This window comes from Solwaraspora sp. WMMA2101, assembly GCF_049179175.1.
GTDB lineage: Bacteria > Actinomycetota > Actinomycetes > Mycobacteriales > Micromonosporaceae > Micromonospora_E.
The window spans coordinates 3,094,066-3,207,855 of the sequence record NZ_JBMHMA010000006.1; the positions used below are offsets into that span (position 1 = coordinate 3,094,066).

Consider the following 113,790-nt stretch of genomic DNA (forward strand, 5'->3'; position numbering starts at 1 on the left):
TCCGGGTCAACTCCGCCTCGCTCGGCAACGGCACCGTCGTGAAGTAATGCGTCACCGACTCCGCCGTCGCCCGATCGGTCCTGTGGAACGTGTGACGCTCCTGATTCGCGTACAGGACCGACACGGCCAAGTCCGTCCCGTACCCCCACAGGTTCTCCCGGTAGTCCCAGACCACCGCCTGAGGCGGACCCGGACGATCGGCGAGGGCTATCACGTTCACCGGGATGTCCGTCGGATTGATCGGCCGATACAACAGGTAGTACTGGAAATTCATGACGTCCATCAGGCACCGCCGTTGGATCGAGAACGAAGCCAGGCAGATCTGCCTGGTCAAGGCCACGAGCAGCAAGGATATCCTCAAGAGTTGCCCCCTTGCCCACCAGCCAGTTGGCGTACTCCTGACGAACCACACTGTTCGGCGGCAAGTCGGAATCCAGCGATGAAAGCCAGGCTGAGATCCCGTTGAATCTTGCTTCACCAAACCGCTCGGTCAGTCGACGCGACTGGTCCGGCAAATTCTCAGACAAGCCACTATCTTTGTTCACCGCCAGGATATCAAGAAAGGCGTTAACCCTATCCGCACCGGGGGCAGATACATCTCGCACTAGCTCATATGCGGCGTGAGTTCGTTTTCCGACATCCCAACTCACACCTGTCGGAAATTGCAGCTCATACTTCCGCCCAACCGAAGAGATGAGAGTGACATTCAAGCCGTAGAAGCGATTTCCCGATCGCCAGAACGACTTTCCGGAAACGACGCGATGACCAAGCCTCTCCAAGCCCAGCAAAACACCCTCTACCGCGCCTGCATACAAATCACCTTCAGGACTACGCACCGAGAATCGAACTACATCGCTCATCTCAACGAGAGCTGTCGGTAAATCGATTCCAGCAGCTTTCTCGAAATCAACGAGGAATTTGCGCGCCAAGGAGCTCGGCGCTTTGACCCTATGTTCTACACCCAAGAGTGCCAGCGAGGAGATCCCCTCGAGGCCGGACCTGTCGTTGATCTCGGTGATCAGCACCTCGATGTCGTCAGAAATAGCCGCAGCATCTGCGTGCGCCACTCGTACAGCGTCTAGGATGAGTTCCTTCTCGTCGGGCGAAAGCCGGCCCCAGAAGGCCGCATCACGGTCCAGCGATGCAGGCCGTTCCGCGCTTAGGTCTCGCCCGTCTCCCGGCAGATCCGGGTCAACTCCGCCTCGCTCGGCAACGGGACCGCCGTGAAGTGGCGCGTCACCGACTCCGCCGTCACCCGATCGGTCCGGTGGAACGTGTGACGCTCCTGATTCGCGTACAGGATCGCCACTGCGACGTCCGGGCGGGAGCTCCATCGGTCTGCCCGACGGTCCCAGATCACCGCCTGAGTCGGACCGGGGCAGTTCGCCAGTGCTATGACGTTCACCGGGATGTCCGTCGGATCGATCTGCCGGGACAGCACGTAGTAGTGAAACTCCATCAGTGGCAGCCTCCCCGCCGTCGTCCCGACCCGAGGTCAGGTCCGGCTGGCCTCCTCGCAGATCCGGGTCAACTCCGGCTCGCTCGGCAACGGGACCGTCGTGAAGTGCTGCGTCGCCGACTCCGCCGTCGACCGGTCCACTGCCCGTACGCTGTGGCGCTCCGGGTCGGCGTACAGGATCGACGCCGCCACGTCCGGTCGGAAGCCCCACCTCGACGTCGGACGGTCCCAGATCACCGCCTGGGTCGGCCCGGTGCCGGCCGCCACCGCTATCACGTTGACCGGCGGCTGGGTCTGGTCGTCCGTCCGATACAGCAGGTGGTAGCGGAAGGTCAGGGTCGGCATCGGTGCTTCCTATCGCGTCAGGATCGAAACCGGGCAGGTCGGACGGGTCCAATCCTCGCGCAGCCAACTCCTGCCGGAAGCTGCGACTCGGGTCGGCGGCCAGCCAGTCGGCGTAGTCCTGCCGCAGGCCGGCCTGGTCCTGTTTGCCGATCCACTTGGCGAAGCTGGTGTCCTTCGGTGGGCCGTACCGCTCGGCCAGCACCGGCATGCCACCGGGCATCCGGTCGGCGATGTCGTGCGCCTTGTTGACCGCGAGGATGTCGAGGAGAGCGTGCATCCGGTCGGCCGGGGTCGCCGCCGGGTCGCGCATCACCTCGTACGGGGCGTGCGTCTGTTTGCCGATCGCCCAGCTCGTGGCGGTCGGGAACTGCACCTCGTACGTGCGGCCGGTCGGCGAGACGAGGGTGCAGTTCAGCCCGAAGAACCGGTTCCCGGGGTGCCAGAAGCTCTTGACGTCGGTCACCTGGTGGCCGCTCGCGGTCAGCGCGTCGAGCACTCCCGCGACCGCCGGCCCGTACGCGTCGGTCTCCGGTGCCCGTACGGAGAACCGCACCACGTCGTTGACCTCGGCCAGCGCCTCCGGGAGGGTGTAGCCCTTCGGCTCGAAGTCGGTGCTGAACTTGCGGGCCAGCGACTCGGCGCCCTTCACCCGGTACTCGCTGCCCAGCGGGGTGAGCGCGTCGGTGCCGGCCAGGCCGAGGTCGGCGTTGAGCCGGTCGCCGATGGTCTGCAGCTCGGCCAGGATCGCGTCGGCGTCGACCTGGGCGGCGGCCAGTTCACCACGCAGGGTGTCCCGGTCAGGCTCGGTCAACGCATCCAGGTACGCAGAGTCGCTGACCGTCCCGGTCGTCGACGCGTTCGTTGACGCGTTCGTGCTGGTCTGCGGGCCGTCGGCGGGCACCGGGTTGCCGTCGGCGTCGAGGGTGATCGACCAGACCCCGTCGACCTCGCTGCCGTAGATCGGTGCGGTGTCGGAGACGGTCCGGCTCTGGGCGTCGATCCAGATGATCTGCCCGTCGTGGTTGACGGCGTTCCAGGTGTGCGCGCCGCCGCCGGCCGCCGCGGTCCAGCTGGTGATGATCAGGGCGGCGGAGCCGGGGCCGGCGCGGCGCAGCTGGTCGGCGACCGCTTCCAACCCGGCCGGCCCGCGCCCGGCCGGTGCGAAGGGCGCACCCAGCCACTGTTCCTGCCGCCGGGTGCTGTCCGGCTCGGCGGTCACCGACGCGCCGGTGGCGGCCGCGACCTGCGGGTCGCCGAACCAGGTGGCGAGGACGGATAGTCCGACGTCGGCGCAGTTCGTGCTGCGGCCGGGGTTGGCCGGGCCGCCGTCGTTGACCAGCTCCGGCCAGCGGCCGTCGCGCGGGTCGGGGTGCCGGGCCGGTCGGCCGTCCGACCCGACCGGTACGGAGTCGGCCAACGCCTGCTGGTCGGCGGGGTCCGGCGGCACCAGCGGAAGCCCGTCGCCGGTCGGTCTGGTCTGCGGCAGCGTCCGCCCGTCACCCAACGCGCCGGAGTCGGGCGGTACGGCCGGGCCGGGCAGCCGTTCGGTGTCGACCACCGGGGTGATCCCGAGGTCGTCGAGGAGCGGCCCGCACGACCGGCACGGTGGTCGGTAGTCGCCGCGTTCGTACACCACGTCGATGTCCTGGGCGCGGCGGAACTGGTGGGTGACGATCCGCGCCCCGGCGAGCTCCGATCGGGCGTACGTGTCGAAGTCGCCGGGTCGGCCGGCGTCGTTCCACTGCTGTTCCAGCTGGTACACCACGTCGGAGACCAGGGCTACCTCGGCGCATTTGCCGTGCCCGCTGCCGGGCCGGCCGACCTGCCGGGCGGCCTGGTCGAGCGCGGTCTGGACCAGTCGGTGCGGGGTCGGTTCGGTGGCCGGGTCGGTGCTCTGGTCGGCGGTCATGCTGGTGTGGGTGGTGAGCTGCCCGTTGCGGGTCATCAGTGCCCCGACCACGCCCGGCCGTTTGGCCATCGAGATCTGCTCGCCGGGGGTGACCTGCTGCTGCCGTCGGGTCACCGCGTCCTGGAGGGCGTCGACCAGCGCCCGGGATGCCTCGATGAGTGCCTGGTCGGCGTCCGCGCTGGTCGGGTCGCCGTCGAACTGGACCGGCGCCAGCTGCCAACTGTGCGTACCGCTGCCGGTGGGGCCGGTCGACCGTTGCAGCGTCTGCGGGTCGACTGCCGGTCCGGGGGTGGGCCCGCCGGGCGTCGGCTGCGTCGTCCGGTCCGGGCCGCTGGCGGTTGCGGCCGGCGGCGGTACGGGTGCCGGCGGGCCGATCGGCGGCAGTACGGGCGGCGTCTGGCTGACCGGGGTGGCCCCGGTCGGCGCAGTGCTCACGGCCGGTGCCGGTGCGGTGGCCGGCGCGGCGACCGGCGGGCTGAAGGTGACCGAGCCGGCGGTGGGCCCGGTAGCCGGCACCGGTGGCCGGGCCGGTGTCGACGCGTTCGCACCGGTCGACGCGTTCGCACCGGCAGACGTCGTTGGACTGGTCGACGTGGACTGGCCGGCGGACGTGGCAGGGCCGGCAGACGCGGTCGGGTTCGCCGACGTGGTCGGGCTGGTCGTCGAGGTACCCGGGGTGGTGGCGGCGGTCGGTGCGGCGGTGGACGATGCTGGGGTGGCGGCCGCTGGGGTGGCGGCGGCTGGGGTCGACGCCGCCGGGGTGGCGCTGGTGGACGGCGTACCCGCTGCAGGCGTACCACCGCTCGATGCCGCCACCCCTGGCGCGGACGCCGGGGACGCCCCTGGCGCGGACGCCGCCCCCGGGGTGACCAGGGCAGCCGCAGACCCGGACACCCCTGCCCCGACCTCGGCCGGCTGCGCTGGTCCGGCGGTGACCGTCGGGGCTTGGGTGTCGGGCCGACCGGGCTGCTCGACCTCGGTGGCGGCCAGGTTCGAGGCAACGACGTCCGGGGTGGTCACGTCCACGGTCATGGGTGCCAACGAGATGGAGCCGGCACCGGTCTCCGGCGCAGTCGCCGGTGGCACGATGTCCGATGGATCGGCACTCGGGGGCGCGGCACTCGTTGACGCGGGCGGGCCGGCACCATCGGTGGCACCGACACCCGCCGTGCTGCCGGTTCCACCACCCGTGCTGCCCGCGCTGCCGGCGCCACCCGCGCCACCGGTGCCAGCACTGCCGTCCACTGTGCTGCTGCTGCCGAGCGTACCCAGGTCGATCCCGCCGGCGCCGACGGTCGTCAGCGGCATCCCGGTGGCCAGGTCGATGGCGCCGGTGGGTGGCGCGACACCACCCAACCGGTTGGCGAAACCGGCGGCGGCGGCACCGGCCGACGACGCCGCCATGGTGGCACCGCCCCGGCCGGCACCGCTGGTGAAGCCGCCGAGCACGCCCTGCCAGCCAGGGCTGGTCCACTGCTGGTTGACGGCCAGGTTCGCGGCGACGCTGGCCGCCGGTGAGACGACCGCGTTCTGCAGGCCGGCGGCGACCGAACGGCCACCCCAGCGGAGGGTGCCGGCGCTCCACCGGGCGGCCCGGGAGGTGCCGAAGTCCAGCGCCGGTGGCCGGAACGACACCGGTACGCGCGGGGCGATGGTGTTGCGCAGCAGCCGGTTGCCGCCGAAGCCGAGCGCCCCGCCGAAGGCTCCGCCGACGGCGGCGGTCAGCGTCCGGTTGCCTTCCCACTCGCGGCGGTTGCCCCGGGCCATCTGGTACGCCTGGGCACCGACGTCGATGATCAGTTCCTCGCCGATCTCCTCGGCGAGTTCGATGCCCAGTTGGGTGCCGAGCCGGCGGGCGCCGATCCGGCTCACCCCGGTGGCAGCCAGCCGTGCCGAACCCTGCAACGCGGCCCGCATCCCCGCCTGGGTCAGCATCTGCCGGCCCAGCTGGGCGAGCAGCCGCCGGAAGGCGACGGTGACGGCCTGCCGGCCGGCGGCGAGGATGCCGGGGATGGCACCGGCGGAGACCCCACCGAGCCAGGCCATCAGCAGCGCCACGAAGACCGCGATCACCGTGATGGCGACGGCGATCAGGATGGTCAGCTTGGCGTACTCGATCTCGTTGGCGGCGTTGTCGCAGCCGCTGGAGAAGGCGGCGGCAGCCTTCTGCAGCACCGGCAGCCCGGTGTTGGGTCCGACGCCGACCTGCTGCCAGAAGGTGGCGAACTCGGCGCCGGCGTCGCCGCCCCAGCCTTCGATGACCCGCAGCGCCGCCGGGTCGGCCTCGGCGAGGGCCTCGCCGATGGCCTCGGCGAGCTGCCGCCAGGCGTCGGCGAGCTCGCGCATCTCGACCTCGTCGCCGGTGGGCCAGGCCTCACCGGCGCTAACCCAGCAGATCGCGTCCCAGACCCAGGCGTACTCGCCGAGCCCCTCCCTCGGGTTCATGATCGACACGACGTGGGCCTTCCGACAGCTGCCGGGTCACTTGCCGCCGAAGCTGGTGGACACCGCGTCGTCGTCGTCGACGGTGCCGTCGACGGAGGAGACGATCCGCACGCCGACGTCGTCGATCGCGGCGATCAGCTCGTCGCCGGCGTCGAGGGTGACCGCGGCCGGGGCCTCGTCGCCGCCGTCCAGGTAGTGCTCGTTGAAGGCCCGGCCGGCTTCGTCGTCACCCCAGGGCCGGGCGGCGTTTAGGCCACGGATGGTGGTGGTCAGCCGGGTCCACTCCCCGGAGAGCCGCTCGACGGCACCGCCGAGCACGGCCCCGGCCGGTCGCACCAGGTCCGGGTCGACGAAGGTCTGCTGTGGTTCGGTCACCTGCGGTCACCTCCGGGCAGGTCGGCGTCGAGCTGGCGGAAGATGCCGTCCAGGTCGGCGTCCATGTGCGCCTGGAACTGCGCGTCCGGCACGAGCGGCCGGCAGATTCGCTCCACCTCGGCCATCGCCTGGTCGGCGGCGGTCCGGATGGTGTCGGTGATGGTGGCGGCGAGCTGTGACGCGTTCGGCTGCCGGTAGATGCGCGGATCCAGCTCCACCTTGGTCACCTGGCCGCGCGGCCCGACGGTCACCGTGACGAGGCCGTCGTCAGAGGTCACCGTCGCCGACACGGCGCGCAACTGCTGCTGTACGTCGCCGACACCCGCGCGCATTCGGTCGAACTGCGCCATGAGCTCGTCCGCGCGGGCCCGCAGCCCCTGCAGGTCCATGGTGTCCTCCCCGTCGCCGCGTCACCGGGGCACGACCGTACCGGCCGGGCACGGCTTCGTCCTGACGATACTGAATGTGTGCCAGTCGCACGAGCCCGCTCGGCCCGGCCGGCTCGGTACGATGCCCGCACCCCACCGGCTCGTCAGGAGGTCGACGGATGCGCTCACCGGCGTCGCCCCGGGCCCGGTTGCGGACCACGTCCTGGGCCGGGCTGTTGGCTGCGGCCGTCACCGTGCTCGTCACGGCGGCCGCACCGGGGGCACCGGCCGCCGCCGCGCCCGGCAGCTGCCGTAACCCGGCGCAGCCCGGTCCGGTGATCCCGCAGCTGTCGTGGCATCAGCGGTGGCTGGCGCCGCAGCGGATCTGGCCGGTCACCGACGGGTCCGGCGTCCGGGTGGCGGTGATCGACTCCGGGGTGGACGACGACCATCCGCAGCTGGCCGGCCGGGTGGCCGACGGCACCGACCTGCTCGACGTCGAGGACAGCGGCACCGTCGACTGTGCCTCGCACGGCACCGCCGTGGCCAGCCTGATCGCGGCCACCCGCCGCGACGGGGTCGGCTTCCACGGGCTGGCACCCGGGGTGACGATCGTGCCGGTGCGGGTCACCGAGCGGGTACAGGCCGCCGAGGAGGGCCCTGGTTCGCCCGGTGCCCGGCTCGCCGAGGCGATCGACGTCGCGGTGGCGGCCGGCGCCGACGTGATCAACATGTCGTTGACGATGTACCGGGCCGACGAGGCGGTACGTGCGGCGGTGGAGCGGGCCCGCCGGGCCGACGTCGTCCTGGTCGCCGCCGCCGGCAACAACCATCAGCGCGGCGAGGTGCCCGATCCGACGCCGTACCCGGCGGGCTTCGACGGGGTGATCGGCGTCGGGGCGATCGACGAAACCGGCGTACGGCTGGCGGACTCGCAGGTCGGCGGGTACGTCGACCTGGTCGCACCGGGTGGGGCGGTCGTCGCGGCGAGCCGGGTCTCCGGGCACGAGGTGCTCAGCGGCACCAGCTACGCCACCCCGATGGTCAGCGCGGCGGCGGCGCTGCTGCGCGCCGCCGAGCCGCAGTTGTCGGCGGCGGAGGTGACCCGCCGGTTGCTCGCCACCGCCGACCCGGCGGCCGGCAGCCACGCCGACGGCTACGGCCACGGGGTGGTCAACCCGTACCGGGCGATCACCGAGCAGCTCAGCGCGGCCGAGCCGGTGGCCGTGCCGGCGTTGCCGGCGGTCACCGAGGATCCGGCGGCAGTGGCCCGCGCGCAGCGGTGGCGGTCACTGGGGCTGGTCGCGGTGACGGTGGCAGCCGCTGTGGCGATGATCGCGGCGGGGATCGTCGTGGCGGTCACCGCGCTGCCGTACGGGCGGCGTCGACGCTGGCGGCCGACCCGGTGGGCCGACGCACCGCCGGGCGGGGCACCCGCCACCAGCGGTGCCGGTGGCGCCGCCCGCGCAGGCGGGGATCCGGGCGCGGACCCGCAGGAGACGTTCTTCGTGGTGCCGGGCACCCGAATCCGGTGACCGGGGCCGGGCGCGCAAGGGGTCCGGCCCGGTCACCGTACGGGTCACTCGAACTTGGCGCGGTTGGCCGCCTCGCGGGCCTGCATCCGGACAGCCGCCTCACGCAACGCCTTCTCGATCCGGGTGAGCAGGTCGTTGAGGTCGGTCGCCGCCGACTCCCACTCGGTCTGCCGGGCCAGGTACGCGGTCTGCGCGGAGCCTTCCCAGGTGGCCACCAGCGGCTGAATGCCGGTCTTGAGCCCGTCGAGCTCGGCCATCATGTTCTTGGCCGCCGCGCCGCAGTTGTCGGCGGCACCGTTCAACGCGGCGAAGTCGTAGCGAATATCCATCTCGGTCCCCCCGGTCAGAGCTTCAGCGCGGCGGTGATCTGACCGGCGGAGGCGCCGGCCGAATCCATCTCGGACTTGATCTCTTCGTCGCTGACTTCGTAGTCCTTACCGGCCGAGCCGACGGCTTCTGCGATCGACCGCAACGCGACGTTCAGCCGCGCCATGTCCTGGTCGAACGACTCGCGCACCTGCTGGAACGAGCCGGCACCGATGCCCTTCCACTGGTCGTAGAGAGGCATGAGCTGATCCATCAGCCGATTCAGGTTCGAGGTCAGCCGGTCCGCGACGCCGTCGACGTCCTTCTCGGTCTGGACCATCAGACCGGTATTGGTGTTCATCCCGCCGCTCATGGTGGAGTTTCACCCCGTCCTCTGGTGCGATGCCCCGAATTCGAAGGGGCGGTGCCGCATGGTGCGCCGACGCACCATCTGTCAACGGAAACGGTAGTTGCTGATGTCCAGTGGCGCCAGACCGTTGCCGCCCGTCCGACACTCACCGTACCGGAATTGAAGATCCACTGTAGTGGCTCAGGCCGGCTGCTTCGCCGCGACCGGATCCAGGGTCGGCCCGGCCGGCAGCCGCACCACCAGGCTGGTCGGCAACCGCACCGGCGCCGCCTGCGGATAGCCGAGCATCGCGGCCACCGCCCGGTCCGCCAGCGGATACCGGATGCCGAGGTCGGTGACCAGGGTCAGCGTCCCGGCGGGGGCGTCCGGGCTGGGCAGCGCCTCCACCAGCGCACCGTGCCCCGGCGCGATCACCACCAGGTCGGCCAGCGGCACCCCGTCGGCGGTCCGCGACGGCGTGACCAGTGACTGCTCCACCGATTCGACCTGCGCGTCGAGCAGCACCTGCGGCTCGTGGCGGTCCGGGGCGTACCCGGCGCAGACACTCTGCTGGCCGTCGGTGAGCCGGACGATCTCCGGCCGACGTTCCGGCGCGGCGGCGGCGGTCTGCGCCGCACGCTCGGCCCGGGGCGCGGCGACCACGGCCGCCGCAGCGGCGGTACGCACCACCGGCTGCTCCCCGTCGTACGCCTCCCGGGTCGCGGGATCGGCCAGCAGCACCTCCGCCTGCAGTTCGGTCAACGGCAGCAGCCGCGCCCGTTCCGCCAGGTAGTACTGCCGGTCGCCGGCCTGGTTCTGCACCGCGTAGATCTCGCCGGTGACCGCGTCCGGCAGCGCCGTCGACGACTCCCCCCGGCCGGCCACCGCCCGGCTGCCGATCGGCTCCCCGGCCGGCAACGCGTTCAGCCACGCACCACCGACCAGCACGATCGGCTCGGACCGCAGGGTCAGCCCCTCCAGGACGATGTCCGGGTCGGCCAGCTCGTGCCGCTGGTCGCGCCAGATCAGGTGCAACCGGCCGCTGTCGGCGTCACGGACCAGCAGCGCCCCGGCACCGGCGGACCGGCCGCCGACCGGGGGCCGGCCGACCGTCAACACCGTCCGGGTCGTCGCCTCGCCGGCCTGGTCCCGCACCACCTGGGAACACAGCGTCCAGCCGCCGGTCAGCAGCCGGTCCGCCGCAGGCAGGGCGTCCGGGGCGTCCGGGATGCCGATCCGCGCCCCGCGCGGCGCCACGTCCAGCGAGTTGCGGGAGACCCGGGTCAGCGGCGCGAAGCGTTCCAACGCCAGCAGCGCCGACGTGTAGTTCACCACCGGGTGCAGGTGGCCGTCGCGGTAGAGGTACCGGGTGCCGGTCTCCTTCTCCTGGATCACCGCGTCGCCGTCCTGCCAGCCGGTCGCTCCACCGGGGACGACGAAGCCGAAGATGCCGACCGCGCCGAGGCAGAGCACGGCGACCATGATCCCACCCAGACCCGCCGCGCCGAGCCGGCCGAACGGTGCCGCGACCGGATCCGGATCCCGGGCGACCAGCGCGGACGTCATCCGCTGGACGAAGAACTGGTACGACTGGACCTGGTCGCGCCGCGACGGCATCCCTGGCCACCTCCCGACCGCCGGTGCCGCGTATCCCCACCACGCAGCGTGCTGCCTACCATAGGCTCCGGCTACCACGACGTACCCCGGGGTCCGACCCCCGGCGGCGAAGGGGCATCGATGATCGGACGCGACGAGGCGCTCGCGCTGGCCCGCGACTGGGCGACGACGCACGGCGCGGACCCGGCGGCCGAGATCGGCCTGTACGAGTTCGACCAGGGGTACGTGGCCTGGCTGGTCCCGACCGGGGACACCGGCAGCCACGACCGCGCCGAACCGGCGGGGCCACCCGCGCCGCCGGCGACCAGCGGGTCGGCGCGCATCGTCGTCGACCGGCAGTCCGGCGTGGTCAGCCAGTGGCCGCCGCTTCCGGTGGCGACCGTCGCCGCCCGGTACGCCGCCGAACGCTCCGCCGACCACCGGTTCCCGCCGGACGTGCACCACGTGCTGACCGCCGCCGGCTGGTTCGCCGGCCGTGACGTCACCGCGATGGTCGACCAGTGGGCGACCCGGTGGGCCGGTGAACTCGACGGCCTGGTGATGAGCCCGGCCGCGCGGGCCGCCCTGGTCGAGTTCGGCGGCCTGACGGTGCCGCAGTTCGGCAGCGACGGTACGGCCGACGCCGGCTTCCCGACGTTCCTGCACCCGGTGCGCAGCGGACTGGTCACCGAGGAGGCCCGGGTCTTCGTCGACGAGTACGACCACCCGGTGTTCCCGCTCGGCGGCAACTCCGACGGGCCGTCGGAGCTGGTCGTCGACGCCGCCGGCCGGGTGTTCCTGCTGCACTGGGCCGGCTACCAGTTCGTCGCCGGCAGCGTCGACACGGCGTTGACCCGGCTGATCCGGGGCGGGCCGTTTCCGCCGCTGCGGCCCGACCAGCTGTCGCCGCAGGACTGACGGTCAGCCGTCGGCCAGGGACGGCAGTGGCCGGTCAGCCGTCGGCCAGGGGACGGCGGTGGCCGGTCAGCCGTTGATCGCCCGCATGAAGCCGTAGAGGCCGAGCACGGCGCAGGCCACCGGCACCACCGCCAGCTGCAGCACCACGTCGAGCCCGTCACCGAGGCGGGCCAACCGGGGTGCCGGCGGCCGCCGGCTGTAGACCATCCCGGCCGCCACCACCAGGGCCACCACCAGCAGCACCGCCGGCAGCAGCGCGACCCGTACCCCGGTCGGCACGTCGGCCGCGCCGACCAGCACCAGCAGGGCGACGCCGGCCAGCCCGCCGACCAGCAGCGGCACCCGGTGCCGGACGGTCGGCACCAGCCGGGCCCGCAGCAGGAAACCCGCGGCCACCACCGCGACCAGCAGCAACGCGCCGACCGACGCCGCGTCGGTGAGCACCGCCAGGGCGGCGGTGGCGGTCGCCGCCGCACCGAACATCAACCCGGTCAGCACCTCGTCGGCGCGCGCCGTCGCCTGGTAGATCTGCGCCCGGTCCGGCTGCGGATCGTCGCGGACCAGGTCCTCCGGGGTACGCGGCAACGACGGCATCGGCAGCTTGCCGGCCCGTACCGAGATCAGCGGCATCGCCGGCAGCAGCAACGTGACCAGGCTGACCACGACGGCCGCGGCCTTCGGCGCGTCCAGCGGGCCGACCGCCAGGGCCGCGCCGAGCACCCCGCCGACGCCGGTGAACATGGCCGCGACGAACACCCGGCCGGCGTCGCCGACGGCGAGCATGCCGAGCAGGCCGGTCAACGCCAGCGCCGCCGCACCGGCCAGCACGTGCGGCGCCCCCAGCGCGGTGATCCGGGCACCGTCGGCCAACGCCACCGCGCCACCGAGGAACGCGTACGGCAGGGCCACCGCCGTCAGCACCGCGCCGGCCAGTGAATCGGCCATCGCCCGGGACAGCACCGTGCCGACGGCGACCAGGACGGCGGCCGTACCGAGCAGGGCCAGCCCGACGAGCAGCCCGACCTCGCCGGCGGTCACCACCGCGACCAGGGCCAGCAGCAGCAGTACGGCGGTGACCAGCAGCCCGGTCGCCCGGGTCGCGCCCGGGGTCCACGGCCGGCCCCGGCGGCGGGCACCGGCCGCGACCGCCTCCATCAGGTCGTCGTAGGCCAGCTCCGGCCAGTCGGTCCGGCGGGGCAGCAGGTGCAGGGTCTCGCCGTCGCGGACCTGCTGGGCGGCGAGGGTACGGGTCAGGTCGAGAGTGGAGCCGTCGGTACGGCGCAGCGCCCAGCCGCCGTCGGCCGTACCGTCGGAAGGGTCCTCTTCGGCGTGGCGCAGCACCGCCGGCAGCAGACCGACCAGCGGAAGGTGCTCGGGCAGGGCCAGATCGATCCGTCGGGTCGGTGCCACGACGGCGATCCGGGCGAGTCCGGTTCCGGCCTGGGTGACCACTGCTGACTCCTCGTCGATGCCGCGGGCTGTCCTGACTCGAGAAGGCTACCTACCATGTGCCGGTGCCATCGGTGCCGGTAGTGCGACGGCAGCCGGGTGTGACGACGACGGGGAGGGTCGATCCGTGGGTACGGTCGTGATTCGGCGTCCGACGCGCCAGCCGGAGCCGGAGTACCCGTCCGGGGAGGTGCTGCTCGACGCGCCACCGGAGCTGCCGGCCCCGACCGGCCGGTCCTGGGGGCAGCTGATGATGCTGCTGCCGATGCTGGCCGGCTCGGTGGCGATGGCCCTGATGTACGCCGGCCGGGGCGGTTCGACGCTGAGCTACGTCGCCGGTGGCCTGTTCGGACTCTCCGCGCTCGGCATGCTCGCCTCCCAACTGACCGGCCAGGCCGGCGGGCCGAGCAAACAGGAGATGGCGCAGCGCCGCCGCGAGTACATGGCGCACCTGTCGCGGCAACGCCGCCGGGTGCTGCGGACCGTCCGCCAGCAGCGGGAGGCCGCGTTCTACCGGCACCCCGACCCGCAGGCGCTGTGGTCGGTGCCGGTCGGCCCCCGGCTGTGGGAGCGCCGTCGTGGTGACGCCGACTTCGCCACCGTACGGGTGGGTCTGGGGCCGCAGGAGCTGGCGACGCCGCTGGTCCCGCCGCCGCCGACGGCGCTGGAGAAGCTGGAGCCGATGTGCGCGCTGGCGCTGCGCCGCTTCCTCACCACCTACGCCTCGGTGCCGGACCTGCCGGTCGACATGGCGTTGCGCGGCTTCGCCCGGGTGCACCTGCGCGGCGACGCCGACGCCGCCCGCAGCCTGGTACGGGCGGTGATCTGCCAGGCCGCCGCGTTCCACGCCCCGGACGACGTGCTGGTGGCGGTCTGCGCGGCACCGGCCCGGCGGGACCAGTGGGAGTGGACCAAGTGGCTGCCGCACGCGCTGCACCCGACCCGTACCGACGCGATGGGGGCGTTGCGGCTGGTGTCACCGACGGTGACCGGGCTGGAGGCGATGCTCGACGACGTGCTGGCCAACCGGCCCCGGTTCAACGTCTCCGGTGGCGGTACGGCCGCACCCGGCCCGCACCTGCTGGTCGTCATCGACGGCGGCGACCCGGCCGGGTCCGACCACCTGATGACCGAGGGCGGGGTCGAAGGGGTGACGATCCTCGACCTGTCCGAGCCGCCGCCGCGCGTACTGGACCGGGCGCGGCTGCTGCTGGAGCTGGCCGCCGACGGGGCGATGACCAGCGTGACCCTGGACGGGCGGGTCGCGATCGGCACCGCCGACAGCTGCGCCGTCGCCGAGGCCGAGGCGTTGGCGATGCAACTGGCGCCGCTGCGGCTGTCCGCCGCGTCCCGGGGCGAACAGCCGCTGCACCAGGAGCAGGACCTGGCCGACCTGCTCGACCTGGGAGACCCGTACGAGTTCGACGTGGACCGGGCCTGGACGCCCCGGCCCAACCGGGACCGGCTGCGGGTGCCGCTCGGGCTGACCCCCGACGGTACGCCGGTCGAGCTGGACCTGAAGGAGTCCGCGCAGGACGGGATGGGCCCGCACGGCCTGCTGATCGGCGCGACCGGTTCCGGCAAGTCGGAGCTGCTGCGGACGCTGGTGCTGGCCCTGGCCGCCACGCACTCGTCGGAGACGTTGAACTTCGTACTGATCGACTTCAAGGGTGGTGCGACGTTCACCCGGCTGGACAAACTGCCACACACCAGCGCGGTGATCACGAACCTCTCCGACGAGCTGCCGCTGGTCGACCGGATGACCGACGCCATCAACGGCGAACTGGTCCGCCGCCAGGAGCTGCTCCGCTCGGCCGGCAACTACGCCTCGCAGCGCGACTACGAGAAGGCGCGGGCGGCCGGCGCGCCACTGGACCCGATGCCGGCGCTGCTGATCATCTGTGACGAGTTCTCCGAGCTGCTGACCGCCAAACCCGACTTCATCGACATGTTCGTCCAGATCGGACGCGTCGGCCGGTCGTTGAGCGTGCACCTGCTGCTCGCCTCACAGCGGCTCGAGGAGGGCCGGCTACGCGGCCTGGACACCCACCTGTCGTACCGGATCGGCCTGCGGACCTTCTCCGCCATGGAGAGCCGGGTCGTCCTCGGCGCCACCGACGCCTACGAACTGCCCCGCTCCCCCGGCCACGGCTACCTGCGCTTCGGCACCGAACCGCTGGTCCGGTTCCGGGCCGCGTACGTCTCCGGCACGTACCGCAGCAAAACCGCCGAAGCGGTCGCCGCCGGCGACGGCGACGACCGCGTCCAGGAATACACCACCCAGTACGTCGCACCCCGGCTGCCCACCGCCGCCCGTACCCCCGAACCCGAACCGACCGACGCCACCGGCGAAAGCCTGCTCGACATCCTGGTCGGCCGGCTCGCCGGCCGGGGCAAACCGGCCCACCAGGTGTGGCTGCCGCCGCTCGGCGACCCGATGACCCTCGACCAGCTGCTCTCCCCGCTGGCCGCCGACCCGGAACGCGGCCTCACCGCCGCCAGCCCCGCCCTGCAGGGCGAACTACGGGCCGCCGTCGGCGTCATCGACAAACCGTTCGAACAGCGCCGCGACGTCCTCTGGCTGGAACTGGCCGGATCCGCCGGACACGCCGTCATCGTCGGCGGCCCACAGAGCGGCAAGAGCACCCTGCTGCGGACCGTCGTGTCCGCCCTCGCCCTCACCCACACCCCGCGCGAAGTGCAGATCTACTGCCTCGACCTGGGCAGCGGGGCACTCACCGCACTGCGCGACCTGCCGCACGTCGGCGGCGTCGCCACCCGGCTCGACGCCGGCCAGGTCCGCCGGACCATCGCCGAACTGCGGCTGCTGATGGCCCAGCGGGAACGCCGCTTCGCCGAACGCCGCATCGACTCGATGGCCACCTACCGGCGGGAACGCCGCCACGGCGGACACACCGACGACCCGTTCGGAGACGTGTTCCTGGTCATCGACGGGTGGGCCGCCGTACGGGGCGAGTTCGAGGACCTGGAACCGGCGATCACCGACATCGCCAACCGGGGACTGTCGTTCGGCGTACACCTGGTGATCACCGCGAGCCGGTGGATGGACCTGCGGCCCGCCGTACGGGACGTCTTCGGCACCCGGCTGGAGCTGCGCCTCGCCGACGCCAGCGACTCCCACCTGGACCGACGGGCCGCGATGAACGTGCCGGACAAGGCCCCCGGCCGGGGCATCACCCCCGACGGCATGCAGTTCCTCGCCGCGCTGCCCCGCGCCGACGGCGACGCCGACAGCGAGACCCTCACCGACGGCGCCCGCCGGTTCGTCACCGACATCGCCGCCGCCTGGCAGGGGCCGGGCGCGCCACCGGTACGGCTGCTGCCGGCCGAGGTGCCGTACGACAGCGTGCCCGACACCGGACGACCCGGGGTGCCGATCGCCATCGCCGAGGCCGACCTGCAGCCGGTGCACCTCGACCTCGGCACCGACCCGCACTTCATCGTCTTCGGCGACGGCGAGTCCGGCAAGAGCAGCTTCCTGCGGGCGTTCGCCCGGGGCGTCACCGACCGCAACGACCTGACCCAGGCCCGGCTCATCGTCGTCGACTACCGGCGCAGCCTGCTCGGCGACATCAGCAAGGAACACCAGATCGGGTACGGCACCTCGGCCCAGGTCACCGAGGGCATGATGACCGAAGTGGTCAACGTGATGCGCGACCGGCTACCCCCGGCGGACGTCACCCCCGAACAGCTAAGGGCCCGCAGCTGGTGGCGCGGCCCCGATCTGTACCTGCTGGTCGACGACTACGACCTGGTCGCCGGCGGCGGCGGCAACCCGCTGCTGCCGCTGCTGGAGTTCCTGCCCCAGGCCCGCGACATCGGGCTGCACCTGGTGATCGCCCGACGCAGCGGCGGCGCGAGCCGCGCCCTGTACGAGCCGATCCTGATGCGGCTGCGCGAACTCGGCAGCCCGGGGCTGGTCATGTCCGGCAACCGCGACGAAGGGGTGCTGCTCGGCAACGTCCGGCCGGGCCCGCTGCCCCCGGGCCGGGGCTGGCTGGTCACCAGACGGGAAGGCACTCGCCTCGTCCAGTTGCTACACCTACCGTCCACAACGTGACGGACGGTTCACACCCGTTGCGGTAACGCGATAGTTTTGTCGTTGCCGATGCGTGTACGGCACCCGGGGGAGGAGCACATGGCGGACGACAGTTGGTTGGTCAACGAAACGATCAACGTCGACATCGAGCAGCTCGACGACTTCGCCCAGTGCGTGATGGACGAGTTGCGGCTCAACTTCCAGCCGAGTCTGGAGGGCGGCATCAACCACATGCTCGCCATCCCGGTGCCGTTCGGCGGCTCCGGCCTGTCCGAGGGCCGGTTCTTCCAGGGCCGTCACGACGAGAACCGCAGGGCTGCCACGCTGCTGCTCGGCGAGGTGGCGAAAGGGCTCGCCTCGTTGGCCACCGCCGCAAAGTCGATCTCCGCCGAATACCTCGACGGCGACGCCCTCGCCGCAGCCGACCAGAAGACGATTTTCAACGCTTTCGTAGCGGTCGACGGACAGGACACTCTCAGCGGTCTCTGGCAGGAGCCGGGCAGCGGTATCGAGGACCCCAGCCTGGCGGTCGGCGAGCCGGAGCCGGAGTCCTCCGCATACGCCCCGCAGTCGGCTGAGCCGGGTCTTTCCCTGTACGAGGCGGAGACCGTCGGCGACGGCGACGGCGCGTACGACATCGCGGGCGACGACGAAGACATGCACCACGATGACCTCAAGAGTCCGCCGGCGGACCACTGATCGGCACGGATAGCGGCCTCAAGGAGCGAGGATGTCCGGGGACTACTTCGGTTGGCGGCCGGTGTCGGTGCCGTACCCGTACAGCGGGAACGACTACGTCACCTACGACGCGTCGGATCCGAACCAGCGCTACGAACCCACCGTCTGGGACAAGGAAACGACCACCATCGAGACGATGTGGGGTTGGATCCAGAACGAGAGCGACGAGCGGGTGGTCGCCGTCGCCGAAATGTGGCACCGGATCAGCGTGCTGCTCGAAAGCACCCGCAACAACCTGCAGCGGTACGCGACCGCGCTGGCCGACCGGTGGCAGTCCCCGGCCGGTGAGTACTTCATGCAACGGGTCGGTGCCACCCTCTACTCGCTCGACGAGTGGAAGGAGGCAGCCGACAGCAACCGTCGTGGGCTGGAGCAGTTGGCCACGAAGATCGAGTCCACCCAGCGGGAATTCCGCAGCCTCTGGGAGCAGTACACCGTGGAGGCGGCCGACCCGGACAAGGGTCTGCAGTGGTCCGACACCTACGACTGGATCCCCGGGACCACCGGTCGGACCCGCAAAGACGTGATGGACGACTACTACGAGCGCGCCCGGGACATCATCAAGCCGCTGGCCGACATGTACATCGACGTGTACCTGAGCCACATCACCCGGGGCACCGCTTTCAAGGGCCCGACCGACGCAGCAATTGTCGACCCAGCGTTCACTATGCCGCCCGGTGGTCCCGGGCTTCCGCCGGGTGTTCCGCCCGGTGGGGCACCGGGTGCGCCGCCGACGCGACCCGACGAACTGGCTCGCACAGGCGCACCACCCACCGCCCCGAACGCGCTTCCCGGCGCGCCGCCGCCGGTGGTGCCGGACGGGCTGAACCTGGCCAGCGGCACGGTCGCCCCACCGACCGCCCCGCCCCCGGTGCCCACCCCCGGACCGCCCGGTGCTGGTCCGGCCCCGAGCCCACCTCCTGCCGTGGTGCCGCCCGGCATGACGCCACCCGGCCCGCGCCCCGGCACACCGGGGGTCAACCGGCCGGCTCCGCCGCCCGCCGGTGCCAACCGTCCGAACACCGGTCGGCCACCCGGACCGCCACGGCCGACCCTGCCCGGAGCGGGTGGACCACCGCCGGGGAATCCGGCGTCGCGCGGGCCGGCTCCGAACCGCCCGACGCTGCCGGGCAGCACCGGCCCGGGCACCGGTGGACGGGCGGCTCCCCCGGCCAACCGGCCGACCGGTCGCGGCACCCCGCCGACCGCACCGCAACTGCCGGGCAGCACAGCCGGCCGACCGGCCAAGCCGACCGGCGCGGGTGCCGGCCGACCGGCCACTCCGCCACCCAGTCTCGGCGGGCAACGCCCGCGCCCAGCTGGCGGGTCGACGGCCGGCGCACCCCGGCTGCCCACGCCGCCCGCAACCGGAGCCGCCGGCAAGACGGCGCCGACCGCCCCGCGACTGTCCGGCCGCGCGGCACCGGCCAGCCGCACCGGTGGCACCAAGGCACCCGGTCCGGTGCTCGGCGGTCAGCGCGGTGCCGGCCCGGCGGCGGGCAGCGGTCGCGGCCGCACCGGTCGCACCTCGGAGGAGCCGCAGACCTGGGCCCACGGTGACGGCGACGACGAGCTGTGGGAGACCGAGCGGGCCGGTACCGGCACCATCGACGCCCCGACCGAGCGACCCCCGCAGGAGCAGGGCCGGACCCTGGGCCGGCAGTGACGACAACCGGCGGCCGGGCATCGTCGGGCAAAGGCCCTGGAGCGGTATTATCCGGTCACGGTGTCGGGTCGCTCCGCGACCGCTCGACGGAGAGGAGTGCACCGCCCATGGGTGCCGCCCGGCGTCTGACGGCCCTGGTGGCCGCCACGGTGGTCGGCGCGCTCGGCGCGACCGGGCTGCCCGTCGGCCCGGCCTGGGCCGACGATATCCGGGACCAGTCCTGGCACGTCGAGGCAATGCGACTCGCCGAGGTGCACCAGATCACCCAGGGCGACGGGGTCACCGTCGCCGTCGTCGACACCGGCGTCGACGCCAGTCACCCCGACATCAAGGACAACGTGCTGCCCGGCGCGGATCTGTACGACGGCGACGGCAAGGGCCACGTCGACCGGCGCAACCACGGCACCGGCATGGCCTCGCTGATCGCCGGTCACGGGCACGGGCCGGGTGGCCGCGACGGCGTGCTCGGGGTCGCCCCGAAGGCGAAGATCCTGCCGGTCGCGATCACCAGCCCAACCACCGACGTAATCCCGCCCCGCTCGATCGCACTCGGGATCAACTGGGCGGTCAACAGCGGCGCCGACATCATCAACGTGTCCCTCACCGGCTCCTCGGACCCGACGCTGGAGGAGGCTGTCAAGGACGCCTACCGGCACGGAGTCATCGTCGTCGCCGGTGTCGGGAACCGCCGCGACATCTTCATCGGCGAGCCGGCCCGCAGCGAGTGGACCATCGCGGTGACGAGTAGCGGGCGCGACCGAGGGCTGAGCCCGGAGTCGATCCGGGCAGAGGAAACCACCATCGCCGCGCCCGGAGAGGACATCGTCCGGGCTGAGGTTGGCGGAGGTTACTACACGCAGGACGGCGCCAGTGCTGCCACCGCGTTGGTGTCGGGGGCGTTCGCGCTGCTGAAGTCCAGGTTCCCGGACGAGGACCAGGGCCAGCTCTTCCAACGCCTGGTCGGCACCGCGTACGACGCCGGCCCGCCCGGCAAGGACCTCGACTTCGGCTGGGGCATCCTCGACATTTACGCCGCGCTCACCACCGAGCCGGACGACCGGGCCAGCCCGCAGCCGTCGCCGACCGCGTCACCGGACCCGATCGCGTACCTACCGCCCGAGCCGGGCTACTCGTTCGGCATGGACGAGGCGATCGGCATGCTGATCTTCTTCACCATCCTCGGCACGCTGGTCACCGGGGTCGTCCTCTTGATCCGTTGGCTGCGGCGACGGTCCCGGCGTACGGCGGCCCGGGACGGCCCGGCCGGCGTACCGGAACCGGCTGCGCCGGAGGCCGGCGTACCGCTGCCGCAGCCGGTGACCGCACCAGGGGCGGGACCGGCATCGCAGACACCGCCGACCGGCGAGGATGACGACACGGTCTGGCGACCACCGCCCCGCTGACCTGTTTACATCGCCGTCGACCGGCGATGGAGAGGACGTACCCCCGATGGTGCCCGACGTGTCCGAACCGGCTGCCGCCCCCGCTGCCGCCGCACCCCGGCGGCCGGCGGTCGTCGTCGCGGCGGTGCTGTTGGCGCTCCCGACCGCCGTCCTCTGGCTGGTCGCCGGGGTCGCGATCCTGCGGGTCGGGTTCGGTGCCGAGGGACTCGCGGCGTTCCTCATGTGGATCATCGCGGCGGGGATCTTCGGGATCTGCCTCCTGCTGGTCCTGATGACCCTGGGCGGGATGCGGGTCGTCTGGACCGGCGGCCCGAACATGCTGCAGCTGCCGGCCGGGGCCACGATCGGGCTGGTCCTGGTGATCCCGGGCGTGCTGCTGCTGCTCGGCCGGATCGACTACAACAGGACCATGGTGGCGCCGATGATCGTCGGTGGGTTGGCCGGGCTGGCCCTGATCCTGTTGGAGACCCCGCCGGCCCGCCGCTGGGTGGGGCACCGCCCGTAGCCGCGGCTGGGCCGTTGGCTAGTCCGCCGGCTGGTCCGTTGGCAGCCAGCGGCGCGCCGCCCGGTCGTAGCTGGCCAGGAGTTCGTCACCGCCGTCGTGGTGCAGCACCCGCAGCTGCGCCCCGTCCGGCACCACCAGCGACCGGTGTTGCGGTCCGCCGTCGAGCCAGCTCGGCGGCGTGTCCGGGCCGGGCGTCCAGCGCAGCACCGGCACCCATTCGTCGTCGACGGTGAACGGCGACTCCGGGCCGAGCAGGGCGAGGCGGGCGTACAGCCGTCGGGGGGTGTCCCGGCCGGGGCCGTGCCAGCGGTGCACGACGCCGGCCACCCGGTCGTAGTTGTCCGACACGTACGCCTGCAGGTAGCGGTGCGGGACGACCACCTGCATCCGTACCGGCAGGTCCGGATCCAGGTCCGGATCCTGGTCCGGCGGGTCGGACCCGGACTCGATGGGGCCGGCGGCCGCGCCGGTGACGGTACGGCGTACCTCGTCGAGCCAGCCGCTGACCTCCTGTACCGCCGTGCCCGGCAGGCTCACCGCGAACGGGGTGCCCGGGTCGACGGCGAGGTGCCAGCCCGGGTCTGGCCAGTGCGCGAAGAGTTGCACGCTGCTGGCGGCCACTGTCGCCGGCGGGTCGTCGAGGGCCTGTCGCAGCAGCGCCGGTGAGGTGAAGACCGGCACCGACGGGTTCCCGTCGGCGTCCGGCACGCACCACCAGGGGAAATCCGGGTCGGCCAGCCCTGGCACCACCCCGGTGGCCGGCGGGGCCAGCGGTACGGTGAACTCGGCCCGCAGCAGCGCGGCCATCAGGGCGTCCGGGTCCTCGGCGGCGACGGCGTCCCGCAGCGCCCGCGCCACGTCGCCGGCGGTGCCGCCGCCCACCGTCGACAGCTGGTCGCGCAGTTCGCTGGCGGGCAGCAGCACGGCGGTCGGTGACCCGGGGTCGACGGCCAGGCACCAGCCGTCGGGCAGGTTGGCGGCCACCTCGGCGAACTCCACTGTGACGTACTGGACGGACTGGCCCGGCAGGGCGTCGGCGATGGCCTGCGGCGAGGTGAAGGCGAGCACGTGCGGCGTACCGTCGTGGTCGACGGTGGGCCAGGCGAACGGTGCCCGTCCGGCGGCGGTGTCGTCGGAGACCGGCAGCAGCAGCGGCCCGGTCACCAGGTGCCGTCCTCGGCGACCCGCTGCGGTGCCAGCCCGAGGACGAGTGCGGTGATCGCCTGCGGCACGGACGCGCCCAGGTACCAGTCGCCGCCGTGGTCGAGCACGAACACCCGCTGCCGGGCGTCGACGACGAGGATGCCTCGGCCGTCGCCTTCCACCCCGAGCGGGCTGACCGGCACCCCGAGGGCGTCGCCGAAGGTGGCGAGGGTCGCCACGGTGTGCACCGCCCGCATCGGGTCCAGGTGCAGGGTGCTGGGGGCGACGGCCGTGCCGGGGCCGTCGGGCACCACGTGCAGACCGCCGAAGTCGGCGTACGCCTCGATCGCCGGACCGACGACGGCGTGTTGCCGGCCGTCGCGGCCGACGTGGCCGGCGACCCGCAGCGCCCAGTCCCGGCCGCGCCGGGCGTCCCGGTGGCCCGGCTGCCAGCCGGCCCGGGTCAGGACGGCGAGCACCTCCGGCGAAAACTCGGGCGGAGGCCCTGGCGGGACCTCGTCGGCGGCGGTCACCGCAGCACCTCCACGCCGGCCCAGTCGAGCAGATACTGGCAGGTACGGCAGGGGGCGACGGCGGTGCCGTGGGCCGGGTCGTCGGGCTCCCGGACCAGGGTGAGCCGCAGCCGTGCCCCCCACAGGGCCGCCCGGGCGGCGGCCGGGGACAGCTCGGCCTGGCCGGTGCGCTGCGCGACGGCGTAGAGCCGGTCGGAGAGCAGGACCGGTTCGGCGCACCAGCCGGCGAAGCGTTCCCGCTGGGCCACCGGCACCTCGTGCAGCAGCCGCCGGATCAGCGGGTGCAGCTGCGGGGCGACGTCGCCCCGGACCGACGTGTGGGTGTGGACCTGCCCGTCGACCAGCAGGGCGGCCGCAGCCAGCGGCAGCATCCGGACCTGCGCCACGGCTCTCCTTCCCCCGGTGGACCGGCGTCACGGTAGAGGGTAGACAACCGGTGCCGTGTGCACCGGACACCCGGGTTGGGACGGCTGAGATATCGTCGGGATCCCCTGTCCCGCCATGCATGAAGCCCGGAGCGATGACGCGCACCCTGACTGTCTGTCCGGACCGGCCCGGCGCATATCCGTCGATCGGCGACGCTCTCGCGGCGGCGACCGACGACACGGTGGTGTCGGTCGCCCCGGGCACCTACTACGAGGCGCTGTTCGTCAACGACCGCCGGATCACCGTGGTCGCCGCGCAGGGCCCCGGCACGGTCACGGTCGACGCGTCCAGCGGTACGTACCCGACGGTGTCCGCCAACGGCGGTGTGCTGGAGTTGCGGGACCTGGTGCTGCGGGCCGGTGACGCGCCTGCGGTGGCGGTGGACCGGGCCGAGTTGACGATGTCGGGGTGCCGGCTGCACGCCGGGTTCGGCGCGGGTGTGACGATCGGTGGCCGCTCCCGTTTCGCCCTCACCCGCTGCACGGTCGCCGGGGCCCGGCACGGCCTGGTCGTCGAGGACGCCGACGGCACCGTGGACGGTTGCGAGTTCACCGACCTCGCCGAGGACGGGGTGATCGTCCGCATCGGTGCGGCCCCGACAATCCGGGCGTCCACCATCAGTGGCTGCGGCAACCGTGGCGTGTACGTCTACCAGCACGGCCGGCCCACGTTGGAGACCTGCGAGATCTCCGGTACCGGCGGTGCCGGGGTGGCGGTCGCCCACCAGAGCGCGCCGACGATGCGCCGCTGCCGGATCCGCGACACCGGTGGTCCGGCGGTGTCGTTCGGGCGGGGCTGCGGCGGCAGCGTCGAGGAGTGCAGCACCGAGAACACCGCGACCCCGGCGTACGAGGTGGCCGACGGCGCGGATCCGACGATCGTCACCGGTACGGCGAGCCGCCGGGCCGTGTTCGGGGCGGCCGCCGCGCAGCACACCGGTGGGCAGGACACGGCCCGCGCCGACGAGTTGCTGGCCGAGTTGGACGCGATGGTCGGGCTGGAGTCGGTCAAGGACGAGGTCCGGTCCCTGATCGACGAGATCCAGGTCAACGAGTGGCGGCGCGGGGCCGGGTTGCCGGTCAGTGCGGTCAGCCACCATCTGATCTTCGCCGGTGCGCCGGGGACCGGTAAGACGACGGTCGCCCGGATCTACGGCGAGTTGCTGGCCGCGTTGGCGGTGCTGCCGGGCGGCCCGTTCAGGGAGGTGTCGCGGCGGGACCTGGTCGGGCAGTACCTCGGGCACACCGCCGAGAAGACCGCCGCCGTGTTCGAGCAGGCCCGGGGCGGGGTGCTGTTCATCGACGAGGCGTACACGCTGTCCCGGTCGTTCGGCAGCGGCGGCGACTTCGGCCAGGAGGCGATCGACACCTTGGTGAAGCTGATGGAGGACCATCGGGACGAGATCGCGGTGATCGCCGCCGGCTACACCGTCGAGATGGTCCAGTTCCTCGACGCCAACCCCGGTCTGGCGTCCCGGTTCGCCAAGACCATCGAGTTCGGCAACTATTCGCCGCAGCAGCTGGTGGTGATCGTCGAGCGGATGGCGGCCACCGACGAGTACCTGCTGGCCGACACGGTGCCGCAGGTGCTGCTTGCGCATTTCTCGGCGGTACGCCGGGACGAGAACTTCGGCAACGCCCGCGAGGCCCGCAAGCTTTTCGAGGGGGTACGCAAGGCGCAGGCGCAACGGTTGCGGCAGTCCGGTCAGCGGCCGAGCCTGGACGATCTGCGTACGGTGACCGAGGCCGACGTACGGGCGGCGACCGGCAGATGAGCGATGACCGCTGAGCCGCCGCCCGGACCGGACCCGTACCGGGGTGCCGTGTCCGGGCAGCCGTGGGTGCCGCAGCAGCGCCCGGCTGCCACGCACGCTGATCCGGAGTCGGCGGCGGCACCGACGTCGGCACCCCGGTCGGCACCGCCGCCCCGGCTCGGCGGGGCCGGCCAGCGCACCGCCGCCGCCGGTCACGTCGGCACCGCCGCTGGCCAGGTCGGCGCCGCCGGTCAGGTGGCCGGTTCCGGGCAGGGTGCGGCGGCCGGCGCCGCGCGGGCCGGTGTCGCTCCACCGGCACCGCAGGCGGCGGCCGTGGGTCGGACCCGGGCCGCCGGGGCTGCGCGGGTGCCGGTGTTCGGCGAGGCCGCAGCCGGGGCCTCGGCTGCCGCCGCGCCGGTCGGCCGCATCCGGCCACGTCGGATCCGGCCCGGTACGGGGCCGTTCGCGTTGGGGCAGCTCGTCTACTGGCAGTTGGCGCTGACCGCGCTGCTCGCCGCGTACCAGCGGGGGCCGATGACGGCGCTGCTGGCCGCGGCGGTCCTGGTGCCGCTGGTGGCACCGACGGTCGTGCGGGTGCGGGGCCGCTGGCTGTACCAGTGGCTGGCGGTGTGGCTGCGGTTCCGGTTGCGGTCCCGGCGGCTGCCCGCCGGGGGTGGCAACCGGGCGCTGGACCTGCTGCGCTTCGTGGCCGACCCGGCGACGGTCGGCGCGGTCGAGGTGGCCGGGCGGACGGCCGCGACGATCAGCCACAGTGGTGGGTTGTGCGGCGTACTCGAGCTGGACCCGGCCGACGGTTCGCTCTTCGTCGGGTCGGCGCTGAGCCTGCCGTCGCCGGCGACGCTGCTGCCGGCGGCCGATCCGGCGGCTCCGCCGGTGGCGGTGCAGCTGCTGGTCCAGGTGGCGGCCGCGCCGCGCGCCGGCCGGGGTCTGGTGGAGCGTTCGTACCGGGAGTTGACCGGCGGTGACGTGCCGGCGCACCGGCGGGCCTGGCTGGTGGTCCAGGTGATGCGGACCCCGGACAGTTACACCGACACGGTGCTGACGCCGGTGCTGGTGTCGGCCCTGCGGCGGGTGCAGCGCCAGCTGAAGCAGGAGCGGATGCCGGCCCGGCTGTTGGGGCGCGACGACCTACTGACCGCGATCGGCTACCTCGCCGCGCTGCCGGGTCGGTTGGACGCCGGCAACGTGTACGGCACCGCCAGTGACCGGGTGACCGCGCAGGAGACCTGGCACGCGTGGTGGAGTGGCCAGGTGCCGCAGGTCTGCCGCCGGCTGCTGCGCTGGCCGGAGCTGCCGTGGCAGCTCGACGACGTACTGCGGCAGTTGCCGATGGTCGACACGGTGGTGTCGGTGGCGGTGACCCGGGAGCCGCCGCATCCGACGCAGGTCGGCGACCAGGAGGTAATCGTGTCGGCGGCGGTCCGGCTGACGGCTACCGACCCCGCGACGCTGGCCGCCGGCGACCATGCGCTGACCGAGGCGGTACGCGAGCGCGGTGGCCTGACTGAACGGATCGACGGCGAGCACGCCCAGGGTCTGGCCGCCACGTTGCCACTCGGGGGTTTCCTGCCGTGACCGGTCCCTTGTCGATGGATCCACCGGCCGGGCTGCACACCGCCGGGCCGGAGGCGTTGGGTGACGTGCGGCTGCGGGCCGGCGGGGACGGCCTGGTCGTCGGGCGTAACCGGCAGGGCGAGGCGGTGTCGGTACGGCTGTTCCGTCCCGAACCGACCCGGCTGCTGCTGGTCGGCGGTCTGCGGTGCGCGCAGTTGCTGGCGTTGCGGGCGTTGGCGCTCGGCGCGCACCTGTTCGTGGCGTCGGCCCGGGAGCCGGACTGGCACGGGTTCGCGCACCAGTGCGGGCTGGGGCGGGAGTCGGTGTCGTTCCTGCCGCCGGGTACCCGGCCGCCGGATCCGCCGTCGCCGGCGCATCCGCAGTTGCTGGTGGTCGACGTCGGCCCGTCGGTGGGCGCGCTGCCGGACGTCGGTGCCCCCTGGCGGGCGACCCTGGTGGTCCGCAGCGATCTGGGCAGTTGGGATCTGGATCCGTTGGTCCGCAGCGACCTGGTGGTGTTCCAGCGGTTGACCGAGGCCGAGGCGGGGCTTGCCGCGTCGACGTTGGGGTTCACCGGGGCGCAGAGCTGGTTGTCGCGGATCCACCCGGAGATGGTCGGGCTGGTCGGCCAGGGCCGGCTGCAGTGGGTGATGCTGCATCCGACGTCGATGGAGGCAGCCCTGCTCGGCCCGGTAGGCCGGCCCTGACAACGCCGACCACGGGCCGGACGCGCCGGCCCTGACCCGCTGGTTACGGCCCGGTCAGCTGGCGCGTAGTTCGGTCACGTCGGTGGCGCCGCGCAGGAACAGCAGCCCGATGCCGACCGTGGCCAGGGCGGCCAGCACCGCCCCGGCCCCGAGCAGGGCCAGGTCGTCCAGCGGCACCGGCACCGCGAGGGTGACCCCGGGGTGTTCGATGATGCGGCCGTGCAGCTCCCGGTCCTCAGCGGTCCGGCAGGCGTCCGCCGGTTCGCAGTATCCGGTCGACTGGGATCCAGAGGAGACCTCGGTGCCGAGTGCCCGGACCAGCATGGTCCCAGCGGCCAGCGCCACCAGGGTCGCCGGCAGCAGCGGGGTGAGGGTCTGCACCAGGATGGAGCGGGCGAGGACGCCACGCGGCACCCCGGTGGCGACCAGTGCGGCGTTGGCGCGGCGGCGTTCGACGACGCTCTCGGCGACCGCGACCGCCAGACCGGCGGCGGCGATCGTCAGGCCGAGCAGGACCGCGATGTTCACCAGGGTGACCGCGTTGAAGTAGAAGCTGTCGTCGCTCGGGTAGTAGGGCTGCCCGCTCTGCTCGGCGAGCAGCCGGCCGACCTGTTCCCGGCTGTCGAACTCGGCCGCCATGTAGGCGCGGTAGCCGGCGGTGCCGGCACCGAACAGGACGCAGACCAGCAACGCGGCGAAGGTCCGGGCACCGTGCCACGGGTCGGCGGTCAGCCGTCGGGCGGCGAGCAGGGTCGCGGGGCGGCGGGCCACCCGGTGCAGCAGCTGCCCGCTGACGTAGGAGATCCAGCCGGTGCCGGTGGCGACGCCGATCGCGACGGCGAGCGCGCCGACGAAGCCGACCAGGAGTACGATCCACAGTGGTTCACCTCGGCCGACGGTCCAGTCGAGCAGCGGCCGGAACACGAAGGCGAGCGCCAGTCCGCCGAGGATCAGGACGCCGGGCCACCAGCCGGGTCGGCCGACCCGGCCGCTGCGCCGTACGCCGAACGGTGTGACGACGACGCCGCGCAGCATCGCGGCGGCGACCCCGGTGGCCAGCAGCGGGATGCCTGCCACGATGAGCAGCAGGGCCCAGGCCGGGGGCAGGACGTCGGTGGGCAGCGGCAGGAGTCCGAGCTCGTCGGGGCGGTGCAGTAGCCGCCGGCCGACCAGGTAGCCGGCGAGTCCGATGCCGGTGCCGAGCGTAGCGGCCAGCCCGGTTTCGGTGGCGGCCAGCGCCCGGACCTGGTTGGGGGTGCCGCCGGCCAGCCGGATCGCGGCGAGCCGGCGGCTGCGGGCCGGCGCGCCGAGCCGGGCGCACTGTCCGGCGAGGGCGAGCACCGGGATCGCCAGCAGGAACAGGGTGATGGCGACGCCGGGCCGCAGGCCGGCTTCGGCGAGCAGCGCCGGGCCGTACTGCGGGGACCGGTTGGAGCGGTCGTCGAAGACCGTGGGTACGGCGATGACCGTCGCCGCGGCCAGGAAGGTGAGGGTGGCCAGGGACGCGGCGGTGGCGGTGAGGACGATCCGTACGGTGTCGGTGCGGGTGCCGGCGAGGCCGAGCCGCAGCAGGGCGGTCGGGCGGATCACGACCCGGCCGCCTGGGTGACGACCTGGCCGAGCCCGGCCGGGTCCACCTCGCCGTCACGCAGCAGGATCTCCCGGTCGGCGTACCCGGCGACGCGGGGTTCGTGGGTGACCAGTACGACGGCGGTCCGCTGTTCGCGGGCGATCCGGACCAGCTGGCCGAGGACCTGTTCGCCGGCGAGGCTGTCCAGCGCGCCGGTGGGTTCGTCGGCGAAGAGCACCCGCGGTTCGGTGATCATCGCGCGGGCCATGGCGCAGCGTTGCTGCTCGCCGCCAGACATCTCGCCGGGTACGGTGTCGGCCCGGTCGGCGACGCCGAGCCGGTCCAGCCAGGTGAGCGCCGCTGTCCGTGCTGCTCGCCGCCCCGTGCCGGCGAGTAGCAGGGGCAGGGCGACGTTCTCCGCAGCGGTCAGCTCCGGGACGAGCTGGCCGAACTGGAACAGCACCCCGAACTCGGTACGCCGCAGCACGGCGCGGGCCGATTCGGAGAGCAGGTCGATGCGCTGGTCGCGGTAGTGGACCTCGCCGGCGTCCGGGCGCAGGATGCCGGCGAGGCAGTGCAGCAGGGTGGACTTGCCGCAGCCGCTCGGTCCGGTGACGGCGACGATCTCGCCTTCGGCGACGTCGAGGGTGACGCCGCGCAGCGCCGGGGTGGCGCCGTACGAGCGGACCACTCCCCGGCCGGCGAGCACCGTTTCGCTGGTTGTCACTGGTGCACCTCCCGGTGCAGGTCGGCGACGCGCCCGACGGTGGCGTCGAGCCAGCGCAGGTCGGCGTCGAGATGGTTGATGGCGTAGTCGGCGGCGACGATCTCGCCGAGGGTGGCGTCGGGGGTGGTCTTGGTGCGGGTGAGTTCGCGGATCCGGGCGGCGTGTGCGGCGCGTTGGGCGGCCAGGTAGCGCCGGGCGCGCTGCGGGTCGTCGATCAGCAGGGCGACGACGACCTTGGCGAGCAGGGCGCTGGTGACGTACGGGGCGGGTGCCTCGATGGCGTCGAGCCAGGTGTCGAGGGCGGCCCGGCCGGTGTCGGTGAGGGCGTACGAGGTGCGGTCGGGTCCGGCGGCGCGGTCGCGCTGCGCCTCCTCGACGAGGCCGTCGCGCTGCATCCGGCCGAGGGTGGCGTAGACCTGGCCGAACGCGATGGGTTTGGCGCGGGGCAGCCGCTGGTCGTGGTCGCGTTTGAGCTCGTAGCCGTGCCGGGGGCCACGGGACAGCAGCCCGAGGAGAACGTGGACGGTGGACACCTGGCCAACTATTCACTGAGCGAATAGCCGCTGTCAACCGATTCGCTGGCCGGGTCGGCCCGCCGGCCTATATACACCGGGTGTATACACCTGGGGTACAGTGACGGCCATGTCCCTCGGTCAGACCTTCCTCGGGCTGCTGGAGTCCGCCCCCCGGCACGGCTACGACCTGAAACGCGCCTACGACGAACGGTTCGCCCGCGGCAAGCCGCTGCACTTCGGGCAGGTCTACTCGACCCTGTCCCGGCTGCTGCGCGACGGCCTCGTCGAGGTCGACGGCGTGGTCCCCGGCGACGGCCCGGAACGCAAGCGGTACGCGATCACCGACGCCGGTGTCTCCGACGTCGCCCAGTGGCTGCGCCAACCCGAGAAGCCCGACGTCTACCTGCAGAACACCCTCTACACCAAGGTCGTGCTGGCGCTGCTCACCGGCCGGCCCGCCGCCGACCTGCTGGACGTGCAGCGCGCCGAGCACCTGCGGCTGATGCGCGAGCTGACCCGCCGCAAGACCGGCGGCGACCTCGCCGACCAGCTCATCTGCGACCACGCCCTGTTCCACCTGGAAGCCGACCTGCGGTGGCTGGAGCTGACCGCCGCCCGGCTCGACCAACTCGCCAAGGAGCTGCACCGGTGACGACACCCCTGCTGTACGCCGAGGAGCTGCACAAGTCGTTCGGGGCGACGCCGGCACTGGCCGGGGCGTCGATCCGGATCGTCGCCGGCGAGGTGGTCGCGATCATGGGACCGTCCGGATCCGGCAAGTCCACCCTGCTGCACTGCCTGGCCGGGATCAGCCGACCCGACTCGGGGTGGGTCGGCTACCGCGACCAGGACGTGACCGCCATGTCCGACGTACGGCGCAGCGCGCTGCGCCGTACCGACTTCGGGTTCATCTTCCAGTTCGGGCAGCTGGTGCCGGAGCTGACCGCCGTCGAGAACGTCGCGCTGCCGTTGCGGCTCAACCGGGTCGGCCGCCGCGACGCGCAGCGGCGGGCCACCGACTGGCTGGACCGGCTGGAGGTCGGCGACGTCGCCGACAAGCGGCCCGGCGAGATGTCCGGCGGGCAGGGCCAACGGGTGGCGATCGCCCGTGCCCTGGTCGGCGAGCCGTCGGTGGTCTTCGCCGACGAGCCGACCGGGGCCCTCGACTCGCTCAACGGCGAGCGGGTGATGCAGCTGCTGACCGCCGCCGCCCGCGACGCCACCACGGCCGTGGTGCTGGTGACCCACGAGCCACGGGTCGCCGCGTACGCCGACCGGGAGGTCGTGGTCCGCGACGGCCGCACCCGCGACCTGGCGCTGGCCCGATGACCGGGCCGCGCAGCACCCGGCTGCGTTACACCAGACAGCGTGGCGGTGGGCTCGGCCGGCTCGGTTACGACGTCGCCTTCGGGGCCCGGCTGGCGTTCAGCGGCGGCCGGGACGGCTGGACCCGGGCGATCTTCACCGCCGTCGGCGTCGGCATCGGGGTGGCGATGCTGCTGCTCGCCGCCTCGGTGCCGGGTGCCCTCGCGGCCCGCGAGGAGCGCGGCGCGGCCCGAGCCGGAGGGTACATTCAGGACAGCACCGGTGACGCGCTGCTGTTCGCCTACTCCGACACGATCTTCCGGAACCAGGGGGTCTGGGGCCGCACCATTGCGGCCGAAGGGCCGCAGGCACCGGTGCCGCCCGGGGTGGCGGCGCTGCCCGGACCCGGCGAAGCGGTCGTGTCACCGGCGCTGGCCGAGCTGCTGGCCGGCCCGGACGGCGCGCTGCTGGCACCCAGGATCGGCGAGCGGATCGTCGGCCAGATCGGCCCGGAGGGTCTGACCGGACCCGCCGAACTGGCCTTCTACCGGGGCAGTACCGACCTGGACCCGGAGCTGAGCAACCGGGTCACCGCGTTCGGCGGTGGGGGCCCGAACGAAGTGCTCGGCCCGGTCCTCACTCTGCTCGTCGTGATCATCTTCGTGGTGCTGTTGCTGCCGATCGTCGTCTTCCTCGGCGCGGCGGTCCGATTCGGCGGCGCCGCCCGGGACCGCCGGTTGGCGGCACTGCGGCTGGCCGGCGCCGACCACCGGATGATCGGCCGGTTCGCCGCAGGCGAGGCGCTCACCGGTGCGTTGCTCGGGCTGATTGTCGGCGCCGCACTGTTCCTGATCGGCCGGCAGATCACCCCGCTGGTGCAGGTCTCGGACCTCAGCGTCTTCGCCGCCGACGTACGCCCGCCCGCCGTACTGGTGGCGCTGGCCGTGGTCGCCGCACCGCTGGCCGCCGTCGCGGTCGGCCTGATCGCGCTGCGCGGCGTCGTCGCCGAACCCCTCGGGGTGGTACGCCGGGCCACGCCCCGCCGCCGCCGGCCCGGGTGGCGCCTGGCGGTGCCATTGGCCGGGCTGGCCCTGCTCTATCCGCTGCTGCGCGGCGGGATCTCCAGTTTCGACGCGCTGGCCCAGTACCAGGTCGCCGCCGGGGCGGTACTGATGCTGATCGGCGTGGTGACGCTACTGCCGTGGCTGATCGAGACGACCGTACGCCGGATGCGCGGTGGGCCGGTCGCCTGGCAGCTGGCGGTCCGCCGGCTCCAGGTCGACGGTGCCGGCAACGCCCGGCTGGTCTCCGGGGTCGCGGTCGCGGTGGCCGGCACGATAGCGCTGCAGGGCCTGTTCATCGGCATCGAGGACGACTTCACCCGGAGCACCGGCGCGGATCCGACCCGGGCCAGTCATTCCCTGTACGTCGGATCGCCTACCGGCGGACAGGCGGACAGGCTGCTGGCCCGGGTCGCCGAGGTGCCCGGAGTCGAGTCGGTCCGTGGATTCCGTACCACCGGTGTCACCGCCGGGTCGGGCGACGTCCAGGTGTGGGATCAGCTGACCGTCGCCGACTGCGCGGTACTGGCCGACCTGATCGCCGTGACCGACTGCGCCGACGGTGACGTCTTCCTCGTCACGCCGCCCGATGCCGCCGTCCGCGCCGGGACCGCACCGCCGGCGCCGGTGGCGGCTACCACCCGGCCGGGCGACCGGCTGCAGGTCGGCGAGGATCAGTACGGGTGGACGCTCCCGCCTACTGTGCGCACCGCCGAGCCACGCGTCGACCCGTGGGGCGGCCAGTTACGAGGGATCTTCGCCACCACGGGAGCGATCGACCCCACCGTGCCCGGACCGATGACGATCCAGGCGTACCTGACCATCGACCCGACCGTGCCGGACGCGGTCGAACGGGTCCGCAACCTCGCGGCCACGGCCGGGGTGAATGGGCAGGTCTCCGCCCTGTCGACGAACGAACAGGCCCGGCAGTACGTCAACATCCGGCGCGGGCTGACCGTCGGCATCGTCGTCACCCTGCTGCTGATCGGCGCCAGCCTGCTGGTCAGCACGCTGGAGCAGTTGCGGGAGCGACGCCGGTTGCTGGCGATGCTGGCCGCCTTCGGCACCCCACGGCGGGTGCTCGGCTGGGCGGTCCTCTGGCAGCAGCTGGTGCCGGTGCTGATCGGCACGGCCCTGGCGGTCGTCGCCGGGCTCGGTCTCGGCGCGGTACTGCTCGGCATGGTCGGGCGCAGCCTGGCGTTCTCCTGGTGGAGTGTGGCCGGCGCGAGTGCGCTCGGTGCCGGGGCGGCGATCGGAGTCACCGTCGCCAGCCTGCCGGTGCTGTGGCGGCTGATGCGCGCCGACGGGCTGCGCACCGAGTAGGGCGCACGCTCCCCCGGCCCGACCGGGTGCGACTCAGACCCCGGACGGGAAGGTCTCGGGTTCCCGCAGGTCGACGTGGGGGGTACGCAGCGGCCGTACCCCCCGGCTGCGGTCGAACCAGCAGAACGCGTCGTAGCGGTCGCCGAGGACGGTCGGCACGTAGTTGCCGTGCCGTTCCCGGTGCGGCCGGTAGACGACCCCGATCGCCCGGTGGTCCCGCTCGTCGGTGAGCAGGTCCGGTCCGCCGTCGGCCGGGAAGACGAACAACGCCTCGGCCGGGGCGACGGCGGACAGTTCCGCTTCGAGCGACCCCGGCCGGGCCGGCGGTACGGGCATCAGCCGCATCGGCGCACCCCACGAGTCCCCGGCCACCACCGTGCCCTGGTAGGTGCCGAAGCCGACCAGCACGACCTGCTCCCGGCCGTACCGCTCGCGGGCCAACTGTCCGATGTTGACCTCGCCGAGGTCGGCCATGTCGGTGGCGCGGGCGTCCCCGACGTGGGTGTTGTGCGCCCAGACCACGGCCTTCGAGGTCGGGCCGTAGTGGTCGAGCAGCCGGTCGAGGGTGTCGTCCATGTGCCGGTCCCGGACGTTCCAGGAGAGTCGGCCGCCGGCCAGCAGCGCCCGGTAGTAGCGTTCGGCACCGGCCACGACCTCGGCGTTCTGCCAGGCCCCGAAGCTGCCGGCACCGTCGGCGGCGGCTGCGGCCCGCAGCTGGACCAGCAGGTCGGTCACCTCCGCCTCGCAGCCGGCCGGGACCAGCCGCAGGGCCGAGGCGTAGTCCTGCGGGTCCTCGCCGTACGGTTCGAAGCAGCGGTACGCGGCCAGCGCCGCCGGCACCTGGTCGGGCCGGTGCTCGCGCAGGTGGACCAGGATCTCCCGCAGCGACTCCCACAGCGAGTAGACGTCGAGGCCGTGGAAGCCGACCCGGGCGGCCTCGCCGACCGAGTCGTTGTGCCGACGCAGCCACCGGCAGAAGTCGACCACCTCGTCGTTGGCCCACATCCAGGTCGGCCACCGTTCGAAGCTGATCAGTGCGTCGCGGGGGTCGCGCGGGGCGTCGAGGCGGCCCCGTACGCTGCGGTCGACCCGGTCGCAGTCGGGCCAGTCGCCTTCGACGGCGACGAACGAGAAGCCACGTTCGGTGACGAGCCGACGGGTGAGCGCGGCCCGCCAGGCGTAGAACTCGTGGGTGCCGTGGCTGGCCTCGCCGAGCATCACCACGCGGGCGTCACCGACCCGCTCGATCAGCGGATCGAGGTCGTCGGCGCTGGTCAGCGGAGTCGCCAACGCGGCGAGGTCAGCGGCAGGTCGGGCCACCGGGCCCGGGTACCCGGCGACCTGCCGGCGAAACGCGCGACCGGCGCGGGCCGGTTTGCCGGCGGGACGCGGGGCCGGCGCGGCCCGCTACCGCATGTGACGGGTGGTGCGGGCGGGTTCGGGATAGGCTGACTCAGCATGGAGGAGCCGTCGCCCCCCGCGCAGCCGGGCCGCCGCCGTAACCCGAAGGCCGCCACGCCCAGGGCCACCCCGTCGAAGGCTCCACCGGCCGCCATCGCGCCGGTGCTGTTCCAGCCGCCGACCCCGGACCCGGTGCCGCCGGCCGCCGCCGAGAAGCAGCAGCAACCCGCGGCGAAAAAGGCCGCGCCAGCGAAGAAAGCTGTGCCGGCGAAGTCGGCGCCAGCGAAGAAGGCGGCCAAGGCACCACCGGCGAAGGCGCCAGCGAAGGCACCAGCAAAGCGGGCCGCCCCGAGAAAGGCCGCCGCCGTACCGGCTCAGCCGTCGCCGCCGGCACCGCCCGCGCCGGCTCAGCCCGCGCCGGCTCAGCCGCCGACGCCGGTCGGCGTACCCGACGGGATCGGCTGGCAGGTGCTGGCGCGTCCGGCGTACGCCCCGGAATTGTTGGCCCTGGCGGCGGTCGACCGGATCGGGCCGGCGGCGCGCGACTGGGTGGCGCGGTTACGCAGCGACTACCCGGCAGCCAGCGACGACGCCCTGGCCCGGCTGGCGGCCCGCCGGTTCACCCGGTACGCCGGCGCCGGTGCGGTCGCGGCCGGTGCCGCCGGACTGCTCGGCCCGGCGATGGAGCTGGTCACGCTCGGCTGGGCCCAGGCCGCGCTGACCCTGCACGTGTCGGCCGCGTACCGGCACGACCCGACCGACCCGCAACGGGCGGCGGAGTTGCTGGCGTTGACCGGCGTACACCCGGATGTCGACGCGGCCCGCGCGGCGCTGGCGGCCGCGCAGCGACCGGCCGACGACGACGGTGACCCGGTGGCGCGGTGGTCCGGTGGCGCGCAGCGGCTCGCCGAGCTGGCCGGCGGCCTGTCCGGCGGCGGCTGGGCTCTGCTGCGGCTACCGGCCCGGCTGCTGCCCGGGGCGCGGGCGCTGGTCGCCTGCGCCGGCGACACGCTGGTGATGGCTCGGCTGGCCGCGCGGGCGACGGCGCACTACCGGCCGGCCGCGACCAGCTGACACGCGGTGACCCGCGGCAGGGTCACAGCCAGCTGAACCACTCCCGGGGCAGCAGCGCGTAGCCGACGAAGGCGAACACGTCCAGCAGGGTGTGCGCGATGATCAACGGCATCACCCGCCGGGTGCGCAGGAAGAACAACGACAGCACCACACCCATGATCACGTTGCCGACGAACGCCCCGAGGCCCTGGTACAGGTGGTAGGTGCCGCGCAGCAGGCAGCTGGTGGCGACGACCGCGCCGACGCGCCAGCCGAGCTGACGCAGTCGGGTCATCAGGTAGCCGACCACGATCACCTCCTCCAGGATGGCGTTCTGCGCGGCCGCCAGGATCAGCACCGGGACCGTCCACCACAGCTGCGGTAGCGCGGCCGGGACCAGGCTGGCGTTGAGGCCGAGCAGCGCGGCCACCCAGAACAGCGCGAGTCCGGGCAGCCCGATCGCGGCGGCCAGCGCCGCGCCCCAGCCGAGGTCGCGCCACGGCGACCGGGCGTCGAGGCCGAGCCGGGCCCGGGCGTCGGCGCGGTCGCGGTTGAGCAGGTGGACGGCGAGCACGACCGGGACCAGGGCGAAGAAGATCCCGAGCAGTTGGTACGTGAGGTCGAGCCAGGGGCGGGCCGACTGGGAGGCGTTCATGGTGGCGGTCTGCTGGCCCAGTGGCCGGTCTGCGGTGAGCCGGGCGGTGATGGTCACCAGCGCGTAGATGGCGGACTGGCCGAGCGAGACGCCCAGCACCAGCAGCACCTCGTGGCGGAGCATCCGGGGTGGCAGCGGGCTGGCCGGGTCGGCGTCGCGGCTGCTGGCCGGCGGTGGTGGCCCGGTGAGTTCGACCGTCACCGGACCACTGTGCCGCAGCCGGTACGGCTGAGCAAAGTCGCACATCGTGTCCGACGATTCACTACGAAGAGTGTTCACTCTGGGACTGAGCGGATACGCGGTCAGTGGCGGCACGGTGACGGGGAAGGGCCCGATGAGCGATCTCGCACAACTGCTGAAGGAGAGCTGGGTCCTCGTCGAAGAGGAGCGCGACCAGGTCGCCGGCTATTTCTACGCCCGACTGTTCCTCGACCAACCGAGCCTGCGCCAACTGTTCCCGGTGCACATGGACACTCAGCGCCGCTGCCTGGTGGAGGCGCTGGTCAGCGCGGTCGGCTCGATCGACGACCCGGAGCAGTTCGCCGAATACCTGCAGGGCCTCGGTCGGGCGCACCGCAAGTTCCATGTGCAACCTGCACAGTACGCGGTGTTCGGCCCCGCCCTGCTCGAAGCGCTGCGGACGGTGGCCGACGAACGGTGGACGATCGAGTACGACCAGGCCTGGAGCGAGGCGCTGCAACTCCTCACCACCAACCTGATCCTCGGTGCCGAGAGCGACACCGGCCCGGCCTTCTGGCACGCCGAGGTGCTCAGCCACGAACGCCGGGGCACCGACGTCGCCGTACTGACCTGCCGGCCGCTGCAGCATCCGCTGGTCCACCAGGCCGGGCAGTACGTCAGCGTGGAGGCGCCGCGCTACGCGCCCCGGCTGTGGCGCAGCTATTCGATCGCCAACGCGCCCCGGCCGGACAACGTACTGGAATTCCACGTCCGGGCCGCCGGCGCCGGCTGGGTCTCCAGCGCGCTGGTCCGCCGGGTCCGCCCCGGCGACCTGCTGCGGGTCGCCGCCCCGATGGGCACGATGCTGCTGGACCGCGACTCGCCCCGCGACATCGTCTGCCTGGCCGGTGGGGTGGGGCTGGCACCGATCAAGGCGCTGGTCGACGAGCTGACCCGGTTCAACCGCAGCCGGTGGGTGCACGTCTATCTCGGTGCCCGTACCCGTGACGACCTGTACGACCTGCCGGAGCTGCAGCGGCTCGCCGCCGCGTACCCGTGGCTGAACCTGGTGCCGTGCTGCACCGACGACCCGGGCTGGACCGGCGAGCACGGTACGGTGCCCGAGGTGCTGGCCCGCTACGGCCCCTGGCACGAGCACGACTTCTTCGTCGCCGGCCCGTCCGGCATGGTCCGGGCCAGCCTGCGGACCCTGGCCGAGCTGGAGGTGCCGGCAGCGCACATCCGCTACGACAGCTTCGGGGAGGTGTGAGCCCGGCGGCGGACCGCAGAAGCCGGCAGACCGGAAACCGGCCGGCGTCAGTAGGTCCAGGGGCGGCCGCTGTCGCGGTACTGCTCGACCGGAACCAGGGTCGAGCCGGGCGGCATCCGGTCCACGTACAGCCGCCCCTCCAGGTGGTCGATCTCGTGGGCGACCAGCCGGGCCATCGCCCGGTCGAACGAGGTGATCACCCGGCTGCCGTCGAACCGGGCGTGTTCGACGTCGAGGCGCAGCGGACGTGGGACCAGCCCTCGGACGTCGAAGAAGGACAGGCAGCCTTCGTACCGGTCGTCGGTGTCGGCGGCGACGTCGACGACCCGGGGGTTGAGCAGCACCAGCGGCTCGGCACCCGGTTCGGCGGACCGGACGACCGCAGCGGCCCAGGGCAGCCCGATCTGGGGTGCGGCCAGCCCGACGCCCTTGCTGAACGGGTGCAGCTCGTCGAGTCGCGCCAGCATCGCCCGCAGCCGGGCCACGGTGTCCAGGGCCACGGTCTCGTCGGCCGGCAGTTCGAACGGCTGCGCCGGCTGCCGCAGCATCTCGGCACCGCGCTGCACGATGCCGATGGCCCGCATCCGCTCACTGGCCCGGGTGTCGGGCCGCTCCGGCGGGCCGTCGGTGCCGTCGGGCGCGGGGCCGATCGGCGCACCGGAGCGGAACCGCCACTCCAGCCGGTAGCGGGCGTTGAGCAACGGGGCGTCGGTCGACCATTCCCACACGGTCCGGCCGTCGACCTGTTGGCGGCGCAGCGGGGTACGCAGCGGCGCGTCCTCGGCCGACAGCGACGTCTCGACGCCCCACACCTGCGGTTCGAACGCCGCCGGGAACTCCAGCCGTACGGTGAGTTGCCGGGTCGGTAGCCGGACGGCGCGCTGGAACCACTGCCCCCATTTCTCCTGCCCGACCCGGTAGGTGTACTCGATGGTGGTGCGCTGGCCCGGGTAGAGCGGGTACCGCCCGTGCGGGTTCTCGAACAGCAGCCAGACCTCTTTGAACGCGTCCCGGTCGTGCTTCTTGCGCCACTGCATCGGTTCGCGGTGTGCGGGTGGGCCGCAGTAGGCGTGCAGGTCCAGTTCGGCGAAGGTCAGCGGGTGGTCGCGGTGGTGGCGGTTGGAGCGGTCCGGGTCGTCGGGGTACCGGTCGACGGCGATCCGGGCGAGGTAGCGGGTCACCGGTTCTGTGCCGGCGTTGTAGAGCGCGCGGCGGATCGTGCAGTGGTAGTAGCCGTCCTGGTAGCTGAGGGTGGCGACCTCCTGTTCGACGATGAGTCCGGTGCCGGGCGGCATCCACTGCTCCGGTACGGGTGGGTCGCGCAGCGGGGTGGTGGTGGCCCGGCTGTGCCGCAGTTCGTCGTACTCCTGGTAGCGCTGCCAGATCGCGCCGCCGGCGCCGAGTACGGCTTCGGCGCGGCGGGCGAAGTCCTCGGTGGGGCGGTGCCGGCGGCCTTCGACGTGGCTGATGTAGGACGGGTCGAAGCCCATCCGGGCGGCCAGCTGCTTCTTGGTCATCGCCCGGTCGATGCGCCACTGGGCGAGTTCGGCCGCGAAGGTGTCCGCGGCGCGGTCGATGGGCGAGCTGGTCATCGCAAGGCGTCCCCTCAGGCCGGATCTTCAGTCTGCTTTCCGACTCGTACGCCCGGTCGACATTGGCGCGTTACCGACAGAATCCTTGACAACTCGGCTGCCGCCACGCTCAGCAATGCCAACAGAGCCGTACGTCATCCTATGGACGAGATGTCGCCAACGGGGTAACCCACAGTTGCATCGCGATGGATGCCGCCCGCCGACCACATCACACCGCAGCATGACAAACACTCTCCGTTACACGACGTTGTTTCTTCATGCGGCAGTTTCGCCAAACTCTGGTTAGGCTAGCCTTAGGAAGCTAGGGTGAGACGTCGGCAGCGAGCGGAAGGTCCGAGAGGTGACAGCGATGAGGCAGGGCAACGACCGCCCAGCTCAGCACGGGAGCATCCGCTCCCTCGCGGCCACCGGTTCCGCGAACGGCGGTCACTGGCAGTGACCGCCGTCATCGACCCCCGCGCCAGGGCCGCCGCCCCACTGGCCCCGATCAGCGCTACGTTGCGTGCAGCGTTCGGCACCGACGACCTGCCGGGGCTGCACGCCGGGCTGCTGGTCCACGACGCCACCGGCTGGTTCCCGGCCACCGACCTGATCGACGGCGACCAGCTGCCCCGGATGCTCGACTCGGCGGCCAGCCGCTGGCAGGCCAAACGGCACGCCGCCGCCGCCCTGGCTTGGAAGGCGTACAGCTACTGGGTGGCCCTGCCGGTCGCGCTCGGCTGGGCGTCGGCCCGACGGGTGCCGCTGATGCGGGCCGACGACGTACTGCTGCGGATGGACGACGCCGGCCCGCTGGTCGACGTGGGCCTGCGCCCCGGCATCCCGGTCGCGGTGCTGCCGCACGACCCGATCGCGGCCGCCGGCCTGCCCGAGGTGCTGGTGGTGGCCGACGAGGCCGAACTGCTGCGGGTGCTGCGGACGTCCCTGCTCGACCAGCACATGAGCCCGCTGCTCGACCGGATCCACTCCCGGGTCAAGCTCGGCCCGCGTACCCTGCTCGGCTCGCTATCCTCCGGCATCGCCTACGCGGTGCTGCAGGCGGCGGACGCCCTGCCGGGGTCGTCGGCCGCGACCATCGGCACGCTGCTCGACGCGCTCGACGTCGGCGACCTGATCGAGCTGGTGCCCGGGGCGGACGGCGCGCTGTCGGTGCAGCGCCGGACCTGCTGCCTGGCGTTCACCCTGCCGGACCCGAAGATCTGCCCCGGCTGCTGCATCCGCCCCTGACCACCCCAGGCACCACGGTCCCCCTCCCCGCTACATCCCCCCGCGACATCCCCCCGCGACATCCCCCCGCGACGATCTTGCAGTTATCGAGAAGACTTGCCCTATTTGTCCATCGATAAGTGCAAGATCGCCGCCGGCAGCAACTGCGACGTGTGCGACCGGGGGGGTGGGTCAGCCCAGGTTCTGGTAGGTCGCGGTCAGCGTCGCCCGGGCCAGGGTGTGGAACGTCAGGTTGAATCCGACGTACGCCGGGGTCGCCTCCGGTCCGAGGTCGAGCCGCTCCACGTCGAGGGCGTGTACGGCGAAGATGTAGCGGTGCGGCCGGTCCCCTGCTGGCGGCGCGGAACCGTCGTAGCGGGCGTTGCCGAAGTCGTTGCGCACGCTGAACGCCCCTGGGGCAGCCGTCTCGGGAGCGCCACCCGCGCCACGGGCCAGGTCCGTCACCGACGAAGGCACATTGACCAGCAGCCAGTGCCAGAATCCGCAGCCGGTCGGGGCGTCCGGGTCGTAACAGGTGACGACGAATCCCTTCGTCGCGGCCGGGAACCCCGACCAGGACAGCTGCGGGGACAGGTTCTCCCCGCCGGCGCCGGTGAAGATGTGCGCGTCGGGCAGCACGTCGCCGTCGAGGACGTCCGTGCTGGTCAGCGTGAACGAGTCGACCGGCGGAAGCAGGTCGTACGGGCTGGGCGCGATGGGTCGGTCTGCCAGGTTCATGCCTGGCATCCTGCCGCAACCGGCACCGTCGTGCAGTCGGCACACCGGCACCGTCAGGCAGTCGGCACACCGGCACCGTCACGCAGTCGGCACACCGGCACCGGCGCGCGGTCGGGTGCGCGCCGGTGCCGGCCGGTCAGTCTGGCGGACCTGTCGGTCAGGCCCGGTCGGTGCCGGTGGAGACGAGTTGCGCCTCCCGTTCGGCGGCGAGCCGGACCCGCAGCTGCTCGCCCTCGATGTCCACGTTCGGCAGGATCCGGGCCAGCGGGCGGGGCAGTCGCCAGGCGGCGTTGCCGAGCAACGACATCACCGCCGGCACGATCGTCATCCGTACGACGAACGCGTCGATCAGTACGCCGATCGCCAGCGCGAAGCCCATCGACTTGATCACCGGGTCGTCGAGCAGGATGAACCCGCCGAACACCGCCGTCATGATCAGCGCGGCGGCGGTGACCACCCGGGCCCCGTGGCCCATCCCGTTGATGGTGGCCTGGGTCGCGGTGTCGCCATGCACGAAGTCCTCCCGCATCCGGGAGACCAGGAACACCTCGTAGTCCATGGCGAGCCCGAACAGGATGCCGATCAGCAGGATCGGCAGGAAGCTGACCAGCGGCCCGGCGGTGTCCAGGCCGACCAGGCCGGACAGCCAACCCCACTGGAACACGGCGACCGTGATTCCGAACGCGGCACCGACGGTCAGCAGGAACCCGGCGGCGGCCTTCACCGGCACCAGGATCGACCGGAACACCAGCATCAGCAGCAGGATCGACAGGCCGACGACGAGCAGCAGGTAGACCGGCATCGCGTCGGAGAGCTTGTCGGACACGTCGATGCCGACGGCGGTCGCGCCGGTCAGGGCCACCTGGACCGCGCCGTCGTCGTCGGGCGACAATCCGAGTACGGCGATCTCCTCACGGATCCGCTCGACCAGCTCCTCGGTCTCGGCGTCGGTGGGGCCGGCCGTCGGGATGACCGCCAGGATCACGGTCTGCCCGTCCTGGCTGGGCTGCGGCGGGGTGACCGCCACGACGCCGTCCAGCCCCTGCACGGTGGTGGCGACCTGGCCGGCGGTGGCGGTGGTGGACTCGGCCGAGTCACCGGAGACCACCATCAGCAGTCGGCCGTTGAAGCCCGGCCCGAATCCTTCGGAGATCAGGTCGGAGGCGGTGCGTTCGGTGCTGCCGACCGGGGCGGTGCTGGCGTCCGGCAGCGCGATCCGCATGTCGGCGGCGGGGATGGCCAGCGCGCCGAGCCCGGCCACGCCGAGCAGGATCACCGGGATCCGCAGCTTGATGATCAGCCGCGCCCAGCGGAATCCGAAGGTCTCGGTGTTCTCGGCGTGCTCGGTGTTCTCGGTCTTTTCGGTGTTCCCGGTCGGCTGGGCGGCCCGGAACCGGCGGGGCAGGACCCGGCGGCCGGCGTAGCCGAGCAGCGCCGGCTGCAGGGTGATGGCGACCAGGACGGCGACGCTGACCGTACCGGCGGCGGCCAGACCCATCACGGTGAGGAACGGGATGCCGACGACGGCGAGGCCGGCGAGGGCGATGACGACGGTGGCCCCGGCGAACACGACCGCCGACCCGGCGGTGCCGACCGCCCGCGCCGCGGCCTCCTCCGGTTCCAGCCCGTCGAGCATGTTCTGCCGGTGCCGGGAGGTGATGAACAGCGAGTAGTCGATGCCGACGGCGAGGCCGAGCATCAGGGCCAGCACCGGGGCGGTGGAGGTGAGGCTGACGACGCCGCTCAGGGCGAAGAGTCCGGCCATCCCGGCGCCGACGCCGATCAGGGCGTTCAGCATGGTCATTCCGGCGGCGACCAGCGACCCGAAGGTGACGATCAGGACCACCAGGGCGATCGCCACACCGATCGCCTCCTGCGATCCGACGTGCGGCTCGGTGTTGAGCACCTCTCCACCGGTGGCGACCTGGTACCCGGCGTCGCGGGCCGGTTCACCGACGGCCTCGTACGCGTCCCGCTGCTCGGTGGTGACCTCGTCGACCGGGTCGGCGAACTGCACGTTGATCAGCGCGTACCGGCCGTCCGGGGAGACCGTGCCGGTCTGGAAGGGACTGAGTGCGCCGACCACGCCGGGCAGTTCGTTGGCCTCGGCCACGACGGACAGTACGGCCGCCTGGCCGTCCTCGGTGGTCAGCTGCTGGCCTTCGGGGGCGACGACGATGATCGTCCCGCCGGCGCCGCTGGCTTCCGGGAACTGCTCCTGCAGCTGGTCCAGCGCCGCCTGGGACTCGGTGCCGGGGATGCTGAAGTTGCTGGCGGTCGGTCCACGGAAGGCGAGCGCGGCCGCGCCGAGCGCCACCAGGGCGATCAGCCAGATGGCGACGACCAGGTGTCGTCTGCGGAAGGCGGTCCGGCCGAGCCGGTAGAGCAGGGTGGCCATGCGGCATCCTCTGAGGTGTCGGGCGTGGCGGATTGGTGTGTGTGGTGCTTGGTCAGTCCCGGGCGCGCGGCGGATCGCCGAGGGTCCGGGCGATGACCTGGGTCAGCAGGGGACGGAGTTCGTCGTCGGTGAGGTCGAGATGTTCGGCGCTGGCGGCGGAGGCCCCGGCCAGGACGACCAGGGCCGCGAACATCTCCGCCGGGTCGTCGCGGTCGCCGGCCAACGCGCAGTGCAGCCGGCCGATCATCTGCTCCAGGTCGCAGAAGGCCGGCTGGTGCAGCAGCTGCGGGATCTCGGCGTAGAGCACCGCGATCTGTCGCCGGAAGCGCAGGCAGAGTTCGATGAAACCGTCGATCGCCGTACGGTGGGCGGCCTCGTCGTCGAGGTCGGCCAGTCGCCGGTCGAGGTCGGCGAGGCTGTCGACGGCCGGTTTCATCAGGGCGGCGAGGATCGCGTCCTTGCTGTCGAAGTGGTAGAGCAGCGAGGCCTTGGCGCAGCCGACCTCGGCGGCGATGTCCTGCAGCGAGGTGCCCCGGAAGCCGACCTCGGCGAACCGCCGGGCCGCCACGGCGAGGATCTGCTCGCGCAGCTCGGCCCGGCCTGCGCCGCTGCGGACGGCCTGTGTCACCTGACCTACCTCCTTCCCGCTGCCCACCCGTCGCGACCAAGGATGCCGGAGCCACCCCGGAACTCCTGACCGATCGGTCAGAACGTGAAGTAACTCACAGCAACGCCCCCGCTCAACCGCGATCTCCACCAACTGATCTCAACCGAAGCGGATGGAAGCCGGACGAGAACTCGATGAGAGTTCGTTAAGAGTCACTGGAACAGGGCTGTCACCATGTCGGCATGGAGTTCTTTTCCGGCCAGGGCTTCTTTTTTCTGATCCTGACTCTTGTCGGGTACGGCCTCGGCGCGCTGGTGCTCTACTGGATCATCCGGCTCGCCGTCCGGCACGGGATCGCCGACGCCGACGAACGACGCGGCGGCCACGATGGCCTCCGCTGAGCACCCCGCAGTGCCGGTGGAAAACCAGCTGCGGTCCGACAAGGACCTGTCGGACAATCGCCCGGTGAACGTCGACCTGCCGGACTGGATGCGCAATCCGCCGCCGCGTGCCGTCACCTGGCGTGACCGGGTCGGCGCCGGCATGACGCGCCTACCGGGGGCCGCCGCGCTGCGTCGATTCCGCTGGCGGTGGGAGCAGCGCGACCCGCTGCACCGGCGGTTCCCCCGGCTGACCGCCAGCCTGGCCGTACCGCTGGCCTTCGTCGCGATCATGGCGCTGATCTCGCTCGCCTACTGGCTCTACCTCAGCGCCTGACCGGCGGACCGGCGCTACCTCAGCGCCTGACCGACGCCGGTCAGGCGTCCGGCAGCAGCGCGTGCTTGAGCTGGCTGGCCAGCCAGTCCCGGAAGACCTGCTCGTCCCAGCCGCAGTGCAGCACCAGGCTGTCGTAGTGGGCCGGGTCGTTGAAGTGCCAGATGACATCGGTGGCCCGCTGCACGTCGACGCCGTCGCGTAACGGCCCCAGCTCGGCCAGCCGGGCGGCGACCGTACCGGCACCGATGCGCCGGTTGCGCAGCAACGTCTCCCACACCTCGCCCGCCTCCGGGGCGTCGTCGGTGGCGCGGCGTACCGTCTCGAACATCCGGGCCGCGCGGCCGCCGATCAGCCGGCACACCTCCGCGTACGCGTCGAGCACCGCCGGCTGGGTCGTCGCCACCCGGACCGGCCGGTACCAGGGGCGGTCCGCGACGGCGACGGGCTCGTCGTCACCGGCGAGCGCCTCGTCGAGGACCTGCCGCAGCAGCGCCGGTTTGGAGCCGAACGCGGCGAAGACGGTCGGCCGGGCGACGCCGGCCACGGCGGCCACGTCCGCCAGCGAGGTCGCCGCGTAGCCGCGCTCGGTGAACAGGTCACGGGCCGCCGCGACGACCGCCCGACGGGTACGCCGGGCGCTCTCCTCGCGCACCGCCGACCGGTAGCGGCGGGCGGGCCTGCTCTCCTTCGCCTCAGCCATAGCCAGCAGATACTACCAACGGATTCACTAGACGATGTCTCTCGACAATACTGTTGTCTAATGAATAGGATGCTAGACCAGCGACACCGCCGGGCCACACGCCACTGCGGGCACCCGACCCGACCTGACCTCGCCGCCGCCGGAGGCACCACGATGGACACCGACCCGCCCGTCACCGCACGCCGGCACACCCGGCGACACCACTGGCTCACCCGTCGACACCACTGGCTGCTGGCATTCGCGGCCGTACTGCTGATCCCCGCGACCGCCGCCTGCGGCGGTGCCGACCCGGCGACGCAGCCCGCCGACGGGCAACCGCCGGCAGCCGGCGCGGAGCCCGACGACGTACCGCCGATCGACGCCTGCACGCTGCTGGCCACCGACGAGATCACCCCGCTCATCGGCGACCACGACGACGGCGAACCGTCCAGCGGACCCGGCGGCAGCGCCTGCACCTGGGAAAACCCGGACACCTACCACTCGGTCACCGTGAGCATCGGCGACTGGGGCACCGCCGTCGGCGGCCAACTGCCCGAATCCCCGTACGGCGAGACCGAACCCGGCCCGGACGGCATCCGGTTCGCCGCCGGCGGCATCGCCGAGTTCGCCGTCGCGGACCGGGCCAGCGAAATCCAGATCACCTCCCGCGACCTCGACCGGGACACCGTGGTCGAGCTGATCGGGCTGATCCGCAGCCGGGTCGACACGCCGACCGGTCAGGCCGCCGGCGGATCCGGCCAGGGCGCCGACGGGTCCGGGGGCGACGGCACGGCCGCCGGCGCGTCGGCCGATGTCGACCCCTGCGCGCTGCTGACCAAGCAGGAGGCGGAGCAGCTGGCGGGGACCGCCCTCGACGAGCCGCTACCGGTGCGGGAGACCTGCACGTTCACCGGGCCGACCTCCGGCCCGCTCGCCCAGGTCGAGGTCTTCGTCGGCCCCGGAGCGAAGAAGATCCTCGACATCAACCGCGAGCTCGGGCACGAGTTCCGCGAGCTGCCCGGCATCGGCGACGAAGCGTACGCCGAGGACGACGCCGCCTACGTGCAGAAGTCCGGCCAGTGGGTGTGCCTGCGGCTGGTGCTGCTCAGCGACCCCGCCGAGCACCGCCAACGGCTGGAGGACGCCGCCCGGCTCATCGCCGGTCGGCTCTGACCCGCCGCCGCTCGCAAAGAGAGTGGTGCCGGCCATGCGGATCCGCGTCGACGACTACCGACGGCTGCTCGCCGTCACCACGGTCACCCTGCTCACCGTCACCGGGTGCGCGCGCAGTGGCCCGGCCGGCGACCCGCCGGCACCGACCGGGCCGTCGGTGAGCGCCCAGGCGCAACAGCGGTACGGTGCCGCGCCGACGCCGCACCCCGACGTCACCTACCAACCGGACGTGGTGATCGTCGGCGGCGGAGCGGCGTCGGTCCGCTCGGTCGCCGCCGACACCTTCACCTGGCGCATCGACCCCGCGGCGGCGAACGCCGACCAACTGGCCCCGGGCAAGGTCATGTTCCTCACCGGCCGGGCCGTCGGTCGGGTGATCGACGTACGGCGCGAAGGGGACGACCTGGCGGTCGCGATCGGCCCGGTGGACATCACCGACGTGATCCGCGACGGCACCTTCACCAGCGCGGAGCCCGTTCCGTTGGCCGCTGCCCGGCCGGTGCCGGACGCGGCGGCAAGCTGGTCGCAGACCTCCGACGACGATGGCGGCGGCACCGGCGGCGGTTCCGCTGTCGCTGGCGGCGGCATCGGGCCGGGCCAGGGTGGCGACGACATCGGGCCGGCCCACGGCGGCGGCGCCCTCGGGCCGGTCGGCGGCGCTTCCGCTGACGGCGGGCTGGTGGTGCCGGCAGCCAACCAGCGTCCTCAGCTGACTCCGCGGCCGATCTGCTGCGCCAACGGCGTCGGCGCGGAATTCACCTACAGCTCGGCCGGCGTCCGGCTGGTTGGCCTGGTCCTGCTCAAGATGACCGCGCCGACCGCCGCATTCCACCTGGAGATCCGGGGCGCCAAGGTGATCCGGGCCGAGTTCGAAATCAACGGGGCGGCGGCGCTGCGGGTCGAGATCAACGCGACGACGTCGACCGGACAGAACATCGACCCGCGCATCCCGATCCCGGTCGACTTCAGCGTCCCGATCGGCGAGGTGCTCGGCGTACCGTTCGCGGCCACGGTGACCCAGGTCATCGGGGTGCACACGGCGTTCGGCGCCAAGGACGGCAACATCTCCGCCGTCGGCGAATGGTCGCTCAACCAGTCGATGTCCTTCGGCTACGCCAACGGCTCCTTCGGGGTCCGCGCGCCGACCTCGATCAGCGTCGACCAGAGCCTGATGGACTCGATCACCGGGATATCGGTCGGCGTCAACGGCGTCTGGCTCGACTACCACGCCAAGTTCCACGTCGGGCTCGGCGCGCTCGGCTTCATCGCCGGGCTCTACTTCCAGCTGACCCTCACCCTCGGAATGACCATCGGCTCCGCGCTCGGCGCGCCGCTCGTGGTGTGCCGCAGCGCCCAGCTCGGCCTCTGGGCGTCGTACGGTGTCGGCTACACCATCCCGGCCGGCCTGGTCGCGGTGATCAACACATTCCTGCAATTGTTCAACGCCAAACCGATCCCCAAGGAGGACGGCGTCGGCGACAGCAAGCTCCTCTACGACAAACCAGTCGTCTATCCGAACGTACCGATCTGCCGAAATTGATACCCTGGGGCCGTGTCGGCCACCGTGGATCCACCGTCGCCGCGTACCGATCCGCCCACGCCCCGGCAAAAGATCAACTGGGTCGAACGCCTCATTCAGGCAGCGGCTCTGGCCGGGTCGATCGCCGGTGTCGCATCCTTCTTCACCGAGCATCCGACGGCCGGGCTGCGGCTCATCGCGGGCAGCCTGCTCGTCGGTGGGGTCGCGCTCGCCTTCAGATGGCGTACGGCCGACAACCGTCCCCTTGGTTTCCACAGCGCGCTGGCGCTGGCGCTGATCGGAGCGGGCACCCTCGGGTGGTCGGTGCGGCCGGTCGCGGCACCGGAGGCCAGCGCGCCGGCCCCGAACCCGACCGTGAGCAGTTCCTCGGGTTCGTCAGGTCCGTCGCGAACCGCTGGCGGCCAGGATCCCGCGCCCGGCGGCACGTCGGTGACGGTGCACCGGGCTGAAACCGTCGTCCCGCTCTCCGCGACATCGGAGATCGACCTCGACTCACTTGCTCCGGACTGGGACGTTACGGGCTATGACGAGACGGGCCGGGCCGATCTCAAGTTCAGCGTCATCGGCCTGCAGCCGATAAACAATGCCGAGCTGAGGGAAGCCACAGGTGACGGCCCGGAGCTTTGCCAGCAGGCGACGGCACACTACGAGCTGACGCTCGACGAGGACCTGCCCGAAACCCGGTACCTCTGCGCGATCACCAACGAGGACCGTTTCGCCTCGGTGCGGTTCAACCGCGAAGACGTCCGGATCGGATATACCGTCTTCAGCTGGATCAACCTGACGATCACGGTCTACAACCGCCCCGCCTGACCACCGTCCGGGCCGGCCGGGCCGTCGGACGCGCCGGGCCGGCGGCCCCTCCGACCCGGCGGACCCGGCCGCTACTCGCAGGCGACCCCGTCGCCGTCGCGGTCCAGGTCGTAGACGTCCGGGCCGACGACCCGCACCGGCCCGCTGACGTACGCCGGCCCGTTGCCGCTGCCGCCGGCGCAGTCGACGTCGCTGGCGATCGGCACACACGCGCCCGTGCAACTGCTGTGGCACTGCTGGGTGACCTTCGTGCCGACCAGCACGACCTTGGTGACCGGCTGCTTGGTCACCTGCTCGCTGATCAGCCGCTTGCCGGTCTGCACACCGTCGGTCAGGGTCACTTCGTAGGTGAGTTTCCGCACCCCGGCGACCCCGTTGGTCTTCACCTTGGTGGTGCCCTTCGCCAGGCTCGGGTCGTCGACCCGCTTCTCCTGAAACGGGATCTGCTCGGTCTCGGTGACCGTCCGGGTCTCCACCTTCGGGCGCGGTGGTGCCGGCGGCAGCGTGGGTGACGCCGAGGCGCTGGGCGTCGGTACGACGCTTGGCGACGCGCTGGCGCTGGGCGAGCTGGCTCCCGGCACCCCGGCGACGGAGCCGGACGATCCGGACCCGTTGTCCGTACGCCCGGTCAGCCCGGCAGCGTCGACCGTGTCGGTGTCCGACTGCTCGGGCGCGAACGCGCCGATCACCGCGAGCCCACCGCAGCAGAACAGGACGAAGGTCAGCAGTACGCCGCCGAGGATCCCGGCGACCTTCCGGCCAGGGCTGAGGCCAGGGCCGGTCTGGCCGGGGCGCAGGCCGGGACCGGCGGCGGCCGGGCCGGGGGCCGGATACGGACTGTCGAGTACGGGTTCTGCGGGTTCGGGTGCTGCGGCGCATTGGTCACCGCCGAAGTTTCCCGGCCGACATCGATATTGTGCAGTGGCCAAGGAGTGACACTTCGTGGCATCTACGTCGACAAACGTCTGACGATCATCCTGTGTCGGCTACCAAACTAATCAGTCCAGCTCGGACAAACCGACAACGACAGCAGCCGGTCGGCCGCCGCCGGTCGGACCGGCGGACCACCGGTGCCGGCCCGGCGCCACAAGCAGCACTGACACTCGGCCACAAGGGTAAATGGCAACTTCCCACCCGAACATTGACGTACCTACATTGATGTGTGAAACTAGGAACTCCACATCGCTCCGACAGCAGGGATTACAAGATGGAGCACCGCCAAGGCATGCAACCCGAAATTTTCCGACACATCGTCGCATCGGCAACCGCCTTCGTCATCTGCTCCTCAATTTCTCTAGCCGGGAAGCCCGCTCACGCCGATGCACCTAGCCCAAATTTGCACAATGACAAGATCCATGAGTTCGTAAGCCGAATCGAAGGACGCTGGGGAATAACTGTCAGTCCAGCCGATTACGAAGTCGCCACCATCGAAGGAATAACGGTAATCAGACCTAATAGGGCAGCCGTACTTCGTGACCTGACCGGTGCGGTGGGGTGTGGACGGACAGGGTGTGCGGCGACGGAGACGGCCACCGCATGATCGTCCGGTGTTGTGTGGACAACGAAGGATCACGAGGTGGCCGCAGCGGCCATGGTAGAGGCCGGTCGTGTCGAGGAGAACCTCGCCACGCTGATGGGAGACCTCGGCGCGTGTTTCGCCCGGGTCGAACCACTACGGCAGGCCGGCAAGTACGTCCGTGGCCTGATCGCCGACCTGCCACGCAAGAACTGCTGGACCCTCGCCGAACACGCCGGGGACACCACCCCCGACCGGATGCAACGACTCCTCGAACGCGCGGTCTGGGACACCGACAAGGCGATGGGCGTGGTCCGTGACTTCGCCGTGGCACGCCTGGCCGACCCGGACGGCGACAACACGCTGATCTTCGACGAGAGCGGCGTGGAGAAGACCGGCACCGGCACGTGCGGCGTGACCCGCCAGTACGTGGGCTGCGCGGGAAAGGTCACCAACGCCGTCAACCTGGTCAACGCCACCTACGCCACCCGCGCCGGCCACGCCCTGGTCGGCTCCCGCCTGTGGATCCCCGCCGCCCACCTCGACGACGACGCCCGCCGCGCCGCCACCGGCGTCCCCGCCGACACCGAGTTCGCGACCAAACCCCGACTCGCCACCGACCTGCTCACCGAGACACTCGACGCCGGCGTACCCGTGCGGTGGTGCACCGCCGACGCCGTCTACGGCCGGGACCGGCGACTACGCGACACCTGCGAGACCCGGGGAATCGGCTACAGCCTCGGCGTGCCGTGCTCGTTCCGGATCACCCTGCCCGGCTGGAAGACGAAGATCCGCGCCGACACCGCTGCCACCACCCTGACCACCGACACCGCCTGGCAGACCATGTCCTGCGGGGCGGGTTCCAAAGGCGACCGCTGGTACGCGTGGGCGTGGATCGCCACCGCCAGCCCCCGCCACTACCTGCTCGTACGCCGGAGCCTGGCTGACCCCGACGACCTGGCCTACTTCTACTGCTGGATACCGGAGCGCCTTCCGGCGACCCTGACCGCGTTGGTGAGGGTGACCGGCCGGCGGTGGACGATCGAGGAGGACCACGGCTTCGGCAAGGACCACTTCGGGTTCGACCAGTTCCAGAACCGCCTCCACACCCCGATCATGCGGCACATAGTGCTGGTCATGGCCGCGCTCGCCGTCTGCGCGGTCACCGCCGCCGACGCCGCGGCCGGGACCACGCCACCACCCCGACCCACCCACCCCAGCGAACCACCACCGGCCGACCTCGGACTCGCCCGGCTGACCGTGGTCGAGATCAAACGGCTGTACAACCTCGCGACCAGAGCCTGGCACAGCCTCGAACACCATCTCCGCTGGTCCTGGTGGCGCCGCCGCCATCAAGCCCGCGCCCGCTGGTACCACTACCGATCCAGACTCACATGATCAAGTCACGAAGTACGGCTGCCCTACTAAGGATGCACGTCTGCAGGCACAGGAGACCCAAGACAACAACGGGGATACTAAATTCCTGATGTCAACGACCGCAGACACCCCTCCTGCACCCGCGTCGGGTGGATCGATGGCAGATTCGCAGACAGACTGGCGTCAGCCGACCTGCTGGGCAAGGCTGGAAAATTTCTGGGCATGGATGGACATGTGTAGCCAATGGGGATTGATGACCTATGCGGGCGAGACCCGCCGAAATTATGCGTACAAGATGTATGCATCGTGCGGCATAACAGATATAGACAGATACCGCGAGCTCACCTCCTGCTATGTTGACACCGAGCAGGCCCCCAACACATCGCCGGCGTGGGTGTGGAACGATTGGAGCCCGAGGTCAACAATCAATCTTGGCAACTGCAGCGACTACACCTTGGCAGTCAGCTACGCAGGCTTTGGCGCTGAACACACCGTGCATACATGCGAGGAGCTCAACCCGGAAAAGGGGGAAGCAGGCGCCGACTTCCGTACGACCTGGAACGGCGACGCATACAACAACGAAGTGCGTGAAGTCGCATTGCTCATCGCAATCGGGCATGATCCGGCCTTCGCCGCCCCACAGCTTCATCTCCGATGGGGATTCGTAACCTCGGAATGCAACCCTATTGGCGGAATTCTTGACCCTTGCGGCTAGAATCGAGTGATGATGTTCAGCAGGAGAGGGATTGCCAAGCCTGGGGCGCTATCAGCTGCTGCCGTCGGGCTGCTGGGGATCTTCATCGCCACGGCTGTCACGGTCATGGACTGGGCTCTGGACGAGCCGAGCCGGCACATTGAACGCACCCAGGCAGAGGATCTACTTTCACGAGCTGCGGTACTGGCGCAGGCCGGCAACTCAACCGGCTTGTGTCAGACTGTCGCCGCCACGTCCGCGACTTGCAGGTCCTTGCTCGACTACACGGAGTCGAAAGGCTGGGAAGCTGGCGCCGATCCCCCACGTGTGGTCGACACTCGACGTTACCCGAAGACCAGTCACACTTCAGAAACCCTGGTGCTTCGGGTCGCCGGAGTCAGGGCTGACGGCAGCCACTACGAGTCAGACTTCCCAGTCATTCGTACCCCCGAGGGTGAGATCCGCAGCACCGCGCCCGTATACTGGTCCGGCGTAGTCTTCGATGAATCTCAAATTGAATGCAACCAAGCAGACGGCGACGCCTGCGCACAGGACTTCATATCTCCTCCGTAAGACTTTCTTACGCCTTTCGGATCGCTATCGAAGGAGGAGGACGTGCAGGTAGACCCGCCCACGTCGCCGAACTAATCCACCCGACTCGTGCCGGGAATGGAAGCGCAAGCGACGTCGCTGACGGCGCACAGGACAGCCGGATACGGCGTCAGGGTCATTTCAGCCGGCAGTACTTCAGGCGGTACCCTGATCACCAGGTGATCGGCATGCTTTGGCTGGCCACTGGTACAGCGGTTGAATAGCTGGGGTCTGTAGTTGTCATGGTGGTTCCGGTTCGAGTGTGAGTCCGGTCTGGGCGAGGAAGCCGGGTATCAGCTCTGGCCGGTACTGGATGCGTTTGAGCCGGTTGCGGATGACCGCGGCGAGGTGGTCCACGCCGTCGACGGCGAGGTTGCCCAGGCCGGCTTTCACTGTCGACCACAGACTCTCGACGGGGTTGAGGTCCGGGGCGTACGCGGGTAGCTGGACCACGGTCAGCCACCGGTGACGGGCGGCGGTCAGGCGACGCATCGTGGTGCTGGTGTGGGTGTTGACCCCGTCCCAGATCAGGATGATCGGGGCGTGGAGTTGGTGGTGCGCGGCGGTGATCAGGGCGGCGTAGTCGTCCTCGGAGAGGCTGCGGCGTTCACCGGTGCGGTTGCGGTGCACACGGAGCCGGTAGAAGACGTGGCCGCGCCGGCCGGGTTTGAGGCAGACCAGGCCGGCGATGGAGACCCGGCCTGAGCCCTTGGCGTTGACCCGCACGACGGGTGTGTGTCCTCTGCGGGCCCAGGTGGTGGCCCGGGGTGGTCGCAGGGTCTGTCCGGCCTCGTCCTCGAAGACGATCCACGCCCCGGTCGCCGCCGCTAGCCTCGTACCTTGGCCCAGGTCGTGGCCCGCCAGGCGGCGATGGCGTCGGCGTCGCGTTGGACTGCCCGGTGCTTCGGGACCTGCGGGGTGTAGCCGATGCGGTGCAGCAGGTAGGACACCCCGCGCAGGGTGTAGGAGGTGTGGAACAGCCGGCCGATGAGCGTGGCGACCCGGGCGAGGGTCCAGCGTTGGTCCTCGCTCCAGCCGTGTTCGGCTGGTCCGAGGTCGAGCTCGGCGCGTAGTCGCAGGAGCTGGTCGGGTGCGAGCCGGCAGGTGGTTCCGCCGGGTCCGGTCGAGGCGAGGGCGGTCATCCCGCCGGTCTGCCAGCGGCGCCGCCACTGGTAGGCCGATTTCGTCGATACCCGCAGCCGGGCTGCGACCTCGGTCGCGGGGACACCGGCGGCGAACATCCGCGCCGCCTGCATCCGTATCTCTTCCCGCTTGGCCCGCCCGCCGGCGGACAGACCACCACTATCGGCGTACCTCATACCTCCGGCATAGACCGGCCGTCATCGATGGTAACGCCGACACGCCGCCTGTGATCAACCAGACCCGAACCGCCCAACAGACCCCGGCTATTCAACCGCTGTAGCTTCGGTCGCCGGCCGGCCGTCGCAACTGCCTCACCAGTTCACGCATCTTCGCAATCCCCCCTCACGGATATTTCGGTCGTCGCAGCCGGCCCCGGCTCGCGCCGCCACTGGCCGGCCTTGTCGGCCAGGATCGCCACCGCGCCGGCCGTACCGTGCTCGGCCACCAGCTCGGCCCAGGTGAACCTGATCGTCACGACGTCGTCGTCGCGGATCGGGCCGACCCAGCGGTCGTCACACATCCCGGTCATCAACACCCCCGATGGTCGAGCGGCAGCGTGGTCCGGCCACACACCGGGCACCACCTGGACTTCACCTTGAACGACCACAGCCCGGCGCAGTAACCGAGCAGCGTCGTCCCGATCAGCGCTCCGATACTCCACATCGACGTACTCCTTTCTGAAGGAAGACGAATCCCCGTGGTCACGTGCAATCAGTCGTCGAGCGCCACCGGCTCGCCGCCGTTGGCCTCCCAGCGGGCCAGGATCTCGGCGAGAATCCGCCGGGCACCGACCTCACCGTGCTCGGCCTTCAAGTCCTCGAAGCTCCATCGCAGGGTGAGCACCATCTCAGCCGCTTCATCGGTCACACACTCACGGGTGACGTCGGCGGCGTCGTCGGTGCTCGGCTCCGACTCGCCCGCACCGTCGTCGACCAAGATCACAAACCCGCTGGTACGCGGTAGCCGACCATCTGGCCGTAGGTCATCAGCGGACGCAGAGTCGGAGTGAGCATCGTCGGCTCCGACGACCAGCGGTGCCCCCGGTTGCCGTCCAACCACCGTTGCCGGGCCGCCGCCCGTTCCTGGTCGAGCCGGGCCAGCCGCTTCGACGCCGCCGACCGGCCGTCCCGCCACTCCCGCCACCGCAACACCAGCTCGCGAATCATCTCAGTGATCATTTCTCGCTCCTTCTCAAGATCGTTGTCGGTGCCACGCACTCGACCACGTCAATTGGCGTCACACCGCTGAGTGTCTCGCCCGAACAGCATCCATGACCGTCCACAGGCAACCTTGCAAGTGTCAACGTTCACGGGTCACCGGTGCCTACGTTCAGTTCGTGAGACTCGTCGCGCTGTCCGATGTCGCCGAAATGCTCGGTGGTGTGTCCCGCACCCGCGCTACCGAGATCACCAACCGGTCGAGCTTCCCGGCGCCCTTCGCGCTCGTCGCCTCCGGTCGGGTACGGGTCTGGGACCGCGACGAGGTTGCCGAGTGGATCCGCACCCACCGCCCGACCCAGCAAGAAGACTGATGTCCTATTCACTTCACTCTCCCCCGCACCGAAGCATCTGGCATCCGAGCACCCGAAACGGGATGGAATCTGCAAGGACAAAGCTGATACTCACGGTCTCCGCTGCGAGAGGCGATACCCGTCACGTCCGCCGAACACCATCTGCTGTCCGCAGACAGCGGAGCAACTGGATCGGGCGCTAACCTCTCTGACCATGAGCGACTATCTTCAGGTGTCCACCGCAGTCGAAACGCGAGATGCCGCAGTAGCCCTCGCCCGATCGGCGGTTGGCGCTCGCCTGGCTGGGAACGCGCAGGTGGTTGGTCCCGTGGTCAGCGTCTTCTGGCATCTGGGCGACCAGGGTGAGGGCGAGGAGTGGCAGGTGCTACTCAACACGACGGCCGCCCAGTACGAAGCCCTGGAGCGCCATCTACTCGCGCACCATCCCTGGCAGAACCCGCAGGTCACGGCCACCGCGATCGTGGCAGGATCGGCAGCGTGTCTGGAGTGGCTCCGCACGTCAACAGGCGAAGTCGCACCAGGCAGTTAAGGCTGAAGCTGTCTCGACCGAGGCGACGCTACCGGCTCATCTCCGCCGCTTGGCCATGCAGGTCCACGACACACGGGAGAGCTGCGTAGGGCTCCAGCCTTGTCAAGAATGAGTCGATGCGCTGAGCCGGGCGGATCGAGCCGACGCCGACCGCCAACCGCATTGCCTTGCCCGCCACGGAGCACGCCTGTTCCACCTCGTTGGCGTCGAGGTATGCGTCAGCCAGCCAGGTCAGATAGAGCGCCTTGTCACGGGCATGCGTGTCGCTGTACAGCGCCAAGACGTGCTCCAGCACTGATATCGCGCGCATCGGCCGGTGCAGTACGGACCAACAGCGGCCAGTCATGATGTCGACCTCGACGTCGTCCACCCAGTAGACCCAATCTGGCTCAGCTCGATCCCCGGCAGCGCTCAGCCACCGCGCGCCTGCATCGAGCTGCCGTTCCGCTTCAGCTGCCTGTCCTTGGAGGGCGTGAGTCCAGGCACGGCGGCAGTGCAGGAGGGTCAGGACTCGAGGCGGTGCGCCGGCCTTCGCTGTCTCGCACGCGGCGACCGCCAGGTTCAGGCCAGACCGTCCGAGCGCGATCGCCTGGTAGGCAAGAAACGCCTGCGCGTTGCCGGCAAGCGCCGGGTTGTCCGCCTCCTGAGCCGCAGTGAGACTCGCCCGATATAGCCGCTCCGCGTCCCCGTGACGGCCCGCGTCGAATGCGGCCCAGCCAGCCAACTGCGCCTGCTCGGACAACACCGCCAACAGCCGCCGATGGGTATCCTCGGCGTAACGTCCGTCCCGGATGAGCCGATCTGTTGAATCAAGCTCGGCGGCGTACATCTGGTACGTGTCTGCGCCGCCGAGGAAGTCGTCCAGACGACGCAACCGCGCGGTACGCTCTAGCAATTGATCCGGTAGTTCTGCACCGATCTGCCGGCCATGACCCAGAAGAGTATGCGGCAGCGCGGCAGCGAGACCAGCTCCGGCCACGAACTGGCGGCGGCTGAGAGCCCTCTGAGTGTCAGCTAGTGCCGACAATTCACCGCCGGCTCGGAGCGCAGAGTCGAGGCGCTGGACCGCCTGCGCGGTTGGGCGCTTAGAGCCGTTTTCCAGTTCATGCAGGTAGGACTTGCTGTAAAAGGTCGCCCTGGCGAGCTGACGTAGCGACATATTGCGCTCAGTCCGCAGTTGACCCAGACGACGAGAGAAGCTGGAACTTTCTGGCTCTGACATCTCGACCGCCCCTGACTGCCGGAAGGATCAGCGATGCGTCAGCGATGCTTCGACGCTCGCCGATGACAACCGTACCGCAAGGTGATGATCACTTGTTGCAACGGAGACACAATCTGCCAAGACGTTCTGGACCCGGCGCACCACAGTTCAGCCAGCACCACCAACTCCTACTCACTAGCCGCTGGCGTTCGGGGCGACCGCTTCAGCGCCGAGTGACGGCGAGACCGGCTTACGCCGGAAGGTGGATCACCGGCAGGTCGTCGCCGTACCGTGACTCGCCGGTCAGAATCGGGGCCCGGTGCTCCAGGCAGGCCATGACTGTGGAGGCAAGGTCCACCCGCCCGGTGACGCCCTGCCAGTAGGACAGCTCCTGCCAGGTCCAGCCCGAGGTGTCCAGGACAGCGCAGGCGGCCAGATCCAACAGCCGGTGCAGCAACTGGCGGTCCTTGCCGTCGCCCACCATCGCCAGGGTCTCGGCCACACTGACCGCGGTGACCCCGAACCGGACCCGGTCCTGGGTGACCTCGTAGATCGGCTCCGCGACGTGCACCGACCCGGACACGTAGGCGAGCAGCGCCGACCGGTCCAGCACCAAGCGGACCGGACGTTCGTCGTCGCCGGTCACGCGGCCGGCGCCTGCCCGGCCGGGGACTCTTCGTCACGCAGGTGTTGGCGCACCCGGTCGCGGACCACGTCGTACCGCTCGGCCGGCCACTGCATGTCGACGGTGGCGCGGCGAGCTCGCGCAGCCGCCAGCCCGGCCTCGGTGACCTCGATGCCGGACTCAGCCAGCTCGGCCCGGAGGGCATCCAGGCGCATCCGCCCCCGCACCGCCTCGGTGACGTAGGCGGACGCGTTCGGCTGCTCGGCCAACGTGTCCGCGACGTCCTGCGGTACGGAGATCGACAGCTTCTTCATACCGTTGATGCTACCCGGCAGCACAACTGGTAGCACCGAGCCCGTGAGCTGGGCCGTTACGCTGCCAGGCGGTCCTTCGCGGTGAGTCGGCGAGTCGCCAGCAGCGTCGCGACGGCGATCGAGGAGTAGACGGCGGCGGTCAGAACCGCCAATTGGCCCCACGGAATGCTGAGGACGAAGCCGGGAATCCGCCAGGCTGCCAGCAGTACGGCCGGGAAACCGATGAGCAGCCCGACCCCGGTCGCCACAACGGTCAGCACGACGTGCTGACGGACCAGGACCGCCCTCGCCCAGCGGGCCGATGACTTCCGCTCCACTACGGCCAGGGCGCACGGACCCGCACCGGGATCGGACGGGTTTCGGTAGTCCCGTCACCGAGCTGGCCCTGGTTGTTCAAGCCCCAGGAAATCACGGAGTAGTCGGGCTGAAGCGCCAGAGTGTGCGATCCGCCAACGGATATGGCTCTGATCAGGACCAGGTGCTGGGCACAGGGAGCGACCTGGCCTACCGCACACACCCTGACCGGGGTGGAACGACTCTGGTAGGTGCCGTCACCTAACTCGCCGAAGTCGTTGAAGCCCAGGAAACGACGCCGCCGCTGCTGAGCTGCGCAGCGTTGTGGTTTGCGCCGGCACTGATCTGCCGGACCCCGTACAAGAGCTGTTCGCACGGCGCGACCTGCCCTACCGCGCAGACCCGCACCGGGGTGAGGCGGTTGACGGTCGTGCCGTCGCCGAGCTGCCCAAGTCTGTTGTATCCCCAGGTGGCGACGCTGCCATCACCCAGCAGCGCCATACTCTGCGTGAAGTGACCTGCCACGGCCCGTACCGCGTGCAGGAACCGGTCGCACGGCGCGACCTGCCCCACCGCGCACACCTGCACCGGGGTGTGCCGGTCGAGGGTGGTGCCATCACCCAGTTGCCCGTACTGGTTGGAGCCCCACGTGACGGCCAGCGCGTTGTCCACCACCGCCATGCTGTGCCGTCCGGCAACCGCGAGGGACCTGACTCCGGTCAGGAACCGGTCGCAGGGGGCTACCTGCCCCACCGCGCACACCTGCACGGGGGTGCGCCGATCGACGGAGGTGCCGTCGCCAAGCTGACCGTACAGGTTGCTCCCCCAGGCGACCGCAGTCCCGTCGGTCAGCTGGGCGAGGGTGGTATCGCCGTTTGCCGACACGGCCCTGACCCCTCTCAAGGGCTCGTCACAGGGTGCGACCTGACCGACCGCGCAGACCTGCACCGGGGTGAGGCGGTAGGGGTGGGTGCCGTCACCGACCTGTCCGCGAATGTTCCAGCCCCAGGCGACGACTGTACGGTCCCGTAGCAGAGCGACACTGTGAAAGGTGCCCACCGCGATTGCGATCACGCCCGTCAGGAACCGTCGGCAGGGCGCGGTCTCGCCGACGGCGCAAACCTGCACCGGCGTCAGGTAATTTTCCCCGTGACCAATACCAAGCCGACCGTAGGTGTTCCAGCCCCAAGCAACGACGGTGCCGTCCGAACGCAGAGCAAGGTTGTGCCCGACGCCGGCGGCGATGGCGGTGACCGCGCCGAGTCCGGCCGGGACCTGTCGGATCACGGGCTCCGCTGCCACCGCCGACTCTGCTGCGCGCTCAGCCGGGACCTCGCTGGCGTACCCGGTGGAGCCGGCACCGGTCACCAGGACCATGGCCAGCAGTGCGGCTACCAGGCCGGCAGCCGACCATCGACGGCGGGCCACCGCCATGACGAATGTCGGTTCCGGATTTCCTGCCGATTGGCGACTGTCCATCGATTCCTCCACAGGACGAGTCAGAAGCGGCGACGGTGGGAGCTGATGGAATGCGACTGACTTTCGCTTTGTCGCCTTACTCAAAAGGCGACGGGCGAGCCACAATCAATATAGAACAATGCCGCATGATCGAAAAAGAGGCCGATCGAACGAGTGTGAATCTCGCAAAATCGTTGGCCCGCCGCCGCGCGAAAAAAGACAAACGTACGGCCCACCCCTGTGCCAACCGTGGACCGGTCGGCAGAGGAGGGGGCGGTGGCCAGCCCGTACGCCGAGGCGCTGACCGCGTACCGCCGTCGATCTTGACCGCAGGCGGGCCCGCTCAGGCCGGGACGGGCAACGCGCCGAGGGCGCGGCCGGCTTCCCGGGCGGCCTGCAGCGCGCCGGAGTGCAGCTGCGCGGCCACGTCGGTGAAGGAGTCCAGCGCGGGGTTGACCCCGACGAGGGTGAACTCGCGTTCGACGACGGTGAGGTCGGCACCCCAGCAGTCGGCGATGATCCGCCGCAGGTACGGGGTGGAGTGGTCCCAACCTTCCCGTGGGGTTCCGGTGCCGTACGCGCCGCCACGGACGGTGGCGAGCACGACCGGCTTTCCGGCGAGGAACGGGACTCCGGTCGCCCGTGGATCGGCCAGGACGACATCGAGGTACGTCTTGAAGTGCTGGGAGACGCCGTAGTTGTAGAGCGGTACGGCGAGCAGGATCGCGTCGGCGGCGACCAGTTCGTCCACGAGTGTCGCGGCGAGGGCGACGGCGTCGCGTTGCTCGGCGGTCCGCTCCTCGGCCGGGGTCATGCCGGCGGTCACCGCCGCTGCCCAGACGGTCGACGGCAGGGTGTCGACGCCGACGTGGCGGGTCACCACCGGGTCGCCAGGGTGGGCGGTACGCCACTCCTGCTCGACGATGTCGGCGATCTCGCGGCTCGCGGAGCCGTGCGTACGGATGCTGGCGTCCAGTCGGAACAGGGTCACCGTTACTCCAGATGGTCGTAGGTTCAAGCTTGAAGCCCAACGGTAGACGCTGTTGGTTCAAGCTTGAACCCCTTGAGACATCGGTCACTTCAACGGTGAAGCGGCAGACGTACGCTTGGCCTCGTGCCGGACGAACCCCGATGGCTGACCGACCGCGAACACGAAGCGTGGATGGCGCTGGCCAAGCTCATGTTCAACCTGCCCAGCGCGCTCGACGCCCAGCTGCTGCGGGACAACAACCTCACGCTGTTCGACTACTTCGTGCTCGGCGTCCTGTCCATGACACCCGGCCGCACCCGGCGCCTGAGCGACCTCGCCGAACAGGTCAGCAGCTCGCTGTCCCGGCTGTCGAACGTCGTCACCCGACTCGAGCGACGCGGCCTGCTGCGCCGCCAGCCCGACGCCGACAACCCCCGCTACACCACCGCCGTCCTCACCGACGCCGGCTGGGACCTGGTCGTCGCCGCCGCCCCCGGACACGTCGGCGCCGTCCGCCGGTACGTCATCGACGGCCTCACCGACCACCAGATCGACGTACTCCGCGAGATCGCCTGCCACGTCACCCGCAACCTCGCCAGCGGAGACCCACCGATTGCTACACCAGATACCCCATGAGCACCGGATGAGGTATCTGGTGTAGCAATCGACGCGAAGGCTAGCCGAGAAAACGGAACAGCGTCTCGTCGAGGCGCAGACGCAACGCCGCAGGCAACCCGGCGAAGCGGTGCACGCCGACCCCGTACCCCTCGGACCTGTCGGAAAGCCAGACCTGGACGAAGCCGGCGGCGGCGAACCAGTCCAGGATGCTGGGCACCAGGTCCGGCTCGCGACGGTGCCGGGTCCAGATCACCGTGCCGCCGGCAGCGGTCAGCTGCGGCGCGGCCGCGACCAACCGGGCGACATCCGCATCGCCGATGTTGCCGAACACCCCGCAGAGCAGGACCAGATCGGCGGGTACGGCACCCGCGTAGTGGGCGGATCGGGCCGCGTCCCCGGTGACCACCTCAAGGTCGACGCCGATCGCGGCAGCCCGGCGGCGGGCCCGGTCGGCAAGCTGCGGGTCCAGCTCGACGAGCCGGCCGCGTACGTCCGTCCGGCGCGGATGCCCATCCAGTACGCCGAGCACGTCCCGGCCCTCGCCGGCGCACATGCTCACCACCCGGACCGGGCCCGGCGCTGCCGCGTCCAGAGTCTCCCGAATCCGGGCCTGCACCACCGCCAACCGCCGGGACAGTGCGGAGTTCGGATCCGCGTACGCCTCGTGCCAGGCACTCCAGTCCCGCCGACTCACATCTGGCGACTGTAGCGAGGCCAGCACCAGATGCCGCCCCCGATGCCCGAATCGGCTGACCCACGGGTCAATCCCCCACTCTGGAGCACCACGAAGCCCATCTGACGCCGACACGTAGCCGACACAACCAGCGAGACCCGGCGGCACCGGGTGGGACGAAGTGAGACCGCTTCAGCATCGATAAAGCACGCCCCCTGACTGGCGTTCGCGCTGGTCAGGGGGCGTTCTTGCTGGCTAGGTGAGCGGAGGGCGTGGGATTCGAACCCACGAAGACATTGCTGCCTTACCGGTTTTCAAGACCAGCGCCATCGGCCACTAGGCGAGCCCTCCCGGTGCGAGGCGAGCCGGAGACGGTCGGCTGCCGCGCCGCTGTGCCCTAGTGTGCCACGGGCCCGGAACCGGTGCCCGGCCCCGTGGTTAACGCGGCAGTAGCCGCCCGGCAACCGGCTCGACCGGGTAAGACTGATGCCATGCATGCGATCACCGTGCCGCAGCCCGGCGGGCCAGAGGCCCTGACGTGGGCCGAGGTGCCCGACCCGACCCCCTGCCCGAACGAGGTGATCGTCGACGTGGCGGCGACCGCGGTCAACCGGGCCGACCTGCTGCAACGACAGGGACACTATCCGCCGCCGCCGGGCGCGTCGCCGTACCTCGGGTTGGAATGCTCGGGGGTGATCAGCGCGGTCGGCGCGGAGGTCTCCCACCACCGGGTCGGCGACCAGGTCTGCGCGCTGCTGGCCGGCGGGGGGTACGCCGAACGGGTCGCCGTGCCGGCCGGTCAGCTGCTGCCGGTGCCGGCCGGGTTGAACCTGGTCGACGCGGCCGCGCTGCCCGAGGTGGCCTGCACGGTGTGGTCGAACGTGGTCAAGCTCGCCGGTCTGCGGGCCGGTGAGTCGCTGCTGGTGCACGGCGGCGGCAGCGGCATCGGCACGTTCGCGATCCAGCTGGGCGCGGCGCTCGGCGCGACAGTGCTGACCACGGCGCGGGCCGGCAAGCACGAGCAACTGCGGGCACTGGGCGCCCACCACACGATCGACTACACGACGGAGGATTTCGTCGCCCGCGCCCGGGAGTTGACCGGCGACGGCGACGGCGGGGTGGACGTGATCCTCGACATCATCGGCGCCGCCTACCTGGAACGCAACATCGACACCTTGGCGGTCGGCGGCCGATTGGCGATCATCGGTCTGCAGGGTGGCCGCACGGCCGAGGTGAACCTCGGGGCGATGCTGGCCAAACGCGCGACGATCTTCGCGACTGCGCTGCGGTCCCGGCCGCTGGCCGAGAAGGCGGAGATCGTCCGTCGGGTGCACGACCAGGTGTGGCCGCTGGTGGCCTCCGGGGCGATCCGGCCGGTGATCGACCGGCGGCTGCCGCTGGCTCAGGCCGCGCAGGCGCACCGCGTCGTCGAGGGCAGCGACCACCTGGGCAAGGTCCTGCTGGTCACCGGCGAGGATTAGCTCCCGCCGTCGAGCAGCAGCCGTGGGCCGGGACCGGCCGCGGCGAGCCGGTCGCCGGAATTGTTCAGCGTGCAGGACTGCAGCGACAGGCAGCCACAGCCGATGCAGCTGGTCAGGTCGTCGCGCAGCCGGGTCAGCAACGCGATGCGGTCGTCCAGCCGGGCCCGCCAGCGGCGGGACAGCCGTGCCCAGTCGGCCTTGGTCGGGGTACGCGACGCCGGCAGGTCGTCGAGGGCGGCCCGGATCTCCTCCAGCGGTACGCCGATCTGCTGGGCGGTCCGGATGAACGCGACCCGGCGCAGTTCGCTGCGCTCGTACCGGCGTTGGTTGCCGCCGGTCCGGTCGGCCCGGATCAGCCCGAACTGCTCGTAGTAGCGCAGCGCCGAGGGTGCCACCCCGGAGCGGGCAGCCAGCTCACCGATCGTCAATTCCTTCTGCATCACACAGCCCTTGAGTTCAAGTTGGCTTGAAGTTGCAGAGTAGTTGCATGACCACGTTCGTAGCCAGCCCGGCCCCTGTCACGGACCCGCCGGCTGACCCCGCCGTCACAGACCCGCCGGCCGACGCCGGATACGCGGCGCTCGCACCGCTACTGCGTCGGATCACCGGCGACGAGAAGCACGAGCCGAGCGCCCACTCTACACTGGACGTTCTCTGGGTCCTCTACGACCGGATCCTGCGGGTCGACCCACAGACGGTCGACGCCGTCGACCGGGACCGGTTCCTGCTGTCCAAAGGACACGGGCCGGCCGCCTACTACGCCGTACTCGCCGCGAAGGGTTTCCTTCCGCACGCCTGGCTCGACGACCTGGCCGGGCCGGACAGCCCGCTCGGGCACCACCCGGACCGGCTGCTGATCCCCGGCGTGGAGATCGGCTCCGGGTCACTCGGGCACGGGCTCGGGCTCGGCGTCGGCATCCTGCTCGGCCTGCGCGCCCAGGGTCTGACCCGCAGCTGCGTCCAAGGCCCGGCCGCCGGCTCCGCCCAGGACCGGGCGGCCGGCTCCGGGCGGGGTCGGGTGGCCAGCTCCGGGCGGGTCGGCGGTGCCAGGGTGTACGTCCTGGTCGGCGACGCCGAACTCGACGAAGGGTCCAACCACGAGGCGATCGCGTACGCCGGCAGCCGGCAGCTCGCCGACCTGACCGTGGTCGTCGTCGACAACGACTCGGCCACCCACGGCTGGCCCGGCGGCCTGGCCAGCCGGTTCACCGTCAACGGCTGGTCGGCGTCGGTCGTCGACGGGCATGACCACGACGCGCTGACCGCCGCACTGACCGGCCACGACGGCGTACGGCCGCACCTGGTCGTCGCCCGGGTCCCGGCCAAGTACGCCGCCCCTGCCCCGGCGTCGTCCGGCAGCGCCCCGGAGTCGTCCGGCAGCGGCTCACCGGAGAAGGAGAACGGACATGCGTGACGCGTTCACCCGGGCCGCCACCGGACTGCTCGACGACGACCCGCGTACCGCCGTGGTGCTGGCCGACATCTCGGCCGACGCCTTCGCACCGGCCGCCCGCCGGCACCCGGACCGGGTGCTCAACGTCGGCATCCGGGAGCAGCTGATGATCGGGGTGGCCGGCGGGCTGGCCCTTACCGGGCTGCGGCCGATCGCCCACTCCTACGCCCCGTTCCTGGTCGACCGGGCGTACGAGCAGGTCAAGCTCGACCTCGACCATCAGGGCGTCGGCGCGGTGCTGGTCAGCATCGGCGGCTCGTACGACGCGTCGGCGGAGGGGCGGACCCACATGTCCCCCGGTGACGTCGCCCTGCTCGACACGGCAGGACAGTGGACGGTGCACGTGCCGGGGCACGCCGACGAGGTCGGGCCGCTGCTGCGCGCCGCCGCCGCCCACGACCACCCGGTCTACCTGCGGCTCGGTGCGCGGGCCAATCGTGGCCTGCCCGGCGACGCGGTGTCGGGCCGACTGGTGACGGTGCGTCGGGGCAGCGGGGGAGCCCCGGTCGTCGTCGCCGTCGGCCCGATGCTGGACCCGGTGCTGGCCGCGGTCGACGGGCAGGACGTGACGGTGGCGTACACGAACACCCCGCGACCGTTCGACGTCACCGGCCTGCGGATGCTGGTCGATCAGGCGGCACCGGTGGTGGTGCTGGTCGAACCGTACCTGGCCGGCACCTCCAGCCATCTGGTCGGCGAGGCGCTGGCGGACCGGCCGTACCGGCTGCTGGCGTTGGGGGTCGGCCGCCGGGAGTTGCACCGGTACGGCAGCCCAGCAGACCATGACCGCTGGCACGGGCTGGACCCGGCCGGTCTACGCCGCTCGATCAGCCGCTTCATCACCCCATGATCGCGACGATCTTGCACTTGTCGTTGGACAAATCGGAAAAATGTTCTCGATAACTGCAAGATCGTCGGGGAAAGGCGAGTCGTCGGGGAGGGCGGGGTCGTCGGGATCATGCGGTGGAGTCGGGATCAGGCGGGGGTGGGGCGTCCTCCTTGGCGGCGGGCGCGCTCCCGACCCAGAATCCACAGGGCCTCCACCCCGTCCTTCCAGGTGATCTTCTTGCCTTCCTCGCGACCACGCGCCCGGTAGGAGATCGGCACCTCGTACGGGCGGATCCGCTGGCGCAGCAGTTTGCCGGTCACCTCGGCCTCCATGCCGAACCCGCGCGACTTGACGTCCAGCGAGCGGTACAGCGACAACGGCAGCAGCTTGAAGCAGGTCTCCAGGTCACCGATGTAGGAGTTGAACAGCACGTTCGCCGCCGTGGTGACCGCCTTGTTGCCCATCACGTACCAGAAGCTGTAGGCGCTGTGGCTGCCAAACGTGCGATTGCCGTAGACCACGGTGGCCCGCCCATCGAGCACCGGCTCCAGCAGCTTCGGAATGTCCTGCGGGTCGTACTCCAGATCCGCGTCGAGGATCACCATGTAGTCGCCCTCGGCCGCCTCGACCGCCGTACGGATCGCCGCGCCCTTGCCGGCGTTGCGCGGGTGGGTGATCACCCGCAACCGGGCGTCGTCGACCCGCCCCAGGATCTCGCCCGTGCCGTCCCGGCTGCCGTCGTCGACGACGACAAGCTCGATCTCACACGGGTAGTCCACGGCGAGCGCCTGCTTGAGGGCGTTCCCGACGCGTTCTTCCTCGTTGTAGACCGGCATGAGGATCGAGAGCTTCACCATGGTCTCCGAACGCAAATGATGGCAGTCGCCCTAGACTAACCTGGCCAGCACTGGATCACCCGCCCCACCGACACCTGGTGTGTCCACCTCCCCGAACCGGGCGCACTCAAGGTCAGATTCGCCGTACGATCCATGGCCGACGCGGGTACGGACGGATTCGTACGCCCGATGGTGTTTACTTCCGCCATGCCAGCCGGGTGGATGACCGCTTTGCTCGCGCCGCCACTGCTGTTCCTCCTCGCGACCTACCTCATGCGCCCCGGTCCGGAGTCCGCGAGCCGGCTTCCGGCGGCCGGGCGGCGGACGATCGTGCTGGCCGCGCTGCTCACCGGTACGTTCGCGGAGCTCACGGTCGAGCTGTGGGGTGTCGTCGGCGGGCTCACCGCACCGGTGATCGGGCTGACCTGGCTGGCCGCGCTGGTGGTGCTCGGCGTCGCCGCCGCGCTGCGGTGGCGACGGGACGGCCGCCCGGCACTCCGTACGCCCGCTGCCCGTCCGTGGGTCCGGCTGCGACAGATCTGGGGTACGCGACCCGCGCCGAGCGGCTGTTGGCCGTCGCTGTCGGCGGGATGCTCGGTGTCGAGCTGGTCGTCGCGCTGCTCGCCGAACCGAACAATGTGGACTCGCAGACCTACCACCTGCCGAAGGTGGAGCACTGGGTGGCCCAGGGTGACCTGCAGCTCTGGGCGACGGCGATCCACCGCCAGGTGACGATCCCGCCGGGTGCCGAGTATCTGCTGCTGCACCTGCGGCTGCTGACCGGTGGTGACGCGCTGTACAACCTGGTGCAGTGGTTGGCCGGGGTCGGCTGTCTGCTGATCGTGACCCGGATCGTCGCCCAGTTCGGCGGCGGCCGGCGGGCGCAGCTGATCGCCGCCTTCGTCGCCGGCACCACCCCGATGGTGGTACTGCAGGCCACCAGCACCCAGACCGACCTGGTGGCGGCGGCCTGGACGGGCTGCGTCGCGACGCTCGCGCTGGACGGCCTGCGCCGACAGGCGAGCATCGGTACGGTCCTGGCGCTCGGTGCCGCGACCGGGTTGACGGCGTTGACGAAGACCAGCGGCCTGCTCGGTGCCGGCCCGCTGCTCGTGCTCTGGGGCCTGGCTCAGCTGCGGCTGGCCGGCTGGCTGCGCCGGCCCGGCGCGGTGCTGCGGACCGGGGCGGCGTCGCTGGCGATCCTGGCGGTCGCCGGGGTCGTCGTCGGTCCGTTCCTCGCCCGGATCACCGACGAGTTCGGTCACCCGCTCGGTCCGCCCCGGCTGCGCGAGTCGATCCCGATGCAGCGGCACGACCCGGCGGCGGTGTTCGTCAACCGGCTGCGGGTAGGGCACACCGCGTTGGACACGCCGTTGGCGCCGCTGCGGGCCGGTACGGCGGCGGCGATCGTGGCGGTCGCCGAGGCGATCGGGGTGGACCCGCAGGATCCGGAGATCACCTTCCACCGGACCGAGTTCCCGGTGCCCGCCTGGTACCCGGACGAGGACCGGGTCGCGTTCCCGCTCGCCGGTGGCCTGGCGCTGGTCGCCGGGGTGCTCGCGCTGGCCCGGCCCCGGCTGGTGGCCCCGGCCGCGCCGGGCGCGGTCCGGGCGTACGCCGCCGCCGTCGGGGCGGCGCTGCTGCTCTACTTCGCGATGATCAAGTGGCAGCCGTGGGGGAACCGGCTGTTGCTGTTCTGTGTGATCCTGGCTGTCCCGCTGGTCGGGCTCTGGCTGGATGCCCTGTTCCGGCGCCGGGCCGACGGCGGGCCGGACGGAAGCCGGCCCGGTGACTCGGGTGGGCGACGGTCGGTGGCGACGGTCGCCGCCGTGGCCGTGCTGGCCACGGCCGCGCTGTCCGGTGTGCTGGCGGTGTCGTACGGCTTTCCGCGTCGGCTCGTCGGGGCCGGCTCGGTGTTCACCACCGATCCGTGGGACACCCGGTTCCTGCGTCGGCCGCACTGGGCGGCGGACTTCCGGTGGGCGGCCGAGGAGGTACGTCGTGCCGACGCCCACCGGATCGGCCTGGTGCAGCAGAACGTCACCTGGGAGTACCCGCTGTGGCTGGTGCTGCCCGAGCACGACATCGTGTCGCTGCAGTCGGTGCTGCCGAACCGGCCGCCGGCCGATCCGGCGTCGGTCGACGCCATCGTCTGCCTCGGTGAGCGCGACGACTGTACGGAGTTGGTGCCGGACGGTTGGGCGGTGCGCTACCAGGGCTATGTCGGCGTCGCCACTCCCCCTTCCTGATCGACGGCGCGACAGCCGAACCTGTACGGCTCGGTACCGGAGCCGGCGCGCCGGGCGGCGGCACGGCGGCACGGCGGCTCGGCACCGCCGGGCACGACGGCGGACGACGTGCACCGGCGGTGACGACGGACGGTAGGGTCGCTCCATGGGCGACAAGGATGATCTGCCGGCACCGAGGCGGCGTCGGCCACCGATCTGCCCGAAATGCCTCGGAGCAGGGAAGGCTTTCACCTTTGCCCTGATCGGCGGCCGTACCCGGGAGGTCTGGCTGAAGTGCTCGACCTGCTCCGGTTCGATCCAGTCGCCGGTCGCCGGGCCGTGAACCGCGTCGGACGCGCGTCGGGCGGTGGCAGGCAGCGCGGCGACAGTCGTCGGGCTGACGGCGGCAGCCGGGCGCGGGTCAGGCGGCGGCGGTACTGCGGGCGTCCAGCGGACGGGCCAGGAACGCGTAGCTGAACAGCGCTTCGATGTGGCTGGCCCGACCCGGGTCGGGGACCTTGATCAGGAATCGTTCCCGGATGCCGTCGATGGCGGTGACCGCGAGTTCGACGATCCCGGCACGCGGGTCGGTGGTCCAGGTGACGTGGTCCAGGTGACGTAACTCGCTGTTGAGGTGCAGCCGCAGGCGGCGCCACAGGATCGTCTCCTGGGTGACCACCAGCCGTCGGCGGGTCAGTAGGAGCAGGTAGTCACCCTGCATCGGCTGGTCGGGGCGTTGGCACCGGGCGACGAGAACGGTGCGTTCGTTGGGGGAGACACAGCGCCGGAGCACCGGCATGTGTCGGCTGGTCGTGGATATCGGTACGGCGGTCTCCGCCGCCGCGGGCAGGAACGTACGGGAAAAGACGTCCATGTCGTGTTAACGACACGTCAACCTGTGATGACTCGGGGTAATGGCGAAATTTCAGCTACAGAATTTCCACGATGGTGGCATTGGCCATCCCGCCGCCCTCGCACATCGTCTGCAGGCCGTACCGCACACCGGTCGACCGCATGTGGTGCAGCATCGTCGTCATGATCCGGGCCCCGCTGGCGCCGAGCGGATGACCGAGGGCGATCGCGCCACCGCGTGGGTTGAGCCGCGCCGGGTCCGCCCCGGTCTCGGCCAGCCAGGCCAACGGCACCGGCGCGAACGCCTCGTTCACCTCGTACACCCCGACCTCGGCCAGGCTCAGGCCGCTGCGACGCAGCGCCCGTTCGGTGGCCGGGATCGGCGCGGTCAGCATCATCACCGGGTCGTCGCCGACCACCACCGCCGTGTGCACCCGGGCCAACGGCCGTACGCCGTGCTCCCGCGCCCACTGCGAGGTGGTCACCGCGAGCGCCGCCGCGCCGTCGGAGATCTGCGACGCCGACCCGGCGGTCACCACCCCGTCGGCCCGGAACGGGGTCGCCAGTTCGCCGAGCTTGGCGAGCGAGGTGTCCCGCCGGATGCCCTCGTCGGCGCCGACCTTGTCGGCGCCGGTCAGGTCGGCACCGGCCTTGTCGGAGCCGGCCGCGCCAGAGCTGGCGACCGGCACCGGCGCGATCTCCGCGTCGAACTCACCGGCGTCCTGCGCCGCCGCCGCCCGCTGATGGCTGGCCAGGGCGAACTCGTCCAGCGCGGTACGGGACAGCCCCCACCGGGCCGCGATCAGCTCGGCGCTGACGCCCTGGTTGAACGGCACCGGCTCGTCGGGGGTGACGCCGTCGACGCCACGGTAGCGGTCCCGTACCTGGTCACCGAAGGGCCGTCCGGTGCCGGTGCTGGCACCCATCGGGACCCGGGTCATCGACTCGACCCCGCCGGCCACGACCAGATCGGCCTGGCCGGAGATCACCGCTCCCGCCGCGAAGTGCAGGGCCTGCTGACTCGACCCGCACTGCCGGTCGACCGTGGTGGCGGGCACCGACTCCGGCCAGCCTGCGGCGAGTACGGCGCTGCGGGCGATGTTCCAGCTCTGGTCGCCGACCTGGAAGACGCAGCCCCAGACGACGTCGTCGACGTCGCCCGGGTCGATGCCGGTCCGCTCGACGAGCGCGCGCAGCACGTGGCTGGACAACTCCACCGGATGCACCGACGCCAGCGCACCCTTGCGCCGCCCGACCGGTGTCCGGACCGCCCCGACGATGACCGCGTCCCTCATGCCTACTCCCCGGTAACTTGGTTGCGGCAATGGTACGCCGTGCTCCGTACCGCTGGCATCCTTGACCGGTGCGCGACGACGACACCGACGACCACGCCGACCACGACGGGCCGGTGGATCGTCCCGACCCCGACGGGCCGGTGGGCGGTCCGGACCCGGCGCTGCCGCCGGCGACGAGCTGGCGGGTCCCGGCGAAGGTGCCGGTAGCGAAGGTCGTGGCGGCCGCGCTGGTCGCCGCGGTCGGGCTGCTGTTCGCCGACGGCGACCCGATCCGGTCGGCCCTCGGCCTGGTGGCCGCCGCCGGGCTCACCGGCTGGGCGGTGCGCGACCTGCTGGTGCCGGTACGGCTGACCGCCGGCCCGCAGGGCGTCGAGGTGGTCACCGGACTCGCCGGTCGACGCGCCATCGACTGGCAGCGGGTCGAGTCGATCACCGTGGACCGGCGCGGGCACCGGGGTGTCCGTACCGCACTGCTGGAGATCGACGCCGGCGATTCGCTGCATCTGCTCGGTGGCACCGACCTCGGCGCGGACCCGGCCGATGTGGCGGCCGCCCTGACGACGTGGTGGCATGCCCACGGCGGCCGCCAGCCGTGATCAGCCCGCGTGGGCGAGCGCTATCCGGGCCACCGTGAGCAGGATCAGGAAGAGCAGCACCGCGCCGCAGCCGACCGCCTGCACCACGGTCCGGTTGGTCCGTGGGGCGTAGGCCAGGATCGTGCCGATCAGCGCCCCGGTGATCAGCCCGCCGATGTGCCCGGCGATCGACAGGCTGGACACGGTGAAGGTGAGGATCAGGTTGATCACCAGGATGCCGACGACCGCGGAGGTGTCCCGCTTCAGCCGGCGCAGCACGATGAAGAAGGCGGCGAACAGGCCGAAGACGGCGGTCGACGCGCCGGCCGACAGCGAGTTGGGCGAGATCAGGTACGCCGCCACGTTGCCGCCGAGCCCGGCGATCAGGTAGAGCGCCACGAAGCGGGCCGGCCCGAGCACGGCCTCGAGGTTACGGCCGAGCACCCACAGCGCCCACATGTTGAACAGCAGGTGCAGCAGGCCGTAGTGGATGAACATCGCGGTGATCAGCCGGTACACGCCGCCGTTGTCGATGCCGACGAAGACGTCGCCGTACATCGGCAGGGCCCCGCCCAGGACGGTGCCGTTGGCCCGGACCGTCACGTCCGGGCCGATCACGCCACCGAAGCCGTGCAGCCACCCGGCGGCGGAGAACAGCCCGGCACCCAGCAGCGAGCCGCCACCGGAGACCACCAGGCCGATCACCGCCGCGAGTGCGTTGAGGCCGATCAGGACCTTGGTGACGGTGCCCTGCTGGCCGGCGACGCTGCCACCGAAGGCGGTACGCGCGGACCGCTGCGTCCGCCGCCCTTCGGCGACGCACTCCGGGCACTGGTGCCCGACCGCGGCTTCCTGCATGCAGTCCGGGCAGATCGGCCGCTCGCACCGGGAGCACCGGACCCAGGTCTCCCGGGAGGTGTGCCGGTAGCAGACCGGCACGGTCTGGGCCGGATCACTCATCTCGCCACCTCGCTGCGCCGACGTCGGCCGTCGGAGTCCCGGTGCGTCTCCATGAGCGCCAAGGTTACCTGCCGGGCCACCGACCCGCCGCCGCCATGATCAACTGGACGGTCGGGCGGCGACGGGCGGTCGGCCCGGAGCAGATGCGCCGAACTAATGATCAGCGCCGACCGGTCAGCCCGGTCTCGACAGGTCGGCCCGGTCTCGACAGGTCAGCCGACCCGTTCGATCTCCACCCGGTTGATCACGACGTCGCTGAGCGGACGGTCCGCCGGGTTCGTCGCGGTGGTGGCGATCGAGTCGACGACCTTCACCGAGTCCTGGTCCGCGACCTGACCGAAGATGGTGTGCCGGTTGTTCAGGTGCGGCGTCGGGCTGACGGTGATGAAGAACTGCGAACCGTTGGTGCCCGGCCCGGCGTTCGCCATCGCCAACAGGTACGGCCGGTCGAACCGCAGCTCCGGGTGGAACTCGTCGGCGAAGGTGTAGCCCGGTCCGCCCCGGCCGGTGCCGGTCGGGTCGCCCATCTGGACCATGAACCCGCTGATCACGCGGTGCGAGATGGTGCCGTCGTAGTACGGACCGCTACCCGGCTGACCGGTACGCGGGTCCGTGTACTCACGGGTGCCCTCGGCGAGTTCGACGAAGTTACGGACCGTCTTCGGTGCGTGGTTGGCGAACAGCTCCAACCGGATCGGTCCGTGATTGGTGTGCAAGGTGGCGTAGACAGCCTCAGCCACGGGTACTCCTCAGTTGTTGGTCAGTTCCATGCGAATCCTCCCATGTGCCCGATCCGGCTACACGGAGGCACCCGAAGGTGGAGGATGACGGCGTAACGACAGCACAGGAGGTAGGCAGCGGTGTTGAGGATCTCCAGGCGTGCCAGGCGGCGGGACCTCGTCCGAGCAGAGCTCGGCGAGAGCCTCGATCATTTCATGCAGGCGGCGACGCATGCGGCCGGGGGCGTCGGTGCCACCGTCGGCCCACGGATCCACGCCGCCCGGACAGCGGTCGGGCCGACCGCCGACCGGATGCGCGACTCGGCATCGCAGGGCATGACCCGGACCATGGCCACGCTGGCGCCACTGGCGGTGGCCGCCGCAGACGGTGCCCGGCAGGCCGGCCGGGCGACCAGGAAGGCGAAGGCGACGAACATGTTGGCAGCGAGAAAATCCGGGATGCGGGCGATGGCGGCCGCCAAGTCCACCGGACGCACCAAGGCCGTGAAGGCCAAGGCGATGAAGACCCGCGCGAAGAACTCGCGGTTCACTCCCGGTGGCGGCAAGGACGCCGGCCGCCGTCGGTGGCCGATGATCGTCGGCCTGCTGGCGGCCGCCGGCGCGCTCGGCACGATGGCGGTACGCCGTCGACGCGCCGCCCAGTGGGAGGAGTACGACCCAGGTCAGGCGCTGGACTCGATGCGTGCCGCTTCGAACGCCACCAACGCCTCGGCCGTCCCCGGCCCGGTGCCCGGCACCAACTGAGCTCGGCACCGACCGCGGGCCGGCAGCGGACCAGCTGGTCCGCTGCCGGCCCGCGGTCGTGTCACGGCCCGCGCCGAGCCGGGGCGCGCCGGCCGCCGTCAGAGCCAGCCGTTACGCCGGAACGACCGGTACAGCACCAGGGAGATGCTCAGCATCAACGCGAGCACGACCGGGTAGCCGAATTCCCAGTCCGTCTCCGGCATGAACTCGAAGTTCATGCCGTAGATCCCGGCCAGCGCGGTCCACACCGCCGCGATACCGGCCCAGGCCGCGATCTTGCGCATGTCGTTGTTCTGCGCCACGGTCACCTGCGCCAACCGGGCCTGCAGGATCGAGTTCAGCAGGTCGTCGTACGCGTTGACCTGCTCGACGACCCGGCTGAGATGGTCCTGCACGTCGCGGAAGTAGCGGCGGACCTCCGCCGGCACCTCCTCGTTGATCTCGGCCGTCAACGTCATCATCGGCCGCTGCAACGGGGCCACCGTGCGCTTGAACTCGACCAGCTCGCGCTTCAACTGGTAGATCTCGTGCACCTTGTCGCTGGCCTCCGGCGAGAACACGTCGGCCTCGACGGTCTCCAGGTCGGTCTCGATCCGGTCGACGACCTCCAGGTAGAGGTCCACCACCCGGTCGGTGACCGCGTACGCCACCGCCCACGGCCCCTGCGTCATCAGTTCCCGGTTGCGCTCCAGATCGGCCCGCACCGGCGACAGACGGCAGGCGTCGCCGTGCCGCACGCTGATCACGAACCCCCGCCCGATGAAGAGCATCACCTGGCCGGTCTCGACCACTTCCGAGTCGCCGGTCAGTTTCTCGTGGTCGACGTACCGGGCGGTCCGCAGCACCAGGAAGTTGACCTCGCCGAACTGCTCCAGTTTCGGCCGCTGCTCGGCCTTGACCGCGTCCTCCACCGCCAGCTCGTGCAGCCCGTACGTGTCGGCGATGCCGGCCATCTCCGCCAGGCTCGGCTCGTGCAGCCCCAGCCAGACGAAGGCGTTCGTCTCCTGCCGGGCGGTCGCCAACGCCTCGGGATGCTGCCACGACCCGGGCTGGCGGACCCCGTCGATGTAGAGCGCACAGTCGACGATTCCGCTGCGTTCCGGTAGCGGCGCCGGCTCCGGGTCCGGCCCGGTCTCGGTGGAGTGCAGCATCCGGCTGACCGCCCGTACCGGGGCCGTCCAGGCCCGCGACAGGGCCCGGCTGCTGCCGCCGTCCGGCCATTTCGGCTGCCCGCCAGCGGAGTCCGCCATCAGCCCGCCTCCCTCCCGGTGCCCGCACGGCAGCCGTCCTGAGAAACAGGAAACCACCACACGACACGCCCCCGGTGCCCTTCGCGGGCACCGGGGGCGTGATCCGAAAACTCGTGAAGTTACGCCCCGCGTACCTCGTCGACCGCTTCGGCCAGCCGGCGGACGCCCTCGTCGATCTGGTCGACCGTCACCGCCGAGTAGGCCAGTCGCAGCGCGTGGTCACCGCCGGACAGCAGGAAGTCGCTGCCCTTGACCACGGCCACGCCGCGCTGCGCCGCCGCCGGCACCAACGCGTCGACCGCCACGTCGTCGGGCAACTCGACCCAGAGGAAGTAGCCGCCGTCCGGCTCGGTGAACCGTACCCCTGGGATGTGCTTGCGCAGCGACTCGCCCAGCACCCGGGCCCGCTCGGACAGCGCGGTACGCACGGTGGCGATCGACCGGTCCAGGTCGCCGGAGACGCAGAACTGGTGCACGATCGCCTGCGCCACCATGCCCGGCGAGATGTAGAGGTTGGTGGCCCGCCCGGCGATCGTCTTGATCAGCCCGGCGTCGCCGACCAGGTAGCCGACCCGGACCCCCGGGCAGACGGTCTTGGTGAAACTGGAGGCGTGCACCACCACACCGTCGGTGTCCAGGGCGAGCATCGACGGCAGCGCCTCGCCCCGGAACCGGATGTCGGCGTACGGGTCGTCCTCGAAGATGGTGAAGCCGAACTCCACCGCGAGCTCCAGCAGCGCCCGCCGCTTCGCCGCCGACAGGGTCACCCCGGCCGGGTTCTGGTAGTTCGGGATGATGTGCGCCAGCTTCGGCCGGACCCCGGACTCCAGCAGTTTGCGCAGCTCGTCGGTGTCCAGCCCGTCCGACTCGATCGTCACCGGGTGCACCTGCGCACCGAGCTGACGAAGGTTGAGCAGTGTCCGGTCGTACGTCGGCCGTTCGACCACCACCGCGTCACCCGGCTGCACCAGGTGGTCGAAGAGGAACGCGTCGGCCTGCAGGGAACCGTTGGTGACCAGCACCTGCTCCGGCTCGACCCCGTGTTTGTCGGCGATCCAGCGGCGCAGCGGAAGGTAACCGACGGAGGTGCCGTACGCGGTCACCCCGGCCGGATCGGCGTCGAAGGCCCGCCCGGCGGCGGCCTTCAGCCCGTCGATGTCGACGATGTCCAGCGAGGGCGCCCCACGGGCGAAGGAGATCAGCTGCTCGGCGCTCATGGCTGCCAGCGTACGACGCGATCAGCCGATCGCCTCCGGCTGGTGTGGCAGGACACTCACCGGCGCCACCGGGGCAGCGGCCGGACCGGCGGTCCGATCGGCGGCCGGACCCGCGACCGGACCTGCGGTCCAGACCTTGAGCAGGTCCCGGACCGACACCACGCCGACGACCTCGCCGCCGGCCAGCACCACCAGGTGCCGGAAACCGCCCCGGACCATCGCCTGCGCCGCCTCGGTCAGCGTCGTGTCCGGCCCGGCGTAGACCACGTCCCAGGTCAGGTGGGCCCGGGTGCGTTCGACGTCGGGATCGAGCCCGGCACCGATGGCGTACAGCACGTCGCGCTCGGTCAGGATGCCGATTCCCTGCGAGTCGGGATCGGCGACCACCACCGATCCGATCCGCCGGGCGGCCATCATCTGCGCGGCCTGCCGCAAGGTGTGATCGGGACCAACCATCAAGATCCGGCGGGACATGACATCTTCGACACGCATCACGCATCACCTCCCGGAAAGGCACGGTACGGACATCGTGGCCTGCTCCTGGGCGGTCCACAAGAGCCTGAACGAACCGATGCGCCAGGTGGTACGCGGCTCGTCCTGGTTCTTCCCGGGGGCGGATCGCTACTGTCACAGACGTGTCCGCCCCACCCCCTGAGCGGGACGCACCCGGCCAGCCGCTGCGGTGCGCCGCAGCGCTGATCGTCGACGACGACGGCCGGATCTTCTTCCAGCGCCGGTCGCCGTACCGGCGGCTCTTCCCCGACACCTGGGACATAGTCGGCGGGCACGTCGAACCGGGCGAAACCCTACTCGAAACCCTGTACCGTGAGGTACAGGAAGAAACCGGGTGGCAGGTCGCCCGGGTCCTGGCCGAGGTCGGCGAGTACCGCTACGTCGGCGACGACGGCATCGCCCGGGTCGAGGTCGACTACCTGGTACGGGTCGACGGCGACCTGGCCCACCCCGTCCTCGAGCCCGGCAAGCACACCGAGTTCCGCTGGCTGCGCGCCGACGAACTCGACGTCCTCGACGAGTCGGCCGACGTCAACGACGGTCTGATCCGCCGGATAGCCGACAACGGCTTCACCGTCCTGCGCGCCCTGGGCCTGTGAGCAGCGCCGACCAACTGTGGCTGCCCGGTCACCGGTGCGCCGCGCTCACCGCGCCCGCCGTGGACCGGGTCTACCGCGCGGCGATGACCGCCGCCGCCAGCGCCGGCACCGAACTGCAGCAACGGTACGGCGGACCGGCCGCCGTCGGGTTCCTCGTCGATCTGCGTACCCGGCTCGCCGCCCCCGGCGGACTGGTCGCCGCCACCGGCTTCACCGCCGTCACCCGCTACCACGACCCGGCGAGCTGCCAGCGGGTCCTCGACAAGCAGGTCGCCTACGGCATGGTGGTACGCCACCCGGACGGCGCGCTGCGGGCCACCGAACGCGGCGGAGCCTTCCTGACCGACCTGTACGCGCTGCACGCCGAGGTCACCGCGACGATCTGGGGCGGCGAACACGCTGGCCGGCTGGTGCGGCTGGTCGACCTCACCGGCCGGCTGCTGGCCGCCGCGCTTTCCGGCACCGACCCGGCCCCGGGCCCGGACCAGCCGGACCAGCCGTCGGCGGCCGACGGCCAGGACGCCTTCGGTGCCGTCGCCCCACCGTACGAGCCGGAAGGCACCCCGGCCGGGGTGCTGCTGCTGAACCGGCTCTGCGCGCTGCGCTACCACCGGGCCGACGCGCACGCCGCCGCGTGGACCGCCGCCGGGCACACCGCCCGCAGCATCATCGACCTGCCGCCCGGACCGGCCCGGCTCGCCATCGAGCAGGAGACCGACCGGCGCGCGGCCGGGCCGTACCAGGCACTGGACCCGGACCAGCGGGTGACCCTGCTCGCCGACCTCGCCGCGCTCCCCGGCTGAGCCGCTATCCTCCACCGATACCTCGTACCCATACCCCTCACCAGGAGGACCGCCTGATGATCGGTCTCGTGCTCGCCGCCGGAGCGGGCCGGCGACTACGCCCGTACACCGACACCCTGCCGAAGGCACTGGTGCCGGTCGACGGGGAGACCACGATCCTGGACATCGGGCTGCGTAACCTCGCCGCCGCCGGGCTCACCGACGTGGTCGTGGTGGTCGGCTACGCCGCCGAGGCCGTCCGCGCCCGGCAGGCCGACCTGCAGGCCCGCCACGGCGTGGCGCTGACCCTGGTGCACAACGACCGGGCCGAGGAGTGGAACAACGCGTACTCGCTGTGGCTGGCCCGCGAGCACTTCGCCGCCGGCGCCCTGCTGGTCAACGGCGACACCGTGCACCCGGCCAGCGTCGAGCAGACCCTGCTGACCGGGCGGGGGCCGAGCATCCTGCTCGCCGTCGACGACGTGAAGAAGCTCGCCGACGAGGAAATGAAGGTCGTCTTCGACGACGCCGGGCAGCTGACCCGGATCACCAAGCTGATGGACCCGGCGCAGGCCCACGGCGAGTACATCGGCGCCACCCTGATCGAGTCCTCGGCCGCCGCCGGGCTCGCCGAGGCGTTGAAGGCGACCTGGCGGCGGGATCCGAACCTCTACTACGAGGACGGCTACCAGGAGTACGCCGACCGTGGCGGCGAGGTGCGCGGCGCGCCGATCGGCGACGTCGCCTGGGTCGAGGTGGACAACCACGACGACCTGACCAGGGCCCGGGACATCGCATGCCACTACTAGCCCGTACCGTCCACACCCCGCTGGCCATCGACGTCCGCCGGGGCGCGGTCGCCGGCCTGGGCGCGCTGCTGGCCGACCGGCGGATCTCCGGCGGCGGCGAGGTCGCCGTGGTCGTCGGCCCCGGCCAGGGGGAACGGATCGCCGAACTGATCGCCCCCGGGCTCGGCCGCGCCGACGTGTTCACCGTCACCGGCGGCACCCTGCAGGCCGCCCACGAGCTCGGCGAGAAACTGCGGCAACGCTCCTACGACGCGGTCGTCGGCATCGGCGGCGGCAAGACCATCGACACCGCCAAGTACGCCGCCTCCCGGTACGCCATCCCGATGGTGAGCGTGGCGACCAGCCTGGCCAACGACGGGATCGCCTCCCCGGTGGCGTCGCTGGACCACGACGGCGGGCGGGGCTCGTACGGCGTACACATTCCGCTGGCGATCGTCGTCGACCTGGACTTCGTATCCGACGGCCCGGACCGGCAGACCCGGGCCGGCGTCGGCGACGCGTTGAGCAACATCAGCGCGGTCGCCGACTGGGAGCTGGCGCACGCCGCCCGCGACGAACCGATCGACGGTCTCGCCGTCACGCTGGCCCGCACCGGTGCCGAGGCGCTGCTCAACCACCCGGGCGGCCTCGGCGACGACGCGTTCCTGACCACCCTCGCCGAGGCGCTGATCCTGGGCGGCATCGCGATGGCGGTGTGCGGGTCGAGCCGGCCGGCCAGCGGCGGCTGCCACGAGATCTCGCACGCCATCGACCTGCTGTACCCGGGCACCGGCTCGCACGGCGAGCAGGTCGGGCTCGGCGCGCTGTTCTGCACGTTCCTGCGCGGCGATCGGCTGCGGTTCGCCCAGTTGGCGGCGGCGCTGGACCGGCACGGCCTGCCGTTGCGCCCGGCCGATCTGGGACTGTCCGACGCCGACTTCGTCGCCGCCGTCGGGCACGCACCGCACACCCGACCGGACCGGTACACCATCCTGGAGCACCTGCACCTCGATGCGACCGCCGTCGAGGAGCGGCTGGCAGAATACCTCGGTGCCCTCAGCAGCTTCGCAAGGTGAACAGCTCGTAACTCCCCCGCTCCTGACAGATTTCTACCAGGCCAACAGGGGGGGTGGGCTGTTCAGCGAGGCGGTCAGTCAGCGGCTGGGCGCGGTGTTCGCGTACGCCGGCGCCCGGCTGCGGCTGGCCCCGACGGTGCTGACCGTGGCGAACCTGCTCCTCGGGCTGGCCGCGTCGGTCGCGGTGATCGCCTCCGCCGACGCGGTGGCCGCCGGGTCCGTGCCGGCCTGGCTGATCGGGCTGGTCGCGCTGGTCGGCTGGCAGATCGCGTACGCGTTGGACTGTGCCGACGGTCAGCTGGCCCGGGTGACCGGGCAGACCAGCCCGGCCGGCGCCCGGGTCGACGTACTCTGCGACGTGGCCGCCCAGATCGCGCTGGTCACCGCGTTGTCGACGGTCGCGGTGGCACAGGTCCCGGCGACCCCGGTGTGGCTGGTCGCGGCGTTCGCCGGCACCTGGATGGTGAACCTGGTGACCTCGGTGATGCAGGCCGGCCCGAACGCGGCCAGTATGGTCACCTCGACCTCGCTACCCGTACGCCTGGTGAAGCTGATCCGCGACTACGGCGCGGTGATTCTCGTCGCCGGGGTGGTGCTGACCGTCGCGCCGGCGCTGGCGGTCTGGGTGATCGCCGCGTTCACCGTGGTCAACGGCGGTTTCCTGCTGGCCAGCATCACCTTCTCCGCCCGCTCCGCCCTCCGCTGACGTCACCTGGCGAGTTCGACGAGGAAGCTCATGCCGCGCTCGGTGTGATCGGAAGCTCACGCTCCTGCACCGCCAACGCGGCGTACTCCAGTGCCGCCAGCACGTCAGCTGGCTCCAGGTACGGGTAGTCGTCGAGGACTTCCTCGACCGACCGGCCGGCGGCCAACTGTCCGAGCACGGCGGTGACGGTCAGCCGGGTGTCTCTGATGCACGGCAGTCCGCCCATCCGGGCGGGGTCGATCGTGATGCGTTGGTGGCCCACTGGTACATCTTATGCCGGGACGTGCCGGTATGGCCCGAGCACGGCGGTGACGGCTTCCAGCGTGATCAGTTGATGAGGATGCGGGAGTACGTCGGCGTGTCGGCCGGCTTTCGGTCAACTGATCCTGGCGCTGACCGCGTCGTAGATGGCGAGGTGCTGCTTCATGACCACATCGGGGTGGAAGGTGGTCTCGTAGCGGGCGCGGGCGACGCCGGCCAGGGCGGCGGCGCCGTCGCGGGCGACCGGCAGGGCCGCGGCCAACGCGGCCGCCTCCGGCGGCACCACCCAGCCGGCGGCGGTGGCAGCCGTACCGGAGCCGTCCGCGCCGACCAGGTACGGGATGCCGCCCAGGGCGGTGCCGAGCACCGGCCGGCCGCTGGCCAACGCCTCGATCACCACGGTCGGCAGCACGTCGTGCCAGGTGGAGACGGCCAGCACCACGGCAGTGGCGCGCAGCGCGTCGCGTACCGCTGATCTGTCCAGCGGGCCGAGGAAGTCGATGTCGGCGCGGCCGCCGGCGGCGGTCTCGACCAGCGGGCGCAGTTCGCCGTCGCCGCCGATCCGCAGCGTGCCGAGCGACCCTTCTGGATGCCGCTGCCAGGCGTCGAGGAGCAGGCCGATGCCCTTCTCCGGGGTGAGCCGGCCGAGGAAGAGGAAGCCGTCGCCGAGCGGGGCGGGCGGGCCGGGGTCTTCGATGGCGTTCGGCTTGACCACGATCCGCTCGTCGGGGACGCCGTAGTCGCGCAGGTGCCCGGCGACCGCCGAGGTCAGCGCGATGAACCGGTCGACCGAGCGCCAGGTGGGCCGATGCAGGGCCAGGGTCGCGGCCATCACCGCGCTCTGCGCCCGCGAGCCCCGGTAGCAGCGGTGCACCACACCGGGCAGGCCGATCGCCCGGCCCCGGCAGTCGGTGCAGATGCGGCCGTCGCGGAAGTACAGCCCGGCCGAGCAGACCTGCCGGTAGTTGTGCACGGTGTGCACCACCGGCACCCGGTGCCGGTGCGCGGTGCGGATCGCCCAGGGCGAGATCAACGGGTACGGGTTGTGCAGGTGCAGTACGTCCGGCCGGTGCTCGGCGAGCAGCCGGTCCAGGTCCCGTTGGGCGGCCGGGGCGTAGCTGGGCGAGATCGGCAGCAGTGCCTTGCCGGTCGCCGGCAGCGCCGGGATGTCGTCGGAGCTGCGCAGGAACGGGATCACCTCGACACCGGCGGCGGCGAGCTGGTCGATCTCGCTGTCGACGATGACGTTCTCCCCGGAGGGCTGGGCCTGCCGGTATCGGTTGTGCGCCACGACGACTCTCACCGGGTCAACCCTCCTGCTCGACGTCGTCAGACGCTACCGTCTGAGGGGTGCCCGAGTTGCCGGAGGTGCAGGCGCTCGCGGCCTACCTGCGCCAGCGCGCGGTCGGCCGCCGGGTAGCGCGTGTCGACGTGTCGGCGATCAGCGCGCTGAAGACCTACGATCCGCCGCTGTCGGCGCTGGCCGGGTTGGAGATCACCGACACCGGCCGGCACGGCAAGTTCCTGGACGTGGAGTGTGGCGGTGAGCTGCACCTGGTGGTGCATCTGGCGCGGGCCGGCTGGCTGCACTACCGGGAGAGTTTCCCGTCGGCGACGCCACTGAAGCCGGGCAAGGGGCCGATCGCGGTCCGGGTCCGGCTCGACGACGGTTCCGGGTTCGACCTGACCGAGGCCGGTACGCAGAAGAAGCTGGCGACGTACCTGGTCGCCGACCCGGCGCAGGTGCCGGGGGTGGCCAGGCTGGGTCCGGACGTGCTCGCCGTCGACGCCGACACCTTCGGGCAGCGGCTGCGGGCCCGACGTGGGCAGGTCAAAGGGGTGTTGACCACGCAGGAGGTGGTGGCCGGCGTCGGCAACGCGTACTCCGACGAGATCCTGCACGCGGCCCGGTTGTCGCCGTTCGCGCTGACCCACCGGCTCACCGACGATCAGATGTCGGCGTTGTACGCCGCGACCCGGCGGGTGCTGACCGACGCGGTGGACCGTTCGGTGGGCCAACGGGCGGCGACGTTGAAGGGCGAGAAGCGATCCGGAATGACAGTGCATGGTCGCACCGGGTTACCGTGCCCGGTATGTGCGGATAAGATCAGAGAAGTCTCTTTTGCAGATTCGAGCCTGCAGTACTGCCCCACCTGCCAGACCGGCGGCACCCCACTCGCTGACCGACGGTTGTCCCGCCTTGTGCGTTAGGTGACGAAATCGGGGTCCGAACGATGATCGTCCCTCGCTACGGCGATGCGCACCACAACGGTGACTTCCGTGGTGACGATCCATCGGTATAGTGGCCCGGTCCCAAAGCTTCAGCACCATCACCGACCACCGGCACCCACCCTTCGGACGAGGGGCGTAAAGTCTTTCGGGTCACCGTCCGTGTACGGGCGCCGTGGGAGACTGAGCTGGTGGGCGAGCCAGGCCTTCACGGAGAGTGGGCGGCACGTGTCACGCGGGAGGACGTGGGTGAGGTGACGACAAGCCTCGAACGCCCGGTAACCAACACCAGCCGGAGCAGCAGGTTGCGCCACGTCGACAGCTTCGAGATCCAGCCGCCCGCGCCGCCGCCGACCAACGGCGTACCCCGGTCGGCGTGGGCCCGGGCACGTCGACGCGCGTCGCGGTGGCACCGGCCGTACACCGCGATCCTGCTCCTGCTCGACTTCGTCGCGGCGGTGCTCGCCAGCTACATCTCGATCTCCCTGTTCGAGAAGGCCACCTCCGGCTTCTCCGACGCCGACAAGGACGCCACCTGGTTCCACACCGTCACCTACCTGCTCCTGCCGCTCGGCTGGGTGGTGGTGCTCTGGGCGACCGGCGCGTACGACCGGCGTTACCTCGGCCTGGGCACCGACGAGTTCAAGCGGGTGCTGCGCGCCGGCGTGACGGTCGCCGCGAGCGTGTCCTTCCTCGCCTTCGCCACCAAGACGGACCTGTCCCGGCTGTCGGTCGCCACGGCCCTCATCGGCGCGCTCGCCCTGATCCTGCTGTTCCGGTTCCTCGCCCGGTACGCCCTGCACGTGCTGCGCCGCCGCGTCGGCCACGCCGCGCACCGCATGGTGCTGGTCGGCACGCTGCCGGAGGCCCTGGAGGTCTTCACCGCGGTCACCCGCAGCCCGGCCGCCGGGCTGATCCCGGTCGCCATCCACCTCACCGACGGGTACGCCGCCGCCCGGGGCATCGACACCCCGGTCCCGGTGTACGCCGGACGCAACGTGCTCGCCCTGGTCCGCGAGGTCGGTGCCGACACCATCGCGGTCTGCGGCTCGGCCAGCTCCGAGCCGGGTGAGCTGCGCCGGCTGGCCTGGCAGCTGGAGGGCAGCGGCATCGACCTGATCGTCGCCCCGCAGCTGACCGACATCGCCGGACCCCGGGTGCACATCCGCCCGATCGAGGGCCTGCCGCTGCTGCACGTCGAGGAGCCGACCCTCTCCGGGCTGGGCTGGCTGGCCAAGAACCTGCTCGACCGGGTCGCCGCCGGGCTCGGGCTGGTCGCGTTGGCGCCGCTGTTCGTCGCGGTGGCGATCGCCGTCCGGTTCTCCGACCGGGGGCCGGTGTTCTTCCGGCAGCCGCGCGTCGGCCACGAGGGCAAGGTGTTCCAGGTCTGGAAGTTCCGGACCATGTACGTCGACGCCGAGGAGCGGCTCGCCTCCCTGGTCGACCAGAACGAGACCGACGGGATGCTCTTCAAGATCCGCAACGATCCACGGGTCTTCCCGATCGGCCGGTTCCTGCGCGCCAGCTCGATCGACGAGCTGCCGCAGCTGATCAACGTACTCCGGGGTGAGATGTCGCTGGTCGGGCCGCGCCCGTTGCCCGCCGACGACGGTGACTTCCTCGGCGACGTCCGCCGCCGGCTGCTGGTCCGCCCCGGGATGACCGGTCTGTGGCAGGTCTCCGGGCGCTCCGACCTGTCCTGGGACGAGGCGGTCCGACTCGACCTCTACTACGTCGACAACTGGTCGCTCACCTACGACCTGAGCATCCTGTGGCGCACCATCGGCGTCGTGCTGGCCCGCAAGGGCGCGTACTGACCCGTCCGACGGCGGCACGGTCCGCCGGCAGCCGGTAGCCGACCGTTGACCGAATGACCACCACGCCGAACTTGGCAGCACCGCCGGTACCGGACAGGATCTGACCCGTGGGCGCAAACCTATCCGCACCACTGGCGGTACTGGCCCTGGTGACCGCCCTGACCGTCGCGGTGTACGCGGTCGTCCGGCTCCGTGGCCGGCGGGGCATCGCCACCGCCACCCAACGGGCCACCTACGAGGTGCTGCACACCGCCGGCCTGGCCGCCGAGCCGCTGCGCAACGGTCTGGACGCCGCCGGCGCCGCCAAGGCCGTACGGCATCTGCGCGCCCTGGTCGGGGCTCCCGGTGCCGCGCTCACCGGCCGCGACGAGGTACTCGCCTTCGACGGGCGCGGCGGCCACCACGGCGACCAGCTCGTCGCCGCGACCGGCCGGGCCCTGGACACCGGCCGGTCGGTCGTCCTGACCGCCCGGGACCTGCCCTGCGACCGCCCCGACTGCCTGATCCGCGGCGCCGTCGTCGCGCCGCTGACCGGGCCGGACCGGGCCGCTGCCGTGGCCCTGGTCGCCGTCGTCGACGACGATCCGGCACCCGGCCTGGTCCAGGCCACCCTGGAGACCGCGTACTGGGCCGGCAGCCAGCTGGCCCTGGCCGAGCTGGACTCGTCGCGGGAACGGCTCGCCCGCGCCGAGGTACGCGCGTTGCGGGCGCAGATCAGCCCGCACTTCATCTACAACGCGCTGACCGCGATCGCCTCGTTCGTGCGGACCGACCCGGAGCGGGCCCGGGACCTGATCCTGGAGTTCGCCGAGTTCACCCGCTACTCGTTCCGGGCCCACGGCGAGTTCACCACGCTCGCCGAGGAGCTACGGTCCATCGACCGCTACCTGACCATCGAGCGGGCCCGGTTCGGTGAACGGCTCCAGGTGCGGCTGCAGATCGCCCCCGAGGTACTCCCCGTCCATCTGCCCTTCCTCTGTCTGCAGCCGTTGGTGGAGAATGCGGTCCGGCACGGGTTGTCCCGCAAACCGGGCCTCGGCACGGTCAGCATCGAGGCGCGCGACGCCGGCACCGAATGCCACATCACCGTGGAGGACGACGGAGTGGGGATGGACCCGGCGGTGTTCACCGGCACCGGCACCGGCGCCGATCAGGTCCGTCGGGGCGGCGACCCGGCCGACGACGCCGGCCAGCACGTCGGCCTGTCGAACGTCGACGAGCGGCTGCGGTCGGTCTTCGGCGACCAGTTCGGCCTGGTGGTGGAGACGGCGGTGGGAGCGGGTACGAAGGTCAGCATGCGGGTGCCGAAGTTCCACCCCGACGCCCGGCCGGGCGCGGCCGGACGCTGGGAGGTGGTGTCGTGACCCCGTTCCTGCGGGTGCTCGCCGTCGACGACGAGCCACCGGCCCTCGACGAGCTGGCGTACCTGCTGCGGGCCGACCCCCGGGTGGCCCGGCTGCACACGGCGTCCGACGCCACCGAGGCGCTGCGGGTACTGCGCGACACCGACGTGGACGCGGTCTTCCTCGACATCCGGATGCCCGGCCTGGACGGTATGGAGCTGGCCCGGGTGCTGCGCCGGTTCGCCCGGCCGCCGGCGATCGTCTTCGTCACCGCCTACGACGACGCTGCGGTGGACGCGTTCGACCTGGGCGTCACCGACTACGTCCGCAAGCCGGTGCGGGCCGAGCGGCTGGCGGAGTCGGTCCGGCGGGTGCTGACCGCCCGGGTGGTGCCGTCGCATCCGGCGGCGATGGCCCGCAACGAGGAGGACCCGGCGATCCCGGTGGAGCTGGCCGGCACCACCCGGATGCTGCCCCGCTCGGCGGTCCGCTGGGTCGAGGCGCAGGGCGACTACGCGCGGTTGCACACTGCGGAAGGTTCGCATCTGGTCCGGGTCCCGCTGGCCACGCTGGGCGAGCGCTGGGCCGATGCCGGGTTCGTCCGGATCCACCGGTCGTTCCTGGTCCAGTTGCGGCTGATCACCGAACTGCGGCTGGCGAACTCCGGCTACGTCGTGGTGATCGACGGCACCGAGCTGCCGGTCTCCCGCCGGCACACCCGGGAGCTGAAGGACAAACTGGTCCGCGCCGCCAAGCACGACTGGGGCAAGTGACGCGGGCCCAGCCGGGCCGTGCCGGGCCGTGCCGGGCCGCTCAGGCGGCGCGGCGGCGGCGCAGGGTGGCCACCGCGGAGCCGGCCAGAGTGAGCAGGCACTCCGGCAGTTGCCCGTCGGCGAGAGCCGCGCCGAACAGCGCCTCCCCGGTCGAGCTGTCCGAGTTCGCGTAGGCGCTGATGAACCGCGCCACCCAGCGGGCGTCGTAGCGCGCCTCGTCGATGCCGGGAAAGTCGAGGGTCCAGCCACCGACCGGGACGTCGTCGCCGACCATCGTCGCGGCCAGGCACCACGCCACGTCGTAGGCACCGGCCACGCCGCTGCGGTCCACCACGGCGTCGAAGGCTCCGGCCACGCCGTCGCTGTCGCCGGCCAGGGCGGAGCGCAGGATCTCGGTGGCGTCGGTGAACGCCTCGTCGGCCCCGTCGCGTCGGTCGGTCATGAGCGGAAGGGTATGTCGCGTGGTCAAGGCGTGACCACCGAACCGCCCACGCGGTCGCAATGCCGCCCAACTGGCCGCCCGGCGGTCCGCGTACCATGCCTGACATCGCGTTTGAGCCGGTAAGACGCTAAGGTGCCCTGCGGACCTTCGGCCGATGGAGGACGTCCCATGCCCGTGTCACGCGGCTCCCGCACCGCCGCCCTGGCCGTCTGCGCGACCCTGTTGGTCACCGCCTCCGGTTGCGGCGACACGTCGACCACCGACGACGTCGCTGTCGAGCCCGTGCGGCTGTACGGCACCGACGGCAACATGATCAACTCCTTCGCGGCCGAGTTCGAGGATCAGGCGGGCCTGCTGTCCGGGATGAAGGGCACCAGCCCGCTGACGCCGCTGTCGGACGACTTCGTCGAACGGTTGCGCACCGTCGACGGCCAGCTCAACGACTTCCTGTACGCCGGTGAGGCCTACGACGCCGTGGTGATCAGTGCCCTCGCCACGCAGTTGGCCGGCACCACCGACCCGGCGGCCATCGCCGCCCAGATCAACGGTGTGACCACCGGTGGCGAGCAGTGCGACACCGTGGCACTGTGCCTGGAGCTCGTCGAGGACGGCGTCGACATCGAGTACCGGGGCATCTCGCTGAAACGGGGCGGCTTCACCGACGCCGGGGAGCCGTCGACGGCCAGCTACGCCACGTTGCACTTCGACGAGAACGGCCAGATCAACGACGGCAAGACCGAGTTCGTCGGTGCCGGTGACGAGTCGACCACCACCACCGTGGCACCGCCGGCGGTGCCGCCGGCGAGCAACGGCAGTCGCACCGGCGCCCCGCTCAAGCTGGGCGGACTGCTGCCGCTGACCGGCGATCTGGCCCTGGCGTTCCCGCCGATGGACGCCGGCACCCAGCTCGCCCTGCGGGAGATCAACGCGGCGGGTGGGGTGCTCGGCGAGCCGGTCGAGTGGTTCGAGGGCGACGACGGCACCAACCCCGACGTGGCGCGGCAGACCGTGGCGCGGCACATCGAGGAAGGCGTTCACGTGATCATCGGTGCCGGCGCCTCCGGCATCTCCCGGGCGGTCCTGCCGGACGTCACCGGGGCCGGGATCATCCTCTTCTCGCCGTGCAACACCGACGCCGGGCTGAGCACCATCGACGACAGTGGACTGTACTTCCGTACCGCGCCGTCGGACCTGCTGCAGGGTCGGGCGCTGGCGGACGTCATCATGCGCGACGGCCCGCAGCGGGTCGCGGTGGTCGCCCGCAAGGACTCGTACGGCGAGGGCCTGCAGGAGAACGTCCGGGCCGAACTGGACCGGGCGGGCATCGGCGCGGACCGGCTCAAGCTGCTCACCTACGACCCCCCGGAGGGGGCGGACTCGCCGCCGGTCGACTTCACGGACGGTGCGCAGGAGATCAAGGCGTTCGGTGCCGACGCGATCCTGATCATCGGCTTCAGCGAGTCCGCTGAAGTGATCAAGGCACTGTCGGCGGCGGGACTGCCGGTCGCCGTCTGAGGCTCCTCGGTCCCGCGCGGGTGGCACTTTCTCGGGATCACACGATCATCGCCGCTGCGTACGGTGGGTCCTGTCACCAGCCAGGATGATCTGCGAAAGAGGCGGCAGGATGAGCGAGTACGTCGACCCGGACCTCAGTGCGTCGGCCGAGGCCGAACAGGGACTGGGCAGCAGCGACGACCCGGGCCACGACGCGGTCGGCTACGAGACGTACGGTGACGGCGCGTACACCGTCGTCCAGCACCACATGGACGGCTCCACGGACGTGCTGATCGACCGCGACGGTGACGGCATGGCCGACGTCGTGATGCACGACGCCGACGGCGACGGCATCGCCGAGGTCACGATGCTGGACAACTCCGGCGACGGTCGGCTGGACACGATGCTGCGGGACTTCGACGACGACGGCATCGCCGACGAGATCAGCATGGACACCAACGGCGACGGCCGGATCGACGTGGTCTCCACCGACAGCGACGGTGACGGGCTGATCGACCGGGTGGCCGCCGACACCGATCACGACGGCCGGGTCGACACCTGGAGCAGGGACACCGACTTCGACGGCCGGACCGACGAGGTGCGGGTCGACCTGACTGGCGACGGGGTGGCCGACCAGGTGCTGCGCGACACCGATCACGACGGGGTGGCGGACACCGTGAGTTACCTGAACCCGGCGGTCAACCCGTACGCGGCGAGATGAGCCCGGCTCGGGTCGCGGCGGGCCGGATGGCACCCTACTGTCACATCCGCCAGCACTTGTGACGCAGCGATGGAGGACCTGGGATGACCGAGGCACCGGAGACCGTGGAGACCCGCGGCGACGATCGGGTCGACCTGCTCAAGGCCGACACCAACAATGACGGGCAGACCGACGTGTGGGTGGTCGACACCGACGGCGACGGCAAGGCCGACATGTACCAGTTCGACACCGACGGCGACGGCAAGGTGGACATCACCATGGTCGACCTGGACGAGGACGGTACGCCGGACGAGGTCGTCGACGGTGATGGCGGGCACCCGCCGACGAGCTGAACTGTCCGGAACCGGACGACGACCACGGCCCGGCGGTCTGCTCCGCCGGGCCGTGGTCTGCTGCCGTGGTCTGCTGCCGTGGTCTGCTGCCGTGGTCTGCTGCCGTGGTCTGCTCGGCCGGGCCGACCGGTCACCGGCCGGTCCCCGGGAACGACGAAGGGGCGGGCTCCCGAGGTTCCGGGAAACACCGCCCCCGACTAGCCGATGTCAGCCAATCTGGAGAGAGGCCGGTCAGTCGCCCTGACGTTGCTGGGGAATCTGGCCCTGCAACAGGGCACGTACCTCCGACTCCCGGTAGCGGCGGTGGCCGCCCAGCGTCCGGATGGCGCTGAGCTTGCCGGCCTTGGCCCACCTGGTGACGGTTTTCGGGTCGACTCGGAACATCGACGCCACCTCGGCCGGCGTGAGCAGCGGCTCTGGTTCGTGCGTACGCGATGCCATCAGTCACTCCTCCACAGTGCTATAGACATCGGCCGGGGTCCCGCCGGCCGACGCGTCTCCCATGGTCCGGCTAGTCCCCGATGTCCGACATGGGCCGAACGGCCGAACGTCCTTGGATGGACGGATGAGCAATGACCGATTTTTATACATTTTTTACGCCAGAACATACCTTAAACGGACTCTTGATCACCGGTCGTGAACGCCTGATTACGAATACCCCTCAGGACTGGGCGGCAATGAGCGTGGTAGTACGCGAAGAATGCCCGCATTTGCTGGGGCATTAATCACTAATTGCACCGCTCCAGTAACTGAACGGCGCGCCACCTGGCGACGAGTTTCTCGTAGGCCTCGCCCGCCGATTCGGCGTCACCTCTTGACAACGCGGTCAGCCCGGCAGCGACGAGACCGGGCGAATCGTCGGCCTCCAGCGTCTCGTCCGGCAGCAGCCGGACGAGGCCGCCGTAGTCCAGCTCGACCACCGATCGGGGATGGAACTCCTCCAACCACCGGGCACTCTCCTCGACCGCCTCGGTGATCGGCGCGTCCCCGACCGACTTTCGCAACACCGACAGCCCGCGCGACGCGCGACGCCGGGCCTTGGAGATCTCCGTGCGGTAGCGCAGTGCCCGCCGCGGCGGCGCGGCCACCAGATCACGCTCGGCGAGATCCACGAAGACGAACCACCGCAGCGGCACGCCCCACGTCGCCACCTGCTCGTGCACCCGGGGCACCCCGTGCTCCAGCACCCGCGCGCCGCTGCGCCAGTCGTCGACCACCGCGCGCGCCTGCCCGGCCAGCACCGGCGGCACGAAGGCGTCGGCCAGCACCGACGGTACGCCGTCCCGGGCGCTCAGCGCCGCCTCCGCCACCCGTACCCGCAGATTCCACGGGCAGACCAGCAGCGTCTCGTCCGACTCCAGGACGTACGCCTCGTCCGGCAGGTCCGGCAGCCGCGTCCAGCCCGCGCCGAGTGCCTCGATCACCGCCGTCCGTTGCCGGCCGGGGCCCTCGTGCGGGCCCACCGCCCGCCCGTCCCGGACGTACCGACGCCAGTAGGCCTGCCGGTCACGGTCGAAGGCGGCCAGCGGCTCGTACACCCGGAGGTAGGAAGCGTAGGAAGCGAAGAGGGACGGCACGGCGCGATCCTCCCACGAAACCGCGCGGCACCGCCCCTGCCGGGAGCAAACGCACCTGACACCCGGCTCGGGACCAGTAGCGGCGTGACCAGGATGCGCCGCGGTGCCGCCAATCGATACTAGTCTCGTTTCCAGCGGGTCCACCGGCCCGCCTCCCCGGACAGCACCCCACGACGGTGCTCCACCCGCCTCAGGAGTCACGATGGGCGTCTTCGCCACCACCGCCGAGCCCGGCACCGGGCACGAACAGGTCGTCTTCTGTCAGGACCAGCCGACCGGGCTACGAGCCATCATCGCCATCTACTCGACCGCGCTCGGGCCCGCCCTCGGCGGTACCCGGTTCTACCCGTACGCCTCGGAAGCCGACGCCCTGCACGACGTGCTGGAGCTGTCCCGGGGGATGGCCTACAAGAACGCCATGGCCGGGCTCGACCTCGGCGGCGGCAAGGCGGTCATCTGGGGAGATCCGGACCAGCTCAAGACCGAGGCGTTGCTGCGCGCGTACGGCCGGTTCGTCGAGTCGCTCGGCGGCCGGTACTACACCGCCTGCGACGTCGGCACCTACGTCCCGGACATGGACGTGGTGGCCAGGGAGACGCGGTTCGCCACCGGGCGCAGCCGGGAGTCCGGCGGGGCCGGCGACTCGTCGATCCTCACCGCGTGGGGGGTCTTCCAGGCCATGCGGGCCGCGGCCGAACACCGTTGGGGCTCACCCAGCCTCGCCGGCCGCCGCGTCGGCATCGCCGGCCTGGGCAAGGTCGGCCGGTACCTGACCGGCCACCTGCTCGACGAGGGCGCCTCGGTGGTCGCCACCGACGTCGACGAACGGGCCACGGACTGGGCCCACACGACGTACCCGCAGGTGGATCTGGTCGCCGACACCGACACGCTGATCCGCAGCGACATCGACGTGTACGCGCCCTGCGCGCTGGGTGGGGCACTCGACGACGACACCGTGGCGGCGCTGCGCGCCCCGGTGGTGGTCGGCGCGGCCAACAACCAGTTGGCCCACCCCGGTGTCGAGAAGCAGCTCGCCGAGCGGGGCATCCTCTACGCGCCCGACTACGTGGTCAACGCCGGCGGCGTCATCCAGGTCGCCGACGAGGTAACCGGGGCCTCGGCGCTCTCCGCCAGCGGCCGGTACGGCTTCGATTTCGACCGGGCCAAGGCCCGGGCCACCCGGATCTACCAGACGACGCTGCGGATCCTCCGTACGGCCGACGCCGACGGCGTACCGCCCGCGGTCGCGGCGGACCGGCTCGCCGAACGGCGGATGGCTGAGGTCGGTCGGCTGCGTGGCATCCACCTCCGCTGACCCACCTCCACTGACCCACCACCGCTCGACCCGCCGGCGCCAGCGGACACACACCGTGCCGGAGATCACCCGATCGGGTCACGGGCGACGGCCGATCGGGCTCCTTACGCCGCTGTCGCCCGTACCTGACCCCGCCTCGGTGACGCGCGGGGGCGACCCGATGCAACCCGAGGTGCCGAACCTGGGTCTGCCCATGTACCGTAAGAGCCACGAGAGATGCCTGACGTCATCGGGGCCCGCCTTCGGGCTGCCCCGAATTCTGTGCGAGGGGGTCGAGCCATGGGGCGCGGCCGTGCTAAGGCCAAGCAGACAAAGGTGGCCCGGGAGTTGAAATACCACTCCCCGAACACCGACCTCGCCGCCTTGCAGCGAGAGCTCGCCGGCAGCGGCAAGTCGGACCGTGAATTCGACGACGAGTACGACCCGTACCTCGACGACGATGACGAGGACGACTCAGCCGACGGCGGCCGGGGAAGCTGGACACCCTCCTCGTCCCGTTGAGGGTCCGGCTGGAGCAGAGCACGCGGTCAGCCCGCGTGCCGATTCATGTCGGCGACAGCTCCTGTCCGGCCGTCCGACGCGTCGGAACACCGCGATCCGGTGGTGCGTGATCCCCTCACCGGGGGGCCGCACCACCGGACGTCGTAGCGGTCCTAGCTGCCGGCATGCTGTCGGTCGGCGTGCCGTCCGTCTGCGCTGCCGTCCGCCCATCCTGGCAGACCGGTACTGCGGTAGAGCAGTATTCCTGTGAGGAATATTTATACCTCTGAGGAATATCATCCGGACAGTTGTGCCGCTGGGGCGCCGTCACAGGCAGTGAACCGGTGAACCGGTGACCCGGTGACCCGGTGACGCGGGTGACCCGGCCTCGTCCGGCCCGGGCCGCTCGTTCCGAGCAGCTGGTCAGCGTGGGCGGTTGTTCCAGTTGTAGAAGGTCGGGATGTTCTCGAAGTGGTTCCAGGCGCAGACCGCGCCGTCAGCGCCGGCTGCCTCCGCCCGGCCGGCGCGGGCCCGACGGGCCTCCTCGAGCAGGACGGCCAGTCCGTCGCGGACCGCGTGGACCCGGTCAGTCACCTGACCTGCCCCGTCGGTCCTACCCGTGGTGACGGCCGGCTCAGGGCGTGGACGATTGCTGGTCTCGGGCATGGGCCAACACTCCCTCCAGTAGATGGATCTTGCTGTTACGGCAGTGGTTGGTCTCCGTACCATCAAAACGCCCGTGTTCGAAGTAACGGTTGGCAGCGTGGCCACCTCCACAGAACCGGAAGTACGGGCACACCTGGCGGCAGGCCTCGACACCGGCGACGAACTCGGTGATCCAACCCGGCTGCTCCGCTGCGGCCAGGATCTGCGCCAACCCGGTGGTCAGCACGTTTCCGCTGGTGAAGTCGCCGTACCGGGAATCGGTGAAGCCGGCCAGCTCCGGGGAGAGCAGCACCACCGACCCGTCGTAGGCGATCGTCGGGATCGGGTCCAGCCGCCGGGGCAGGACCTCGTCGGCGGTGCCGTCGAGTTCGGCGGCGACGTAGCGCAGGGTCCATTCCACTTCCCGCAGGTGGATCCGGGGTGCCCGCCGCCAGGCACCGACCAGCTCCGCCCAGAAGCCGGCGACCGCGTCGGCGGCCCACCCGTTGGACCGCACGTTGACGCCCTCGGTCTCCTCGATGTTGATGCCGAGCACGTCGCAGCCGAGCGTCAGGAAGAACTCGTACAGCTCGGCGGCCAGGCCGGGCTGGGGGTCGCTGACCACGCAGAGCGCCGAGAAGGCGATGTCGTGCCGGCGGAGGGCGTCGACACCCCGCACGATCTGGTCGTACGCCGGACGGCCGCCACGGGCGCGACGCTCGTCGTTACGCGCCCGGGGGCCGTCGACGCTGACGCTCACCCGCATCCGGTGCGCGGCGAAGAACTCGCACCACGCGTCGTCGATCATCGTCGCGTTGGTCTGCACGTGCTGCTCCACCGCCGCGTCGAACGGGCCGAGCAGGGTCGCGAACTTGTCGCGGCCCAGCGCCAACGGCTCGCCGCCGTGCCAGACCACCGAGAAGCGGCGCTGCGCCGCCCACCCGTTGACCGTCTCGGCGACGGCGGCGGCCACCGTACGGGGCATCTGCCGGTTCGCCGATCGCAGCGGCAGATAGCAGTAGCTGCAGTCGAGGTTGCACAGCGTGGTGGGCTGCATGACGACGTAGTCGGGGACGGTGGCGACGCCACGCATGCCGGCGGGAACCGACCTGTCCGGCCGGGCCCCGTCCTGTCCGTTCTGTTGCCGACCCATCCCCCTCCTCCTGCCTGTCACGGATGTCGTTTCAGGCTAGGTGTCCGGGAGGAGCAGGTGAAGCCTCGGCCGGCACGGCGGCGTAGCCAGGCGGCGTCGACGGCGGTCGACCGGAACCGGTCGACCGCCGTGGCGCGTAGCACGTGTCCGGGTCAGCCCCGGGTGTGGTGGCCGACCATCCGGACCTCGCCGGTGCCTTCGATGATGTCGCCGACCTGCCACGCCTCGATGCCGCGACCGGTCAGGCAGGCCAGGGCCCGGTCGGCGTCCTGCGCCGACACGATCGCGAACATGCCGACACCCATGTTGAAGGTCGACTCCATCTCGCCGTCCTCGATCCGCCCCTTGGCCTGCACCAGGTCGAAGATCGGCTGCGGCTTCCAGGTCGCCCGGTTGACCAGGGCGTCGACGTTGTCGGGCAGGATCCGTACCAGGTTGCCGGGGATACCGCCGCCGGTGACGTGGGCCAGGGCCCGGACCTCGCACTCCTCGATGAGCTTGAGGCAGTCCTGGGCGTAGATCTTGGTCGGGGTCAGCAGCTCCTCGCCGAGGGTGCGCTGCCCGCCGAAGTCGTCCACCACGGTGTCCAGCCGCATCCGACCGGCGCCGAGCAGCACGTGCCGGACCAGCGAGTAACCGTTGGAGTGCAGGCCCGAGGAACGCATCGCGATCACCACGTCGCCCACCTCGACCCGGTCCCGGCCGAGGATCTCGCTCTCCTCGACCACGCCGACGCCGGTCGCCGAGACGTCGTACTCGTCCGGGCGCAGCACTCCGGGGTGCTCGGCGGTCTCGCCACCGAGCAGGGCGCAGCCGGCGTAGCGGCACCCGTCGGAGATGCCGGCACCGATCTCGGCGACCTTGTCCGGCACTACCTCGCCGCAGGCGATGTAGTCGAGCAGGAACAGCGGCTCCGCCCCGCAGGCGACCAGGTCGTCGACGACCATCGCCACCAGGTCGATCCCGACGGTGTCGTGGATGTCCATCTGCTGGGCGATGACGAGCTTGGTGCCCACCCCGTCGGTCGACGAGGCCAGGATCGGGTTGCGGTACTTCTGGACGTCGAGCCGGAACAGCCCGGCGAAGCCCCCGATGTCACCCATGACCTCGGGGCGGGTGGTTTTGCGCACCTTCGACTTGAGCAGCTCGACCGCACGCTCACCAGCGTGGATCGACACACCGGCGTCGGCGTACGTCACGGTACGTTTGCGGCTGCCCCGGCCGGAGCTGGCCGACCACGGCTGCCGGCTGGCTGTCCGGGCGCCGGAGTCGTCAGCCGTCGGGCCGGCATCCGCGCTGCCGCGCTCAGTCACGTGCGTCACGGTTCTCCCCTTTGGGCTTCTCGCGGCGAAAGCCGCGTCGGGTAGCGGTCGAGGATCGCTCGACTCGGGCTGCCGGGCGGAACGACCTGGTCGCTCCGCCCGGTGCTACGGGCGGTGCAGGGCGTCAATGCCGCCGGGGCTTACAGCGAACTGTTGAACACCCGGGCCGGTCCGGTCGCCGCCGGCCTGAAAGTCCTGCTCGGTGGTGTCCCCCAGCTGGCCGACCCCGCCAGCAACCCGGCGGTCCACACCTTCGAGCACGTGCTTGCCGATCAGGTTGCCGGCCGGCAACTCGATCGGATACTCCCCATCGAAACATGCCCGACACAATCGTGTCTTCGGCTGCTCGGTTGCCGCTATCAGACCGGCCAGCGAGACGTAACCCAGAGTATCCGCACCGATGGAGCGTCGGATACCCTCCGTGTCCAGTCCGTTGGCCAACAGTTCGGCCCGGGTGGCAAAGTCGATGCCGTAGAAGCACGGCCAGCTCACCGGCGGCGACGAGATGCGCACGTGCACCTCCAGCGCCCCGGCCTCGCGCAGCATCCGCACGATCGCCCGCTGGGTGTTGCCCCGCACGATCGAGTCGTCGACCACCACCAGCCGCTTGCCGCGCACGTTCTCGCGCAGCGGATTCAGCTTGAGACGGATGCCGAGCTGGCGCAGCGTCTGCGACGGCTGGATGAAGGTCCGCCCGACGTACGAGTTCTTCAGCAGACCGGCGCCGTAGGTGATCCCGGACTCCTCGGCGTACCCGATGGCGGCCGGCGTACCCGACTCCGGAACCGGAATGACCAGGTCGGCCTCGACCGGGTGCTCGCGGGCCAGTCGGCGACCGATCTGCACCCGGGCGGCGTGCACGTTGCGGCCGGCGATCGTGGTGTCCGGGCGGGCGATGTAGACGTACTCGAACAGGCAGCCCTTCGGCTCCGGCGGAGCGAACCGGGCCGACCGCAGCCCGTGCTCGTCGATGGCGATCAGCTCGCCCGGCTCGACCTCCCGCACCACGGTCGCACCCACGATGTCCAGGGCGGCGGTCTCACTGGCCACCACCCAGCCACGCTCCAGCCGACCCAGCACCAGGGGCCGCACGCCGTGCGGGTCGCGGGCCGCGTACAGGGTGGTCTCGTCCATGAAGACGAAGCTGAACGCGCCCCGCAGCGTCGGCAGCACCTCGAGCGCCGCGGCCTCGACCGACACGTCCGGTCGGCTGGCCAGCAGGGTCGTCACCAGTGCGGTGTCGGAGGTCGCACCGTCGGTGGGCATCCCCCGCTCGACCACCTCGCGGGCCAACTCGGCGGTGTTGACCAGGTTGCCGTTGTGGGCTAGGGCGATCGTCGTGCCGGCGCTGGTCGCCTTGATCGTCGGCTGGGCGTTCTCCCAGGTGGAGCCGCCGGTGGTGGAATAGCGCGCGTGCCCGATCGCCAGGTGTCCGCGCAGACTGGCCAGGGTCGGCTCGTCGAAGACCTGCGCCACCAGGCCCAGATCCTTGTAGACCACCACTCCCGAGCCGTCGCTGACCGCGATCCCGGCGGCCTCCTGGCCACGGTGCTGCAGTGCGTAAAGTCCGAAGTAGCTGAGTTTGGCGACCTCCTCGCCCGGGGCCCAGACACCGAACACACCGCAGGCGTCCTGTGGACCGGGTCGTTGGGGATCAAGATCGTGACTCAACCGGCCGTCGCCTCGAGGCACCTGCCGCTCCCTCGTCCTGGTGTAGCACTGGACGCCTGATCTGCACGTCCGCGCGCGGGTGTCACCGACTCCGTCGCGGATCAGTGTACGCGAGGTTCCAGTTGGCCCAGAGTGCTCCGATTGGCCCGACCCGACAGCTCGTCGCTCACCGCAAAGTCGGACGTCTGGCGCGGTCAACCTCACAGGGGAAGGTATGCCGAAATATCGGATCTGGGGCCGCTTGCGGTGACTCGCCCGCTTGCCACTGCCACCTCCCAGTCGAGATCGCCCGTCGCCAGCAGGATCCAGGTCACCGGATCGATCTCCACGACGTTCGCCGGCGTGCCACGGGTGTGTCGCGGACCGGCTACACACTGAATTGCACCGTAAGGTGGGACACGCACCTCCACCGATCGGCCCGGTGCCCGCTCGGCCAGACCCCCGAGCAGCAGGCGGACAGCGTCACGCAACGAGGTTCGCGCAGGCGTGGCACCGGCCGCCAGCGACTCACGCACGGTGACCACTGCCTCGGACTTACTGTACGGAGAGGACACATCGGGACGATACGACTAGGTCCGGTTCTACTTCTCCCCGCCCCTGGGTCGCGCCGATCCGTCCCGGCAAGGCATAGTTGCCGACGGTGTACTCGTCACGGGGTGACCCCTGCCCGAAGCCCGGTGCGGGGGATGGATCGAACCGGAAGGCGGTGGACGTGACAACACACCGACGAGCCTGGCTATCGCGGGCCGGTGTTGTCGCAGCGCTGGCTGCCGTCACACTATTCGGCCTCCCCAGCTCTCCAGCATCGGCGGCACCACCCCAGGTGAACATTCAGGGTGGCGACGTCACCCTGGACAGCGGTCAGCGCACGAACATCAGCTATACGGTCACCAACCAGAACGGGGAGGACGGGGCCACCTCCTTCTCGGTACAGGTGAACCTGACCTTTGGCGACGTGCGGTGCGAGGGCGAGAACTGCGCCAGGACGGGTATCGAGATCGCCCCCGGCGCGACCACCACGTTCCAGGTGACGCTCGTCGCGGGCAGTGTCGCGACCAACCAGACCCGTAGCGGCAACGTGGTGATCAGCGCCACCGTGGCCGGCGAGAACGCCGTCACGGCCGAACGGAGAGTCACCGTACGCGGTCCGCAGGAGGCGCCACGGGTCAAGGAGGTGGCCGGCAAGGTCACCGACGTCTCCACCGGGGACCCCATCGAGGGTGCCGTGGTCGCGATGAGCGACTCACAGGGCAACAACTTCGAAACGACCACCAACTCCAACGGCAACTACCGGTTCACGTCGACCAACGACCGGCCGATCGCCCCCGGTGACCTGCGCATCGGCGCCGTCGCCGACGGCTACGACATCAGCGACGCCAAGCGCGTGTCGGCCTCCGCCGGTCAGTCGATCACCGTCGACCGGATCACGTTGAAGTCCAACGTCGAACCCACCCCGTCGGAGTCACCGACGCCCACCCCGGAGGCCACGGCCGAGCCGACAGCGAGCGCGACCCCCGGCGACGCGGCGAGTGCGCCCCCGGTCGACACGCAGAACCTGGCCAACGAGAGCTCCGGCGGCGGAATGGGCTCCTGGCTGCTCATCCTGATGGGTGGCCTGTTGGTGGCCCTCGGCGTCGGCGCGATCGTGCTGCTGCTGGTCCGCCGCAAGGACAACGACGCCGACGACCCCGACCCGGCCGATGATGGCCCGGCCGCCGGCGGTGCCGCGGTGCCCGGCAGCAGGGGCGTCTACCACGACTCCGACGACGCCACCCGGGTGGCCATGCCGCCCATGCCGGACGGGCCGCTCACCGACGCCACCATGGTGACCCGCCCGCCGTCGCTGTCGGACGCGCCGACGATGCTGCACAACATGGCTCCGATCAAGGACGAGTTCCCCGACCCGTACGGCGCACCGCCGCCTCCGGGGCCGAACGCGCCCGCCGGGCCGGATCCCCGCTACGGCGGCGAGCAGCGGCCAGGTTGGGGCGGACCACCGGCCCAACCGACGTACGGGGCGGCCGGCGCCGCTGGCGCCACCAGCGTGTACGGGGCGGTTCCCGGGTCGGATGGACCAGGTGCCGGCGGATACGGCGGCAGCGCCGCTGGGTCGGCGCGCCCGGGTGCCTACGGCGGCAGCGCCGCACCCGGCAGCTACGGTGCCGCACCGTCGTCCGGGCCACCCGGCAGCTACGGCACCGCACCCTCGTCCGGCGCACCCGGCAGCTACGGTGCCGCACCGTCGTCCGGCGCACCCGGCGGCTACGGTGCCGCACCCTCGTCCGGGCCACCCGGCGGGTACAGCTACGGCAACACCACGGTGCCCGGCCAGTACGGTGCGCCGAGCGGCCGGCCACCGGCCGACGACCCGGGCGACTACCGCGGTGGCCACGGCTACGGGCCCGACGCCGGCACGTCCGGCTACCCGGCCGGCGGGTACGGATCGGCCGAACCGGCAGGCAGCGGGTACGGCAGCGACCGCTACGACGAACCGACCGGGCGGTACGAGCCGGACAACTACGGTCGGTCCGGTTCGCCGTACGACTCGGCTGGCTACGGCAGCCCGGAACCGACCCGCAGCGACGCCCCGCCGCCGCGTGGCCCGCAGCCACCGCAGCCCGGCTACCGGGATGCCGATCCGCCGTACGGCGCGGCACCCGGCGGTTACGGCGGCAGTGCCGGCTACGGCGGCGGTGGATATCCGGACAGCGGTCAGCAGCCCAGCGGCGGCGGTTACCCCGGTAGCGGATACGGCAGCGACCGGGGCGGAGAGTACGGTTCCGCTCCCGATCAGGGGTACGGCGCGGCCTACGGCGGCCCGGGTGGCTACAGCCCGCCGGCCGGTACTGGTTACGACCAGGGCGGTTACGACCAGGGCGGCGGCTACCGGTCACCGGGCGGTGCCGGCCATGACGAGCAGCGGCTTCCGGAGCAGCGCGGCGGCTACGACCAGCAGTACGGGCAGCAGCCGTTCGACCAGCAGCCGTACGGTGGTCAACAGCCGCCGGTCGACCCGCCCGCCCGGCGCGACTCGCCTCCTGGGCGGGGCGGGGAGCGCCGATCGTTGGACTGGTTGGATGACTGAACCTGTGCCGCCCGGCTGCGGGCGGCACAGGTCCGCGCTACGCGGGTGACGACATGCGAGCGGGCCGGGACCTGATGGTCCCGGCCCGCTCGCATGTCGTCCCGCAGAACTGCGGCCGACCAGCCAGGGGCAGGACGGCCGCAGCGGGCTCAGCTCTTGTCAGTCGACTTGCCGTCGGCCGCCGGCTCGTCGGCAACAGGCTCGTCGGCGGACGGCTCCACCGGCTCGTCCACGGCGACGCTGGTCGGCTCAGGATCGGCCGACTCAGCAACAGGCTCGCTGGCGGCGTCAGCCGCGGCATCCGTCGTCGCCGCCGATTCGGTGACCGCGTCGTCCGCCGGCTCGTCGTCCGCCGGCTCGTCGTCCACCGGCACCGTATCGTCCGCCACTGCCGCGTCCGCCGGTGCGACCTCGGCCGGCTCCGGGTCGACATCGGTGGTCGCCGCAGCGGCGCCGGTCGTCTCGACCGGACTGTCCACCGCGACCGCCGTACCGTCCAGCGGGTTCGACGCGTCCGGATCCTGCGGGTCGGCGGGCACGTTGTTGCCGGGGCCGACCCCACTGAACAGGGCCGGCAGTGTGCCGGTGTAGGTGGCACGCAGCTCGTCCAGGCCGACGGTGAACTGGTCGCGTACCTCCAGCAGCCGGGCACCCGGATCGGTGACCCCGATCATCGTCCACGGCAGACCGTGCTCGACGCAGAGCGCGGCGAAGGCCTTTTCGTGGCCGCGCGGCACCGCCACCATGGCCCGTCCCGCCGACTCGCTGAACAGGAAGACGAACGGCATCGACCCGTCGGCGAACTCGGGCGGCAACGCGACCCGGGCACCGATGCCCCGCCGCAGGCAGGCCTCGACCAGTGCCTGGGCCAGCCCACCGTCGGAAAGGTCGTGCGCCGAGGTGATGTGGCCGACCCGGGCGGCCTCGGCGAGCACCGTACCGAGGGCCTGCTCACGGGCCAGGTCGACCTTCGGCGGCGTACCGCCGAGGTGCTGGTGGGTCACCCAGGCCCATTCCGAGCCGGACAGCTCCAGGTTGGTCTCACCGAGCAGCATGATCAGGTCGCCGTCGGCGTGCGACGGCGGCACGAAGCCCATCGGCACCCGCTGTGCCACGTCGTCGAGCACACCGAGCACACCGACCACCGGGGTCGGGTGGATCGCGGCCGCGCCGGTCTGGTTGTAGAAACTGACGTTGCCGCCGGTGACCGGGATGCCCAGCTCGGCGCAGCCGTCGGCGAGCCCGCGCACCGCCTCGGCGAACTGCCACATGACGGTCGGGTCCTCCGGCGAACCGAAGTTGAGGCAGTTGGTCACCGCCACCGGCCGGGCACCGGTCACGGCCACGTTGCGGTACGACTCGGCCAGCGCCAGTTTCGCCCCGTGGTACGGATCGAGCCGGGCGTACCGGCCGTTGCCGTCGACCGACAGGGCCACGCCGAGGCCGGTGGCGTCGTCGATCCGGACGACCCCGGCGTCCTCGGGCTGGGCGAGCACGGTGTTGCCCAGGACGTACCGGTCGTACTGTTCGGTCACCCAGGTGCGGTCGCACAGGTTCGGCGACGAGATCATCCGTAGCAGGGTCTCCCGCAGTTCGTCCGGCGTGCCGGGGCGCGGCAGGGTCTCCGCCCGGTCGGCCTGCAACAGGATCAGGTCCGCCGGCTCACGCATCGGTCGGGCGTAGACCGGCCCGTCGTCGGCGAGCGAGCCCGGCGGTACGTCGACCACGACGTGGTCGCGCCAGGTGATCGTCAGCCGGCCCGGTTGGCCGTCCGGCTCGGGCGGGGTGACCTCACCGATGGCCGTGGCGATGACGCCCCACTTGTCGGCGATCGCGAGCACCGCGTCGAGCTTGGCCGGCTCGACGATCAGCAGCATCCGCTCCTGCGACTCGCTGGCCAGGATCTCGTGCGGCTCCATCGACGGCTCGCGCAGCGGCACCCGCTCCAGCCAGACCCGCATGCCGGTGCCGGCGGCCGCTGCGGTCTCGGTGAGCGCACAGGTCAGGCCGGCACCCCCGAGGTCCTGGATGCCGACGACCAGACCGGCGTCGTACAGCTCCAGGCACGACTCGATCAGCAGCTTCTCCATGAACGGGTCGCCGACCTGCACCGACGGGCGACGCTGCTGGCTGGCGTCGTCGAAGGTGGCGCTGGCCAGCACCGACACGCCGCCGATGCCGTCCCGGCCGGTCTTGGCGCCCATCAGCACCACGACGTTGCCCGCGCCGGCGGCGGCCTTGTTCTGCAGCCGGTCCACCGGCAGTACGCCGAGACAGAGCGCGTTGACCAGCGGGTTGCCCTGGTAGCAGGGGTCGAAGACGACCTCGCCGCCGATGTTGGGCAGGCCGAGGCAGTTGCCGTAGCCGCCGACCCCGGCGACGACACCGGGCAGCACCCGGGCGGTGTCGGGGTGGTCGGCGGCGCCGAACCGCAGCGGGTCCATCACGGCGACCGGGCGGGCACCCATGGCCAGGATGTCCCGGACGATGCCGCCGACGCCGGTCGCCGCGCCCTGGTACGGCTCGACGAAGCTGGGGTGGTTGTGCGACTCCACCTTGAAGGTGACCGCGAGGCTGTCGGAGACCCGGATCACGCCGGCGTTCTCGCCGATGCCGGCGAGCATCAGCTCACTCGGCGGTGCCTTCTCGCTGAACTGCCGCAGGTGCACCTTGCTCGACTTGTAGGAGCAGTGCTCGCTCCACATGATCGAGTACATGGCGAGCTCGGACTGGGTGGGCCGACGGCCGAGGATCTGGCGGATCCGCTCGTACTCGTCGTCGCGGAGCCCGAGTTCGGTGTACGGCTGCAGCTCACCGGGGGTGTCGGTGGCGCGGGCCACGGTGTCCGGCCCACCCGCGTACGGGTCCACCGCGACGGCGACGTCGGACTGCGCCGGCCCGGCGGCGGCCGCCGCCTCCGACTGCGTGGTCATGCCGGCACTCCCACGAGGTGCTTGAGGATGGAGGTGAAGAAGCCGAGTCCGTCCCGGGACGGGCCGGTCAGGTCCTCGACGGCGTGTTCGGGGTGTGGCATCAGGCCGACGACGTTGCCGGCGGCGTTGGTGACGCCGGCGATGTCGCGCAACGAGCCGTTGGGGTTCCCACCGACGTAGCGGGCCACGATCCGGCCGCTACTCTCCAACTCGTCCAGGGTCCGTTCGTCGGCGACGTAGCAGCCTTCCCCGCTCTTGAGCGGGATCAGCACCTCCTGCTTGGGCGAGAAGGCGTTGGTGAATGCGGTGCCGGCGGTTTCGATCCGCAGCAACTGGTCCCGGTTGCGGAAATGCAGGTGCTGGTTTCGGGTGAGCGCTCCGGGCAGCAGATGCGCCTCGCACAGGATCTGGAAGCCGTTGCAGATGCCGAGCACCGGCAACCCGTCGGCGGCGGCCGCGACGATGGATTCCATTACCGGAGCGAACCGGGCGATCGCACCGCAGCGCAGGTAGTCGCCGTACGAGAAGCCACCGGGCAGCACGACCGCCGAGACTCCGTGCAGGTCGGCGTCGCCGTGCCAGAGCCGGACCGGTTCGCCACCGGCGATGCGCACCGCGCGGGCGGCGTCACCGTCGTCGAGTGAACCGGGGAAGGTGACCACCCCGATGCGGGCAGTCATGACTGCTCACCAGATTCGTCGGCCGGCTCGGCCAGGCGGACGACGTAGTCCTCGATGACCGGGTTGGCGAGCAGTTTGTCCGCGATCTCGCGAGCCCGATCCACGTCGGGTTCGCCCGCGAACTCGATCTCGATCCGCCGACCGATCCGCACCGACGAGACGTCGCTGACACCGAGCCTCGGCAGCGCGTTGGCGACCGCCTGGCCCTGAGGATCGAGAATTTCCGGCTTGAGCATGACGTCGACGACGACGCGAGCCACGTGGCACTCCTGACCGTGTACGCGTTGGGGTGCCGGCCACGAACGGGCCGCGCACCGGTCAGCCTACCTGGTGATGCCAGGTGCGACGCACCGGCGGTCGGCACGTCGAATCGGTGATCGGGCCACAAATCAGCCACGAACCGATAACGGGGACAGTTTTCGCCGGTCCGGTCCCGGGCCGGTCCCCGACCTGATCCGGGGCGACGCCACGGGCGGGACACCGTCACGGGCGGGCGGTGGGCCGCGTACCGCTGATCGGTGCCGGACCGGCGCGGACATCACCGCATCGTATGACCTCGATTTGATTCTTGTAGATGACTCCGGCAGGACCTACCGTCAATCGTCAAACGCCCGACGACCCCCATCGGACGTCAGCTGTAACACCCCGCCGACCGGACACCCGTCCGGCGGCGGCTCACCCGGCCCGCAACCCCCGCGGCCGGTCGCCCCTGGGAAGGAGCACACCCCCATGCGTATCCGCCTGGCCGTGGCAGCAGTCGCCACCACCCTGATCAGTCTGGTCGCCGCACCCCCCACCGCCGCCTCCGCCGCGCCGGAGGAGATCATTGGTGGCAGCACCGTGTCGTCGGCCCCCTGGGCCGCAGCGGTGTTCAGCAACGGTTCGTTCACCTGTTCCGGCACGATCATCGCGCCCAACTGGGTGCTCACCGCCGAGCACTGCGTCGGCGGGTCGATGTCGGTACGGGTCGGCAGCGTCTACCGCTCCTCCGGCGGGGTCACCCGTACGGTCAGCGCCACCTACGGCCGCTACGACCTGGCCCTGCTCCGCCTCTCCAGCTCGGTCAGCACCACCTACGTGACGCTGTCCAGCAGCTACCCGCCGGTCGGCTCGACGAACACCATCTACGGCTGGGGCATGACCTGCTACAGCGGCTGCTCCGCCTCGACCCAGCTGAAGATGGCCTCGGTCCAGGTGACCAGCACCAACGTTACCGACGCGTACGGCGGTCGGGCGATCCGCAGCACGCGGATCAACGGCAACGCGTGGCGGGGCGACTCGGGCGGCCCGCAGTTCTACAACGGCCAGCAGGTCGGTGTCGCCTCCACCGCCAACGGCGTCAACATCCAGAACTACGGCAGCGTGGCGTACAACCGGGCCTGGATCCAGTCGGTCGCCGGCGTCTGACGCGCGTACTTTTCCGCAGTCCGGGCAGTAACCGGCGCGGACTCCGGGTTGGGACCCGGAGTCCGCGCCGCGCCGTTTCGCGTCATCCGCGAGCCGGAGCAAAGCCCAGGTGGGCCGAGACCGGGGCCCATAGCATCGTCGTCGTGCTGGTCGTGACGACGAATGACCTTCCCGGCTACGAGATCAGGTGTGTCCTGGGTGAGGTGGTCACCTCGGTGGTCCGCTCCATCAACCCGTTCAAAGAAGGTGTCAAGGCGCTGCGCGGCGGCAAGTCCGACCCCGAGGGCCCGGCGAACCTCACCAAGTGGCGTACCGAGATGATCGGCAAACTGGGCGAGGCGGCCAGGAAGAAGGGTGCCAACGCGGTCATCGGGATGCGGTTCGACACCCGGCAGATCGGCAGCACCCACATGGAGCTGTGCGCCTACGGCACTGCCGCGGTGGTGCTGCAGTTGCGCCCCGACGCCGGGGACGACTCGAAACAGGCCAAGATCGTGGCCAGCCATGGCGACAGCAGCGCCGGCAACGAGACCGGCGGCTCGGCCGGCAACAAGTAGCGCCCCCCCGGTCAGAGGATCGGGGCGGGCTGGTAGTCGGCGGCGTGCGGGTGCGCGGCGACCACCTCGGCCACCCGGTCGGCCACCGCCTGCACCTGAGCCGCCGCCGCGCCGACGAAACCCGCCCGGTCGGCGACCACGGCGGCGATCTCGTCCCGGCTCAGGCCGAGCCGCTCGTCGGCGGCCAGCCGGTCGAACAGGTCGTTGTCGGCCGCGCCCTTCTCCCGCATGGCCAACGCCACCCCGACCGCGTGCTCCTTGATCACCTCGTGGGCGACCTCCCGGCCGACGCCGGCCCGGACCGCCGCGACCAGGATCCGGGTGGTCGCCAGGAACGGCAGGTAGCGGTCGAGTTCGCGGGCGACGACCGCCGGGTAGGCGCCGAACTCGTCGAGCACGGTGAGGAACGTCTGGAACAGCCCGTCGGCGGCGAAGAAGGCATCGGGCAGGGCCACCCGGCGCACCACCGAGCAGGAGACGTCGCCTTCGTTCCACTGGTCGCCAGCCAGCTCACCGACCATCGACAGGTAGCCCCGGATGACGACGGCGAGCCCGTTGACCCGTTCGCTGGACCGGGTGTTCATCTTGTGCGGCATGGCGCTGGAACCGACCTGCCCGGGCCGGAAGCCCTCGGTGACCAGCTCCTGGCCGACCATCAGCCGGATCGTGGTCGCCAGCGACGACGGCGCGGCGGCGACCTGGGCAAGCGAGGAGAGCACGTCGAGGTCCAGGGAGCGCGGGTAGACCTGCCCGACACTGGCCAGCACCCGCCGGAAACCGAGATGCTCGGCGACCCGGCGCTCCAGTTCGGCCACCTTGGCGGCGTCGCCGTCGAACAGGTCCAGCTGGTCGGCGGCGGTGCCGACCGGGCCCTTGATGCCGCGCAGCGGGTAACGGTCGATCAGGTCGGTCAACCGCTCGTACGCGATCAGCAGCTCCTCAGCCGCCGAGGCGAACCGCTTGCCCAAGGTGGTGGCCTGGGCGGCCACGTTGTGCGAACGCCCGGCGACGACCAGGTCGGTGTGCTCGACGGCGAGCCGGGCCAGCCGGGCCAGGGTGGCGACCACCCGGTCGCGGATCAGCTCCAGCGAGGCCCGGATCTGCAGCTGTTCGACGTTCTCGGTGAGGTCCCGGGAGGTCATCCCCTTGTGGATGTGCTCGTGGCCGGCGAGCGCGCTGAACTCCTCGATCCGGGCCTTGACGTCGTGCCGGGTGACCCGCTCACGCTCGGCGATCGCGGCCAGGTCGACCTGGTCGAGGACCCGCTCGTACGCCTCGACGACGCCATCGGGCACGGCGATGCCGAGATCACGCTGGGCCCGCAGGACGGCGAGCCAGAGTCGCCGCTCCAGCCGGATCTTCTCCTCCGGTGACCAGAGGACGGCCAGGTCAGCGGAGGCGTACCGGGTGGCGAGCACGTTGGGGATCTGCGGGCGCGAGGTCACGTACCGCAGTCTCCCACGGCCGCCAGGCTGGTCCGGACAGGCGGGTGGGTGGGTGAGTTTCGCCAGCAATTCCGTAACTGTCCGTATTTATCCTCGTTCTGCTTGACGGGCCGAACCCTTCCGCCCCGCTTCGAGACGAGGAACCGTGTTTACCCCGAGATATCGCAGGAAAGCCCTGCTGACCATCGCTGCCACCAGCGGCCTGCTGTCCACTGTAGTAATTGCTGGACCGGTCGACGCCGTGCCCGGCGACGCCCACGCCGCCGACGTCCTCGGCGCACCGGAGCCGGCCGGCGCTCCCCGGATCGACTCGGTGAACCCGGGCGAGGGCTCTGCCGTCGGCGGTACGACGGCGACGGTCAGCGGCGCGAACTTCGTCCCCGGGCAGACCCGGGTGACGATCTGTGGGCGGACGATCGGCCCGGAGTCGGTGACGGTCGGCGGCGCGTTCAACGTACTGGCGCTCCCGACTCCGGCCTGCGACGCCGGAACGACGACGATCACCGTCAGCACCCCGGCCGGCGCCTCCACGGCAATGGTGTTCCGGTACGTGGGCGAAGGCCCACTGGGCGACGGTCCACCGGACGACGGGCCGGCGGGCGCAGACCCACCGCCAGCGGGTGACGGTGCCGGCGACGAGCTGCCGGTGACCGGCCGGGCGCCCGGCCCGCTGGTGGCGGCCGGCCTGCTGGCCGTCCTGGTCGGTGCCGCGTTGCGGCTGGCGGCGGGGTGGCGCGGCCAGCGGCAGTGACCGTACGGGCCGGGTCGGCCTCGATGAAGCTACTGGCGCGTAACCCTAGACTAGGCTAGGTCCGACGTCCCGTACTGGAGGGCACACGATGTCTGATTTCGACCCGGCCACCTTCGCGTCCATCGATGCCAAGGAGTTCGCCAAGCTGGTGAAGACCACCCCGGACTCCAAGATCGCCGAGGTGATGCAGAGCGACCTGCGCGGCAAGGTCCTCGACGAGGTGTTCAACCGGATGCCCACGCTGTTCCGCCCGGAGAAGGCCGGCTCCACCAACGCCGTCATCCACTGGAACATCACCGGCCGACCGGATGGTGGCACCGACACGTACGAGATCGTCATCGCCGACGGCACCTGCGTGCTGTCGCCGACCCCGGCGCACGAGCCCCGGCTGAGCCTGACCCTCGGCGCGGTCGACCTTCTGAAGATCATCTCCGGCAGCGCCAACCCGATGATGATGTTCATGACGGGCAAGTTGAAGGCAAAGGGTGACCTCGGGCTGGCCGCTCAGATCGCCAACCTTTTCGACATCCCCAAGGGCTGACCAGGTCGAATTCCCCAGAGCCGACCCACCCGGCTCAGCTGCGGACCGATCCGCAACCGGCTCCGGTACGTGTTCCCTGTCAGGCGGGGCTTCGCCCACCGGCGCGGCCGCCCACCCGCCGGACCGGTCTCGCCGCAGCTGGGGGTGCCAGTGGACCTGCCGTTCGTTCTCACCACGCTGACCCGGCGGGGCCTGCTCACGCCCGGGTCGCCGGGCCGGACCATCGCACAGCTCGCCGCGCTTCGCCGGTGGGGGTTCACCCTCGCCGGCGAGGCGCGTCAGGCCGCCGCCCGCGACCCGGACCGGGTCGCGCTGATCGACGACGCCGACCGGCAGTTGACCTACCGGGAACTGCTGGCCCGTGCCGAACGGCTCGCCACCGCGTTACGGGCCACCCTCGGCGTGACCGCAGGCGACCGGATCGGACTGCTCTGCCGCAACCACCCCGACCTGGTGGTCGCGATGGTCGCCGCCGGGCTGCTCGGCGCGGACACCGTACTGCTGCACACCGGGCTGGCCGGGCCGCAGCTCGCCGCGGTCGCCGACGAACAGCGGCTGCGGGTGCTGCTGCACGACCGTGAGTTCGGTGAGCAGGCCCTCGCGGTCGGCCCCGACGTGGCCAGGGTCGACGAGTCGCGCCTCGCCGCACTCCTGAGCACCGCACCCGACGACGCCCGCATCGGGCCGCCCGACCGCGACGGGCGCACCATCGTGCTCACCTCCGGCACCACCGGCACCCCGAAGGGTGCCCGGCGACGTACGCCGGCCAGCTTCGGGCCGCTCGCCGCCATCATCGACCGGATTCCGCTGCGGGCCCGCGACCGGATCATGATCGCCGCCCCGGTCTTCCACACCTGGGGGTACGCCGCTCTGCAGATCGCCGTCGCGTTGCGGGCGACCATCGTGCTGCACCGGCGCTTCGACCCGGCCGCCACGCTTGCCGCCGTCGACCGGCACGGCTGCACGGCACTGTTCGCCGTACCGGTGATGTTGCAGCGGCTGCTGCACGACGTACCGGCTCCGGACCGGCCGACCGGGCTGCAGGTGGTCGCGGTCAGCGGTTCCGCGCTCAGCGGCGGAATCGCCACCCGGTTCATGGACCGCTACGGCGACGTCCTCTACAACCTGTACGGGTCCACCGAGGTCTCGTGGGCCGCCATCGCCAACCCGGCCGACCTGCGGCGGGCGCCCAACACGGCCGGCCGGCCGCCACGCGGCACCCGGCTGGCCGTGCTCGGTGCGTCGGGCGAACCCGTGCCCGCCGGCCAGGTCGGGCAGATCTACGTCGGCAACGAGCTGATGTTCGAGGGGTACACCGGCGAGGGCACCGCCGCCGACCACCGGCACGGCCTGCTCGGCACCGGTGACCTCGGCCACGTCGACACCGACGGGCTGCTCTTCGTCGGTGGTCGGGCCGACGACATGATCGTCTCCGGCGGGGAGAACGTCTTCCCGTCCGACGTCGCGGACCTGCTGGCCCAGCTGCCGCAGGTCCGGGAGGCGGCGGTGACCGGGCTGCCCGACCCGCAGTACGGCCACCTGCTCGCCGCCTACCTGGTGCTGCACCCGGGTGAGACCCTCGACCCGGAGGCCGTCCAGGAGTACGTCCGGCGCTACCGGGCCCGGTACGCCGTCCCCCGGTACGTGATGTTCCTGCCTGCGCTGCCGCGCAACGCCAGCGGCAAGGTGGTGACCCGCGATCTGCCCCGCCCCCGCACCCCCGACTGACCGGCGCTGCCGGCGGACCGGTACTGCCGCAGAGCGGTATTCCTGTGAGGAATAATTATTCCACACAGGAATATCGGTGGGACCGACATGTCCTCTGCGGGACCCATCACTGACGGTGGCATCGCCGCCCGGTCGAGAAAGCCGACCCGGCCGCTGGGCCCGCCGGGCCTCAGGGCTGGCGCAGGTGCTGGGCCACCCGCTGGTGGTCGCGGAACCGGGCCCGGGCCGCCCGCTGCGCCGGATCCTGCTCCGGGGCGGCGTCGATATGTGCCGACCGGGCGACCTCGGCCCGGTTGGCGTACACGACCGGCGGCAGGCCGCGCAGTGCGCGTACCACACCGGGGCTGGCACCGACCCGCCGCGCCTCGGCCAGGATCCGGTCCTTGTCGGCAGGAAAGTCCAGCTCGTTGAGGCTGTCCAGCACGTCCTGGTAGCTCGTCGGCATGGCGCAGACGTACCCGTCGCGCCCACCGGTACGCCGCTAAGGCAGGGTGATCCGCCCCTCGGCGGCGGCCAGCCCGATGTCGCGGCGGAAGTGCCCGCC

Annotated in this window: 110 protein-coding genes, 1 tRNA gene and 3 pseudogenes (2 of these 114 cut by a window edge); 53 read left to right on the top strand and 61 right to left on the bottom strand. The window is 71.4% G+C overall.

Translation table 11 applies throughout. The features are described 5' to 3' along the window. The 3 genes and pseudogenes from ACN28F_RS14840 to ACN28F_RS14850 form a co-directional block, all read right to left on the bottom strand. A pseudogene (locus tag ACN28F_RS14840) lies at positions 1–6,158 on the bottom strand (toxin glutamine deamidase domain-containing protein) (its annotated part extends 2,119 nt beyond the left edge of the window); the annotation flags it as partial. A 36-nt stretch (positions 6,159–6,194) separates the two neighbouring features. Next, positions 6,195–6,533 carry a hypothetical protein gene (locus ACN28F_RS14845; RefSeq protein WP_421358256.1) on the bottom strand — a complete coding sequence of 113 codons (339 nt, stop codon included), beginning with the start codon at positions 6,531–6,533 and terminating at the stop codon, positions 6,195–6,197. Next, a complete protein-coding gene (locus ACN28F_RS14850) occupies positions 6,530–6,922 on the bottom strand; it encodes a YbaB/EbfC family nucleoid-associated protein (RefSeq protein ID WP_421358258.1) in 393 nt (130 codons plus the stop codon). The genes ACN28F_RS14845 and ACN28F_RS14850 overlap by 4 nt, the downstream gene beginning before the upstream one ends. Positions 6,923–7,080: 158 nt before the next feature. On the opposite strand from ACN28F_RS14850, the gene mycP reads away from it, so the two are divergent. Continuing rightward, the gene (gene mycP / locus ACN28F_RS14855; protein ID WP_421358259.1) at positions 7,081–8,436 is read left to right on the top strand and encodes a type VII secretion-associated serine protease mycosin; all 1,356 of its coding nucleotides are present in this window, start codon (positions 7,081–7,083) and stop codon (positions 8,434–8,436) included. Between the two features lie 44 nt (positions 8,437–8,480). Here the strand turns inward: mycP and ACN28F_RS14860 are convergent, their stop codons facing one another. The 3 genes from ACN28F_RS14860 to eccB form a co-directional block, all read right to left on the bottom strand. Next, complete coding sequence (locus ACN28F_RS14860; RefSeq protein ID WP_289208557.1) at positions 8,481–8,765, bottom strand: WXG100 family type VII secretion target; 285 nt, start codon at positions 8,763–8,765, stop codon at positions 8,481–8,483. Between the two features lie 14 nt (positions 8,766–8,779). Continuing rightward, positions 8,780–9,115: a WXG100 family type VII secretion target gene (locus ACN28F_RS14865; protein ID WP_289208558.1), complete on the bottom strand. Its 336-nt coding sequence runs from the start codon at positions 9,113–9,115 to the stop codon at positions 8,780–8,782. Between the two features lie 177 nt (positions 9,116–9,292). Further along, positions 9,293–10,708 (bottom strand): type VII secretion protein EccB, encoded by a 1,416-nt coding sequence (gene eccB, locus ACN28F_RS14870; RefSeq protein WP_421358260.1) that lies wholly within the window; start codon positions 10,706–10,708, stop codon positions 9,293–9,295. 120 nt (positions 10,709–10,828) lie between these two features. On the opposite strand from eccB, the gene ACN28F_RS14875 reads away from it, so the two are divergent. Beyond that, entirely contained in the window at positions 10,829–11,605 is a 777-nt protein-coding gene (locus ACN28F_RS14875) for an SUKH-3 domain-containing protein (RefSeq protein WP_421358262.1), read from the top strand. Between the two features lie 66 nt (positions 11,606–11,671). Here the strand turns inward: ACN28F_RS14875 and eccD are convergent, their stop codons facing one another. Continuing rightward, positions 11,672–13,057, bottom strand: a complete 1,386-nt coding sequence (gene eccD / locus ACN28F_RS14880) for a type VII secretion integral membrane protein EccD (protein ID WP_421358263.1) — start codon at positions 13,055–13,057, stop codon at positions 11,672–11,674. Between the two features lie 124 nt (positions 13,058–13,181). Between eccD and eccCa the strand changes: the two genes are divergently transcribed. The 5 genes from eccCa (at position 13,182) to ACN28F_RS14905 (ending at position 21,426) form a co-directional block, all read left to right on the top strand. Continuing rightward, positions 13,182–17,135 (top strand): type VII secretion protein EccCa, encoded by a 3,954-nt coding sequence (eccCa, locus tag ACN28F_RS14885; protein ID WP_421358264.1) that lies wholly within the window; start codon positions 13,182–13,184, stop codon positions 17,133–17,135. A gap of 78 nt (positions 17,136–17,213) precedes the next feature. Then, the gene (locus ACN28F_RS14890) at positions 17,214–17,813 is read left to right on the top strand and encodes a hypothetical protein (protein WP_421358266.1); all 600 of its coding nucleotides are present in this window, start codon (positions 17,214–17,216) and stop codon (positions 17,811–17,813) included. A 31-nt stretch (positions 17,814–17,844) separates the two neighbouring features. Then, positions 17,845–19,518, top strand: a complete 1,674-nt coding sequence (locus ACN28F_RS14895) for a hypothetical protein (RefSeq protein WP_421358268.1) — start codon at positions 17,845–17,847, stop codon at positions 19,516–19,518. 107 nt (positions 19,519–19,625) lie between these two features. Further along, a complete protein-coding gene (locus ACN28F_RS14900) occupies positions 19,626–20,921 on the top strand; it encodes a S8 family serine peptidase (protein WP_421358270.1) in 1,296 nt (431 codons plus the stop codon). A 58-nt stretch (positions 20,922–20,979) separates the two neighbouring features. Next, positions 20,980–21,426: a hypothetical protein gene (locus tag ACN28F_RS14905; protein WP_421358272.1), complete on the top strand. Its 447-nt coding sequence runs from the start codon at positions 20,980–20,982 to the stop codon at positions 21,424–21,426. 18 nt (positions 21,427–21,444) lie between these two features. Here the strand turns inward: ACN28F_RS14905 and ACN28F_RS14910 are convergent, their stop codons facing one another. Genes ACN28F_RS14910 through ACN28F_RS14920 form a run of 3 tightly spaced genes read right to left on the bottom strand, consistent with a single transcriptional unit; the run spans position 21,445 to position 23,488 of the window. Continuing rightward, a complete protein-coding gene (locus ACN28F_RS14910; protein ID WP_421358274.1) occupies positions 21,445–22,590 on the bottom strand; it encodes an SseB family protein in 1,146 nt (381 codons plus the stop codon). Next, complete coding sequence (locus ACN28F_RS14915) at positions 22,587–23,102, bottom strand: SUKH-3 domain-containing protein (protein ID WP_421358276.1); 516 nt, start codon at positions 23,100–23,102, stop codon at positions 22,587–22,589. The genes ACN28F_RS14910 and ACN28F_RS14915 overlap by 4 nt, the downstream gene beginning before the upstream one ends. Continuing rightward, positions 23,099–23,488, bottom strand: a complete 390-nt coding sequence (locus tag ACN28F_RS14920; RefSeq protein WP_421358277.1) for a YwqJ-related putative deaminase — start codon at positions 23,486–23,488, stop codon at positions 23,099–23,101. Before ACN28F_RS14920 ends, ACN28F_RS14915 begins: the two co-directional genes overlap by 4 nt. Positions 23,489–23,622: 134 nt before the next feature. On the opposite strand from ACN28F_RS14920, the gene ACN28F_RS14925 reads away from it, so the two are divergent. The 3 genes from ACN28F_RS14925 to ACN28F_RS14935 are packed head-to-tail and all read left to right on the top strand — an operon-like array spanning position 23,623 to position 27,563. After that, the gene (locus tag ACN28F_RS14925; RefSeq protein ID WP_289208570.1) at positions 23,623–25,302 is read left to right on the top strand and encodes a right-handed parallel beta-helix repeat-containing protein; all 1,680 of its coding nucleotides are present in this window, start codon (positions 23,623–23,625) and stop codon (positions 25,300–25,302) included. 3 nt (positions 25,303–25,305) lie between these two features. Then, positions 25,306–26,877 carry a type VII secretion protein EccE gene (gene eccE / locus ACN28F_RS14930; RefSeq protein WP_289208571.1) on the top strand — a complete coding sequence of 524 codons (1,572 nt, stop codon included), beginning with the start codon at positions 25,306–25,308 and terminating at the stop codon, positions 26,875–26,877. Next, positions 26,874–27,563, top strand: a complete 690-nt coding sequence (locus tag ACN28F_RS14935; RefSeq protein ID WP_289208572.1) for a hypothetical protein — start codon at positions 26,874–26,876, stop codon at positions 27,561–27,563. Before eccE ends, ACN28F_RS14935 begins: the two co-directional genes overlap by 4 nt. A 54-nt stretch (positions 27,564–27,617) precedes the next feature. Here the strand turns inward: ACN28F_RS14935 and ACN28F_RS14940 are convergent, their stop codons facing one another. The 3 genes from ACN28F_RS14940 to ACN28F_RS14950 are packed head-to-tail and all read right to left on the bottom strand — an operon-like array spanning position 27,618 to position 30,393. Next, positions 27,618–29,153, bottom strand: coding sequence for an FtsX-like permease family protein (locus tag ACN28F_RS14940; RefSeq protein ID WP_353850491.1), 1,536 nt, complete (start codon positions 29,151–29,153; stop codon positions 27,618–27,620). Next, on the bottom strand, positions 29,150–29,860 hold the full coding sequence (locus ACN28F_RS14945; protein WP_289208573.1) for an ABC transporter ATP-binding protein: 711 nt from the start codon (positions 29,858–29,860) through the stop codon (positions 29,150–29,152). The genes ACN28F_RS14940 and ACN28F_RS14945 overlap by 4 nt, the downstream gene beginning before the upstream one ends. After that, a complete protein-coding gene (locus ACN28F_RS14950) occupies positions 29,857–30,393 on the bottom strand; it encodes a PadR family transcriptional regulator (protein WP_289208574.1) in 537 nt (178 codons plus the stop codon). Before ACN28F_RS14950 ends, ACN28F_RS14945 begins: the two co-directional genes overlap by 4 nt. A 109-nt stretch (positions 30,394–30,502) precedes the next feature. Between ACN28F_RS14950 and ACN28F_RS14955 the strand changes: the two genes are divergently transcribed. From ACN28F_RS14955 to ACN28F_RS14965, 3 genes are read left to right on the top strand one after another with little or no spacing between them, the layout of a single operon-like run. Beyond that, on the top strand, positions 30,503–31,027 hold the full coding sequence (locus ACN28F_RS14955; RefSeq protein WP_289208575.1) for a PadR family transcriptional regulator: 525 nt from the start codon (positions 30,503–30,505) through the stop codon (positions 31,025–31,027). Beyond that, positions 31,024–31,704 (top strand): ABC transporter ATP-binding protein, encoded by a 681-nt coding sequence (locus tag ACN28F_RS14960; protein WP_289208576.1) that lies wholly within the window; start codon positions 31,024–31,026, stop codon positions 31,702–31,704. Before ACN28F_RS14955 ends, ACN28F_RS14960 begins: the two co-directional genes overlap by 4 nt. Further along, positions 31,701–34,064, top strand: coding sequence for an FtsX-like permease family protein (locus ACN28F_RS14965; RefSeq protein ID WP_421358279.1), 2,364 nt, complete (start codon positions 31,701–31,703; stop codon positions 34,062–34,064). Before ACN28F_RS14960 ends, ACN28F_RS14965 begins: the two co-directional genes overlap by 4 nt. 33 nt (positions 34,065–34,097) lie before the next feature. Here the strand turns inward: ACN28F_RS14965 and ACN28F_RS14970 are convergent, their stop codons facing one another. Beyond that, complete coding sequence (locus ACN28F_RS14970) at positions 34,098–35,384, bottom strand: erythromycin esterase family protein (protein WP_421358280.1); 1,287 nt, start codon at positions 35,382–35,384, stop codon at positions 34,098–34,100. A 138-nt stretch (positions 35,385–35,522) separates the two neighbouring features. On the opposite strand from ACN28F_RS14970, the gene ACN28F_RS14975 reads away from it, so the two are divergent. Further along, a complete protein-coding gene (locus ACN28F_RS14975) occupies positions 35,523–36,539 on the top strand; it encodes a hypothetical protein (protein ID WP_421358281.1) in 1,017 nt (338 codons plus the stop codon). A gap of 22 nt (positions 36,540–36,561) precedes the next feature. On the opposite strand, the gene ACN28F_RS14980 is transcribed toward ACN28F_RS14975, so the two are convergent. After that, positions 36,562–37,296: a CPBP family intramembrane glutamic endopeptidase gene (locus ACN28F_RS14980; protein ID WP_289210760.1), complete on the bottom strand. Its 735-nt coding sequence runs from the start codon at positions 37,294–37,296 to the stop codon at positions 36,562–36,564. A gap of 211 nt (positions 37,297–37,507) precedes the next feature. Between ACN28F_RS14980 and ACN28F_RS14985 the strand changes: the two genes are divergently transcribed. Then, entirely contained in the window at positions 37,508–38,623 is a 1,116-nt protein-coding gene (locus ACN28F_RS14985) for a globin domain-containing protein (protein WP_421358283.1), read from the top strand. 47 nt (positions 38,624–38,670) lie between these two features. Here ACN28F_RS14985 and ACN28F_RS14990 read toward each other — a convergent pair whose 3' ends face one another. Continuing rightward, the gene (locus ACN28F_RS14990; RefSeq protein WP_421358284.1) at positions 38,671–40,215 is read right to left on the bottom strand and encodes a peptide deformylase; all 1,545 of its coding nucleotides are present in this window, start codon (positions 40,213–40,215) and stop codon (positions 38,671–38,673) included. 435 nt (positions 40,216–40,650) lie between these two features. On the opposite strand from ACN28F_RS14990, the gene ACN28F_RS14995 reads away from it, so the two are divergent. Beyond that, positions 40,651–41,442, top strand: a complete 792-nt coding sequence (locus ACN28F_RS14995; RefSeq protein ID WP_289208581.1) for a hypothetical protein — start codon at positions 40,651–40,653, stop codon at positions 41,440–41,442. A gap of 171 nt (positions 41,443–41,613) precedes the next feature. On the opposite strand, the gene ACN28F_RS15000 is transcribed toward ACN28F_RS14995, so the two are convergent. The 3 genes from ACN28F_RS15000 to ACN28F_RS15010 all read right to left on the bottom strand — a co-directional run bounded on the left by ACN28F_RS15000 (position 41,614) and on the right by ACN28F_RS15010 (position 45,185). Next, positions 41,614–42,159, bottom strand: coding sequence for a YbhB/YbcL family Raf kinase inhibitor-like protein (locus ACN28F_RS15000; protein ID WP_421358285.1), 546 nt, complete (start codon positions 42,157–42,159; stop codon positions 41,614–41,616). A 157-nt stretch (positions 42,160–42,316) separates the two neighbouring features. Then, positions 42,317–44,557, bottom strand: coding sequence for an MMPL family transporter (locus tag ACN28F_RS15005; RefSeq protein WP_421358287.1), 2,241 nt, complete (start codon positions 44,555–44,557; stop codon positions 42,317–42,319). Between the two features lie 52 nt (positions 44,558–44,609). Further along, the gene (locus ACN28F_RS15010; RefSeq protein ID WP_421358288.1) at positions 44,610–45,185 is read right to left on the bottom strand and encodes a TetR/AcrR family transcriptional regulator; all 576 of its coding nucleotides are present in this window, start codon (positions 45,183–45,185) and stop codon (positions 44,610–44,612) included. 221 nt (positions 45,186–45,406) lie between these two features. On the opposite strand from ACN28F_RS15010, the gene ACN28F_RS15015 reads away from it, so the two are divergent. Both ACN28F_RS15015 and ACN28F_RS15020 read left to right on the top strand, forming a co-directional pair. Continuing rightward, positions 45,407–45,565, top strand: a complete 159-nt coding sequence (locus ACN28F_RS15015; RefSeq protein ID WP_289208585.1) for a hypothetical protein — start codon at positions 45,407–45,409, stop codon at positions 45,563–45,565. Positions 45,566–45,629: 64 nt separating this feature from the next. Continuing rightward, positions 45,630–45,881 (top strand): hypothetical protein, encoded by a 252-nt coding sequence (locus ACN28F_RS15020; RefSeq protein ID WP_421358289.1) that lies wholly within the window; start codon positions 45,630–45,632, stop codon positions 45,879–45,881. Positions 45,882–45,921: 40 nt separating this feature from the next. Here ACN28F_RS15020 and ACN28F_RS15025 read toward each other — a convergent pair whose 3' ends face one another. Next, positions 45,922–46,581, bottom strand: a complete 660-nt coding sequence (locus tag ACN28F_RS15025; protein WP_289208587.1) for a TetR/AcrR family transcriptional regulator — start codon at positions 46,579–46,581, stop codon at positions 45,922–45,924. 153 nt (positions 46,582–46,734) lie between these two features. Between ACN28F_RS15025 and ACN28F_RS15030 the strand changes: the two genes are divergently transcribed. The 3 genes from ACN28F_RS15030 to ACN28F_RS15040 are packed head-to-tail and all read left to right on the top strand — an operon-like array spanning position 46,735 to position 50,086. Next, positions 46,735–47,733, top strand: coding sequence for a hypothetical protein (locus ACN28F_RS15030; RefSeq protein WP_421358291.1), 999 nt, complete (start codon positions 46,735–46,737; stop codon positions 47,731–47,733). A 34-nt stretch (positions 47,734–47,767) separates the two neighbouring features. Further along, positions 47,768–49,273, top strand: a complete 1,506-nt coding sequence (locus ACN28F_RS15035; protein WP_421358293.1) for a hypothetical protein — start codon at positions 47,768–47,770, stop codon at positions 49,271–49,273. 12 nt (positions 49,274–49,285) lie between these two features. Next, on the top strand, positions 49,286–50,086 hold the full coding sequence (locus ACN28F_RS15040; RefSeq protein ID WP_421358294.1) for a hypothetical protein: 801 nt from the start codon (positions 49,286–49,288) through the stop codon (positions 50,084–50,086). A gap of 71 nt (positions 50,087–50,157) precedes the next feature. Here the strand turns inward: ACN28F_RS15040 and ACN28F_RS15045 are convergent, their stop codons facing one another. Further along, positions 50,158–51,015: a G5 domain-containing protein gene (locus ACN28F_RS15045; RefSeq protein WP_421358296.1), complete on the bottom strand. Its 858-nt coding sequence runs from the start codon at positions 51,013–51,015 to the stop codon at positions 50,158–50,160. A 662-nt stretch (positions 51,016–51,677) separates the two neighbouring features. Here ACN28F_RS15045 and ACN28F_RS15050 point away from each other — a divergent pair. The 3 genes from ACN28F_RS15050 (at position 51,678) to ACN28F_RS15060 (ending at position 54,246) form a co-directional block, all read left to right on the top strand. Then, positions 51,678–53,000 carry an IS701 family transposase gene (locus tag ACN28F_RS15050; protein WP_421356934.1) on the top strand — a complete coding sequence of 441 codons (1,323 nt, stop codon included), beginning with the start codon at positions 51,678–51,680 and terminating at the stop codon, positions 52,998–53,000. Positions 53,001–53,136: 136 nt separating this feature from the next. Next, positions 53,137–53,694: a hypothetical protein gene (locus ACN28F_RS15055; protein ID WP_421358297.1), complete on the top strand. Its 558-nt coding sequence runs from the start codon at positions 53,137–53,139 to the stop codon at positions 53,692–53,694. Between the two features lie 9 nt (positions 53,695–53,703). Next, positions 53,704–54,246 carry a hypothetical protein gene (locus ACN28F_RS15060; protein ID WP_421358299.1) on the top strand — a complete coding sequence of 181 codons (543 nt, stop codon included), beginning with the start codon at positions 53,704–53,706 and terminating at the stop codon, positions 54,244–54,246. Between the two features lie 258 nt (positions 54,247–54,504). Here ACN28F_RS15060 and ACN28F_RS15065 read toward each other — a convergent pair whose 3' ends face one another. The 6 genes from ACN28F_RS15065 to ACN28F_RS15090 all read right to left on the bottom strand — a co-directional run bounded on the left by ACN28F_RS15065 (position 54,505) and on the right by ACN28F_RS15090 (position 56,585). Continuing rightward, positions 54,505–55,128, bottom strand: coding sequence for a transposase (locus ACN28F_RS15065; protein WP_289210761.1), 624 nt, complete (start codon positions 55,126–55,128; stop codon positions 54,505–54,507). Beyond that, entirely contained in the window at positions 55,092–55,583 is a 492-nt protein-coding gene (locus ACN28F_RS15070) for a winged helix-turn-helix domain-containing protein (RefSeq protein WP_289208595.1), read from the bottom strand. The genes ACN28F_RS15065 and ACN28F_RS15070 overlap by 37 nt, the downstream gene beginning before the upstream one ends. Before the next feature lie 143 nt (positions 55,584–55,726). Continuing rightward, positions 55,727–55,942, bottom strand: a complete 216-nt coding sequence (locus ACN28F_RS15075; protein ID WP_421358300.1) for a hypothetical protein — start codon at positions 55,940–55,942, stop codon at positions 55,727–55,729. After that, positions 55,936–56,070 carry a hypothetical protein gene (locus ACN28F_RS15080; protein WP_282224809.1) on the bottom strand — a complete coding sequence of 45 codons (135 nt, stop codon included), beginning with the start codon at positions 56,068–56,070 and terminating at the stop codon, positions 55,936–55,938. The genes ACN28F_RS15075 and ACN28F_RS15080 overlap by 7 nt, the downstream gene beginning before the upstream one ends. Positions 56,071–56,118: 48 nt before the next feature. Next, on the bottom strand, positions 56,119–56,349 hold the full coding sequence (locus ACN28F_RS15085; RefSeq protein ID WP_289208597.1) for a hypothetical protein: 231 nt from the start codon (positions 56,347–56,349) through the stop codon (positions 56,119–56,121). Continuing rightward, positions 56,346–56,585 (bottom strand): hypothetical protein, encoded by a 240-nt coding sequence (locus tag ACN28F_RS15090; RefSeq protein ID WP_289208598.1) that lies wholly within the window; start codon positions 56,583–56,585, stop codon positions 56,346–56,348. Before ACN28F_RS15090 ends, ACN28F_RS15085 begins: the two co-directional genes overlap by 4 nt. Before the next feature lie 158 nt (positions 56,586–56,743). Here ACN28F_RS15090 and ACN28F_RS15095 point away from each other — a divergent pair, with 158 nt between their 5' ends. Continuing rightward, positions 56,744–56,938, top strand: a complete 195-nt coding sequence (locus tag ACN28F_RS15095; protein ID WP_421358302.1) for a helix-turn-helix transcriptional regulator — start codon at positions 56,744–56,746, stop codon at positions 56,936–56,938. A 193-nt stretch (positions 56,939–57,131) separates the two neighbouring features. Next, positions 57,132–57,467 (top strand): divalent-cation tolerance protein CutA, encoded by a 336-nt coding sequence (cutA, locus tag ACN28F_RS15100; protein ID WP_421358303.1) that lies wholly within the window; start codon positions 57,132–57,134, stop codon positions 57,465–57,467. A 28-nt stretch (positions 57,468–57,495) separates the two neighbouring features. Here the strand turns inward: cutA and ACN28F_RS15105 are convergent, their stop codons facing one another. The 7 genes from ACN28F_RS15105 to ACN28F_RS15135 form a co-directional block, all read right to left on the bottom strand. Beyond that, positions 57,496–58,689: a helix-turn-helix domain-containing protein gene (locus ACN28F_RS15105; protein ID WP_421358304.1), complete on the bottom strand. Its 1,194-nt coding sequence runs from the start codon at positions 58,687–58,689 to the stop codon at positions 57,496–57,498. 229 nt (positions 58,690–58,918) lie between these two features. Continuing rightward, positions 58,919–59,314 carry a hypothetical protein gene (locus tag ACN28F_RS15110; protein WP_421358305.1) on the bottom strand — a complete coding sequence of 132 codons (396 nt, stop codon included), beginning with the start codon at positions 59,312–59,314 and terminating at the stop codon, positions 58,919–58,921. Further along, positions 59,311–59,607, bottom strand: coding sequence for a hypothetical protein (locus ACN28F_RS15115; RefSeq protein WP_282224804.1), 297 nt, complete (start codon positions 59,605–59,607; stop codon positions 59,311–59,313). Before ACN28F_RS15115 ends, ACN28F_RS15110 begins: the two co-directional genes overlap by 4 nt. 56 nt (positions 59,608–59,663) lie before the next feature. Next, the gene (locus tag ACN28F_RS15120) at positions 59,664–59,924 is read right to left on the bottom strand and encodes a hypothetical protein (protein WP_421358307.1); all 261 of its coding nucleotides are present in this window, start codon (positions 59,922–59,924) and stop codon (positions 59,664–59,666) included. Beyond that, positions 59,924–60,277, bottom strand: coding sequence for a hypothetical protein (locus ACN28F_RS15125; RefSeq protein WP_421358308.1), 354 nt, complete (start codon positions 60,275–60,277; stop codon positions 59,924–59,926). The genes ACN28F_RS15120 and ACN28F_RS15125 overlap by 1 nt, the downstream gene beginning before the upstream one ends. Beyond that, entirely contained in the window at positions 60,163–61,392 is a 1,230-nt protein-coding gene (locus tag ACN28F_RS15130) for an RCC1 domain-containing protein (protein ID WP_421358310.1), read from the bottom strand. The genes ACN28F_RS15125 and ACN28F_RS15130 overlap by 115 nt, the downstream gene beginning before the upstream one ends. Before the next feature lie 310 nt (positions 61,393–61,702). After that, positions 61,703–62,350, bottom strand: coding sequence for an FMN-dependent NADH-azoreductase (locus ACN28F_RS15135; protein WP_289208607.1), 648 nt, complete (start codon positions 62,348–62,350; stop codon positions 61,703–61,705). Between the two features lie 123 nt (positions 62,351–62,473). Between ACN28F_RS15135 and ACN28F_RS15140 the strand changes: the two genes are divergently transcribed. After that, complete coding sequence (locus ACN28F_RS15140) at positions 62,474–62,965, top strand: MarR family winged helix-turn-helix transcriptional regulator (protein WP_421358311.1); 492 nt, start codon at positions 62,474–62,476, stop codon at positions 62,963–62,965. A gap of 40 nt (positions 62,966–63,005) precedes the next feature. On the opposite strand, the gene ACN28F_RS15145 is transcribed toward ACN28F_RS15140, so the two are convergent. Both ACN28F_RS15145 and ACN28F_RS15150 read right to left on the bottom strand, forming a co-directional pair. Continuing rightward, complete coding sequence (locus ACN28F_RS15145) at positions 63,006–63,641, bottom strand: SAM-dependent methyltransferase (protein WP_421358312.1); 636 nt, start codon at positions 63,639–63,641, stop codon at positions 63,006–63,008. Positions 63,642–63,884: 243 nt separating this feature from the next. Then, positions 63,885–63,971, bottom strand: a tRNA-Ser gene (locus ACN28F_RS15150). 140 nt (positions 63,972–64,111) lie between these two features. On the opposite strand from ACN28F_RS15150, the gene ACN28F_RS15155 reads away from it, so the two are divergent. Continuing rightward, positions 64,112–65,101, top strand: coding sequence for an NAD(P)H-quinone oxidoreductase (locus tag ACN28F_RS15155; RefSeq protein ID WP_289208610.1), 990 nt, complete (start codon positions 64,112–64,114; stop codon positions 65,099–65,101). Here the strand turns inward: ACN28F_RS15155 and soxR are convergent. Then, entirely contained in the window at positions 65,098–65,541 is a 444-nt protein-coding gene (gene soxR, locus ACN28F_RS15160) for a redox-sensitive transcriptional activator SoxR (RefSeq protein WP_289208611.1), read from the bottom strand. The two genes, ACN28F_RS15155 and soxR, sit on opposite strands and share 4 nt — an antisense overlap. A gap of 47 nt (positions 65,542–65,588) precedes the next feature. On the opposite strand from soxR, the pseudogene ACN28F_RS15165 reads away from it, so the two are divergent. Both ACN28F_RS15165 and ACN28F_RS15170 read left to right on the top strand, forming a co-directional pair. Then, positions 65,589–66,428, top strand: a pseudogene (locus ACN28F_RS15165) (hypothetical protein); the annotation flags it as partial. 79 nt (positions 66,429–66,507) lie between these two features. Beyond that, entirely contained in the window at positions 66,508–67,404 is an 897-nt protein-coding gene (locus ACN28F_RS15170; protein WP_421358313.1) for a transketolase family protein, read from the top strand. A gap of 125 nt (positions 67,405–67,529) precedes the next feature. Here ACN28F_RS15170 and ACN28F_RS15175 read toward each other — a convergent pair whose 3' ends face one another. Next, a complete protein-coding gene (locus ACN28F_RS15175) occupies positions 67,530–68,237 on the bottom strand; it encodes a glycosyltransferase family 2 protein (RefSeq protein ID WP_289210762.1) in 708 nt (235 codons plus the stop codon). Positions 68,238–68,737: 500 nt separating this feature from the next. Here ACN28F_RS15175 and ACN28F_RS15180 point away from each other — a divergent pair, with 500 nt between their 5' ends. After that, positions 68,738–70,468 (top strand): ArnT family glycosyltransferase, encoded by a 1,731-nt coding sequence (locus tag ACN28F_RS15180; RefSeq protein ID WP_421358315.1) that lies wholly within the window; start codon positions 68,738–68,740, stop codon positions 70,466–70,468. Positions 70,469–70,868: 400 nt separating this feature from the next. Here ACN28F_RS15180 and ACN28F_RS15185 read toward each other — a convergent pair whose 3' ends face one another. Together ACN28F_RS15185 and ACN28F_RS15190 are read right to left on the bottom strand one after the other, a co-directional pair. Beyond that, positions 70,869–71,321, bottom strand: coding sequence for a hypothetical protein (locus ACN28F_RS15185; RefSeq protein ID WP_282224789.1), 453 nt, complete (start codon positions 71,319–71,321; stop codon positions 70,869–70,871). Positions 71,322–71,376: 55 nt separating this feature from the next. Further along, positions 71,377–72,594, bottom strand: coding sequence for a thiolase family protein (locus ACN28F_RS15190; protein ID WP_421358317.1), 1,218 nt, complete (start codon positions 72,592–72,594; stop codon positions 71,377–71,379). 68 nt (positions 72,595–72,662) lie between these two features. Here ACN28F_RS15190 and ACN28F_RS15195 point away from each other — a divergent pair, with 68 nt between their 5' ends. Next, a complete protein-coding gene (locus ACN28F_RS15195) occupies positions 72,663–73,190 on the top strand; it encodes a PH domain-containing protein (protein ID WP_421358319.1) in 528 nt (175 codons plus the stop codon). Here ACN28F_RS15195 and ACN28F_RS15200 read toward each other — a convergent pair whose 3' ends face one another. Beyond that, positions 73,191–74,129 carry a rhomboid family intramembrane serine protease gene (locus ACN28F_RS15200; protein ID WP_289208617.1) on the bottom strand — a complete coding sequence of 313 codons (939 nt, stop codon included), beginning with the start codon at positions 74,127–74,129 and terminating at the stop codon, positions 73,191–73,193. Between the two features lie 212 nt (positions 74,130–74,341). Then, positions 74,342–74,869 carry a peptidylprolyl isomerase gene (locus ACN28F_RS15205; RefSeq protein WP_282224786.1) on the bottom strand — a complete coding sequence of 176 codons (528 nt, stop codon included), beginning with the start codon at positions 74,867–74,869 and terminating at the stop codon, positions 74,342–74,344. A gap of 120 nt (positions 74,870–74,989) precedes the next feature. Here ACN28F_RS15205 and ACN28F_RS15210 point away from each other — a divergent pair, with 120 nt between their 5' ends. Continuing rightward, on the top strand, positions 74,990–75,613 hold the full coding sequence (locus tag ACN28F_RS15210; RefSeq protein WP_421358321.1) for a hypothetical protein: 624 nt from the start codon (positions 74,990–74,992) through the stop codon (positions 75,611–75,613). Positions 75,614–75,711: 98 nt separating this feature from the next. On the opposite strand, the gene corA is transcribed toward ACN28F_RS15210, so the two are convergent. The 3 genes and pseudogenes from corA to ACN28F_RS15225 all read right to left on the bottom strand — a co-directional run. Next, entirely contained in the window at positions 75,712–76,863 is a 1,152-nt protein-coding gene (corA, locus tag ACN28F_RS15215) for a magnesium/cobalt transporter CorA (RefSeq protein WP_421358322.1), read from the bottom strand. 119 nt (positions 76,864–76,982) lie between these two features. Further along, on the bottom strand, positions 76,983–78,080 hold the full coding sequence (locus ACN28F_RS15220) for a PLP-dependent aminotransferase family protein (protein ID WP_289208619.1): 1,098 nt from the start codon (positions 78,078–78,080) through the stop codon (positions 76,983–76,985). A 129-nt stretch (positions 78,081–78,209) separates the two neighbouring features. Further along, positions 78,210–78,572, bottom strand: a pseudogene (locus tag ACN28F_RS15225) (cyclic nucleotide-binding/CBS domain-containing protein); the annotation flags it as partial. A 143-nt stretch (positions 78,573–78,715) separates the two neighbouring features. Here ACN28F_RS15225 and ACN28F_RS15230 point away from each other — a divergent pair. The 5 genes from ACN28F_RS15230 to ACN28F_RS15250 are packed head-to-tail and all read left to right on the top strand — an operon-like array spanning position 78,716 to position 82,544. Then, complete coding sequence (locus tag ACN28F_RS15230) at positions 78,716–79,192, top strand: NUDIX hydrolase (protein WP_289208620.1); 477 nt, start codon at positions 78,716–78,718, stop codon at positions 79,190–79,192. Next, positions 79,189–79,995, top strand: a complete 807-nt coding sequence (locus tag ACN28F_RS15235; protein ID WP_421358324.1) for a hypothetical protein — start codon at positions 79,189–79,191, stop codon at positions 79,993–79,995. The genes ACN28F_RS15230 and ACN28F_RS15235 overlap by 4 nt, the downstream gene beginning before the upstream one ends. 56 nt (positions 79,996–80,051) lie before the next feature. Further along, on the top strand, positions 80,052–80,783 hold the full coding sequence (locus tag ACN28F_RS15240) for a sugar phosphate nucleotidyltransferase (protein ID WP_421358326.1): 732 nt from the start codon (positions 80,052–80,054) through the stop codon (positions 80,781–80,783). After that, a complete protein-coding gene (locus ACN28F_RS15245) occupies positions 80,771–81,838 on the top strand; it encodes an iron-containing alcohol dehydrogenase family protein (protein WP_421358328.1) in 1,068 nt (355 codons plus the stop codon). The genes ACN28F_RS15240 and ACN28F_RS15245 overlap by 13 nt, the downstream gene beginning before the upstream one ends. Next, positions 81,813–82,544 carry a CDP-alcohol phosphatidyltransferase family protein gene (locus tag ACN28F_RS15250; RefSeq protein WP_289208624.1) on the top strand — a complete coding sequence of 244 codons (732 nt, stop codon included), beginning with the start codon at positions 81,813–81,815 and terminating at the stop codon, positions 82,542–82,544. Before ACN28F_RS15245 ends, ACN28F_RS15250 begins: the two co-directional genes overlap by 26 nt. Before the next feature lie 28 nt (positions 82,545–82,572). Here ACN28F_RS15250 and ACN28F_RS15255 read toward each other — a convergent pair whose 3' ends face one another. Then, complete coding sequence (locus ACN28F_RS15255; RefSeq protein ID WP_421358330.1) at positions 82,573–82,806, bottom strand: DUF433 domain-containing protein; 234 nt, start codon at positions 82,804–82,806, stop codon at positions 82,573–82,575. A gap of 114 nt (positions 82,807–82,920) precedes the next feature. Continuing rightward, positions 82,921–84,108 carry a glycosyltransferase family 4 protein gene (locus ACN28F_RS15260; protein WP_289208626.1) on the bottom strand — a complete coding sequence of 396 codons (1,188 nt, stop codon included), beginning with the start codon at positions 84,106–84,108 and terminating at the stop codon, positions 82,921–82,923. Between the two features lie 47 nt (positions 84,109–84,155). Between ACN28F_RS15260 and ACN28F_RS15265 the strand changes: the two genes are divergently transcribed. From ACN28F_RS15265 to ACN28F_RS15280, 4 genes are all read left to right on the top strand, one after another. Beyond that, positions 84,156–85,016: an Fpg/Nei family DNA glycosylase gene (locus ACN28F_RS15265; RefSeq protein ID WP_289208627.1), complete on the top strand. Its 861-nt coding sequence runs from the start codon at positions 84,156–84,158 to the stop codon at positions 85,014–85,016. Between the two features lie 263 nt (positions 85,017–85,279). Then, entirely contained in the window at positions 85,280–86,851 is a 1,572-nt protein-coding gene (locus ACN28F_RS15270; protein WP_421358333.1) for a sugar transferase, read from the top strand. A gap of 107 nt (positions 86,852–86,958) precedes the next feature. Continuing rightward, positions 86,959–88,215, top strand: coding sequence for a sensor histidine kinase (locus tag ACN28F_RS15275; RefSeq protein ID WP_289208629.1), 1,257 nt, complete (start codon positions 86,959–86,961; stop codon positions 88,213–88,215). Continuing rightward, positions 88,212–88,967 carry a LytR/AlgR family response regulator transcription factor gene (locus ACN28F_RS15280; protein ID WP_289208630.1) on the top strand — a complete coding sequence of 252 codons (756 nt, stop codon included), beginning with the start codon at positions 88,212–88,214 and terminating at the stop codon, positions 88,965–88,967. Before ACN28F_RS15275 ends, ACN28F_RS15280 begins: the two co-directional genes overlap by 4 nt. Before the next feature lie 40 nt (positions 88,968–89,007). Here the strand turns inward: ACN28F_RS15280 and ACN28F_RS15285 are convergent, their stop codons facing one another. Next, positions 89,008–89,409 (bottom strand): hypothetical protein, encoded by a 402-nt coding sequence (locus tag ACN28F_RS15285; RefSeq protein ID WP_282224773.1) that lies wholly within the window; start codon positions 89,407–89,409, stop codon positions 89,008–89,010. Positions 89,410–89,577: 168 nt separating this feature from the next. Here ACN28F_RS15285 and ACN28F_RS15290 point away from each other — a divergent pair, with 168 nt between their 5' ends. The 3 genes from ACN28F_RS15290 (at position 89,578) to ACN28F_RS15300 (ending at position 91,956) form a co-directional block, all read left to right on the top strand. After that, complete coding sequence (locus ACN28F_RS15290) at positions 89,578–90,924, top strand: ABC transporter substrate-binding protein (RefSeq protein ID WP_289208631.1); 1,347 nt, start codon at positions 89,578–89,580, stop codon at positions 90,922–90,924. A 109-nt stretch (positions 90,925–91,033) separates the two neighbouring features. After that, positions 91,034–91,624 (top strand): hypothetical protein, encoded by a 591-nt coding sequence (locus ACN28F_RS15295; RefSeq protein WP_421358335.1) that lies wholly within the window; start codon positions 91,034–91,036, stop codon positions 91,622–91,624. An 83-nt stretch (positions 91,625–91,707) separates the two neighbouring features. After that, positions 91,708–91,956: a hypothetical protein gene (locus tag ACN28F_RS15300; RefSeq protein WP_289208633.1), complete on the top strand. Its 249-nt coding sequence runs from the start codon at positions 91,708–91,710 to the stop codon at positions 91,954–91,956. 231 nt (positions 91,957–92,187) lie between these two features. On the opposite strand, the gene ACN28F_RS15305 is transcribed toward ACN28F_RS15300, so the two are convergent. Both ACN28F_RS15305 and ACN28F_RS15310 read right to left on the bottom strand, forming a co-directional pair. Beyond that, positions 92,188–92,397 (bottom strand): BldC family transcriptional regulator, encoded by a 210-nt coding sequence (locus tag ACN28F_RS15305; protein ID WP_007073996.1) that lies wholly within the window; start codon positions 92,395–92,397, stop codon positions 92,188–92,190. 287 nt (positions 92,398–92,684) lie between these two features. Further along, positions 92,685–93,533 carry a hypothetical protein gene (locus tag ACN28F_RS15310; RefSeq protein ID WP_282224769.1) on the bottom strand — a complete coding sequence of 283 codons (849 nt, stop codon included), beginning with the start codon at positions 93,531–93,533 and terminating at the stop codon, positions 92,685–92,687. Between the two features lie 202 nt (positions 93,534–93,735). Between ACN28F_RS15310 and ACN28F_RS15315 the strand changes: the two genes are divergently transcribed. Together ACN28F_RS15315 and ACN28F_RS15320 are read left to right on the top strand one after the other, a co-directional pair. Beyond that, positions 93,736–94,848 carry a Glu/Leu/Phe/Val family dehydrogenase gene (locus tag ACN28F_RS15315; RefSeq protein ID WP_289208634.1) on the top strand — a complete coding sequence of 371 codons (1,113 nt, stop codon included), beginning with the start codon at positions 93,736–93,738 and terminating at the stop codon, positions 94,846–94,848. Positions 94,849–95,127: 279 nt separating this feature from the next. Then, on the top strand, positions 95,128–95,349 hold the full coding sequence (locus ACN28F_RS15320) for a DUF3073 domain-containing protein (protein ID WP_282224767.1): 222 nt from the start codon (positions 95,128–95,130) through the stop codon (positions 95,347–95,349). Positions 95,350–95,751: 402 nt separating this feature from the next. Here the strand turns inward: ACN28F_RS15320 and amcA are convergent, their stop codons facing one another. From amcA to ACN28F_RS15345, 5 genes are all read right to left on the bottom strand, one after another. Continuing rightward, complete coding sequence (gene amcA, locus ACN28F_RS15325) at positions 95,752–95,994, bottom strand: multiple cyclophane-containing RiPP AmcA (protein WP_289208635.1); 243 nt, start codon at positions 95,992–95,994, stop codon at positions 95,752–95,754. Further along, entirely contained in the window at positions 95,963–97,066 is a 1,104-nt protein-coding gene (gene amcB / locus ACN28F_RS15330; RefSeq protein WP_289210765.1) for a cyclophane-forming radical SAM peptide maturase AmcB, read from the bottom strand. The genes amcA and amcB overlap by 32 nt, the downstream gene beginning before the upstream one ends. A 212-nt stretch (positions 97,067–97,278) precedes the next feature. Beyond that, positions 97,279–98,448 (bottom strand): phosphoribosylformylglycinamidine cyclo-ligase, encoded by a 1,170-nt coding sequence (gene purM / locus ACN28F_RS15335; protein ID WP_289208636.1) that lies wholly within the window; start codon positions 98,446–98,448, stop codon positions 97,279–97,281. Between the two features lie 105 nt (positions 98,449–98,553). Beyond that, the gene (purF, locus tag ACN28F_RS15340; protein ID WP_289208637.1) at positions 98,554–100,140 is read right to left on the bottom strand and encodes an amidophosphoribosyltransferase; all 1,587 of its coding nucleotides are present in this window, start codon (positions 100,138–100,140) and stop codon (positions 98,554–98,556) included. Positions 100,141–100,319: 179 nt separating this feature from the next. Further along, entirely contained in the window at positions 100,320–100,673 is a 354-nt protein-coding gene (locus ACN28F_RS15345; RefSeq protein ID WP_421358345.1) for a sterol carrier family protein, read from the bottom strand. 269 nt (positions 100,674–100,942) lie between these two features. Between ACN28F_RS15345 and ACN28F_RS15350 the strand changes: the two genes are divergently transcribed. Beyond that, positions 100,943–103,204: a carboxypeptidase regulatory-like domain-containing protein gene (locus ACN28F_RS15350; protein WP_421358347.1), complete on the top strand. Its 2,262-nt coding sequence runs from the start codon at positions 100,943–100,945 to the stop codon at positions 103,202–103,204. A gap of 149 nt (positions 103,205–103,353) precedes the next feature. Here the strand turns inward: ACN28F_RS15350 and purL are convergent, their stop codons facing one another. The 3 genes from purL to purS are packed head-to-tail and all read right to left on the bottom strand — an operon-like array spanning position 103,354 to position 107,077. After that, positions 103,354–106,137, bottom strand: a complete 2,784-nt coding sequence (purL, locus tag ACN28F_RS15355) for a phosphoribosylformylglycinamidine synthase subunit PurL (protein ID WP_421358348.1) — start codon at positions 106,135–106,137, stop codon at positions 103,354–103,356. Next, complete coding sequence (purQ, locus tag ACN28F_RS15360; RefSeq protein WP_282224761.1) at positions 106,134–106,817, bottom strand: phosphoribosylformylglycinamidine synthase subunit PurQ; 684 nt, start codon at positions 106,815–106,817, stop codon at positions 106,134–106,136. Before purQ ends, purL begins: the two co-directional genes overlap by 4 nt. After that, positions 106,814–107,077 (bottom strand): phosphoribosylformylglycinamidine synthase subunit PurS, encoded by a 264-nt coding sequence (purS, locus tag ACN28F_RS15365; RefSeq protein ID WP_289208641.1) that lies wholly within the window; start codon positions 107,075–107,077, stop codon positions 106,814–106,816. Before purS ends, purQ begins: the two co-directional genes overlap by 4 nt. 469 nt (positions 107,078–107,546) lie before the next feature. Here purS and ACN28F_RS15370 point away from each other — a divergent pair, with 469 nt between their 5' ends. Next, positions 107,547–108,224: a S1 family peptidase gene (locus tag ACN28F_RS15370; protein ID WP_289208642.1), complete on the top strand. Its 678-nt coding sequence runs from the start codon at positions 107,547–107,549 to the stop codon at positions 108,222–108,224. 143 nt (positions 108,225–108,367) lie between these two features. Next, positions 108,368–108,781, top strand: coding sequence for a YbjQ family protein (locus ACN28F_RS15375; RefSeq protein WP_289208643.1), 414 nt, complete (start codon positions 108,368–108,370; stop codon positions 108,779–108,781). 11 nt (positions 108,782–108,792) lie between these two features. On the opposite strand, the gene purB is transcribed toward ACN28F_RS15375, so the two are convergent. After that, positions 108,793–110,226, bottom strand: a complete 1,434-nt coding sequence (gene purB / locus ACN28F_RS15380; protein WP_289208644.1) for an adenylosuccinate lyase — start codon at positions 110,224–110,226, stop codon at positions 108,793–108,795. Positions 110,227–110,371: 145 nt separating this feature from the next. Between purB and ACN28F_RS15385 the strand changes: the two genes are divergently transcribed. From ACN28F_RS15385 to ACN28F_RS15395, 3 genes are all read left to right on the top strand, one after another. Beyond that, positions 110,372–110,977 carry an IPT/TIG domain-containing protein gene (locus ACN28F_RS15385; RefSeq protein WP_289208645.1) on the top strand — a complete coding sequence of 202 codons (606 nt, stop codon included), beginning with the start codon at positions 110,372–110,374 and terminating at the stop codon, positions 110,975–110,977. Between the two features lie 88 nt (positions 110,978–111,065). Next, positions 111,066–111,518 (top strand): SCP2 sterol-binding domain-containing protein, encoded by a 453-nt coding sequence (locus ACN28F_RS15390; protein ID WP_289208646.1) that lies wholly within the window; start codon positions 111,066–111,068, stop codon positions 111,516–111,518. Between the two features lie 150 nt (positions 111,519–111,668). Beyond that, positions 111,669–113,246 (top strand): AMP-binding protein, encoded by a 1,578-nt coding sequence (locus ACN28F_RS15395; protein ID WP_289210767.1) that lies wholly within the window; start codon positions 111,669–111,671, stop codon positions 113,244–113,246. Positions 113,247–113,415: 169 nt separating this feature from the next. Here ACN28F_RS15395 and ACN28F_RS15400 read toward each other — a convergent pair whose 3' ends face one another. Together ACN28F_RS15400 and purD are read right to left on the bottom strand one after the other, a co-directional pair. Then, positions 113,416–113,691, bottom strand: coding sequence for a DUF2795 domain-containing protein (locus ACN28F_RS15400; protein WP_421358352.1), 276 nt, complete (start codon positions 113,689–113,691; stop codon positions 113,416–113,418). 36 nt (positions 113,692–113,727) lie between these two features. Beyond that, positions 113,728–113,790 carry the end of a phosphoribosylamine--glycine ligase gene (gene purD / locus ACN28F_RS15405; protein ID WP_421358354.1) on the bottom strand. The gene runs 1,182 nt beyond the window's last position, so only the last 63 of its 1,245 coding nucleotides appear in the window; its start codon lies off the right edge, out of view; the stop codon is at positions 113,728–113,730.

Bases quoted from the DNA above. Each gene is read 5' to 3' on its own strand.
- ACN28F_RS14850 (WP_421358258.1), bottom strand. From the start codon at position 6,922: ATGGACCTGCAGGGGCTGCGGGCCCGCGCGGACGAGCTCATGGCGCAG.
- mycP (WP_421358259.1), top strand. From the start codon at position 7,081: ATGCGCTCACCGGCGTCGCCCCGGGCCCGGTTGCGGACCACGTCCTGG.
- ACN28F_RS14860 (WP_289208557.1), bottom strand. From the start codon at position 8,765: ATGGATATTCGCTACGACTTCGCCGCGTTGAACGGTGCCGCCGACAAC.
- ACN28F_RS14865 (WP_289208558.1), bottom strand. From the start codon at position 9,115: ATGAGCGGCGGGATGAACACCAATACCGGTCTGATGGTCCAGACCGAG.
- eccB (WP_421358260.1), bottom strand. From the start codon at position 10,708: ATGCCGTCGCGGCGCGACCAGGTCCAGTCGTACCAGTTCTTCGTCCAG.
- ACN28F_RS14875 (WP_421358262.1), top strand. From the start codon at position 10,829: ATGATCGGACGCGACGAGGCGCTCGCGCTGGCCCGCGACTGGGCGACG.
- ACN28F_RS14890 (WP_421358266.1), top strand. From the start codon at position 17,214: ATGGCGGACGACAGTTGGTTGGTCAACGAAACGATCAACGTCGACATC.
- ACN28F_RS14895 (WP_421358268.1), top strand. From the start codon at position 17,845: ATGTCCGGGGACTACTTCGGTTGGCGGCCGGTGTCGGTGCCGTACCCG.
- ACN28F_RS14900 (WP_421358270.1), top strand. From the start codon at position 19,626: ATGGGTGCCGCCCGGCGTCTGACGGCCCTGGTGGCCGCCACGGTGGTC.
- ACN28F_RS14925 (WP_289208570.1), top strand. From the start codon at position 23,623: ATGACGCGCACCCTGACTGTCTGTCCGGACCGGCCCGGCGCATATCCG.
- eccE (WP_289208571.1), top strand. From the start codon at position 25,306: ATGACCGCTGAGCCGCCGCCCGGACCGGACCCGTACCGGGGTGCCGTG.
- ACN28F_RS14955 (WP_289208575.1), top strand. From the start codon at position 30,503: ATGTCCCTCGGTCAGACCTTCCTCGGGCTGCTGGAGTCCGCCCCCCGG.
- ACN28F_RS14965 (WP_421358279.1), top strand. From the start codon at position 31,701: ATGACCGGGCCGCGCAGCACCCGGCTGCGTTACACCAGACAGCGTGGC.
- ACN28F_RS14975 (WP_421358281.1), top strand. From the start codon at position 35,523: ATGGAGGAGCCGTCGCCCCCCGCGCAGCCGGGCCGCCGCCGTAACCCG.
- ACN28F_RS14980 (WP_289210760.1), bottom strand. From the start codon at position 37,296: ATGCTCCGCCACGAGGTGCTGCTGGTGCTGGGCGTCTCGCTCGGCCAG.
- ACN28F_RS14985 (WP_421358283.1), top strand. From the start codon at position 37,508: ATGAGCGATCTCGCACAACTGCTGAAGGAGAGCTGGGTCCTCGTCGAA.
- ACN28F_RS14990 (WP_421358284.1), bottom strand. From the start codon at position 40,215: ATGACCAGCTCGCCCATCGACCGCGCCGCGGACACCTTCGCGGCCGAA.
- ACN28F_RS15000 (WP_421358285.1), bottom strand. From the start codon at position 42,159: ATGAACCTGGCAGACCGACCCATCGCGCCCAGCCCGTACGACCTGCTT.
- ACN28F_RS15005 (WP_421358287.1), bottom strand. From the start codon at position 44,557: ATGGCCACCCTGCTCTACCGGCTCGGCCGGACCGCCTTCCGCAGACGA.
- ACN28F_RS15015 (WP_289208585.1), top strand. From the start codon at position 45,407: ATGGAGTTCTTTTCCGGCCAGGGCTTCTTTTTTCTGATCCTGACTCTT.
- ACN28F_RS15025 (WP_289208587.1), bottom strand. From the start codon at position 46,581: ATGGCTGAGGCGAAGGAGAGCAGGCCCGCCCGCCGCTACCGGTCGGCG.
- ACN28F_RS15030 (WP_421358291.1), top strand. From the start codon at position 46,735: ATGGACACCGACCCGCCCGTCACCGCACGCCGGCACACCCGGCGACAC.
- ACN28F_RS15035 (WP_421358293.1), top strand. From the start codon at position 47,768: ATGCGGATCCGCGTCGACGACTACCGACGGCTGCTCGCCGTCACCACG.
- ACN28F_RS15050 (WP_421356934.1), top strand. From the start codon at position 51,678: ATGGTAGAGGCCGGTCGTGTCGAGGAGAACCTCGCCACGCTGATGGGA.
- ACN28F_RS15055 (WP_421358297.1), top strand. From the start codon at position 53,137: ATGGCAGATTCGCAGACAGACTGGCGTCAGCCGACCTGCTGGGCAAGG.
- ACN28F_RS15060 (WP_421358299.1), top strand. From the start codon at position 53,704: ATGATGTTCAGCAGGAGAGGGATTGCCAAGCCTGGGGCGCTATCAGCT.
- ACN28F_RS15070 (WP_289208595.1), bottom strand. From the start codon at position 55,583: ATGAGGTACGCCGATAGTGGTGGTCTGTCCGCCGGCGGGCGGGCCAAG.
- ACN28F_RS15080 (WP_282224809.1), bottom strand. From the start codon at position 56,070: ATGTGGAGTATCGGAGCGCTGATCGGGACGACGCTGCTCGGTTACTGC.
- ACN28F_RS15090 (WP_289208598.1), bottom strand. From the start codon at position 56,585: ATGATCACTGAGATGATTCGCGAGCTGGTGTTGCGGTGGCGGGAGTGG.
- cutA (WP_421358303.1), top strand. From the start codon at position 57,132: ATGAGCGACTATCTTCAGGTGTCCACCGCAGTCGAAACGCGAGATGCC.
- ACN28F_RS15105 (WP_421358304.1), bottom strand. From the start codon at position 58,689: ATGTCAGAGCCAGAAAGTTCCAGCTTCTCTCGTCGTCTGGGTCAACTG.
- ACN28F_RS15115 (WP_282224804.1), bottom strand. From the start codon at position 59,607: ATGAAGAAGCTGTCGATCTCCGTACCGCAGGACGTCGCGGACACGTTG.
- ACN28F_RS15155 (WP_289208610.1), top strand. From the start codon at position 64,112: ATGCATGCGATCACCGTGCCGCAGCCCGGCGGGCCAGAGGCCCTGACG.
- soxR (WP_289208611.1), bottom strand. From the start codon at position 65,541: ATGCAGAAGGAATTGACGATCGGTGAGCTGGCTGCCCGCTCCGGGGTG.
- ACN28F_RS15170 (WP_421358313.1), top strand. From the start codon at position 66,508: ATGCGTGACGCGTTCACCCGGGCCGCCACCGGACTGCTCGACGACGAC.
- ACN28F_RS15185 (WP_282224789.1), bottom strand. From the start codon at position 71,321: ATGGACGTCTTTTCCCGTACGTTCCTGCCCGCGGCGGCGGAGACCGCC.
- ACN28F_RS15190 (WP_421358317.1), bottom strand. From the start codon at position 72,594: ATGAGGGACGCGGTCATCGTCGGGGCGGTCCGGACACCGGTCGGGCGG.
- ACN28F_RS15200 (WP_289208617.1), bottom strand. From the start codon at position 74,129: ATGAGTGATCCGGCCCAGACCGTGCCGGTCTGCTACCGGCACACCTCC.
- corA (WP_421358322.1), bottom strand. From the start codon at position 76,863: ATGGCGGACTCCGCTGGCGGGCAGCCGAAATGGCCGGACGGCGGCAGC.
- ACN28F_RS15220 (WP_289208619.1), bottom strand. From the start codon at position 78,080: ATGAGCGCCGAGCAGCTGATCTCCTTCGCCCGTGGGGCGCCCTCGCTG.
- ACN28F_RS15240 (WP_421358326.1), top strand. From the start codon at position 80,052: ATGATCGGTCTCGTGCTCGCCGCCGGAGCGGGCCGGCGACTACGCCCG.
- ACN28F_RS15245 (WP_421358328.1), top strand. From the start codon at position 80,771: ATGCCACTACTAGCCCGTACCGTCCACACCCCGCTGGCCATCGACGTC.
- ACN28F_RS15285 (WP_282224773.1), bottom strand. From the start codon at position 89,409: ATGACCGACCGACGCGACGGGGCCGACGAGGCGTTCACCGACGCCACC.
- ACN28F_RS15290 (WP_289208631.1), top strand. From the start codon at position 89,578: ATGCCCGTGTCACGCGGCTCCCGCACCGCCGCCCTGGCCGTCTGCGCG.
- ACN28F_RS15295 (WP_421358335.1), top strand. From the start codon at position 91,034: ATGAGCGAGTACGTCGACCCGGACCTCAGTGCGTCGGCCGAGGCCGAA.
- ACN28F_RS15300 (WP_289208633.1), top strand. From the start codon at position 91,708: ATGACCGAGGCACCGGAGACCGTGGAGACCCGCGGCGACGATCGGGTC.
- ACN28F_RS15305 (WP_007073996.1), bottom strand. From the start codon at position 92,397: ATGGCATCGCGTACGCACGAACCAGAGCCGCTGCTCACGCCGGCCGAG.
- ACN28F_RS15315 (WP_289208634.1), top strand. From the start codon at position 93,736: ATGGGCGTCTTCGCCACCACCGCCGAGCCCGGCACCGGGCACGAACAG.
- ACN28F_RS15320 (WP_282224767.1), top strand. From the start codon at position 95,128: ATGGGGCGCGGCCGTGCTAAGGCCAAGCAGACAAAGGTGGCCCGGGAG.
- amcA (WP_289208635.1), bottom strand. From the start codon at position 95,994: ATGCCCGAGACCAGCAATCGTCCACGCCCTGAGCCGGCCGTCACCACG.
- amcB (WP_289210765.1), bottom strand. From the start codon at position 97,066: ATGCGTGGCGTCGCCACCGTCCCCGACTACGTCGTCATGCAGCCCACC.
- purL (WP_421358348.1), bottom strand. From the start codon at position 106,137: ATGACCACGCAGTCGGAGGCGGCGGCCGCCGCCGGGCCGGCGCAGTCC.
- purQ (WP_282224761.1), bottom strand. From the start codon at position 106,817: ATGACTGCCCGCATCGGGGTGGTCACCTTCCCCGGTTCACTCGACGAC.
- ACN28F_RS15370 (WP_289208642.1), top strand. From the start codon at position 107,547: ATGCGTATCCGCCTGGCCGTGGCAGCAGTCGCCACCACCCTGATCAGT.
- ACN28F_RS15390 (WP_289208646.1), top strand. From the start codon at position 111,066: ATGTCTGATTTCGACCCGGCCACCTTCGCGTCCATCGATGCCAAGGAG.
- ACN28F_RS15400 (WP_421358352.1), bottom strand. From the start codon at position 113,691: ATGCCGACGAGCTACCAGGACGTGCTGGACAGCCTCAACGAGCTGGAC.